The sequence below is a fragment of the Methylocapsa palsarum genome, assembly GCF_900114285.1.
Taxonomy (GTDB): domain Bacteria; phylum Pseudomonadota; class Alphaproteobacteria; order Rhizobiales; family Beijerinckiaceae; genus Methylocapsa; species Methylocapsa palsarum.
Genome location: NZ_FOSN01000001.1, coordinates 169,879 through 285,221, shown reverse-complemented (window position 1 = coordinate 285,221; position 115,343 = coordinate 169,879). Strand labels below are relative to the sequence as shown.

99 protein-coding genes, 1 tRNA gene, 1 other RNA gene and 1 pseudogene (2 of these 102 only partly in view) are annotated in these 115,343 nt (G+C 62.9%); 44 read left to right on the top strand and 58 right to left on the bottom strand.

Annotation, left to right across the window (positions count from 1 at the left end; genetic code table 11):
* The 4 genes from nadA to rsmI form a co-directional block, all read right to left on the bottom strand.
* Positions 1–121, bottom strand: partial view of a quinolinate synthase NadA gene (gene nadA / locus BM177_RS01325; RefSeq protein WP_091676303.1) — the 5' portion only. 914 nt of this gene lie to the left of the window's left edge; 121 of the gene's 1,035 nt are visible here — the first part of the coding sequence; it begins with the start codon at positions 119–121; its stop codon lies off the left edge, out of view.
* Positions 122–179: 58 nt separating this feature from the next.
* A complete protein-coding gene (locus BM177_RS01320; RefSeq protein WP_244532021.1) occupies positions 180–1,172 on the bottom strand; it encodes an NUDIX hydrolase in 993 nt (330 codons plus the stop codon).
* 132 nt (positions 1,173–1,304) lie between these two features.
* Positions 1,305–1,724, bottom strand: a complete 420-nt coding sequence (locus BM177_RS01315) for a YraN family protein (protein ID WP_425284347.1) — start codon at positions 1,722–1,724, stop codon at positions 1,305–1,307.
* 2 nt (positions 1,725–1,726) lie between these two features.
* On the bottom strand, positions 1,727–2,692 hold the full coding sequence (gene rsmI / locus BM177_RS01310; RefSeq protein ID WP_091676298.1) for a 16S rRNA (cytidine(1402)-2'-O)-methyltransferase: 966 nt from the start codon (positions 2,690–2,692) through the stop codon (positions 1,727–1,729).
* 247 nt (positions 2,693–2,939) lie between these two features.
* On the opposite strand from rsmI, the gene BM177_RS01305 reads away from it, so the two are divergent.
* Positions 2,940–4,202, top strand: a complete 1,263-nt coding sequence (locus BM177_RS01305; RefSeq protein ID WP_091677413.1) for a penicillin-binding protein activator — start codon at positions 2,940–2,942, stop codon at positions 4,200–4,202.
* A 78-nt stretch (positions 4,203–4,280) separates the two neighbouring features.
* On the opposite strand, the gene dnaA is transcribed toward BM177_RS01305, so the two are convergent.
* Both dnaA and rpsT read right to left on the bottom strand, forming a co-directional pair.
* On the bottom strand, positions 4,281–5,810 hold the full coding sequence (dnaA, locus tag BM177_RS01300) for a chromosomal replication initiator protein DnaA (protein ID WP_244532020.1): 1,530 nt from the start codon (positions 5,808–5,810) through the stop codon (positions 4,281–4,283).
* Between the two features lie 908 nt (positions 5,811–6,718).
* Complete coding sequence (gene rpsT, locus BM177_RS01295; protein WP_091676294.1) at positions 6,719–6,985, bottom strand: 30S ribosomal protein S20; 267 nt, start codon at positions 6,983–6,985, stop codon at positions 6,719–6,721.
* A 273-nt stretch (positions 6,986–7,258) separates the two neighbouring features.
* Between rpsT and BM177_RS01290 the strand changes: the two genes are divergently transcribed.
* The 4 genes from BM177_RS01290 (at position 7,259) to treS (ending at position 14,611) form a co-directional block, all read left to right on the top strand.
* The gene (locus BM177_RS01290; protein ID WP_091676291.1) at positions 7,259–8,494 is read left to right on the top strand and encodes a phosphopentomutase; all 1,236 of its coding nucleotides are present in this window, start codon (positions 7,259–7,261) and stop codon (positions 8,492–8,494) included.
* Positions 8,495–8,504: 10 nt separating this feature from the next.
* Positions 8,505–9,149: a uracil phosphoribosyltransferase gene (gene upp / locus BM177_RS01285; RefSeq protein WP_091676288.1), complete on the top strand. Its 645-nt coding sequence runs from the start codon at positions 8,505–8,507 to the stop codon at positions 9,147–9,149.
* Between the two features lie 260 nt (positions 9,150–9,409).
* The gene (otsA, locus tag BM177_RS01280) at positions 9,410–10,966 is read left to right on the top strand and encodes an alpha,alpha-trehalose-phosphate synthase (UDP-forming) (protein WP_091676287.1); all 1,557 of its coding nucleotides are present in this window, start codon (positions 9,410–9,412) and stop codon (positions 10,964–10,966) included.
* 381 nt (positions 10,967–11,347) lie between these two features.
* Positions 11,348–14,611, top strand: a complete 3,264-nt coding sequence (treS, locus tag BM177_RS01275) for a maltose alpha-D-glucosyltransferase (RefSeq protein ID WP_091676284.1) — start codon at positions 11,348–11,350, stop codon at positions 14,609–14,611.
* Positions 14,612–14,689: 78 nt separating this feature from the next.
* On the opposite strand, the gene BM177_RS01270 is transcribed toward treS, so the two are convergent.
* A complete protein-coding gene (locus BM177_RS01270; protein ID WP_091676281.1) occupies positions 14,690–16,066 on the bottom strand; it encodes a PQQ-dependent sugar dehydrogenase in 1,377 nt (458 codons plus the stop codon).
* A gap of 223 nt (positions 16,067–16,289) precedes the next feature.
* Here BM177_RS01270 and BM177_RS01265 point away from each other — a divergent pair, with 223 nt between their 5' ends.
* A complete protein-coding gene (locus tag BM177_RS01265) occupies positions 16,290–16,652 on the top strand; it encodes a hypothetical protein (RefSeq protein ID WP_139223469.1) in 363 nt (120 codons plus the stop codon).
* Here the strand turns inward: BM177_RS01265 and BM177_RS01260 are convergent.
* From BM177_RS01260 to BM177_RS01250, 3 genes are read right to left on the bottom strand one after another with little or no spacing between them, the layout of a single operon-like run.
* A complete protein-coding gene (locus tag BM177_RS01260; RefSeq protein ID WP_091676275.1) occupies positions 16,649–18,037 on the bottom strand; it encodes an AtzE family amidohydrolase in 1,389 nt (462 codons plus the stop codon). The genes BM177_RS01265 and BM177_RS01260 overlap by 4 nt on opposite strands.
* Positions 18,034–18,297, bottom strand: coding sequence for a DUF4089 domain-containing protein (locus BM177_RS01255; RefSeq protein WP_091676271.1), 264 nt, complete (start codon positions 18,295–18,297; stop codon positions 18,034–18,036). Before BM177_RS01255 ends, BM177_RS01260 begins: the two co-directional genes overlap by 4 nt.
* 57 nt (positions 18,298–18,354) lie before the next feature.
* Positions 18,355–19,170 (bottom strand): dimethylarginine dimethylaminohydrolase family protein, encoded by an 816-nt coding sequence (locus BM177_RS01250; RefSeq protein ID WP_091677404.1) that lies wholly within the window; start codon positions 19,168–19,170, stop codon positions 18,355–18,357.
* A 140-nt stretch (positions 19,171–19,310) separates the two neighbouring features.
* On the opposite strand from BM177_RS01250, the gene BM177_RS01245 reads away from it, so the two are divergent.
* The gene (locus BM177_RS01245) at positions 19,311–20,453 is read left to right on the top strand and encodes a DNA recombination protein RmuC (RefSeq protein ID WP_091676266.1); all 1,143 of its coding nucleotides are present in this window, start codon (positions 19,311–19,313) and stop codon (positions 20,451–20,453) included.
* A gap of 22 nt (positions 20,454–20,475) precedes the next feature.
* Here the strand turns inward: BM177_RS01245 and BM177_RS01240 are convergent, their stop codons facing one another.
* From BM177_RS01240 to ffs, 5 genes are all read right to left on the bottom strand, one after another.
* Positions 20,476–20,976: a VOC family protein gene (locus BM177_RS01240; RefSeq protein ID WP_244532019.1), complete on the bottom strand. Its 501-nt coding sequence runs from the start codon at positions 20,974–20,976 to the stop codon at positions 20,476–20,478.
* A gap of 78 nt (positions 20,977–21,054) precedes the next feature.
* Complete coding sequence (gene recR / locus BM177_RS01235; RefSeq protein WP_091676263.1) at positions 21,055–21,660, bottom strand: recombination mediator RecR; 606 nt, start codon at positions 21,658–21,660, stop codon at positions 21,055–21,057.
* A gap of 57 nt (positions 21,661–21,717) precedes the next feature.
* Entirely contained in the window at positions 21,718–22,041 is a 324-nt protein-coding gene (locus BM177_RS01230) for a YbaB/EbfC family nucleoid-associated protein (protein ID WP_091676260.1), read from the bottom strand.
* Between the two features lie 36 nt (positions 22,042–22,077).
* The gene (locus BM177_RS01225) at positions 22,078–23,994 is read right to left on the bottom strand and encodes a DNA polymerase III subunit gamma/tau (RefSeq protein ID WP_091676256.1); all 1,917 of its coding nucleotides are present in this window, start codon (positions 23,992–23,994) and stop codon (positions 22,078–22,080) included.
* A 180-nt stretch (positions 23,995–24,174) separates the two neighbouring features.
* Positions 24,175–24,271: signal recognition particle sRNA small type (gene ffs, locus BM177_RS01220), an RNA gene on the bottom strand.
* Between the two features lie 138 nt (positions 24,272–24,409).
* On the opposite strand from ffs, the gene nudC reads away from it, so the two are divergent.
* The 4 genes from nudC to pnp all read left to right on the top strand — a co-directional run bounded on the left by nudC (position 24,410) and on the right by pnp (position 29,033).
* Entirely contained in the window at positions 24,410–25,369 is a 960-nt protein-coding gene (gene nudC, locus BM177_RS01215) for an NAD(+) diphosphatase (protein ID WP_091676251.1), read from the top strand.
* 12 nt (positions 25,370–25,381) lie between these two features.
* Positions 25,382–26,101, top strand: a complete 720-nt coding sequence (gene queC, locus BM177_RS01210) for a 7-cyano-7-deazaguanine synthase QueC (RefSeq protein ID WP_091676248.1) — start codon at positions 25,382–25,384, stop codon at positions 26,099–26,101.
* Positions 26,102–26,241: 140 nt separating this feature from the next.
* Complete coding sequence (rpsO, locus tag BM177_RS01205) at positions 26,242–26,511, top strand: 30S ribosomal protein S15 (protein WP_091676245.1); 270 nt, start codon at positions 26,242–26,244, stop codon at positions 26,509–26,511.
* Positions 26,512–26,885: 374 nt separating this feature from the next.
* Entirely contained in the window at positions 26,886–29,033 is a 2,148-nt protein-coding gene (gene pnp / locus BM177_RS01195; protein WP_091676237.1) for a polyribonucleotide nucleotidyltransferase, read from the top strand.
* A gap of 89 nt (positions 29,034–29,122) precedes the next feature.
* Here pnp and BM177_RS01190 read toward each other — a convergent pair whose 3' ends face one another.
* The 4 genes from BM177_RS01190 to BM177_RS01175 all read right to left on the bottom strand — a co-directional run bounded on the left by BM177_RS01190 (position 29,123) and on the right by BM177_RS01175 (position 34,792).
* Complete coding sequence (locus BM177_RS01190) at positions 29,123–29,392, bottom strand: hypothetical protein (protein ID WP_091676234.1); 270 nt, start codon at positions 29,390–29,392, stop codon at positions 29,123–29,125.
* Positions 29,393–29,474: 82 nt separating this feature from the next.
* The gene (locus tag BM177_RS01185; protein ID WP_091676232.1) at positions 29,475–31,676 is read right to left on the bottom strand and encodes a 3-hydroxyacyl-CoA dehydrogenase NAD-binding domain-containing protein; all 2,202 of its coding nucleotides are present in this window, start codon (positions 31,674–31,676) and stop codon (positions 29,475–29,477) included.
* Between the two features lie 34 nt (positions 31,677–31,710).
* Positions 31,711–32,931: an acetyl-CoA C-acetyltransferase gene (locus BM177_RS01180; RefSeq protein WP_091676229.1), complete on the bottom strand. Its 1,221-nt coding sequence runs from the start codon at positions 32,929–32,931 to the stop codon at positions 31,711–31,713.
* Positions 32,932–32,998: 67 nt separating this feature from the next.
* Positions 32,999–34,792, bottom strand: coding sequence for an acyl-CoA dehydrogenase C-terminal domain-containing protein (locus BM177_RS01175; protein WP_091677397.1), 1,794 nt, complete (start codon positions 34,790–34,792; stop codon positions 32,999–33,001).
* 567 nt (positions 34,793–35,359) lie between these two features.
* Between BM177_RS01175 and BM177_RS01165 the strand changes: the two genes are divergently transcribed.
* Positions 35,360–38,065, top strand: coding sequence for a tetratricopeptide repeat protein (locus BM177_RS01165; RefSeq protein WP_139223467.1), 2,706 nt, complete (start codon positions 35,360–35,362; stop codon positions 38,063–38,065).
* A 19-nt stretch (positions 38,066–38,084) separates the two neighbouring features.
* Here the strand turns inward: BM177_RS01165 and pdeM are convergent, their stop codons facing one another.
* The 3 genes from pdeM to BM177_RS01150 form a co-directional block, all read right to left on the bottom strand.
* The gene (gene pdeM, locus BM177_RS01160) at positions 38,085–38,774 is read right to left on the bottom strand and encodes a ligase-associated DNA damage response endonuclease PdeM (protein WP_091676221.1); all 690 of its coding nucleotides are present in this window, start codon (positions 38,772–38,774) and stop codon (positions 38,085–38,087) included.
* Positions 38,775–38,883: 109 nt separating this feature from the next.
* The gene (locus BM177_RS01155; protein WP_091676217.1) at positions 38,884–41,370 is read right to left on the bottom strand and encodes a ligase-associated DNA damage response DEXH box helicase; all 2,487 of its coding nucleotides are present in this window, start codon (positions 41,368–41,370) and stop codon (positions 38,884–38,886) included.
* Positions 41,371–41,385: 15 nt separating this feature from the next.
* Positions 41,386–42,345 carry a methyltransferase domain-containing protein gene (locus tag BM177_RS01150; RefSeq protein ID WP_091677393.1) on the bottom strand — a complete coding sequence of 320 codons (960 nt, stop codon included), beginning with the start codon at positions 42,343–42,345 and terminating at the stop codon, positions 41,386–41,388.
* Between the two features lie 162 nt (positions 42,346–42,507).
* Between BM177_RS01150 and BM177_RS01145 the strand changes: the two genes are divergently transcribed.
* The 10 genes from BM177_RS01145 to BM177_RS01100 all read left to right on the top strand — a co-directional run bounded on the left by BM177_RS01145 (position 42,508) and on the right by BM177_RS01100 (position 51,135).
* Positions 42,508–42,933, top strand: coding sequence for a hypothetical protein (locus BM177_RS01145; RefSeq protein WP_091676212.1), 426 nt, complete (start codon positions 42,508–42,510; stop codon positions 42,931–42,933).
* Positions 42,934–42,992: 59 nt separating this feature from the next.
* Entirely contained in the window at positions 42,993–43,463 is a 471-nt protein-coding gene (locus BM177_RS19865; protein ID WP_175492450.1) for a hypothetical protein, read from the top strand.
* A gap of 171 nt (positions 43,464–43,634) precedes the next feature.
* The gene (locus tag BM177_RS01135) at positions 43,635–43,925 is read left to right on the top strand and encodes a hypothetical protein (RefSeq protein WP_091676207.1); all 291 of its coding nucleotides are present in this window, start codon (positions 43,635–43,637) and stop codon (positions 43,923–43,925) included.
* 33 nt (positions 43,926–43,958) lie between these two features.
* Complete coding sequence (locus tag BM177_RS01130) at positions 43,959–44,984, top strand: ligase-associated DNA damage response exonuclease (protein ID WP_091676203.1); 1,026 nt, start codon at positions 43,959–43,961, stop codon at positions 44,982–44,984.
* Positions 44,981–46,651, top strand: coding sequence for a cisplatin damage response ATP-dependent DNA ligase (locus tag BM177_RS01125; protein ID WP_091676199.1), 1,671 nt, complete (start codon positions 44,981–44,983; stop codon positions 46,649–46,651). Before BM177_RS01130 ends, BM177_RS01125 begins: the two co-directional genes overlap by 4 nt.
* A 420-nt stretch (positions 46,652–47,071) precedes the next feature.
* Positions 47,072–47,767, top strand: a complete 696-nt coding sequence (locus BM177_RS01120; protein ID WP_091676195.1) for a response regulator transcription factor — start codon at positions 47,072–47,074, stop codon at positions 47,765–47,767.
* 32 nt (positions 47,768–47,799) lie between these two features.
* Positions 47,800–49,638, top strand: coding sequence for a stimulus-sensing domain-containing protein (locus BM177_RS01115; RefSeq protein WP_091676190.1), 1,839 nt, complete (start codon positions 47,800–47,802; stop codon positions 49,636–49,638).
* Positions 49,635–50,153 carry an HPr kinase/phosphorylase gene (locus BM177_RS01110; protein ID WP_091676186.1) on the top strand — a complete coding sequence of 173 codons (519 nt, stop codon included), beginning with the start codon at positions 49,635–49,637 and terminating at the stop codon, positions 50,151–50,153. Before BM177_RS01115 ends, BM177_RS01110 begins: the two co-directional genes overlap by 4 nt.
* 248 nt (positions 50,154–50,401) lie before the next feature.
* Positions 50,402–50,803 carry a PTS sugar transporter subunit IIA gene (locus BM177_RS01105; RefSeq protein WP_091677390.1) on the top strand — a complete coding sequence of 134 codons (402 nt, stop codon included), beginning with the start codon at positions 50,402–50,404 and terminating at the stop codon, positions 50,801–50,803.
* A complete protein-coding gene (locus tag BM177_RS01100) occupies positions 50,800–51,135 on the top strand; it encodes an HPr family phosphocarrier protein (RefSeq protein ID WP_091676182.1) in 336 nt (111 codons plus the stop codon). Before BM177_RS01105 ends, BM177_RS01100 begins: the two co-directional genes overlap by 4 nt.
* Before the next feature lie 37 nt (positions 51,136–51,172).
* Here BM177_RS01100 and BM177_RS01095 read toward each other — a convergent pair whose 3' ends face one another.
* Positions 51,173–51,934 carry a carbonic anhydrase gene (locus BM177_RS01095; protein WP_091676178.1) on the bottom strand — a complete coding sequence of 254 codons (762 nt, stop codon included), beginning with the start codon at positions 51,932–51,934 and terminating at the stop codon, positions 51,173–51,175.
* 372 nt (positions 51,935–52,306) lie between these two features.
* Here BM177_RS01095 and BM177_RS01090 point away from each other — a divergent pair, with 372 nt between their 5' ends.
* On the top strand, positions 52,307–53,773 hold the full coding sequence (locus BM177_RS01090; protein ID WP_091676173.1) for an MBL fold metallo-hydrolase: 1,467 nt from the start codon (positions 52,307–52,309) through the stop codon (positions 53,771–53,773).
* 134 nt (positions 53,774–53,907) lie between these two features.
* Positions 53,908–54,414, top strand: a complete 507-nt coding sequence (locus BM177_RS01085; RefSeq protein WP_175492449.1) for a DUF3455 domain-containing protein — start codon at positions 53,908–53,910, stop codon at positions 54,412–54,414.
* Positions 54,415–54,482: 68 nt separating this feature from the next.
* On the opposite strand, the gene BM177_RS01080 is transcribed toward BM177_RS01085, so the two are convergent.
* The 7 genes from BM177_RS01080 to BM177_RS01050 form a co-directional block, all read right to left on the bottom strand.
* On the bottom strand, positions 54,483–57,608 hold the full coding sequence (locus BM177_RS01080) for an efflux RND transporter permease subunit (protein ID WP_091676166.1): 3,126 nt from the start codon (positions 57,606–57,608) through the stop codon (positions 54,483–54,485).
* Between the two features lie 4 nt (positions 57,609–57,612).
* Positions 57,613–58,368: an efflux RND transporter periplasmic adaptor subunit gene (locus tag BM177_RS01075; protein ID WP_091676162.1), complete on the bottom strand. Its 756-nt coding sequence runs from the start codon at positions 58,366–58,368 to the stop codon at positions 57,613–57,615.
* Positions 58,369–58,377: 9 nt separating this feature from the next.
* Positions 58,378–58,758, bottom strand: coding sequence for a biotin/lipoyl-binding protein (locus tag BM177_RS01070; RefSeq protein ID WP_139223466.1), 381 nt, complete (start codon positions 58,756–58,758; stop codon positions 58,378–58,380).
* A 134-nt stretch (positions 58,759–58,892) separates the two neighbouring features.
* Positions 58,893–59,384 carry a GlcG/HbpS family heme-binding protein gene (locus tag BM177_RS01065; protein ID WP_091676154.1) on the bottom strand — a complete coding sequence of 164 codons (492 nt, stop codon included), beginning with the start codon at positions 59,382–59,384 and terminating at the stop codon, positions 58,893–58,895.
* Between the two features lie 35 nt (positions 59,385–59,419).
* On the bottom strand, positions 59,420–59,974 hold the full coding sequence (locus BM177_RS01060) for a peroxiredoxin (RefSeq protein ID WP_091677386.1): 555 nt from the start codon (positions 59,972–59,974) through the stop codon (positions 59,420–59,422).
* Between the two features lie 70 nt (positions 59,975–60,044).
* Positions 60,045–60,509: a rhodanese-like domain-containing protein gene (locus tag BM177_RS01055; protein ID WP_091677381.1), complete on the bottom strand. Its 465-nt coding sequence runs from the start codon at positions 60,507–60,509 to the stop codon at positions 60,045–60,047.
* An 88-nt stretch (positions 60,510–60,597) separates the two neighbouring features.
* Positions 60,598–61,488 carry a dienelactone hydrolase family protein gene (locus BM177_RS01050; RefSeq protein ID WP_091676150.1) on the bottom strand — a complete coding sequence of 297 codons (891 nt, stop codon included), beginning with the start codon at positions 61,486–61,488 and terminating at the stop codon, positions 60,598–60,600.
* Between the two features lie 384 nt (positions 61,489–61,872).
* On the opposite strand from BM177_RS01050, the gene BM177_RS01045 reads away from it, so the two are divergent.
* From BM177_RS01045 to BM177_RS01030, 3 genes are all read left to right on the top strand, one after another.
* A complete protein-coding gene (locus tag BM177_RS01045; protein WP_091676145.1) occupies positions 61,873–64,218 on the top strand; it encodes a DUF1549 and DUF1553 domain-containing protein in 2,346 nt (781 codons plus the stop codon).
* A 36-nt stretch (positions 64,219–64,254) separates the two neighbouring features.
* Positions 64,255–65,703 (top strand): DUF1501 domain-containing protein, encoded by a 1,449-nt coding sequence (locus BM177_RS01040; RefSeq protein ID WP_091676142.1) that lies wholly within the window; start codon positions 64,255–64,257, stop codon positions 65,701–65,703.
* Between the two features lie 136 nt (positions 65,704–65,839).
* A complete protein-coding gene (locus BM177_RS01030) occupies positions 65,840–66,244 on the top strand; it encodes a hypothetical protein (protein ID WP_244532017.1) in 405 nt (134 codons plus the stop codon).
* A gap of 213 nt (positions 66,245–66,457) precedes the next feature.
* Here the strand turns inward: BM177_RS01030 and BM177_RS01025 are convergent, their stop codons facing one another.
* The 5 genes from BM177_RS01025 to BM177_RS01005 all read right to left on the bottom strand — a co-directional run bounded on the left by BM177_RS01025 (position 66,458) and on the right by BM177_RS01005 (position 70,024).
* Entirely contained in the window at positions 66,458–67,210 is a 753-nt protein-coding gene (locus BM177_RS01025; RefSeq protein WP_091676132.1) for a cytochrome b/b6 domain-containing protein, read from the bottom strand.
* An 87-nt stretch (positions 67,211–67,297) separates the two neighbouring features.
* Positions 67,298–67,819 carry a c-type cytochrome gene (locus BM177_RS01020; protein ID WP_244532016.1) on the bottom strand — a complete coding sequence of 174 codons (522 nt, stop codon included), beginning with the start codon at positions 67,817–67,819 and terminating at the stop codon, positions 67,298–67,300.
* 152 nt (positions 67,820–67,971) lie between these two features.
* Positions 67,972–68,427, bottom strand: coding sequence for a protein TolR (tolR, locus tag BM177_RS01015; RefSeq protein WP_091676128.1), 456 nt, complete (start codon positions 68,425–68,427; stop codon positions 67,972–67,974).
* The gene (locus tag BM177_RS01010) at positions 68,408–69,151 is read right to left on the bottom strand and encodes a MotA/TolQ/ExbB proton channel family protein (protein WP_091676126.1); all 744 of its coding nucleotides are present in this window, start codon (positions 69,149–69,151) and stop codon (positions 68,408–68,410) included. Before BM177_RS01010 ends, tolR begins: the two co-directional genes overlap by 20 nt.
* Positions 69,152–69,253: 102 nt before the next feature.
* Complete coding sequence (locus BM177_RS01005) at positions 69,254–70,024, bottom strand: TonB family protein (RefSeq protein WP_091676123.1); 771 nt, start codon at positions 70,022–70,024, stop codon at positions 69,254–69,256.
* 280 nt (positions 70,025–70,304) lie between these two features.
* Here BM177_RS01005 and BM177_RS01000 point away from each other — a divergent pair, with 280 nt between their 5' ends.
* The 6 genes from BM177_RS01000 (at position 70,305) to BM177_RS00975 (ending at position 78,736) form a co-directional block, all read left to right on the top strand.
* Positions 70,305–70,739, top strand: coding sequence for an RrF2 family transcriptional regulator (locus tag BM177_RS01000; RefSeq protein WP_091677368.1), 435 nt, complete (start codon positions 70,305–70,307; stop codon positions 70,737–70,739).
* A 253-nt stretch (positions 70,740–70,992) separates the two neighbouring features.
* Positions 70,993–71,550, top strand: a complete 558-nt coding sequence (locus BM177_RS00995; protein ID WP_244532015.1) for a helix-turn-helix domain-containing protein — start codon at positions 70,993–70,995, stop codon at positions 71,548–71,550.
* 370 nt (positions 71,551–71,920) lie between these two features.
* Entirely contained in the window at positions 71,921–74,365 is a 2,445-nt protein-coding gene (locus BM177_RS00990; RefSeq protein WP_091677359.1) for a TonB-dependent receptor, read from the top strand.
* Between the two features lie 68 nt (positions 74,366–74,433).
* Positions 74,434–75,165 carry an outer membrane protein gene (locus tag BM177_RS00985; RefSeq protein ID WP_091676119.1) on the top strand — a complete coding sequence of 244 codons (732 nt, stop codon included), beginning with the start codon at positions 74,434–74,436 and terminating at the stop codon, positions 75,163–75,165.
* Between the two features lie 288 nt (positions 75,166–75,453).
* A complete protein-coding gene (locus tag BM177_RS00980; protein ID WP_091676116.1) occupies positions 75,454–76,395 on the top strand; it encodes a family 2A encapsulin nanocompartment shell protein in 942 nt (313 codons plus the stop codon).
* A complete protein-coding gene (locus BM177_RS00975; protein WP_091676112.1) occupies positions 76,382–78,736 on the top strand; it encodes a family 2A encapsulin nanocompartment cargo protein cysteine desulfurase in 2,355 nt (784 codons plus the stop codon). Before BM177_RS00980 ends, BM177_RS00975 begins: the two co-directional genes overlap by 14 nt.
* Before the next feature lie 136 nt (positions 78,737–78,872).
* On the opposite strand, the gene BM177_RS00970 is transcribed toward BM177_RS00975, so the two are convergent.
* From BM177_RS00970 to BM177_RS00945, 7 genes and pseudogenes are all read right to left on the bottom strand, one after another.
* Entirely contained in the window at positions 78,873–79,340 is a 468-nt protein-coding gene (locus tag BM177_RS00970) for an Lrp/AsnC family transcriptional regulator (protein WP_091677355.1), read from the bottom strand.
* Positions 79,341–79,747: 407 nt separating this feature from the next.
* A tRNA-Gln gene (locus tag BM177_RS00965) sits at positions 79,748–79,821 on the bottom strand.
* A gap of 143 nt (positions 79,822–79,964) precedes the next feature.
* Positions 79,965–80,978: a cytochrome d ubiquinol oxidase subunit II gene (gene cydB / locus BM177_RS00960; RefSeq protein ID WP_091677351.1), complete on the bottom strand. Its 1,014-nt coding sequence runs from the start codon at positions 80,976–80,978 to the stop codon at positions 79,965–79,967.
* A complete protein-coding gene (locus tag BM177_RS00955) occupies positions 80,978–82,372 on the bottom strand; it encodes a cytochrome ubiquinol oxidase subunit I (RefSeq protein ID WP_091676109.1) in 1,395 nt (464 codons plus the stop codon). Before BM177_RS00955 ends, cydB begins: the two co-directional genes overlap by 1 nt.
* A gap of 121 nt (positions 82,373–82,493) precedes the next feature.
* Positions 82,494–83,126: a sensor histidine kinase gene (locus tag BM177_RS20455; protein ID WP_244532054.1), complete on the bottom strand. Its 633-nt coding sequence runs from the start codon at positions 83,124–83,126 to the stop codon at positions 82,494–82,496.
* Positions 83,127–83,242: 116 nt separating this feature from the next.
* A pseudogene (locus BM177_RS20450) lies at positions 83,243–83,458 on the bottom strand (histidine kinase); the annotation flags it as partial.
* 241 nt (positions 83,459–83,699) lie between these two features.
* Positions 83,700–84,491, bottom strand: a complete 792-nt coding sequence (locus tag BM177_RS00945; RefSeq protein ID WP_091676106.1) for a HesA/MoeB/ThiF family protein — start codon at positions 84,489–84,491, stop codon at positions 83,700–83,702.
* A 226-nt stretch (positions 84,492–84,717) separates the two neighbouring features.
* Here BM177_RS00945 and BM177_RS00940 point away from each other — a divergent pair, with 226 nt between their 5' ends.
* The 3 genes from BM177_RS00940 (at position 84,718) to BM177_RS00930 (ending at position 87,662) form a co-directional block, all read left to right on the top strand.
* The gene (locus BM177_RS00940) at positions 84,718–86,919 is read left to right on the top strand and encodes a CHASE3 domain-containing protein (protein ID WP_175492447.1); all 2,202 of its coding nucleotides are present in this window, start codon (positions 84,718–84,720) and stop codon (positions 86,917–86,919) included.
* Positions 86,920–87,044: 125 nt separating this feature from the next.
* A complete protein-coding gene (locus tag BM177_RS19390; RefSeq protein ID WP_139223465.1) occupies positions 87,045–87,281 on the top strand; it encodes a cysteine rich repeat-containing protein in 237 nt (78 codons plus the stop codon).
* 129 nt (positions 87,282–87,410) lie between these two features.
* On the top strand, positions 87,411–87,662 hold the full coding sequence (locus BM177_RS00930) for a hypothetical protein (protein ID WP_091676097.1): 252 nt from the start codon (positions 87,411–87,413) through the stop codon (positions 87,660–87,662).
* A gap of 42 nt (positions 87,663–87,704) precedes the next feature.
* Here the strand turns inward: BM177_RS00930 and glmM are convergent, their stop codons facing one another.
* On the bottom strand, positions 87,705–89,054 hold the full coding sequence (gene glmM, locus BM177_RS00925) for a phosphoglucosamine mutase (RefSeq protein WP_091676093.1): 1,350 nt from the start codon (positions 89,052–89,054) through the stop codon (positions 87,705–87,707).
* 340 nt (positions 89,055–89,394) lie between these two features.
* On the opposite strand from glmM, the gene ybgF reads away from it, so the two are divergent.
* The 3 genes from ybgF (at position 89,395) to ftsH (ending at position 93,660) form a co-directional block, all read left to right on the top strand.
* Positions 89,395–90,540: a tol-pal system protein YbgF gene (ybgF, locus tag BM177_RS00915; RefSeq protein WP_175492446.1), complete on the top strand. Its 1,146-nt coding sequence runs from the start codon at positions 89,395–89,397 to the stop codon at positions 90,538–90,540.
* The gene (gene tilS, locus BM177_RS00910; protein WP_091676083.1) at positions 90,534–91,595 is read left to right on the top strand and encodes a tRNA lysidine(34) synthetase TilS; all 1,062 of its coding nucleotides are present in this window, start codon (positions 90,534–90,536) and stop codon (positions 91,593–91,595) included. Before ybgF ends, tilS begins: the two co-directional genes overlap by 7 nt.
* Before the next feature lie 136 nt (positions 91,596–91,731).
* Positions 91,732–93,660, top strand: coding sequence for an ATP-dependent zinc metalloprotease FtsH (gene ftsH / locus BM177_RS00905; RefSeq protein ID WP_091676080.1), 1,929 nt, complete (start codon positions 91,732–91,734; stop codon positions 93,658–93,660).
* Positions 93,661–94,130: 470 nt separating this feature from the next.
* Here the strand turns inward: ftsH and pal are convergent, their stop codons facing one another.
* From pal to BM177_RS00860, 9 genes are all read right to left on the bottom strand, one after another.
* A complete protein-coding gene (gene pal / locus BM177_RS00900; protein WP_091676077.1) occupies positions 94,131–94,652 on the bottom strand; it encodes a peptidoglycan-associated lipoprotein Pal in 522 nt (173 codons plus the stop codon).
* Positions 94,653–95,051: 399 nt separating this feature from the next.
* The gene (gene tolB, locus BM177_RS00895) at positions 95,052–96,341 is read right to left on the bottom strand and encodes a Tol-Pal system beta propeller repeat protein TolB (protein WP_244532053.1); all 1,290 of its coding nucleotides are present in this window, start codon (positions 96,339–96,341) and stop codon (positions 95,052–95,054) included.
* Positions 96,342–96,388: 47 nt separating this feature from the next.
* The gene (locus BM177_RS00890) at positions 96,389–97,504 is read right to left on the bottom strand and encodes a cell envelope biogenesis protein TolA (RefSeq protein WP_091676074.1); all 1,116 of its coding nucleotides are present in this window, start codon (positions 97,502–97,504) and stop codon (positions 96,389–96,391) included.
* A 6-nt stretch (positions 97,505–97,510) separates the two neighbouring features.
* A complete protein-coding gene (locus tag BM177_RS00885) occupies positions 97,511–97,957 on the bottom strand; it encodes an ExbD/TolR family protein (RefSeq protein WP_091676070.1) in 447 nt (148 codons plus the stop codon).
* A gap of 104 nt (positions 97,958–98,061) precedes the next feature.
* Positions 98,062–98,796, bottom strand: coding sequence for a protein TolQ (tolQ, locus tag BM177_RS00880; protein ID WP_091677345.1), 735 nt, complete (start codon positions 98,794–98,796; stop codon positions 98,062–98,064).
* Between the two features lie 241 nt (positions 98,797–99,037).
* Complete coding sequence (locus BM177_RS00875) at positions 99,038–99,460, bottom strand: YbgC/FadM family acyl-CoA thioesterase (protein ID WP_091677341.1); 423 nt, start codon at positions 99,458–99,460, stop codon at positions 99,038–99,040.
* 41 nt (positions 99,461–99,501) lie between these two features.
* Entirely contained in the window at positions 99,502–100,248 is a 747-nt protein-coding gene (locus BM177_RS00870; RefSeq protein ID WP_091676067.1) for a YebC/PmpR family DNA-binding transcriptional regulator, read from the bottom strand.
* A 250-nt stretch (positions 100,249–100,498) separates the two neighbouring features.
* Positions 100,499–101,410, bottom strand: a complete 912-nt coding sequence (gene rpoH / locus BM177_RS00865) for an RNA polymerase sigma factor RpoH (protein WP_091676064.1) — start codon at positions 101,408–101,410, stop codon at positions 100,499–100,501.
* A 384-nt stretch (positions 101,411–101,794) separates the two neighbouring features.
* On the bottom strand, positions 101,795–102,841 hold the full coding sequence (locus tag BM177_RS00860) for an RluA family pseudouridine synthase (protein ID WP_091677337.1): 1,047 nt from the start codon (positions 102,839–102,841) through the stop codon (positions 101,795–101,797).
* Between the two features lie 180 nt (positions 102,842–103,021).
* Here BM177_RS00860 and BM177_RS00855 point away from each other — a divergent pair, with 180 nt between their 5' ends.
* Positions 103,022–103,483 (top strand): phosphate-starvation-inducible PsiE family protein, encoded by a 462-nt coding sequence (locus tag BM177_RS00855; RefSeq protein WP_210185872.1) that lies wholly within the window; start codon positions 103,022–103,024, stop codon positions 103,481–103,483.
* Positions 103,484–103,521: 38 nt separating this feature from the next.
* On the opposite strand, the gene BM177_RS00850 is transcribed toward BM177_RS00855, so the two are convergent.
* On the bottom strand, positions 103,522–103,767 hold the full coding sequence (locus BM177_RS00850; RefSeq protein ID WP_091676060.1) for a hypothetical protein: 246 nt from the start codon (positions 103,765–103,767) through the stop codon (positions 103,522–103,524).
* A gap of 136 nt (positions 103,768–103,903) precedes the next feature.
* Here BM177_RS00850 and BM177_RS00845 point away from each other — a divergent pair, with 136 nt between their 5' ends.
* Positions 103,904–105,682, top strand: a complete 1,779-nt coding sequence (locus BM177_RS00845; protein ID WP_091676055.1) for a glucan ABC transporter ATP-binding protein/ permease — start codon at positions 103,904–103,906, stop codon at positions 105,680–105,682.
* A 69-nt stretch (positions 105,683–105,751) separates the two neighbouring features.
* Positions 105,752–105,898: a hypothetical protein gene (locus BM177_RS19860; RefSeq protein WP_175492445.1), complete on the top strand. Its 147-nt coding sequence runs from the start codon at positions 105,752–105,754 to the stop codon at positions 105,896–105,898.
* Between the two features lie 605 nt (positions 105,899–106,503).
* Here BM177_RS19860 and BM177_RS00840 read toward each other — a convergent pair.
* The 4 genes from BM177_RS00840 to BM177_RS00825 all read right to left on the bottom strand — a co-directional run bounded on the left by BM177_RS00840 (position 106,504) and on the right by BM177_RS00825 (position 111,477).
* Positions 106,504–107,193 (bottom strand): transposase, encoded by a 690-nt coding sequence (locus tag BM177_RS00840; protein ID WP_091676052.1) that lies wholly within the window; start codon positions 107,191–107,193, stop codon positions 106,504–106,506.
* Between the two features lie 322 nt (positions 107,194–107,515).
* A complete protein-coding gene (locus tag BM177_RS00835; protein ID WP_091676048.1) occupies positions 107,516–108,832 on the bottom strand; it encodes an HlyC/CorC family transporter in 1,317 nt (438 codons plus the stop codon).
* Between the two features lie 2 nt (positions 108,833–108,834).
* Positions 108,835–110,652, bottom strand: a complete 1,818-nt coding sequence (gene aroB / locus BM177_RS00830; RefSeq protein WP_091676044.1) for a 3-dehydroquinate synthase — start codon at positions 110,650–110,652, stop codon at positions 108,835–108,837.
* Between the two features lie 147 nt (positions 110,653–110,799).
* Positions 110,800–111,477: an HAD-IA family hydrolase gene (locus BM177_RS00825; protein ID WP_091676040.1), complete on the bottom strand. Its 678-nt coding sequence runs from the start codon at positions 111,475–111,477 to the stop codon at positions 110,800–110,802.
* A 190-nt stretch (positions 111,478–111,667) separates the two neighbouring features.
* Here BM177_RS00825 and BM177_RS00820 point away from each other — a divergent pair, with 190 nt between their 5' ends.
* Positions 111,668–112,486 (top strand): AprI/Inh family metalloprotease inhibitor, encoded by an 819-nt coding sequence (locus BM177_RS00820; protein WP_139223464.1) that lies wholly within the window; start codon positions 111,668–111,670, stop codon positions 112,484–112,486.
* A gap of 13 nt (positions 112,487–112,499) precedes the next feature.
* On the opposite strand, the gene BM177_RS00815 is transcribed toward BM177_RS00820, so the two are convergent.
* A complete protein-coding gene (locus BM177_RS00815) occupies positions 112,500–114,590 on the bottom strand; it encodes a thioredoxin domain-containing protein (RefSeq protein WP_091676034.1) in 2,091 nt (696 codons plus the stop codon).
* A gap of 181 nt (positions 114,591–114,771) precedes the next feature.
* On the opposite strand from BM177_RS00815, the gene mnmE reads away from it, so the two are divergent.
* Positions 114,772–115,343: the beginning of a tRNA uridine-5-carboxymethylaminomethyl(34) synthesis GTPase MnmE gene (gene mnmE, locus BM177_RS00810; protein ID WP_091676030.1), read on the top strand. It continues 763 nt past the right edge of the window; the window shows 572 of its 1,335 coding nt (coding positions 1–572); its start codon is at positions 114,772–114,774; the stop codon falls past the right edge of the window.

Here is a 115,343-nt window from a genome sequence, read left to right as displayed (position 1 = left end):
TCGCCGGGACGGCGTGCCGCACCTTCGCGTAGAGATTGTCCTCGTAGAGGGCGGCCGGGACGGACCGGATCGCCGACGGGACAGATTGAGGAGAGCGCAGCATTTCGCGAGGGGACGCCATCACTTATACTCCAAACGAGCATTACACGGGTATATGCTGGGGATGAGTATAAGATTTGTCAAGCCCGCGAGATCGGGAGCTTCGTTCCGAAAATGGCCCGCTCCGCCAGAACCTCGCGGCGGAAGCGGAAGAGTTTGGCCGGGCGCCCCCCCGTGTCCTGGCTCGTTTCGCCGGTTTCCTCCACGAGTTCCTGCTGCTCGATCAGGCGGCGGAAATTCTGCTTGTGGACGAGCCGTCCCGCCAACGCCTCCACGCAGCGCTGGAGCTGCAACAGCGTGAACGTCTCGGGCATCAATTCGAACACCACCGGGTGATATTTGATCTTGGCGCGCAGCCGGGCGATTCCGGTCGCCAGAATCCGCCGGTGGTCGAGGATCATGGCGCGGCCCATGCCGGAGACCGCATCGATTGCGGCGGGGTCGCGCGGCGCATCGCCAGCGTCGTCCCTCTCCGCCTCGGGGATGAGCCCGGCCTCGTAGAGAAGCTCGTAGCGCTGCAGGACGAGTTCTTCGTTCCAGGCGCGGTCAAATCCGAAGGTGCTGGCCGCTCTCTGCCAGCGGTCATGCGCAATCCGCGCGCTGAAGGAATCCTCCGCCCAGGCCCTGAGGCGCGGCAGAAGCACATCCTCGATCACCGGCGGCGGTCCAACGCGATGATCCTCCCAGGGAAAATAGGCGTACCAGCTCCGCCAGCTCGCTTCGAATTCGCCGGAAGCCGGCTGTTCGCGGGTCAGGCCGAGATAACTGATCGAGATGACCCGCTGCTCACCGCCGCCGCGGTCCTTGTCGGCGAACGTATAAAGCTGTTCGACATAGCCGAGCGGCAGCCGGGTCTGCCGTTCGACCCAGGCCCGAAGCCCCGATTGCATCGAGCGGTGCGCGAGTTCAAACGGCCCGGACGGCAGCGCGCGCTGATCCTGAATCGTCAGCACCCTTGGATCGCCCGAGGTCACGGCGGCCAGAACGGCGATGAGGTCGGCCGCCACCGGGCGCCCGATCTGGACCGGGGGGGTCGGGGCGATGCGCGCCGAAAGCTGTCTTTCCCGCAACATATCCGTCTTGCGCTCCACGCCTGAAGCGGGCGAAGGCTCCGGCCGAATCGCCGTGCGCGCATTAAAACATATCGGCGGCGACCCTATCATGAACTTACTGTAACCTTATCCGTTGGGCGCTAAATTCAAGGCTCAGCCAAGATCCAGTTCGACCGCCGAAATCTCGTGACGCGGCCAGGTCCACGGAGCGAGGTAGATCGCATCGCCGCGAAACGTCAGAGGCGCCGCCCACGGATGGGACGCCAGCCAGATCCGCGCCGCCCGGGACATCCGGCGGCGCTTGAGCGCGCCGATCGCCGTTCTCGCTTCGTCGAGGGTGGACCGCGTCTTCACCTCGACGAACGCAATCGTGTCCCCCCGCCGCGCCACAATGTCGATCTCGCCGCCGCGGATCGCGTAGCGGCTGGCGAGGATACGGTAGCCCTTGAGCCGCAACGCCGCGACGGCGAGCCTTTCCGCGACGAGCCCGCGCAGATGGGCTTTGCGCCGGTCCCGAGGCGGAGCCGATCGGGGCGATTTCAGATCGGACTCCAGCCAGGGTTTACGCCGCACGTTCAACGCCCGCGCGCGGAGAGCGCGGAGAGTTCGATTGCGCGCGCATAAACCTTGCGTCGCGGCTGACCGGTCTCGGCGGACACCACGGCGGCGGCGTCCTTGACCGAGAGCGTCTCAAGCGCCTTGCCGAGTTTCAGGTCGACCTGGTCCTGGGTTTCGGTCGGTCCTTCCGCGCCGGGCGGCCCGACAAGAACCACGATTTCGCCTTTCGGCGGGGGCTCCTCCGTCAAGGCGGCGGCCAGATCGGTAAGACTTCCGCGACGCACCGTCTCGAAATGTTTCGTCAGCTCGCGCGCGATGGCCGCGTCGCGGGATCCCAGAACGGCGGCGAGATCGGTCAGCATCTCGGCGAGACGGCGCGGCGACTCGAAAAACACGAGCGTGCCGGGAATGGGCGCAAGCTCCGCGATGCGCTGACGCCGGGGGCCGCTTTTCGGCGGCAGAAACCCTTCAAAGAAAAACCGGTCCGTCGGCAGGCCCGCGACGACGAGCGCGGCGAGAACGGCGGAAGCGCCCGGAACCGAAACAACCTCGATCCCCAGCGCCAAGGCCTCGGCGACCAGTTTGAACCCGGGATCGGAGATGAGCGGCGTTCCTGCGTCAGAAACCAGCGCCAGCGCGGCGCCGCCGGCGAGCCGGGCCAGAAGATGAGGACGCATCACCGCCGCGTTATGTTCATGATAAGCGACGAGCGGGGTCGCGATGCCGTAATGGGCCAGAAGCGTCTTCGTGACTCTCGTATCCTCGGCGATGACCGCGTCGGCGGAGGCGAGCGTCGCGAGGGCGCGAAAAGAAATATCGCCCAGATTGCCGATCGGCGTCGCAACGACGTGGAGGCCCTTGCGGATCGGCTCCGCTTCGGCCCGAAGCCCGAAAGCGGTGAACCCGCCGGGCGCGGAACGCTCGGCGGCGGCCGCCGGCGCGTCAACGCCGCGATCGCGTCTATGTGCTGAACTCGCGCTCATTGCATCCCCCAGCGGCGGCCCGCCACACCTGCAATTGCGCGGGAGTGGGGCGATAGTTCTTTATAACATCCGACCGTCCGCTTTATAGAACAAAACGGCCCTTTTGGCAACATCTGGCCCCTCGAATCAGGTTTCCGTTTGCCGCAACTCAATTTTTATGACTGAAACAGATGATGATGCTCATGGTAACACGGATCAGCTTGCCGCGCGGCTGCGCGCGGCTCGAAGCAGCGAAAGGTGCGCCCGAATGAAATTTTTCCTGCGCAAGGGCGGCCGGACGGCTGATCGCGGCGCGTTCGCCAACCGTCGCCTTGGCGCGCTGGGCGGCGCGGTTCTCGCCCTGACGCTCGCCCTGACGCTTGCCTCGTGCGGATCGGTGAAGGGCCCGTTCGGGCCCGGCGGCCCGGGCGAGCTGCCGCCAGGACCGAAGTCCGCGGAGCCCGCCCCGGCTTCCGCAGGCGAGCAGATCGGCTCCGGCCCGGTCAAGGTGGCGCTGATCCTGCCGTTGACCCAGGCGTCCGGCCCGAGCGTCGTCGGCGTGGCGCTGCGCAACGCCGCCGAACTCGCGGTCAACGAGGCCGGCGCGAACGATCTCACCCTGCTGGTCAAGGACGACCGCTCGACGCCGGACGGCGCCCGCGCGGCGGCGCAGGCCGCGGTTTCGGACGGGGCCGACCTGATCATCGGCCCGTTGTTCGCGCCCGACGTCCGCGAAGTCGGCCGCGTCGCGCGCGCAGCAGGCAAGCCGGTCATCGCATTCTCGACGGATGTGTCCGCCGCGGGCCAGGGCGTCTATCTGCTTTCGTTTCTGATCGAAAACTACGTGGACCGGATCGTCGATTACGCCGCCTCAACCGGCAAGAAGTCCTTCGCCGCCTTGATCCCGGACAATGATTACGGCCGCGTGGCGGAAGCCGCGTTCCAGCAAGCCGCCGCCCGCAATAATGTGCGGGTCATGTCGATCGAGCATTTCCAGCCGCAAAACGCCCCAGCCGCGGCGCAGAAGGTCGCCGCGCTCGGCGATCAGATCGACGCTCTGTTCATCCCCGATCAGGCCGATGCGATGTCGAATGTGTCGCAGGCCTTGACGGACGCCGGCGTCTCCGGGAAGAAAGTTCAAATCCTCGGCACCGGGCTCTGGAACGACGCCCGCGTCCTGAAACTGCCGGCGCTGCAGGGCGCCTGGTTCGCCGCGCCGGAAAACGGAGGCTTCAACGCTTTCGCCGGGCGATACAGAGCCAAGTTTGGAAGCGATCCGACACGGATTTCGACGCTTAGCTATGACGCGGTGTCGCTCGCGGCCGCTCTTGCGCATACCCAGGGCTCGCAGCGCTACGCGGAAAACGTCCTGACCAATCGTTCGGGATTCAACGGCGCGGACGGCGTGTTCCGCTTCCGGGCCGACGGCCTGAACGAGCGGGGGCTCGCGGTGCTTCAGATCAATAATGGTTCGGGAACGCCGATCTCTCCCGCGCCGCATTCCTTCGCGGGCGTCGCCTCGGCGATGTAATCGGCGGTCCTCTCAGCGAGAGCGGCGGGGAGACCCGTCGTCTCGATCAAAGGCGCGGCCCCCTTCCGCGCCCCTGCCTCATTCCATCAGCATCCGCTTCAGAAGCTCCAGCTCTTCCGACAGGGATCCGTCGGCGGTGGCGAGCGTCTCGATCTTGCGGACGGCGTGAAGCACGGTCGTATGGTCGCGTCCGCCGAACCGCCGGCCGATTTCAGGCAGCGACCGCAGCGTCAGCATCTTGGACAGATACATGGCGATCTGGCGAGGGCGCACGACATTCGCGGTGCGGCGCGCCGAAAGGATATCCGCCCGGCTGACATTGAAATGGCTGGCGACCAGTTTCTGAATATCCTCGATCTTGATCCGTTTCGGCTCGTGCGTGCGCACGAGATCCCGGATCGCCAGTTCTGCCGTTTCCAGTCCGATCGGAGCCCCGTTCAGAGACGCATGCGCGAGCAGGCGGTTGACGGCGCCGTCGAGATCGCGGCCGTTGGTTTGAATGGCGCTCGCGACATAACCGATGACCGACGCCGGAACCTCGAAATTCGGATGCATCTGCTTCGCGGCGGCGATGCGCGCTTCGAGGATCTTGATGCGGAGGGACTCGTCGAGTCCTCCCATTTCGACGCAGAGGCCGCCGGCGAGGCGGGAGCGGACGCGTTCGTCGAGACTTTCAAGATCCCCCGGCGGACGGTCCGCGGCGATCACGATTTGCCGGCGCGCGTCGATCAACGCGTTCAGCGTATGGCAGAACTCCTGTTGAATGGACTTGCCCTGGAGAAACTGCACGTCGTCGATGACGAGGACATCGATGCTGCGCAGCTTTTCCTTGAACGCAATCGCGGTTTGCGCCTTGAGGGCTGAAACAAAACCATACATGAACCGTTCGGCGGTCAGGTAGATCACCCTTCGGGTGACCGCCGTCGCGGCATGCGCGACCGCATGAAGAAGATGGGTTTTTCCCAAGCCCACCGTGGCGTGGAGATAGAGCGGATTGTAGAGAAGCGGTTCATCGGCGCTCGCCGACGCGACTTTCTGCGCGGCGGCGTGAGCAAGCTGGTTGGAGCGTCCGACGAGAAAACTCGAAAAATTCAGCCGCCGGTCGAGCGGCGAGCCGTTGACGAAATCGCCATCGAAATCAATCTGACGCTTAACGCTGTTCTGTAAAACTTTTTCCGACTCCTGGATTTTGGGGTCTGGACGAATTTTTTGCACAGATGGCGCGAAAGATGTTTCAACAACAGCGCCGCGCGCGCCGGGCGGCCCGCCTGCGAGCGCGGACGGTTCAAAGGACGGCCGCCTTGACGAGCGGACCCTGATCGAGACCCGCTTGACCTCCGGCAATTCACTTTCGAAAAGCGGCCAGATCTTCTCGCAATAATGCGATTCGATCCAGCTCTTCAGAAATTTTGTGGGGACGGACAGGACGGCGCTGCCGTCCGCTATTCCGTCGAGTTCAAGCCGCCCGAACCAGGAGGAAAAAACATCTTCGCCGAGTTCGGAGCGCAGGCGCCGGCAGATACGCGTCCATGCTTCCTGATTTCCCTCGGCTTTTACGTCGTCATTCACAGGGGCGCCAACTCCAGCGCCGGCGGGGCGCGAATTCATTTGAGATCCGGGTTGAAGCATTTTTTTCTTCTGCAATTGAGATATAGCGAGGACGTCCGGATGAAGCCGGACGGCGAGCAATCATTCGAATTGACGAATTGAAGGGAGCTAACGCCGAGAGCGGCGTCGACGCGGGTCGCTACTATTTTCCCGGAGGATTGTCGTGTGGAAACGCGCCGGACGGCTCAAGCGAAAGCAAAGAGATCCAGATAATTGATCCATCACGACACCCCCCTATACACGCAAAAGAGCCCGACCCTTATAGGATCGAGTAATTAGCGCCAAAAATGACATTGAAAATACGTTTTTTCTTCTAGCAAGCCCTTTGAGATAAGTCACGCGATAGTATTCAAAAAATAACCACCCCGCCGTGCGGCGTATAAACAGATTTTAGACATAATCCTATCGCGCCGTTACGCACCATACGTATGAGTAAACAGGAAAACACGTGGGAAATCGCCCGAAGCTACTAGCATGCGCGGCCCATCGCCATAAGACTGTAACATAGGCCGAAGGCTCCGCAAGGCGCTCGTGGCCAAAAAAAGAATCTTGTTGGACCGGCCGAGGCCACGACTGCGAACCGGTCTGATGTTTGACCGATAACCACCTGATTTCACGGACGTCAGCATGAGCTAGGCCTGTTGACGGACAGCACGACGGAAAGAAAATAGCGGGTAAAATTATTGATAAAACCAGGCTCGAAATCGGCGCTTTCGGGGCTCGGCGACGGCGGCCGGCGTCTTTGCCCGCAAGCCTTTGAGTCAGATGGATATTGGCTGTGCGGCCCCTCGACCGCGGCTGCGAGTCGATCAATCGCAGTCAATCAACGAAAAGGCGAGGCCTGCGCAAAGAAAAAGCCCGGCTCTCGCCAGGCTTTTTAAAGCATTGTCAACGGTCTAGGTCGCTCTTTATTTCGCCAGCGCGACGACGCGACGATTTAGACGAGACACTTTCCGTGAAGCGGTGTTTTTATGGATGATGCCCTTCTGGGCGGCCCGCATCATCAGCGGTTCGGCGGCGTGCAAGGCGGCCGCGGCGGCGGCGGGATCGCCCGAAGCGATGGCTTCCTCGACCTTTCGGACATAGGTGCGCATCTGGCTCCGCCGCGAACGGTTGACGCTCGTGCGCCGCTCGATCTTACGGACGGCTTTCTTCGCCGAAGCAGTATTCGCCATATTGTAATCTATCCTACACAGGGGCCAGAATGAGCGCGCAGTCGATGACCGGCGGCCCGAGAGAGCGGTTTATAATCACGAACCTTCCCGCCCGTCAACGCCGGAGAACGAAAGACCTCGCCGCGGCGGCGATCCTTAATGGAAACAGCGTCAGCCGCCGCCCAGCCGGCTGGAAAACCCGACGTCCCCCAAAGGCGAGGCAATAAGCCCAAGGATTGGAGAATGAGCCTTATCAGCCTCAGGCGGCGGCCTGCACGAATGCGGCGGCGATAAATGCCGCGCGCGCTTCTTCTTGTCCTCGACTCTGTCGGCTGCGGCGGCGCGGAGGATGCGGCGCTCTACGGCGACGCGGGCTCTGACACGCTCGGCCATCTCGCCGCGGCCTGTTCCGCCGGGCGCGGCGATCGAGAGGGCCTGCGCCGGGGGCCGTTGCGGCTGCCGAACCTTGGCGCCCTGGGACTTGGCCTTGCGGCCGAAGCCTCGACAGGTATTTTCCCGGAGGGACTGCCGCCTCTGCCTTTTGCGGAGTCGCTGTGGGGCTATGCCGTGGAGCGGGCGGCGGGCAAGGACACTCCCTCCGGGCATTGGGAAATGGCGGGGGCGCCGCCGCGCGGGGCGTGGCGGGTGTTTCCGGCCTCAAGACCGTCGTTTCCGCCGGAACTGACCCATGCGCTGATCGCCGAGGGCGGCCTTCCCGGCATTCTGGGCGATTGCCACGCGTCCGGCGTGGACATCATCGAGCGCTGCGGGGAAGAGCATATGCGGACCGGCAAGCCGATCTGCTACACATCGGCCGACTCGGTGTTTCAGATCGCGGCGCACGAAGACTCCTTCGGCCTCGATCGTCTTTATGATCTTTGCGGCATCGCCCGGCGCCTGTGCGATCCGCTCGCCGTCGGGCGGGTGATCGCGCGCCCGTTCAGCGGCGCGGCGCCGCGCTTTACGCGAACCCCGCGCCGCAAGGATCTGGCGCTTCCGCCGCCGCCGGGCAATCTTCTGGAGCGCCTCGCCTCTGCCGGTCGCCAGATCGTTTCGATCGGGAAGATCGGCGACATTTTCGCGCATCGCTTTACCGGGAGAGAGATCAAGCGCGCCAACGACCACGCGCATTTTGACGCGACGCTCGAGGCGCTCTGCGACCTTCCGGACGGCGGCTTCATCTTCACCAATTTCGTCGATCTCGACACCAACTTCGGGCATCGACGCGATATCGCCGGCTATGCTCACGGCCTTGAATCGCTTGACGCGCGCCTGCCAGAACTGCTCGCCGCGATGCGCGAGGGCGATATCGCCATCATCAGCGCCGATCACGGCAACGATCCGACCTGGACCGGCGCCGACCATACGCGCGAGCATGCCCCAATCCTGTGCTTTGGCCCCGGATTGCCCGGCGGCCCGATTGGCCGGCGCGAAAGTTTCGCCGATATCGGCGCGAGCCTCGCCGCGCATCTTGGCGTGGCCTCGCCCGCGCAAGGCCGCTCATGGCTGGCGCCGAATCAAGACCTTTAAGGGAGTTCTCATGGACGTCAGCGCAACGGTTCAGGTTCATGTCGTCGGCCATCCCCTGGTTCAGCATAAGCTGACCCTGATGCGCGAGGCCGGCCAGTCGACGAAGAGCTTCCGCCAGCTGCTGAATGAAATCGGCATGCTGCTGTGTTATGAAGTCACCCGCGACCTGCCGCTTCAGATGATCGACATCGAGACCCCTGTCGCCAGGACGCAATCCCCGGTGATCGCGGGAAAGAAGCTGATCTTCGCGCCGATCCTGCGCGCGGGGGCGGGGTTTCTCGACGGCATGCTGGACCTCGTCCCTTCGGCGCGCGTCGCCCATATCGGGCTCTATCGCGACCCGGAAACGCTCGCCGCGGTCGAATATTATTTCAAGACGCCGCAAGATCTCGCCGAGCGCCTCGTGATCCTCATGGACCCGATGCTCGCGACCGGAAATTCGGCGAACGCCGCAATCAAGGGCCTGAAGAAGCGCGGAGCCAAAGAGATCCGCTTCGTCTGCCTGCTCGCGGCGCCCGAGGGCCTCGCCAATGTCCGCCATGAGAACCCGGACGTCGCGATCTGGACAGCCGCTGTCGACGAACGGTTGAACGAGCACGGGTATATCGTCCCCGGGCTCGGCGACGCCGGCGACCGCATGTTCGGAACAAAATGAGCGCGATCCAGTTGGATTAAGTCGCCGGCCAAGTCAGGCAGCGCAAATTACAAGAAAAAGCCATGAATATAACAACGTGGGCATGAGCATGGCGGGAAAGTCTGAAATGTTTCAGCCTCACCTTTGCCATTGTCTCTCAGTATTGATCGAAACCCATCTTGGGAAATCAGTCGGTCTAACCACGATCTCGAACGAATTCGTCTCTCGAGAGTTAGTCTTGCGCTAAAGCCTGCAAAGGCAACGAAAGGTTTGCTCGGCCGATGGTTCATCTGGAACTTCTTTATAAACCCGCGGGAGCCTCCCGGTCCGTTTCAGACGGACGCTTGGTCGTCGTCTCGAACCGCGTCGCCGCTCCGTCTGCGTCCGGAGCGTCTGGCGCAGCAGGATCTGGCGCAGGAGGACTAGCCGTCGCCCTGCAGGCCGCCCTCAAGGCGCGCGGCGGGATCTGGTTCGGCTGGTCCGGCAAAGTGAGCCAGGACAGCAACGCGCCCGTCCAGGAAAGAACGCACGGCTCGGTCACCTACGCCCTCTCCGACCTGTCGCGCCGCGATCTCGATGAATATTATCACGGGTTCGCCAACCGGGCGCTTTGGCCGATCTGTCATTACCGGCTCGATCTCGCGAAACCGTCGGCGCCGGATTCGGCGGGTTACTTCCGGGTCAACGAATTTTTCGCGCGGCGCCTCGCCAGGATGATTCGCCCGAACGACGTCATCTGGGTGCATGACTATCATTTCATTCCGATGGCGGCCTTCCTGCGTCAGCTCGGCTGCGCGAACAGGATCGGCTTCTTCCTGCACATCCCATGGCCCTCGCCGGACGTCGCCCGCGCGCTTCCCGCCTATGACCGGATTCTCCGCGCGATGTCGGCCTATGACGTCGTCGGCTTCCAGACCGAGGGCGACGCCGAGAATTTTCGTAATTGCCTCGTGCAGGCCAAGGCCGGACGCGCCGGCGGCGACGTCTGGCGCGAAGCCTATGGGCGCCGTTTTCAGGTTGACGCCTTTCCGATCAGCATCGACGCCGAAGCCTTCGCCGAAGAGGCCCGGGTCGCCGAAAAGAATGTCCTGGTGAAACGCATGCGCGCGAGCCTCGAAGGGCGGCCTTTGATCATCGGCGTCGATCGGCTGGATTATTCGAAGGGCATCCGCCAGCGAATCGAGGCCTTCGCCAGCTTTCTCGAGCAATCTCCCCTCGCGGCGAAATCGCGGGTGACGATGCTCCAGGTCACTCCCAAATCCCGATCCGAGGTGCCCGAATACGCCAAGATCCAGCGCGAGGTCGCCGAACAGGTCGGCATCGTCAACGGAAAACTGGGCGACGTCGACTGGACCCCGCTTCGCTACATCAACAAGGTGATGAGCCAATCCGCCCTTGCGGGCCTTTACCGGATCGCCCGCGTTGGCCTTGTGACGCCGTTGCGGGATGGCATGAATCTCGTCGCCAAGGAATATGTCGCGGCGCAGACGCCGGACGATCCGGGCGTTCTCGTCCTCTCCCAGTTCGCCGGAGCCGCGCAGGAATTGCACAGCGCGCTTATCGTCAATCCCTACGATATCGAGGCGACCGGCGCGGCGATCGCGCGCGCTTCGTCCATGCCGCTCGCGGAGCGCAAGGAGCGCTGGGGCGCGATGATGGACGTGCTGCGAGCGAACAGCATCGACAATTGGACCGCGCGCTTCCTTCAGGCGCTGGGCGGCGATGCGGAACTGGCGGACTCTGCGCAGCACGCGCCTCCGCCTCTAGCCGCCGGCGACATCGGCGAACCGGAGCGCTGGCGTGGCGAGACGCCGGTGTGGAAAAGCGTCGGTCACTGATCCAGGACAGAACCGCATTTAGATACGCCGGCCTCGCCGGGCGTCTGACGATCCCCTCGGCGGCGAATTCGAGGGGGCCGGCGAAACCGGAGGCCGTTTCGCCACGCGCCTCTCATCCCGGCGCAAGACGATCTTTCTTTCAAGCCGATCTTCCACGCCGATCTTTCAATCTTTGAATCCGCAGAGAATTCTTATCGATCTCGAACGCTTTCCGATCGCATGAAATCATGCGATCGATCAGAAATCGCTCCAGAGTCAAAAGCTTGAGCATAGTCTTCTCGATTGGATGGATTCACTCCGATCGGAATATGCTCTAATGAATTCATTCGATAAAAAAGCGCTCCAGCCCCTCCATCGGGCTCTTTCGTAAGGGTGGACTGAATGATCGACCGGAACGACGTTCACTGGTACCGCGACGCGATCATTTATCAATTGCACGTCAAATCCTTTTTCGACTCGAACAATGACGGAATCGGCGACTTCGCCGGGCTGACGCAAAAGCTCGACTATGTGAAGGATCTTGGCGCCACCGCCATCTGGGTCATGCCGTTCTATCCGTCCCCCTTGCGGGACGACGGCTACGACATCTCCAATTATCGCGGGATCAACCCGTCTTACGGCAGCCTGCGCGATTTCAGGCTCTTCGTGCGCGAAGCTCATCTGCGCGGGCTGCGCGTCATCACTGAACTGGTCATCAACCACACGTCGGACCAGCACCCCTGGTTTCAGCACGCCAGAGCGGCGAAGCCCGGCTCGGCGGCGCGAAATTTCTACGTCTGGGCGGACGCTAACAGCGGCTATCCGGACGCCCCGATCATTTTTCTCGACACCGAGAAATCGAACTGGACCTTTGACGACGTCGCCAAGGCCTTCTACTGGCACCGCTTCTACAGCCATCAGCCCGACCTGAACTTCGACAATCCGCGCGTGCTTGAAGCCGTGCTCGACGTCATGCGGTTCTGGCTCGACATGGGCGTCGACGGTTTGCGGCTCGACGCCATTCCCTATCTCATCGAGCGGGAGGGAACCGCTTGCGAAAATCTTCCCGAAACCCACGCGATCATCCGCAAGATCAGGGCGACGGTCGACTCGAGCTACCCCGACCGGATGCTGCTCGCCGAGGCCAACGTGTGGCCGGAGGAAGCCGCGCGCTATTTCGGACAGGGCGACGAATGCCACATGGCGTTTCATTTCCCGCTCATGCCGCGCATCTACATGGCGCTGGCGCAGGAAGACCGTCATCCGATCACCGACATCATGCGCCAGACGCCGGAAATTCCCGAGACGGCGCAATGGGCGATTTTCCTGCGCAACCACGACGAGATGACTCTCGCCATGGTGACCGACAAGGAGCGCGACTATCTCTGGTCGTTTTACGCCGCCGACCGGCGGGCGCGCATCAATCTGGGCATTCGCCGCCGTCTTGCTCCGCTGCTCGAAAACGACCGGCGCAAGATCGAGCTTCTGACGTCCCTCCTGTTTTCGATGCCCGGCGCTCCGGTCCTCTATTACGGCGACGAGATCGGCATGGGCGACAATATCTACCTCAGCGATCGCGACGGGGTCCGAACCCCGATGCAATGGTCGGTCGACCGCAACGGCGGTTTCAGCCGCGCCGATCCCGCACGGCTCTTTCAGGCGCCGATCCAAGATCCCGTCTACGGATTCGCCGCAGTCAATGTCGAGGCGCAACTGGCGAGCCCATCGAGCCTGCTGACCTGGATGCGCCGCATGATCGCCGTCCGCCGGTCCCATCTGGCTTTCGGCCGGGGCGGTCTGCGTTTCCTTTATCCGTTGAACCGGAAAGTGCTCGCCTATCTGCGCGAATTTGACGCCGAGCGCATTCTCTGCGTCGTCAACATTTCGCGCGCGCCTCAGCCGGTGGAGCTTGATCTTGCCGAATTCGCGGGGGCGACGCCGGTCGAACTCACGGCCGGAAGCCTGTTTCCGCCGATCGCCGTGGAGCCCTATGTGCTGACGCTTCCGGCCTACGGTTTTTTCTGGTTCAGGCTTGAAACCGTGCCCGCAGAGGACGACGCGTTGCGCCCCGACCAGGCTCCCGAATTGTTCACTCTGGTCGTCACGGGCAAACTCGAAACCGTTTTGTCCGGGCGGGAGCTCATCGCCTTCGAGCGCACCGTCGCGCCGCGCTTCCTGACGTCGCAGCGCTGGTTTCAGCCGCACGGAACCCCGATCCACAGCGTCTTCGTCAAGGATTTCGCCGTGCTTCGCGACGGCGGCCAGGGGCGCTTCATCCTTCCAATGCTCGACGTCAATCTCGCCAGCGGCGAGGTGCAGACCTATTTCACGCCGCTGACCGCCGAACCGGAGCGCGAGGATCAGCCTGTCCGCTCCTCGACCGTCGCGATGCTGCGCCGCGCCGCGCGCATCGGCCTCCTCAACGACGCGGAGTCCAGCCCGCAATTCAGCCTCAGCCTGATCGAGGCGTTGCGGCGAGGCGGCGAGCTCGACACCGGACAGGGCGGAAAAATTGTGTTCTCGCCGGATCCCCGGCTGGCGCTCGAGCCCGCGATCGAAGCCGAGGACGTCCGCCACGCGAGCGTCGAAACCGGCAACACCACGTTGATTCTCGCCAATCGGATGGTTCTTAAAATCTACCGGCGTCTCCACAGCGGCGTCCATCCGGAAGTCGAGATTGGCCGGTTCCTGACCGAGATCGCGCATTTCGCCAACACGCCTCCGCTGCTCGGCGTAGTCGATTACTGCTCAGCGGATGGAAGTCGCGCGACGCTCGCGATCGCGCAGAGTTTCGTCCGGTGCCAGGGAGATTCCTGGACGCGGACGCTCGAAGCCTTGAAGCGCATCCTTCAGGCCCTGGCGCTCGCGCCGGAGGGAGACGACGCAGACAGAGCCGACGATTTTTCGGCTTTTGTTCCGCATATGAGACGACTCGGCGTTCGGACCGCGGAAATGCACAAGGCGCTGGCGACGCCGACCGAGGATTTCGCCTTCAAGAGCGAACCTCTCGGTCTCGCCGACGTGCAGCAGGAAGTCGAGGAGGTGCGGGACCTCGCCGGCCGCGTTTTCGCCCGGCTGCAGCGGTTCGACGACGCTGCGAACGACGAAACAAAGACGGCGGCCGGGCGATTGCTCAACAGACGGCAGGAGTGCCTCGATCTGATCGAGGATCTGACGAAAGCGCCGGAGGGCGCGATCAAAATTCGCATTCACGGCGATTATCATCTTGGCCGGACGCTTGTCGTCAAGGACGACGTCGTGATCATCGGCTTTGGAGGCTCACCTTCCGCTTCATTCGAGCAAAGGCGGGCCAAAACTTCGCCCCTGCGCGATGTGGCGAGCATGTTGCGGTCGTTCGCCTATGTAGCGGCCGCGGCGAAACGCGACGTCGCGCGGCTCGTGCCCGATCCTCATACGGCCGCGACGAGACTGAGCCAGCAGTTGGTGGAGCTCTCCCAGATTTTTGTTCATTCCTACATGGAGACGGCTCGCGGCAGTCCGATCTGGATCGAGGATCAAATCAGCCGCAGGCGGCTGCTGTTCCTGTATCTGCTCGCGAAGGCGTTTCATGAGATCGACGACGGGATTGCTCACCGGTCCGATTGGATCGACATCGCCATCGAAGGCGTGAACGTCATTCTGGACGAGGCCGCGAAGCGGAACTGAAGGGTGAGTTCCGCTCGCGGCCGCCGCCCGATGTCCTTGGCTGATCCAGGGACGATCATTGGCCGGTCATTGGGGCCGTCAGCGAATATGGACAGCTGGCTCCGACAACGGGCCTTTAGACGCGGATCGTCCCTGCGGCGCTTCGGCATTCACCCGCCAGACGCAATTGCCGACATCGTCGGCGACCAGCAAAGCTCCGGACTTGTCGAAGGCCACTCCGACCGGGCGCCCATAAGCGACGTCTTCCGCTGGATTGATAAATCCGCTGAGCACATCCCTCGGGGGACCGGAAGGACGTCCCTCCGCGAAGGGGATGAAAATGACTTTGTAGCCACTGAAGGGAGAGCGATTCCAGGATCCATGCTGGCCGATGAACGCGCCATGCCGGAACTCCGCAGGCAGGGAATTGGTGGAGGAAAACGCAAGCCCGAGCGACGCGGTATGGTTGCCGATTGCATAATCGGGCGGGATCGCCGTCGCGACGAGATCGGGCCGTTGCGGCTTCACCCGCTCGTCCACATGTTGCCCGTAATAGCTGAACGGCCACCCGTAGAACCCGTTTTCCCTGACCGAGGTCAGATAATCCGGGACGAGATCGCCGCCAAGCTCGTCGCGCTCATTGACAACCGTCCAGAGCGCGCCCGTGTCGGGCTCCCACATCATGCCATTTGGATTGCGCAACCCGGACGCGAACACCCGCGACTGACGGGCGGCCAGATCGATTTCGAGGATCGCCGCGCGATGGACTTCCTTGTCGAGGCCGTTCTCGGCCGCGTTGCTGTTCGATCCGACCGTGACGTAGAGCCGCGAACCGTCGGGGCTCGCAATCAGGTTCTTGGTCCAATGATGATTGATCGGCCCCGCAGGCAGATCGGCGATCTTCTCGCCTTTCGCGGTGATTTTCGTGTCGCCGTCCTTGTAGGGAAATCGCAGGATCGCGTCTGTATCGGCGACATAGAAACTATCGCCCACGAGCGCCATGCCGAACGGCGAATTCAGCCCTTGCAGGAAAATTTCCCTCATATCCGCGACGCCGCGGCCCTGCGCGTCGCGCAGAAGCGTAATTCGATTGGCGCTGGGAACCGCCGCGCCCGCCCTTTGCTGCGCCATCTTTGAGATCCACCCCGTAATCCCCTTGCGATCCTCTGGACGCGTCGGCCCGTTGGTCTCGGCGACGAGCACGTCGCCGTTGGGGAGGACATAAAGCCAGCGGGGATGATCGAGGCCGCTCGCGAAGGCGTTGACGCCAAGTCCGGGGGCGGGCGCCGGGGTCGCTCCCGCGGGCCAGCCTTTCGCTGCGGCGATATTGATGGTCGGAATCACGTCGTGAACCGGCTCCGGCAGAGTGGGATTTGCGCCGAACGACGACTGATCCGGCAACGTCGCGGTGTCGCCGCAAGCGGAGAGCGCCAGCGTCAGCGCGAGAGGAAAAAAGCTTCTGAACAGGGCGTCCATCGCGCGGCTCCTCTTACAACAGGGCCAAGACCTAAGGGCGAAGATTTAGGGGCGTAGTATGACGGCCCAAGACCAAAGGCTAGAGACCCGGGGAAGCGGTTGGAGCTGGAAAGGTTCCACACGCCTGCCGGGGGCGGCTCGTCCTCACAGGGCGCAACGCCGCAAACAAAAATGATCTGATCGGGAACTGAGAAGGCGACCCGGTGTTCAGACGTGGGGTCTTGTGGGCGACGATCCATTTGAATGGGGAAACATTGCCATGGCTTGTGGACAGCGGGAGACGATCACGGTGACTCACTGGGGAGTGTGCTGGAAGTGGATATTTCCCTATCCGTGTAAGAAGACGATCAATGTGATTCGCTATCGCTACGATTTCCGGCCATGGCGGGAAAAGTTCAGCTGGTCCCCCTTCCGCCGCAGCTACGAGGGCTGCTGCGGCGGTGCGCTCTTTGCGTGGTCGTACTGGACATGGTCCCCGTTCGGCACCGTCAGCGGTCCATGGGTCGACACGACCTTGACGTATTTCGCAGACAGCACGATCGGCTCGGTCGAGAACTGTCCGTTCAACAATGGCGCGATTGGTTAGCTCGCGGCGACTTTCGCGATGGCGACGCCCGCCCGCTCCAGAGCCGCTGCGGCGCGAAACGCGATGTCCTCCCGCCAGGGCGCGGCGATGAGCTGCACGGCGACCGGCAGACGGCCGGGAAGATGTACCGGCGCCGCCACCACGGGCAGGCCGATAAAGCTTATTGGTTGCGTGTAGAGGCCGAGGTTGGGCCGCACCAGAACCTCACGGCCTCCAATGAGCGCCGTCGGCTGACCGATGAAGGGAGCGACGCAAGGCGCGGCCGGAGCCAGCAGGAGATCATAGCGCGCGAACAGCTCGGCGGCCCGCTGCTGGAACCAGCGGCGCAGGCGCTGCGCCTCGATCACCACCGCCGCCGGCAGCAGCGCGCCAGCGAGGAGGCGGTCGCGATTGGCGGGATCGAAATCGCCGGGCCGCGCCCGCAGGTCGGCGAGGTGGAGGGCCGCGCCCTCGGCGGCCGTCAGGCAAAATGCGGCGGCGCGGGCGTTGGCCGCCCCCGGCAGACTGACTGTCGACGCGGCGCCGAGCGCCTTGGCCGCCTCAGCCAGCGCCGACAGCGCCTCCGGTCCGGCGCCCTCCTGGAACCAGTCTTCGAGCACGGCCGCCCGGATCGTTCCGCCACCCTCCAGCGCAGGCGTTACAGGCTCGATCGGCCGCCCGGAGCATACGGGATCGGCGGAATCGGGGCCTTGCAGGACATCGTAGACAAGCGCCAGATCCGCCACGCTGCGGGCGAACGCGCCAAGATGATCGAGATCGCTGATGAACGGATACGTCCCGGTGCGGGGAAGCCGGCCGAACGTCGGCTTCAGTCCGAAAACGCCGCAGAGCGAGGCGGGCACGCGGATCGACCCGTTGGTGTCGGAGCCAAGACTGACCGGGACCATGCCGGCGGCGACCGAGGCCGCAGAACCGCCCGAGGAGCCGCCCGCGATCCGCGCAGGATCGTGCGGATTGCGGGTCGCGCCGTAATGGGCGTTCTCGGTCGAGAAACCGTAGGCGTATTCATCCATGTTTTGCGCGCCGACCGGGACGGCTCCGGCGCGCCGCATCCGCGCGACGAGCGTGGCGTCCGCCTGCGCTGGAGGATTATCGCGATTGATCTTCGAGCCCGCGAGAGTGACGCGACCGGCGATGTCGTACAATTCCTTGACGCCGAAAGGCACGCCCGCCAGCGGACCCGGCGGATCGCCGGCCTTGATGCGCGCATCAACCGCGCGGGCCTCGTTCAGCGCCGCCTCGCCGTAGAGAATTGTGAAACAGTTAAGCGCCGGATCGCGCGCCGCGATGGCGGCCTGCGCCGCCGCGACGGCTTGTTCGGCGCTGAAGCGCCCGGCGCGAACGCCGGCGGCGATCTCGCTTGCTCCCGCAGGAAGACTGCTCACGGACGGAACACCGGCGCCGCGTCCGAGCCGGGCGGCAGTTCGACATCGCCGATCAGCTTCGCCTGGGCGAGCAAACGCTCGAGATTTTCGGCCACGCCGGCGAGATATTGCGGCGGGATGTCGAGGTCGATCACGGCCGCCAGCGCCTCGACCCGCTCAATGAAGAGTCGGGGCCCGCCGCCGGAGTCTCCGGTCGGCGAGGACGCGCCAGGGGGCGCAGGGACAGGATCATTCATCGCGGCAAGCTGCATGATTTGCATGGCGCGCACAAGACCAAAGCCTCTCCCCGCGCCGCCCTCGGCCGCAATAGGTGGGCTTTACTCCTCGACCAGTTTCAGCGTCAGGCATTTGGCCGCGCCGCCGGCCTTCATGAATTCGGACAAGGGCGTGATCACCGGCGTAAAGCCTGCGCCGCGCAAACGCGATCGCAACGAATCGGATGCGCCGTTCACGAACACATGGCCGTCAAGATCGACGGCGTTGCAGCAGAATTTCAGCGCGTCCTCTTCCTCGACCGCGATGCGCTTGCTCGGCGCGACCAGCGACTCGATCAAGGCCCTCGACCTTTCCTCGAACGCAGGCGGAAAATAGAGCAGATAGCCGCCGTCCAAAGGACAGAGGCAGGTGTCAAGATGATAAAATCGCGGGTCGACGAGATTTAACGCAGCCGTCTTTCGCCCCAGCAGTTTTTCGAGCAGCGCGGGCACGGCGGCGGCCGAGCGAAAGCCATGGCCCGCCCACAGCAGGGACTGCCCCCGATCGAACAAGGCGTCGCCCGCTCCCTCGAACGGGATGTCCGAAGGCCAGTCGAGGATTTCAAATCCATTGTCCGCGAAAAAGGCGCGGTGGTGCGGCTCCTCGCCGCGCCGTTCCGGACTGCGGAAGCGGCTGACGATGACTTTCTTGCCGAGAACAAGACCCGCATTGGCGGTGAACACGATATCCGGCAGCGCGCGCTGCGGCGGCTCCAGCGCCACTTTCGCATGGCGTTCGAGCGCGGCGCGCAGGCCGTCCCATTGCCGCCGCGCCAGAGCCGCGTCCGTGTTGGCGAATTGCCCTTCCATCCAGGGATTGATCACATAGGCGATCTCGAAATGATCGGGCGGGCACATCAGGACTGTCTGGGGAGTCATCATTCCGATCCGGTTGGCGTGACGAAGCTAGAATGGCCGGAGGCCGGGCCCCGAAGCTTATCGCAACATACGTCCGGCGCCGCGGCGTCGCCGCTGCGGCGCTCGTTCCCATCGTTGCGCGAATCATGCAATAGTCTCGCATGGACCGCGTTGTTTTTCTTCTGAACAAGACTCCGGTCTCCGTTTCGGACCTTCTTCTGGCGGCGGCGGCGCTGGCGATCTTGCTTCTCGCGAAGGCCGCGTTCCGCTCCGGGCGCGCGCCGGCCTCCAATGAGCGCCAGCGCGAGTTGGAGCGCAAGATCAACGCGATCGGCCGCCAGGGCGCGGAGCTCAACGGCAGTCTGCGGAGCATCGCCGAAGTGCTGGGGTCGCGGCAGGCGGATCTCGCGCGGCTTGTCACCGAGCGTCTCGACACCGTCGGCGAGCGCGTCGGCCACGGCCTTGAAGCTTCGGGCAAGACGGCCGGCGATCATCTCGCGAGGCTGAACGAGCGGCTGGCGGTGATCGACGCCGCGCAGGCGCGGCTCACCAGCCTGACCGAGGAAGTCGTCGGACTGAAGGATATTCTCGCCAACAAACAGGCGCGCGGCGCTTTCGGTCAAGGCAGGCTCGAGGCGATCATACGCGACGCGCTGCCGGATTCGGCCTACGCCTTTCAATACACCCTGTCGAACAACACAAGGCCGGATTGCGTCATCCGCCTGCCCGGCGATCATCGCCTCATGGTGGTCGACGCCAAATTCCCGCTGGAAGCCTTCATCGCGTTGAAAGAATCTGCGAACGAGGAGGCTCGCAAATACGCCTCGGCGCGGGTTCGCGCCGACGTCGGCAAGCACATCCGCGACATCGGCGAGCGCTACTTTCTGCCGGACGAAACCCAGGACATCGCGATTTTGTTCGTGCCCTCCGAGTCGCTCTACGCCGACATCAACGAACATTTCGCGGATGTCGTTCAAAAAGCGCAAAGGAGCCGCATCATTCTCGTCTCGCCCTCCCTGCTTGTGATGGCGGTCCAGGTCATGCAGGCGATCGTGCGCGACGCAAGGGTCCGTGAACAGACGCACATCATCCAGGCCGAAGTCCGCCGTCTCGTCGAGGACGTGGCGCGGCTTCGCGCCCGCGTCGCCAGGCTCGAAGGCCATTTCAAGAATGCGCAGGACGACGTCGCGTCAGTTGTTGTCTCCGCGGAGCGGATCGCGAGGACCGGCGCGCGAATCGACAACATGGATTTCACCCAACCAGCGGAGCAGCAGGCGATCGAGAAGATGAAGGCCGCGGAATAGACAGCGGCTTCCTTGGGAGCCGTTATTTCGCCTTCGGTTGCCAGAAGCCGAGCATTGCGCCCGTCGGATCGCTGATGATGGACAGACTGCCCATATCCATGACCTCCATGATGTCGAGGCAAACCGTCGCGCCGAGCGACCTTGCTTTCTCGGTCGTCGCCCTAATGTCGTCGACGAGAACATAGGGCAGCCAGGCCGACGGCATGCGCGGCCCCGGCGCCTGCATCATGCCTCCGCCGGTTCCATCTCCGACGCCGATCATGGTGTAGGTGCGTCCGGGACCAACCTCCACGTCATTCAGCTCCCAATGAAACAGCGACTGATAGAAGGACTTCGCCTTGCCGATATCGGTGGTCGTCAATTCCACATGCACGAATGGATGAGCCATGTTTCCCTCCCGCTCGCCGCGATGGAGCGAGGCGGCGGCCGGTAGATACAGGACGAATTTGCGGTTTTTGTTTGGGAGCCGCCGCGTCCAGAGCCTGACGCCGAAAAGAGGAAACTGGTTTTCGGGCGACATCATGCCCCAGCTCTTTGATGAGAGGCGGATTCAGACTTCAGACGGACTCGCGGCCGCGATTCCGTCTGAAGTCACCCGGCTCTAAAACGCGGTGCGGCTGCGCATCGCGGCGGCGAGGGTTCCCTCGTCGAGATAGTCGAGTTCGCCCCCGACCGGCACCCCATGCGCGAGGCGAGTCGTCTTGACCTTCAGCGGCGCGAGAAGATCCGTGATGTAATGCGCCGTGGTCTGACCATCGACGGTCGCGTTGACGGCGAGGATCACTTCGCGGATCTGATCGCGGGCGACGCGGTCGATCAGGGTCGAAAGATTGAGATCCTTCGGTCCGACGCCGTCGAGCGGCGACAGGGTTCCGCCCAGCACGTGATAGGCCGCCCGGAGAGCGCCGGCGCGCTCCAGCGCCCACAGATCGGCGACGGTTTCGACGACGATGAGGGTCGTGTGATCGCGGCGCTGGTCGGCGCAGACCGTGCAGGGATCGCAGGTGTCGATATTTCCGCATGTCGCGCAGGTGACGATCTTGTCCTGCGCGGTCCGCATCGCGTCAGCGAGCGGACCCAAAAGATCCTCGCGTTTGCGGATGAGGTGCAAGGCCGCGCGGCGGGCCGAACGCGGGCCGAACCCCGGCAGACGCGCCAGCAATTGAATCAGCCGCTCGATCTCGGGGCCGGAAACGCGCTCAGCCATCTGGCCCCGCCGTCAGGACAAATCGAATGTTCGGGACAGATTGCTCGCCGTCATTCGCTAAAAGGGCAGTTTCATGCCCGGCGGCAAAGCCAATCCGGATGTCATGCCCTTCATTTTTTCCTCCATCACCCGCTCCGCCTGCCGGCGCGCGTCTTCATGAGCGGTGACGATGAGATCCTCGAGGATCTCCTTTTCGCCAGGCTTGAACAGCTGATCGTCGATCACGACGCCGACCATCTTGCCCTTGGCCGTCAGAGTCATCCTGACCATGCCGCCGCCGGATTGTCCTTCTACGGTCACCCGGTCCATTTCGGCCTGCATCTCCTGGATTTTTTCCTGCATGGCCTGAGCCTGCTTCATCAAACCCAGCATGTCTCTCATGGCGATCCCCAATCCGAAAAATTCGAAACCCTTTGATCAAAGGTCGGTTTCAATAATAGATTCATCTGCAACAGATTCATCTGCAAATCCGACGCCGTCGTCATTGACGTCAAGTCCCGCCTGCGAGGCGCCGTGCGGCGCCGGATCGCTCAGCCGCACCGCGACGATCTCAGCGCCGGGAAAATGTTCGAACACCCGACGCACCAGAGGGTCGGCGCGAACGCCGGCCATCGCCTCGGCCGCCGACGTCGTTTCCCTTTCCTTCAGACTGGGCGCGCCCTGCTCGCGCGAAACCGCGACCATCCACCGCTGCCCGGTCCATTCCTGCAGCTTTCGCATCAAAGTTTGCGCAAGCTGCGGCGAGGCCCCGGGAGCCTGGGAGAATTCGATCGCGCCCGTCTCGAATCGGACGAGCCGGACGTCGCGCTCGAGCGCCAGTTTCATCTGGATGTCGCGTTTTTGCCCGGCAAGCGCAACAACGTCTTCGAAACTCGCGAGCCTTAACGCCGGAGCGGATTGGGGCAGCGCGGCGAGAGCTAGGCCGGACCGCGCCGTCTGCGCCGATGCGCCGAAACCGCGCGGCTCTGGCGAAGTCTTGGGCGAAGGGCTGGGCGAAGGGCTGGACGCGGACGGGACGGAATGCGAGGCCTTCGCCGCGCCGCCAGACGCGGCGGCCGCGCCCGCCTCCTGCCGCCGCAAGGCCTCGTCCGGCGTCGGCAGGTCCGCCGCGTAGGCGAGACGGATCAGCACCATGTCGGCGGCGGCGAGGGGCCGCGCCGCGTCCTTCAATTCGCGCAAGCCTTTGCTCAGCAGCTGCCAGGCCCGGGTCAGCACCGGGATCGACAGCGCCTGCGCGAAATCCTGTCCGCGCTCGCGCTCGTCCGGCGTGATCGACGCGTCCTCGATCGCGTGGGGGGCAAGCTTGAGCCGGGTGACGAGATGAACGAACTCGGCCAGTTCGACCAAAATTTCCGCCGGATCCGCGCCGCGGTCATAAAGATCCTTGAACGCGGCGAGCGCCTCGGCGATCCGTCCCTTCATCACATCGTCGAAGAGGTCGATGATCCGGCCGCGATCGGCGAGGCCCAGCATCAGGCGCACGTCTTCGGCGGCGACGCCCGCCTGCCCCGCGCCATGCGCAATGGCCTGATCAAGCAGAGACAACGCGTCGCGGACGGAGCCTTCCGCCGCCCGGGCGATCATGGCGAGGCCTTTGTCCTCGATCGCTACGCCTTCCCTGGCGCAGATCAAGGAAAGATAGGCGGAGAGCACGTTCGCGTCGATGCGGCGAAGGTCGAACCTCTGGCAGCGCGAACGGACAGTGACGGGAACCTTGTCGATTTCGGTCGTGGCGAACAGGAACTTGACGTGTTCGGGAGGCTCTTCGAGGGTTTTCAGAAGGCCGTTGAAGGCCTGTTTCGAGAGCATGTGGACTTCGTCGATGATGAAGACCTTGTTGCGCGCGAGCACCGGCCTGTAGCGCGCGCTTTCGATGATTTCGCGCACGTCGTCGATGCCCGTATGCGAAGCGGCGTCCATCTCGACGACGTCGATATGGCGGGACTCGATGATCGCCTGACAATGGACGCCGAGTTCCGGCATGTGAATGGTGGGATGGGCGACGGCGGGGCGATCGCCCTCCGCGGGCAGTTCATAATTGAAGGCCCGGGCCAGAATTCGCGCGGTCGTGGTTTTTCCGACGCCGCGCACCCCGGTCAGGATATAGGCCTGATGGATACGGTCGAGGTCGAACGCATTCGAGAGCGTCCTGACCATGGCCTCCTGGCCGATCAGATCCTCGAAACGGGCCGGCCGGTATTTGCGGGCGAGAACGAGATAGGCGCCGGGCGCGGCGCCCGGCGCGGGCGGTCCGGCGTCGCGATCGCCCATCGAGCCTGCGCTTTTTCCTGCGGCGGCGGGCGAGCTTTCGTCTGCGATCGGGCTTTCGTTCATTCAACCGCCCTGCATCGCTCTGGTCTGACGAGGAAATTGAAACTCATGGCGCCGAGGCCGGGCGAAGGCGTCAGACGTTCCGTCACCCGAGGCAAATTCGCTGCGGTGACTTTGATGCAGCAGGGACTTTGATGCAGCAGAGACTTGGATGCAGCAGTGGATTTTGATGCATTTGACCGGAGTGGAAGACTGAACGGCGACCCGCGCGATCTCGTTAGGGCTGCTTCCTTCCGGACCTGACCCGGTTGGCGAGTTGTGCGTCCGCCGCCAGCCTTCCGGGTTCTATTTGGACCGCCGCCGAAATTTTCGCAAGAGTTTCGGTAATCCGCTCTGATTGTGCGATGCGATTTGGCGGCGCCGCACGAAAGGGCTACAGTCATGCTCGCCCGCCAAACTTTCAACCAGGGGTCAGTCGATGAACGGCGATTTTATTCATCCGCCGGCGCTGGCGGAACGCTCCGCCCTCACGGGATTCGCGATCAACCGGCTGAACCGGATGACCGAGCGCCGGAGCGACGCGGCCTTCATCGACGGGTTGAAACAAGCCAGCGCCTCTCGAACGCTCGTCCTGTCGCGCGACGTTCCCGTGCTGAAGCGGAGCGGCGATTGTTTCGACGCTCTGTTCACGACGGCCGAGGCGGCGGCGCTCGGGCAAGAGCGTGAAACCGCGTTTCTGGGGCTGGACGGGGATACGGCGCTGTTCGCGACCCTGATCGACGAAGCGGCGCCGGAGACCTCGCAAGGCCGCGACGACGTAGCCATGATCGACCTGCGCTCGGTGGCGACTCAGGGTCTTGTTTCGGCTGAAGTCTTGGGCGCGCTCGGTCAGGCGAAAAGCCTGATGCACTGGCATTCGCGGCATCGTTTCTGCTCGAACTGCGGCGCGCCGAGCCGCATCGCCGCCGCGGGCTGGCGGCGGACATGCGATGTTTGCAATACACATCATTTTCCACGCACCGACCCGGTCGTCATCATGCTGATCCTCGACGACGAGTCCTGTCTCCTCGGGCGCCAGGCCGATTATCCGGCGGGCATGTATTCATGCCTCGCGGGGTTCGTGGAGGCTGGAGAGACGATCGAGGACGCCGTGCGCAGGGAAACCCGCGAAGAATCCGGTGTGCGCGTCGGCGAGGTCGAATATTTCGCCTCGCAGCCCTGGCCTTTCCCCTCCTCGCTGATGATCGGCGCCATAGCCCACGCGCAGACGCGGCGCCTCACCGTCGACGCCAAGGAGCTGCAGGACGCCCGCTGGTTTCCGCGCGAAGAAGTCAGCCTTATGCTGGACAACAATCACCCCGACGGGTTTTCCTGTCCGCCCAAACTCGCCGTGGCCAATTTGCTGATCAGGGCCTGGGCCGCCGGCGAAGCTTTTTGAGCGGAGGATTCCATGACCACAACCGGCGCGACGAAGAAGGTGCTGGTCCTGTTCTCCGGCGGCCAGGATTCGACGACCTGCCTCGCCCTCGCGCTTGATCGCTACGACGAGGTCGAAACCATCGGGTTCGATTACAAACAACGCCACGCGGTCGAACTTGGGCAAAGGGAGATATTACGGCAGGCCCTGACGCGGGACTTTCCGGCCTGGCGCGGCCGGCTTGGCTTTGACCATCTGGTCCGGATCGAGGCGCTGGCCGAGATGTCGCAGTCCGCGATGACGCACGACATCGAGATCACGCTGAACGAGCAGGGCCTGCCCAACACCTTCGTGCCCGGCCGCAATCTGCTGTTTTTGACCTTCGCCGCCGCGCTCGCCTATCGCCGCGGCCTGACCTACATCGTCGCCGGCATGTGCGAGACGGATTATTCCGGCTACCCCGACTGCCGCGACGACGCAATCAAGGCGATGCAGATCGCGCTGAATCTTGGCATGGAGGCGCGATTCGTCATGGAGACGCCTCTGATGCGGCTCGACAAGGCGGCGACCTGGCGTCTGGCGGAAACGCTCGGAGGACAAAAGCTCGTCGAGCTGATCGTCGAGGCCACGCACACGTGCTATCTCGGCGATCGGCGGGTCCGGCACGACTGGGGCTACGGCTGCGGCGCCTGCCCCGCCTGCGAATTGCGGGCGAAGGGCTGGCGCGAGTTCAAGGCGTCGCCGTCGGCCTAGCAGGCGCCCTTCCCTCCGGTGCGGTTTCGTGTATAAAGCCCTGTCGCGATCCTCGCGCTTCCCGCCTGCAAAACCCTGCTGGACGACATCCCTGCCTGGCCGCGCGGACGGATTTTCTCAATCATGAAAGGTTATTTCCGATGTCGATTACGGCTGAGCGCAAGCAGGCGCTCGTAAAAGATTACGCCCTGAAACCGGGCGATACGGGTTCGCCCGAGGTGCAAGTCGCAATCCTGACCGAGCGGATCGTCAATCTGACCGAGCATTTCAAGACCCACGTGAAAGACAATCATTCGCGCCGCGGGCTTCTGAAACTCGTGTCCCAGCGCCGGCAGTTGCTCGATTACGTGAAGGCGCGGGACGAGCCAAGGTACAAAGCCTTGATCGAACGCCTCGGAATCCGGCGCTAGAGCGCTTTCCGATCGCATGAAGACATGCGATCGATCAGAAATCGCTCCAGAGTCAAATGCTAGAGCATATTTCCAATCGGAATAAGCTCTAGCCGCGGGTTCCGGGCGTCCACGGCCGCAATTGTGGCGGCATGGACAATTATATATAGAGACCGGCGGCCATCGCCCGCCGGAAATGACCGGGCCGCCTCGGCGGCATGACTGACGGAACCGGCGGCAAGGGCCGCCGGCCTGAAACGTGGCGAAGACAAAAGCGCCATGGCAGGATTGTCAGGCGCTGTCTTTAGATCGACCTCGCGGATTTATCTCGCGGCAGCCCCTCGCCATCTTGCTTTGACCTACGTCTTCGCCTTTCACCAAGAAAGACGAAACGAATGTTCGATATCCATCGTGAAGAACTCGACTGGGCGGGCCGCAAGCTCGTCCTCGAAACCGGCAAGATCGCCCGCCAGGCCGACGGTGCCGTCCTCGCCACCTACGGCGAGACGACCGTCCTCGCCACTGTCGTGTCCGCCAAGACGGCCAAGCCGGGCGTCGACTTTTTCCCGCTCACGGTCAATTATCAGGAAAAGACCTTCGCCGCGGGCCGTATTCCCGGCGGCTATTTCAAGCGCGAGGGACGTCCTTCAGAGAAGGAGACGCTCGTCTCCCGCCTGATCGACCGCCCGATCCGCCCCCTGTTTCCGGCCGGCTACCGCAACGAAACCCAGATCGTCGTGACGGTGCTCTCGCACGATCTCGAAAACGACCCTGACATTCTGGCGATGGTCGCGGCCTCGGCGGCGCTCACTCTGTCGGGCGTGCCGTTCATGGGTCCGGTCGGAGCGGCGCGGGTCGGCTATATCAATGGCGCGATCAAGCTCAATCCGACGATCGACGAATTGAAGGACTCCGCGCTCGACCTCGTCGTCGCGGGCACCGGCGACGCCGTTCTGATGGTCGAATCGGAAGCGAAGGAGCTTTCCGAGGCGACGCTTCTCTCCGCCGTCATGACGGGCCACGCCGGCTTCCAGCCTGTGATCGACGCCATCATCCGCCTCGCCGAGAAAGCCGCCAAGGAGCCGCGCGATCTCGCCGTCGTCGATACCGAGGAGGTCGAGAAGGAAGTGCTGCGGATCGCCGAAGCCGATTTGCGCGCGGCCTACAAGATCACCGCGAAACAGGATCGCTATAACGCCGTCGACGCGGTCAAGGCGAAGGTCAACGCGGCGCTGTTACCGGCCGATTCCGAACCGAAATTCGCCAAAGAGCGCGTCGCCGAGGCGTTTCACGATCTTCAGGCCAAGGTCGTGCGCTGGAACGTGCTCGACACCGGCCTGCGCATCGACGGGCGCGACCTCAAGACGGTGCGCCCGATCGTCGCCGAGGCCGGCATCCTGCCGCGCACGCATGGCTCGGCGCTGTTCACCCGCGGCGAAACCCAGGCTTTGGTCGTCGCGACGCTCGGCACCGGCGAGGACGAGCAATTCGTCGACTCTCTGGAAGGCACCTACAAGGAGCGTTTCCTGCTCCATTATAATTTTCCTCCCTATTCGGTCGGCGAAACCGGGCGCATGGGATCGCCCGGGCGGCGTGAGATCGGCCACGGCAAGCTCGCCTGGCGCGCGATCCGCCCGATGCTGCCGACGGTGGCGGAATTTCCCTACACGATCCGGGTCGTGTCCGAGATCACCGAATCGAACGGCTCCTCGTCGATGGCGACGGTCTGCGGCTCGTCGCTCGCCCTGATGGACGCCGGCGTCCCCCTGAAACGGCCGACGGCGGGCATCGCCATGGGCCTGATCCTCGAGGGCGAGCGGTTCGCCGTCCTCTCCGACATTCTCGGCGACGAGGATCATCTGGGCGATATGGACTTCAAGGTCGCGGGCACCGAGGAAGGCGTCACCTCGTTGCAGATGGACATCAAGGTCACCGGCATCAACGAAGAAATCATGCGCGTCGCGCTCGATCAGGCCAAGGCCGGACGGCTGCATATTCTCGGCGAGATGGCGAAGGCGCTGACCGGCGCCCGCGCCGAACTCGGCGAATTCGCGCCGCGCATCGAAACCTTGAAAATCCCGACCGACAAGATCCGCGAAGTGATCGGCACCGGCGGAAAGGTCATTCGCGAAATCGTCGAAAAGACCGGCGCCAAGATCAATATCGACGACGACGGAACGGTGAAGGTGGCCTCCTCCGACGCCAATTCGATCAAGGCGGCCATCAACTGGATCAAGTCGATCGCAAGCGATCCCGAGGTCGGCCAGATCTACGACGGCACGGTCGTCAAAGTGGTCGATTTCGGCGCGTTCGTGAACTTCTTCGGCTCCAAGGACGGCCTCGTCCATATTTCCCAGCTCGCCAAGGGACGGGTCGCGAAATCCTCCGATGTCGTCAAGGAGGGCGAGAAGGTGAAAGTCAAGCTTCTCGGCTTTGACGATCGCGGCAAGGTCCGCCTCTCCATGCGCCTCGTCGACCAGAAGACGGGCGAGGACCTCGAAGGCAAGGAAGACGCGAAGGAACATCAGGAAGCCGGCGAATAAGCCGCCGTCCGACTGAATTTGGGGCGCCTTTCGAGGCGCCCTTTTTTATGGCTCAAGCCAAAAAAATCGACACGGGATCCTGAGGACGACTAATCCTGCGCCGTCGCGATGCGCAGGAGTCTTTCCTTGACGCAATCGAGCCCGCCGAGCATTCCATAGCTGGCGACCGCGCCGGCGTAGGAATAGGAAACGACCTTGTCCTTGTGAACATAGGCCCCCGCCAAACCCCGTATTTCTCCGGCTTTCGCGGCCTTGAGCAGACGCTCCAGTTCTTCGATTACAATAGCGTTGGGCTCAGCATTGGGCTCGGCGGCGGGAGGGATGAACTTTCCGCGCAAGCTGACGATGTTGTCCGACATGGCATGAACCGCTTGGCATGAACCGCCTGCGTCAGGCAGACGAATTCAATCAAGCAAGAGCGGCGCCAGAACCGTCTGGAGCTCAGGCCGCGTTCGCGGGCCGCGTCGCGTAGAATGATCCGCCCTGTTTCGCCATATCGACAAGGATCGCGGGGGGAGCGAAGCGCGGGCCGAACTTCCCCCTCAGCCGGTCGCAGATCGCGACGAAGGCCGCTGCGCCCATGCCGTCGATATAGCTCAAAACCCCGCCGGTGAAGGGCGCGAAGCCGAACCCGATGATCGAGCCCACATCCGCCTCGCGGGGGTCGGTGACGACGCCTTCCTCGACCGCCCGGGCCGCTTCCAGCGCCTGGATCGCAAGAAATCTCTGTTTCAGTTCGCCGATGTCGATCTCACCGGGATCGAGCTGCGTTTCCTGCAATTGGGCAAGGCCCGGCCAAAGCGATTTCTGCCTTTTTTCCGGATAGTCGTAGAAGCCCTTGCCATTTTTGCGGCCAAGGCGGCCAAGGTCGACGACCATCGTTTTCAAAAGCCGCTCCTGCGCCGGATCGATCGCGTCAGCGCCAAGGTCTTTCTTCGTCGCCTCGAGAATCTTATAGGCGAGGTCGATCGCGACTTCGTCATTGAGCGCCAGCGGCCCGACCGGCATGCCCGCCATTCTGGCGACGTTCTCGATCATCGCCGCGGGCACGCCCTCGATCAGCATCAGCTGCGCTTCACGAATATAATTGGTCACGCAGCGGTTGGCGAAAAACCCGCGCGAATCGTTGACGACGATTGGCGTCTTCTTGATCGCTCGGACATAATCGATGGCTGCAGCCAACGCCGCGTCGCCGGTTTTCTTGCCGAGGATGATCTCGACGAGAAGCATTTTCTCGACCGGCGAGAAAAAATGCACGCCGATGAATTTTTCCGGATCAGGATAGTTTTCGGCGAGAGAGGTGATCGGCAGGGTCGAGGTGTTGGAGGCGAAGATCGCCTTTGGCCCGAGAGCGGCTCCCGCCTTGCCGATGACCTCCGCCTTGATGGCGCGGTCCTCGAACACCGCCTCGATGACGAGATCGCAGCCCTGCAGCGCGCTGTAATCGTCCGTTGCGGCGATCCGGCCAAGCAGCGCCTCCTTGTCGGCGCCTTTGGCGCGGCCTTTCAGCACCTGCGACGAAATCAGCTGATCGCAATACGCCTTGCCCTTGTCCGCCGCCGCCTGGTCCTTATCGATCAGGATGACCTCTAACCCGGCTCCGGCGCTGACATAGGCGATTCCCGCGCCCATGAACCCCGCCCCCAGAACGCCGACCTTTTTGATGCTGGTCGGCGCAATCTCCGTCGGACGGCGCGCGCCCTTGTTCAATTCGCCCATGGAAATGAACAGCGAGCGGATCATCGCCGCGGCTTCGGGAGAGCGTAATATTTTTGCGAACCAGCGCGACTCGACCTTCAAGGCGAGGTCCATCGGCAGCTGCAACCCCTCGTAAACGCTGTGCAGGATCGCCTTCGCGGCGGGATAATTGTCGTAGGTCTCGCGCCGGTAGATCGCGTTGGCGGCGGGCCACACCATCATGCCCTGCGGCGAAAAGACTTTTCCCGACGGCGCCTTGAACCCCTTTTCATCCCAGGGCGCGACGCCCTTGCCGCCGCCAGCGATAAAGGCTTTCGCGCGATCGAGGACGTCCGCGGGAGGCGCAACCTCATGGATGAGGTTCATCGTCTTCGCGGCTTTCGGGCGGATCTGTTCGCCCTTGAACAGCATCTGCAAGGCGTCGCCGGTCTGCATCAGGCGCGCGACCCGCTGCGAGCCTCCCGCGCCCGGGAACAGACCGACCTTGATCTCCGGCAGGCCGACGCGCGCCTTGTCGTCGTCGGCGATCACCCGGTAATGACAGGCGAGCGCGAGTTCGAACGCGCCGCCAAGGCAAAGCCCGTTGATCGCCGCGGCGAACGGTTTGCCGCAGGTCTCGAGCTTGCGATAGACGAGCGACAGCCGCCGCGAGGCCTCGAAAAACAGCCGGGCCGCCTCCTCCTCGCCTTTTTCGCGCAGCGCCTTTTCGTAATCGGCCGAGGCGCCCTGCAACATGGAGAGATCGGCGCCGCCCGAGAACGCCGCCTTGCCGGAGGCGATGACGCACCCCTTGATCGCGGCGTCGGCGCCGACGTGGTCCACGACCCGCTCAAGTTCTTCGATGACCTGCGGCGTGATGACGTTCATCGAGCGGCCCGGCATGTCCCAGGTCAAAACCGCAATTCCATCGGCGCCGGTCTCGAAGCGGAAATTCGTCAGGTTCATCGTCACGTTCCCTTGCTGCCGCGTCCGCTGAAAGTCATACCCGCTCGATGATGGTCGCCGTGCCCATGCCCGCGCCGATGCACAGCGTGACCAGGGCCGTCGTCTTGCCGCTGCGTTCGAGTTCGTCGAGCGCGGTCCCAAGCAGCATCGCCCCGGTGGCGCCGAGCGGATGACCCATCGCGATCGCGCCCCCGTTCACGTTGATCTTTTCGGGATCGAGATCGAACGCCTGGAGGTAGCGCAGGACGACCGAGGCGAACGCCTCGTTGACCTCGAAAAGATCGATGTCGCCAATAACCATCCCCGCGCGCGCGAGGACCTTTCTGGTCACGTCCACGGGGCCCGTCAGCATCATCGCCGGCTCCGAGCCGATATTGGCGAAGGCGCGGATCTTCGCGCGCGGCCTGAGACTCGCGGCGGCGCCCGCCCCGGCGGAGCCGATGAGCACCGCGGCGGCGCCATCGACGATTCCGGACGAATTGCCGGCGTGATGGACATGGACGACCCGTTCGAGTTCGGGATGCGCCTGGACCGCGACCGCATCGAAACCGCCCTGTTCGCCCATCATCGTGAACGAGGGCTTCAACGCGGCGAGGGACTGCATGTCGGTCGAGGGCCGCATATGCTCGTCGTGCGCCAGAAGGGTGATCCCGTTGACGTCGCGCACCGGCGCGATCGACTTCTTGAAATAACCTTTCGACCACGCCTCGGCCGCGCGCTGTTGCGAGCGCACCGCGTAAGCGTCGACGTCGTCGCGGGTAAACCCGTATTTTGTCGCGATGAGATCGGCGGAGACGCCCTGCGGCATGAAATAGGATTTGATCGCGATGGCGGGATCGATGGGCCAGGCTCCGCCGGACGCGCCGAGGCCGACCCGGCTCATCGATTCGACGCCGCCGCCGATCGTCAGGTCATGCTGACCGGCCATGACCTGCGCCGCCGCGAAATTGACCGCGTCGAGGCCCGAGGCGCAAAATCTGTTGATCTGCACGCCGGGGACGCCATCGCCGTAATTGGCGCAGAGGGCCGCGACACGCGCGATGTCGCCGCCCGCCTCGCCGACGGGATCGACGCATCCGAGCACGACGTCGTCGACGAGAGTCGTGTCAAGGCCGTTGCGCCGCGCGATCGCGCTCAAAACGCCGGTCGCGAGAGCAAGGCTCGACACTTCATGAAGGGAGCCGTCCGGCTTGCCGCGCCCGCGCGGCGTGCGGACGTGATCGTAAATGAAGGCTTCAGTCGATTGTGCGCTCACGTTCTTCCTCCGCTGCGCTCAACGCGGCGCCGCAACCCTCAACGCCCGTCAATGTTCCGGCAAACGTTCAAAACGCCTCCGCGGGCAAAGCCATGAGATCATGCGCTCCGGCCGTGATTCGCGCGAGATGGGCGCCTGTTTCCGGCATCATGTGGTCCATGAAGAACTTTCCGGTCAGCAATTTCGCGTTCATGACGTCCGCCTGATCCTCGGCCCCGGCGCGCTTCGCCAGCGCCGCCCTGGCGATCTGCGCCCACATGAAGCCGAGCGCGACGAGGCCAAAGAGGCGCATGTAATCGTAGGATCCGGCCCCGGCGTTCTCCGGCTTCGCCCTCGCGTTCTGCATGAACCACATGGTCGCCTGTTCGAGATGGTCAACGCCCTGTTTCAGCCCCGAGAGATAGGGCGCCATTTCGGCGTCCGCCTCATTGTCCTTGATGAAGGCCTTGATCTCCGCGAAGAAAGCGATGATTGCGCGGCCGCCGTCCTTGGCCAGTTTGCGGCCGACGAGGTCGAGGGCCTGGATTCCGTTTGCGCCTTCGTAGATCATCGCGATACGGGCGTCGCGGACAAACTGCTCCATGCCCCATTCTGCGATGTAACCGTGACCGCCCAGGACCTGCTGCGCCTTGACCGTGTTTTCAAACCCCATATCGGTCAGGACGCCCTTCAGCACCGGCGTCAGCAGCCCCAGCGTGTCGGCGGCGCCCTCCAGGGCGGCGGCGTCTCCCGAGCGGTGGGCGACGTCGCTGCGCAGCGAGGTCCAGAGCACCAGCGCCCGGGCGGCCTCGTTGAATGCGCGGATTTCCAGAAGATTTCGCCGCACGTCCGGATGAACAATGATCGGGTCCGCCGGCTTTTCGGGGAATTTGGGGCCGGCCATCGAGCGCCCCTGCAAACGCTCCTTCGCATAGGCGGCCGCGTTCTGGTAGGCGACTTCCGATTGCGCCAAACCCTGGAGCGCCACGCCGAGGCGAGCCTCGTTCATCATGACGAACATGGCGTTGAGGCCGCGGTGAGGCTCGCCGACCAGCCACGCCGTCGCGCCGTCGTAATTCATGACGCAGGTGGAATTGCCGTGGATGCCCATCTTGTGTTCGATCGAGCCGCAGGCGAGCTTGTTGCGGGCGCCGATCGAACCGTCGGGTCCGATCAGAAACTTCGGCGCGATGAACAGTGAAATGCCCTTGACGCCCGCGGGCGCCCCCTCGATCCGGGCGAGCACCAGGTGGATGATGTTCTCGGTCAGGTCGTGCTCGCCGGCCGAGATGAAGATCTTCTGGCCAAACAGCGCATAGGAGCCGTCCGCGTTTGGAACAGCCCTGGTTTTCAGAAGGCCCAGATCGGTGCCGCAATGCGGCTCGGTGAGGTTCATCGTGCCCGACCATGCGCCGCTGATCAACTTTGGCGCGTATAATTCCTTTTGCGCCTGCGATCCGTGCGTCAGCAGAGCGGCGAGCAAGCCCTGGCTGAGCCCGGGATACATCGCCAGCGACATGTTGGCCGAACTTGCGAATTCATTGACGATCGCGGCGAGCGTATAGGGCAAACCTTGACCGCCGAACTCGGGATCGGCGGCGAGTCCAACCCAGCCGCCATCAATGAAGGCCTTGTAGGCGCTTTTGAATCCTTCGGGCGTTCGAACGTCGCCGTTTTTATCGCGAACGCAGCCCGCGCGGTCGCCAGTCTGGTTCAAGGGTTGAAGCGTTTGCTCGCAGAGCTTCGCGGCTTCATTCAGAATGGCTTCGACGACATCGGGCGTCGCGTCTGCGAACCCCGGCAGGCTGGCGTAGCGGGAGATGTCGAAGACATCGTGCAAAAGGAAGAGAACCTCTCCCACGGGCGCCTTGTAGCTCGGCATCGAGATCTTCCTGAAACTGAGCGGTTCCGCCGTTCGCGCGGCGAGCGCCCGCGCCGGCCCGCGAGGCAGAGATATATGGACTGCGCAGTTCGCGGGCAAGGATCATCGAAGCCTGTCGGGAGGCTGCGCCCTGACCCGGCATGGGCGGCGGCTTTGCTTGATCGAGGCGCCGCCTTTCGAGGTGGATGATCTGGGCTGCGATCTGCTCATCGGGCAGGGGCTTGGAAGCCGCGTTCCTCAGAAAACCGCAGGGGCGCGGGCGCTTACGCCGAATTCGCCCGCCAAATCGCGAATGCCGATCATGGTCGTTTCACCTTCGGGGTTTGAATTCTTTTCTTAGCCGAGCCTTGAAAAAGAGGCGATCCACACGCGTTTCAACTACAAATTGTTATTTTCTATCATACAGCCTTCGTAACCATAGATCTGGTCAGGGCCGCGTCGGCTTGGACCTTTAAGGCTGTGTTAACCCAAGACTTTGAAAATCAGGCGGGAGAGGGCCGCATTCATCCGCCCTTCGCCGGTTCAAGTTTTTGAGACGACGCCTTGGACAATGCCCCGGACAAGATCATGAGCACGTTCAATGGCCCCCTTGATCGCTCCGGAGACGATGGCCCCCGGATTGCGGGCAAGCGCCGCGACGAGCCGTTCGCCAGTCTCGGCCAAAAACTCGACGCCCTGGAGGGCGCCCTTCGCGAGAGCGGCAGCGATCGCGTCGTCATCGAGGCTCTTGCCAAGATCGAAGCCCGCTTGCGCGCGCTTGCGCGCGAGCGGCGGCCGCAAGGCCCAGCGGCGTCCGGTCCTCATCCTGAGCCAAGGCGCGCGACCGGGCCGTCCTCGGCGCTCCTCGATCTTGCGCTTCCGCGACTCGAGGCGGCGTTTCGCCGGCAGATCGACCAAGCTGAATTCAACGCTCCGGTCTGGCCGCCAGGAGCCGGCCTGTCTGAGATGCAGAACAAGATCGCGGAACTCGCGCGCCAGCTCGACGAGATGTGCCGGGGGGCGGCGCCCTCGTTTCGGGCGTCGGGCGAAAACACGCGCCTTACCGGGACGCGCGAGGACGCTCCACCCGAAACGTCCTCGCGCGGGCTTTGGCCGCAGGACCCGCCTGCTCCAGACGAAGCGCAAGGCCTGCAGAGGCGGGATGATCTTCGGGACGTGGAGCCAAAGACCTCGGACAGCGGATCGCAAGCGCCGCGAAAGGGGGCGGATGATCGGTTCTTGTCCGAGCCTTCCGCCCTTCGACGGATCGAGGACAGGCTGGGCATTCTGGCCGAAAGGATCGAACAATCGATCAAATCCGCCGGCGAAATTCGTCCCGGCGACGCGCTCTTTGGACAATTGGAGGCGCTCCGGCGCGAGATTACCGACCGACTCGACGAAAGTCGCGCCGCCGCCTCGCGGCAGACCGACGAACTGACAACTCTCATCCGTTCGCGTCTGGGGCAGGACGGCCCACGGTCCGCTCATGCGGCGATGAATGCGCTCGAGCGCGAAATGGCCCGGGTTTGCGATCGTCTCGACCGGTCAGACGCCGGCGTCGCGACGCCGCTGGCGGGTCCGTCGGCGACCAGCCTGGCGGGGCCGGTCGACGAAAATCAAGAGACAGCCTCCGCTGGTGCGCCCAAAGGCGCCGAGGCCAAAGTCGAGGCTGGAACCGGAGCCGAGACACGATTGCCCGGGCTCTTGGAGAATTTGGAGCCAAGGCTCGCCAAGGAGATTGCCGGACTTCGCGTCTTTCAGGAGGAACCCGCGCTGCGCGCGCGCCTCGGCGCACGGCTGAATGAGAACGGCGGCGCGGACGCCGCCGAAAAACCAGCCAAGCTCGAGACCCGCCCCGCCGAGGCCCTGATGAGCCGGGAACAGATCGGCTTTCTGCTTGGGTCGAGCCCCGCCGCCCCCGGGGAGCCTCAAAATCAGATCGAGGCCCTCAACACCGACGGACAAGGGCGCAGCGACGCTCCGGGGCTCTCTCGGCCGCCCCCGAAGGGCGCCGAAGACATCCTGATCGAGCCAGGCGCCGGGGTTCCTTTCGGCTGGCCTCAGCGCGAGCGTCGCTCCGCGACGAGTCGCGGGGCGTCCATGCGCGCCAATTCCGGTGGGCGCGGCGCGGCGCGACTGGGTCAAATCGAACCCGGAGCGGCGCCGTCCTCGGCTAGTCCCGATCTGGATCCGGACGATGATTCAGCTCCCCGGCCGTCGCCGCAAGAGCCGAATTCCTCCGCCTTCCCAAGGCGCCCGGCTGTTCTTGCGCTCGCCGCCGCGCTTTCGATCCTCGGCGCCTATATTCTGGCGAACGTCGCCGCGAAACGTTCGGAACCGCCCCTTTCCTCGACGATTCTCGACGATGTCGCGAAAAAGCTGCGTTTGACGCGTTCCGCGCCGTCGCACGAAGGACGCCCCGAGACAGGGACGGATTCGGGCCGTTTGAAGGACGCGGCTCGCAGCCTTCTCGATCCTCGTTTCGTCGAACCGTGGAGTCTCGCGGCGCCGGAAAACTCCGCCTTTTCAAAACCCGGAGTGGCCGGCGCGTTTGCAAGGTTCCCCGGCGCCTTCGAAGACGCCGGCGCCGCAAGCAGCGATCCGCAGCCTCAGAAACGAACGAAGCCATCTCCTGATCCTGCTCCTGATCCAGCTGCCGCGCCGCGCCTTGACGAGCGGGCGTCGGACGCTGACTCCCGGGCTCAGTTCGAGATCGGCGCCAGGATCGCGCAGAATTCGCGGGATATGAAGCTTGCCGCTCAATATTATGAAACTGCGGCGCGGCAGGGTCTGGCGACCGCGCAATACCGGCTCGCGGCGCTGTTCGAAAAGGGCCTCGGCGTTCCTCGCGACACGGCCCAGGCCAGGGCGCTGTACCTCGCCGCAGCAGAAAAGGGCAACCTGAAGGCGATGCATAATCTTGGCGTTCTCGCCGCCGAGGGCGCTGACGCACGGCCCGATTACGCCGGCGCCGCTCTCTGGTTCGGCAAGGCGGCGCAATCCGGCGTCCGCGACAGCCAGTTCAATATGGCCGTCCTGCTCGCGCGCGGTCTCGGCGTTCCGCGCGATCCGGCGCAGGCCTATAGCTGGTTCACGATTCTTGCGAACGAGGGCGACGCCGAGGCAGGACGGCGGCGCGACGAACTGGCCAGGCTCCTGACCAATGCGGAACTCACCGCCGCCAAGGCCGCGGCCAACGCGTTCCGGCCGCAGCCTGTCGATGAGGCGGCGAACGAAACCGCCGCGACTCCCGCCCCGGCGCCGCAGGCGAAGCCAAAATTCTCGGGGCTTTGACGGCGCTCGCAAAGACGGCTCAATCGGGCAGACACCGCCGCAGGGGAATGGAATAGACCTTCTCGCGGCCAAGGACATGCGCCGAATGATCGTTGTTGCGGAACAGGACCGCAAAAGCCGCATCGTGCAGGTTGAGGCCGCCGGCATAGGCTCCGAAAGCCGGCATCACGCAGCGCGAGCCGTCGCTGACGAAACAGCGGCGGCGGACGCGGCCGCCGCGGCCGACGACCTTGGCGACGGGATGAAGATGACCTGCGATTTCGCCGCGCGAGGGTCCTTCGCCCGGTTCGTGACGAAAGGCGATCTCGCCGACGGAGAGGGTCTCGCGCCGTTCGCCCTCGAGGCCTGACGGCAAAATCCGGTCGTGATTGCCGGCGATCCAGATCCAGTCGCGTCCGGCCTGAAGCCGCCTGAGTGCGCGAACATCCGCCGCGGCGATCCGTTCGCCCGCGCGGCCGTCATGAAAGGAATCGCCGAGCGCCAGCACCACCTTGGGATTATAGATGGCGACCAGCGCCGCCAGAGCCGCCAGAGCCGCCGCCGTATCGTAGGGGGGCAGGAAGATCTTTTTCGCCGCGAAGGCCGACCCCTTCTCGAAATGAAGGTCGGCCACGATCAGCATCCGCTCGTCGAGCCAGTAAAGCGCGCCAGCCGGATCGGCGATGAAATCGACCGTCATGATTTTGAGGACCGCGGGCTGACGCGGCATCGGCGGTGGCGTCGTCACAATTGATGCCTTCCTCGACTCTTGCCGCAATTCTTGCCCGCGATTCTTGCCGCAATTCTCGCCGGCGCAGACTCGATCGCAGCCGAAGCCCTTACGCCTGCGCCTCCTCGATCAGCGCCTCGGCGGCATCGGCGAGAATGGCGTCCTGAGCCTCGCCATAGACCGATTCGCGGCCGATTTCGAGCATGATCGTCACCGCGAGAGGCGAGACGCGATCGAGCACCCTGTGGACAATCTTGCCTTTGACCCGCGCCAGCATCCCGGCGAGACGGTCGAGATCGAGGAGACCAGACGCCGCATCGGCGCGCGCGGCCTGGAGCAGGATATGGTCCGGTTCGTGCCGGCGCAGCACGTCGTAGATAAGGTCCGTCGACATTCTTACCTGGCGCGATGATTTATTGCGTCCTATGAAGTTGCGCTCTATCATTCCGGCGACGATGGCGCAATTCCTGAACGTCCGCTTCATCAGCGAGGCTTCTTCGAGCCATTCCTCGAGGTCGTCGCCGAGCATGTCCTGCGCCAGAAGAGCATCGGGATGGGCGGCGCCGGAATCGGCCAGCGACCAGACGCAGAGAGCGTAATCGTTGGCGACGAACCCGAGCGGCTTCAAACCGGCCCGCTCCATCCGGCGGGTCAGCAGCATGCCAAGGGTGTTGTGCGCAAGCCGGCCCTCGAACGGGTAGAGCGCCAGATAGAACCGCCCGCCGCGCGGAAAGCTCTCAACGAGAAGATTGTCCCGCCCCGGCAGCTCCGAACGGAGCTGCTGCAGCCTGAGCCAGTCCGAGACCTGTTCCGGAAGAGCGCTCCATTCGCGCGGATCGGACAAAAGCCGCCGCACCCGCATCGCGAGATAGGTCGAGAGCGGAAACTTACCCCCGGCGTAGGAGGGAATTTTCGGTGCGTCGGAACTCGCCCGCGTCACCAGGGCTTCGTCCTCGACGATCCCCTGAAGCGCCAGGATCTCTCCGCCAAAGAGAAACGTGTCGCGCGGCGCCAGCATCTCGATGAAGGACTCCTCGATCTCGCCCAGAGCCCGGCCGCCCCGGCGCAGCGGCCCGGTGTAGGCGCCGGTTCCGCCGCCGCCGCGCACGAGTCGGACTTTCAGCATGTCGGCCTCGACGATCGTCCCGACATTCATCCGGTAGGCCTGGACGATTGCGCGATTGGCGACGCGCCACCGGCCGTCCTTCATTTGTTTGATCTTGGCGAAGCGCTCGTACGACTTCAGCGCATAGCCGCCGGTCGAAACGAAGCCGAGCGCCGCATCGAACATTGCGCGCGGGAGCCGGGCGTAGGGCGCCGCGGAGACGATCTCGAAATAGAGGTCGTCGGCGCCGAACGGGCCGGCGCAGGCCATTCCCAAAATGTGCTGGCACAGGACGTCAAGCGCCCCGGCCCTGGCGATGGCGGTGTCCTGGGCGCCTTCACGCGCCGCATCGACGGCCGCGCGGCACTCCAGAACCTCGAATCGGTTGGCGGGCACGAGGATGGCCCTCGAAGGCTCGTCCAGCCGGTGGTTGGCCCGGCCGATCCGCTGGGCGAGGCGGCTCGCCCCCTTCGGCGCGCCGACGTTGACGACAAGATCGACGTCTCCCCAGTCGATTCCAAGATCGAGCGTCGACGTGCAGACGACGGCCTTCAGCCGCCCCTGCGCCATTGCCTCCTCGACCCGGCGGCGCTGCGCGACGTCGAGCGAACCGTGATGCAGCGCGATCGGCAGATTATCCTCGTTGCGCCGCCAGAGCTCCTGAAAGATATATTCCGCCTGCGCCCTTGTGTTGACGAAGACGAGCGACATCCGCGCCGCCCTGATCCGGGCGTAGATTTCGCCGAGCGCGTGACGCGCGCTGTGACCGGCCCAAGGCAAAATCTCGCGCGTGTCGAGGATCGAAAGATCGGCGGGCGCCCCCGGCGGAGCGACGACGAGCGCAGCGGACTCGTGACGCGGAAATTGCGGCGCCAGCCAGCTTTGTAGCTCAGGCGGATCGCGCACCGTCGCGGAAAGCCCGATGGCGGTCAGTCCGGGGGCGATCGCTCGCAGCCGGGTAAGTCCGAGACTCAGGAGATCGCCGCGTTTCGACGCCGAAATCGCGTGGAGTTCGTCGATGACGACATAGCGAAGATCGGCGAACAGGGTCCGCGAGTCGGCGCTTGCGAGGAGGAGCGCGAGCTGCTCCGGGGTCGTCAGCAGAAGATCGGGCGGATCGCGGCGCTGGCGCTGGCGCTTCGAGGCGGAGGTGTCTCCCGTTCTCGTCTCGACGCGCACGCGAAGGCCGATCTCCGCGATGGGAATTTCGAGATTGCGCCGCACGTCGACCGCGAGAGCCTTCAGCGGCGAAATGTAAAGCGTGTGGAGCGGACGCTGGACGGGAGGGCGCTCGAAATCGACAAGGGCCGGCAGAAACCCGGCCAGGGTCTTGCCGCCGCCGGTCGGCGCGATGAGCAAGGTGTTCCGCCCTTCGCGCGCGGAGCGCAGAAGTTCGATCTGATGCGCCCTGGGGGTCCAGCCCCGCACCGAGAACCAGGCCGAGAACCGTTGCGGAAGCGCCTCGACCGGACCTGGCTGGCCTTTTTTCACGAGCGAGGCCGTCTGCTAGATCCGCGCGGCGGCGACGATCAGTCCGGGGACATCGGCGCCGACGTCCCGCCGCAGCGCGGCCTGTTCTATCGCGGCGATCCGCAACCCGGCATCCCCGGTGGCGGCGCGGACAAAGGCTTCGCTGTGGGCGTAACGCAGATCGGAGCCCACCCGGTAGGTCTCCGCGAAAGCGCCATTCTGAAGCGTGAACGCCAGATGGCCGCGGGGCTCGAGAACGCGGCGCGCGGCGGAAAGGACTGGCCGGAGATCGCCAAAGTAAACGAACACGTCGGCGGCCAGAACGAGAGACGCGCTGTCCGCGGGCTCGCGCGCAAGGAAATCGTCGATGGAACATATTTCGAGCCGGTCGTAGATCTGCTTGCGGCGCGCCAGCGCGACCATGCGGGGGGACAGGTCGACGCCCGTCAGCCGTCCGCTGCGACGCCGGAAGGCGGCGCCGCAAAGGCCAGTGCCGCAGCCAAGGTCGAGCACATGACCGAAATGGCGAAGACCGAGCCCTGTCAGGGCGTCGGACAGCAGCGCCGGTCCGCGATAGGCGAGCGTCTCGACGATATGATCGTCGAACCGATCCGCGTATTGGTCGAACAGGCCCTGGACATAGGCGCCCGGCGCGGCTGCGGGAGCCGGCGCCGCGCCAAGGCGCGCCAGATGAAGATCGGCCCCGAATTCGCCTTGGGGATCCAGCGCGCGAACGCGGGCCAAGGCGGTTTTCGCTTTGTTCAGGTCACCGAGCTTTTCATGCGCCTCGGCCAGAGCCAGCCAGAGCGGCGCCCAATCGGCGGCGAGATCCGTGGTCTGTTCGAGGAGTTCGGCGGAGGCGGCGTAATCGCCCTCGGCGGAGGCGGCGCGCGCGTAAAGATAGCGGCGGTCGGCGGCGAGATTTCCCGACGAGCGCGCAACGCTCCAAGGATCGCCGGCGGCCTTATTTTCTTCGCTTCGCGACGGCGTCTCCATCCGCTTTCCTTCCGCCCGCCCCGCCGCCAAGTCAACATTCCAAGTCAACATTCCAAGTTAAACTTCCAAGGCGACATTCATTGCAAGTTCAGGTTCGCACGGCCACGTTGGAACAGGCGCGGGCTCGCGAGGGTTGCGCGGAACGATGCGGGAGATTTTTCAATGACCACAACGAGATCAAGATTCGCCGCCGCGGCGCTGGCGGCTTTGGCGATCGGGAGCGCCGCCCTGCCGACGCCGGCCGACGCGCAAGCCCGATACGGCCGACGCGGGGTCTATGCGGGAGGGTGGCACGGCGGCGGCGGCGGTTGGCATGGCCGTGGATGGCAGGGCGGCGGCGGGTATTGGCGCGGCGGGCGCTGGTATGGCGGCGGCGGATACAATTGGGGCGCTCCGGTCGCAGCCGGGGTGATCGGCGGTCTGGCGCTGGGCGCTCTCGCCGCCGGCGCCGCTAATCCTTACGGATACGCGCCTGGCTATGGCTATGGCTATGCGCCCGCCTACGGCGGCTGCTCTTTGCAAAATCAACCCGCCTATGACGGCTGGGGAAATTTCGTAGGCTATAGGCAGGTCCGCGTGTGTTATTGATAAAAAGGCGAGCGTAGAGCTCGCCTTTTTTTTTAATCATCGACAAAAAAGGATTTGCCATGACGAACAATTTGGAAAGGTCCTCCGGCGCCGCCTTTGCCGCCCTCGCTCTTGGACTGGCCTTCACCCTCGCGGCGACCCCAATGGCCGAGGCGAGGGGCGGCCATCATGGCGGCGGTCATCACGGAGGACACCATGGCGGTCATCACGGCGGATGGCATGGCGGGCATCACGGCGGATGGCATGGCGGCCATCATGGAGGCTGGCATCATGGAGGCTGGCATGGCGGGCATCATGGCGGCTGGCGTCATGGCGGCGTCTACCGTGGCGGCTATTATCACGGAGGCGGACATTACGGTGGAGGCTATTATGGCGGAGGAGGCTATTATGGCGGCGCAGCCGCCGCCATAGGCGGATTGGCGCTTGGCGCCGCCGCGGCAGGGTCTGGCCGCTGTTATGTTCAAAATCAGCCGACTTATGACGGCCGGGGCAATGTCGTCGCCTATCAGCCTGTGCGGGTGTGCCGCTGATTTGGGGAATGCGGGGCGGGCGTTAACAGGCCTGCCTTATTTTCACAATTTTTTTATGGGGAGCCGCAACTTTTTCTTGGCCTGCTGCGTTTATGGTGTGTTGCCGCACAGAATACGCAGCAGATTTCGCCATGATCCACCCATGGAACGCGGGTGGAGGGAGTAGTGGTCATGAGCACGAGCAGGACTTTTGGGACGCAAGCTTTGAAGGCCTCGATGGCGGGAATCGCGATTTCCTGCCTGGGAGCGGCTGTTTTCGCTTCTCCGATGCCCGTAGCCCCCAAGAGCTCGATGGAAAAACCGGTTTCGCAGAAGGCTTCGTTCGCCCCCCTCGCAAGCGGCCCCGCTTTTCAGCTTGGCCGGGCGGGACGCGGCGAGGACGAAGATTGCGTGCGGGTTCTGCGCATGACGGGCCCTGATGGACGGGTTTATGTCACCCGCGGACTGGTCTGCGCCGACTAAAACTTTGGCTTTGCGCAAGCAACGTCTCTGAGTATGACGCCAGGTGATCTCCTCTCATTAACGCCCGCCGGTCTTTATTGTCCCGCGGGCGATTTTTTTATCGATCCGCTTCGACCATCGCCCCGGGCCCTGATCACCCATGCGCATTCGGACCATGCGCGGGCGGGCCATGGCGAGGTTCTCGCCACCCGCGAAACCCTGGATTTGATGGCGATCCGGCACGGTCCGGGTTTTGCCCGCGTCGTCCAGCCGATCGAACCGCGCGAAAAACTGGTCCTCGGCCCGATCGAGGTCAGTTTTCATCCCGCCGGCCATGTTCTGGGCTCCTGTCAGATCCGGCTCTCGGGCAAACGGGGAACATGGATCGTCTCGGGCGATTACAAGCGCGAGGCCGATCCGACATGCGCTCCGTTTGAAGCCGTCCCCTGCGACGTGTTCATTTCGGAGGCCACCTTCGGCCTTCCGGTGTTTTCGCGCTGGCGGGCTCGCGTGGAAATCGAAAAGCTTCTCGCCTCGGCGCAGCTGTTCCCCGAGCGGGCGCACCTCGTCGGCGCCTATTCGCTTGGCAAGGCGCAGCGCGTCATGGCGATGCTCCGGGCGGCGGGATACGCGCGGCCGATCTATATTCATGGCGCCATGGAGAAGATCACGGATTACTACATCAAGGCTGGCGTCGAACTCGGCGAAATCCGCAAGACCGCGGAAGCCGATCGCGCGACGCTTGGCGGGGAAATCGTGATCTGCCCCCCGAGCGCGTTGCAGGATGCCTGGTCCCGCAAATTTCCCGATCCCGTTCTGGCCTTCGCCTCCGGCTGGATGCGCGTTCGCGGGAGGGCGCGCCAGCGCGGCGTGGAGCTTCCGCTCGTCATCTCTGATCACGCCGACTGGGACGCTCTCACCCAGACCATCCGCGAAACCGGCTGCTCCCGGCTCCTTGTGACCCATGGCGAAGCGGACGCCCTCGTGCACTGGGCGCGCGGCGACGGGCTTGAGGCGGAGCCTTTGCGCCTCGCGGGCTATGGCGATGAGGGTGAAACCGCCCTCGCGGAGAATGTATGAACGCTTTCGCGCGGCTCCTCGACCGGCTGGGCTTTGAACCTTCGCGCACGAACAAATTGCGGCTGATGACGGAGTTCTTCCGCGAGACCGCCGACCCCGATCGCGGCTATGCGCTTGCGGCCCTGACCGGGACGCTGTCGTTCCGGCACGCCAAATCGGGGCTGGTTCGCGCCCTGATCGCGGAACGCGTCGATCCGGTTCTGTTCGCTTTGTCCTATGATTTCGTCGGCGATCTTTCAGAAACCGCCGCGCTGCTCTGGCCGGCTCCGAACGAAAGCATTGGAGTGGGCGGCGAAATCAACCCTCCCGAACCGACCCTGTCCGAGATCGTTCACGCGCTTGGCGACTCGTCAAAAAGCGATTTGCCGGGGAAACTGGCCCGCTGGCTCGACGCGCTCGACGAAACCGGACGCTGGGCGCTGCTGAAACTCATCACCGGCTCGCTCCGCATTGGCGTATCGGCGCGCCTCGCCAAAACCGCCGTCGCGGGCCTTGGCGGCAAGACCGCGAACGAGATCGAGGAAGTCTGGCATGGTCTGGCCCCGCCCTACCTCGATCTGTTCGCCTGGATGGAGGGACGCGAAGACCGGCCGGATCCCTCCGATCCGGCTCCGTTCTGCCTCGCCATGCTCGCTCATGCGATCACGGAAGCGGATTTCGAGGGCCTCGACCCCGCCGAATTCATCGCGGAATGGAAATGGGACGGAGTCAGGGTCCAGGCCGTCAGCGGCCAGGATCACCAAGGCGTCCGGGCGACCCGGCTGTTTTCCCGGACGGGGGAGGACATTTCCGCCGCCTTTCCTGATCTGATCGAGAGTCTGGAGCAGATCCGCGCGTCAGGCTTCGCCCTCGACGGCGAATTGCTGATCTTGCGAGAGGGCCGGACCCAGTCCTTCAACGTCCTGCAGCAGCGGCTCAACCGCAAGACGGTATCTGCGCGGCTCATCGCCGAATTTCCCGCCCATATCCGGGCCTATGATCTTCTGCGGCTCGACGGCGAGGATCTTCGCTCCCTGCCATTCGCCGAACGGCGCCGCCGGCTGGAGTCCTTCGTCGCGGCGGGCGCGAGCCCGCGTCTTGATCTTTCGCCTGTGGTGGCGTTCGGGACATGGGCGGAACTGGCGAAGGCGAGGCTGGAGCCGGATCAGTTCGGAGCCGGAGCAGACGCGCAGGCCATCGAGGGCGTGATGCTGAAACGCGCCGATTCGATCTATACGCCCGGACGCCCGAAGGGTCTCTGGCACAAATGGAAACGCGATCCCTTCCGGATCGACGCGGTTCTCATGTACGCCCAGCGCGGGCACGGCAAGCGCTCCTCGCTTTATTCCGATTACACGTTCGGCGTCTGGCGCGAGGAAGACGGGGCGCGGCGGCTTGTGCCGGTCGGCAAGGCCTATTTCGGCTTCACCGACGCCGAGCTCGCCCAGATCGACCGTTATGTCCGCGCCCATACGATCAACCGTTTTGGCCCCGTCCACGAGGTCGGCCACGACGAATCGCAGGGGCTTGTTCTCGAAATCGCCTTCGAGGGACTGAATCGGTCGAGCCGGCACAAATCCGGCGTCGCGATGCGCTTTCCAAGAGTGGCGCGAATCAGGTGGGACAAGCCGGCCGGCGAAGCAGACAGCCTTGAAACTCTCTCGGCGCTGATAAAATCTGGCGTCTGATAACTATACGCTGCGATAATAACTTTGGCAGGTTCATCAAAGTGCAATTTCTGCCGAATCTACATTGAAAAGTTATAAATCCGCCTTATTTCGGCCTAGCATTTTACTTTTCATGTGTAAGGGTCATTACCTTTTATATTCGAGAGGGGTGGGCTGAAAAAGGCGGGCGGCGCGCCTAACTTTTGGGCAGGATTCCATTATCATCATGGATTTCAAACCGAGCGACGTGTATAAGGGTCGATTGGCGTCGCGCGATTGTGGTCAGGCGAGCCTCCGGTCTGAGCGCGCGCCGCACATCGAGTCGCTGCCGGAACTGAAGACGAGCGACGCCGTAAGCCGTAGGGAAGAGGCGCAGGATCCTTCCCTATGAGCGAAGATATCGCTCTCTCGGGCGCTCGATTTTTAAAGTTAGGATCGCTTATGCCGATGATTGCACTGGTCGACGACGACCGCAATATCCTGACCACCATCTCGATCGCTCTTGAAGGCGAAGGCTATCGCGTCCAGACCTATACCGATGGATCCTCCGCCCTCGACGGGCTGAGAAGCGACCCGCCCGATCTGGCGATTTTCGATATCAAGATGCCCCGGATGGACGGAATGGAGCTGCTCCGGCGTCTGCGTCAGAAGTCGGACCTGCCGGTCATCTTCCTCACCTCGAAAGACGAAGAGATCGACGAATTGTTCGGTCTTAAAATGGGCGCCGACGACTTTATCCGCAAGCCGTTTTCCCAGCGCCTGCTGGTCGAACGGGTCAAGGCGATCCTGCGCCGCGCCAATCCGAAAGACCCCACCGCTCAAAAAGAGGCGGACGCGAAAATACTCGAGCGCGGGCTTTTGAAGATGGACCCGGAACGCCACGCCTGCACCTGGAAGAACGATGCGGTGACCCTCACCGTCACCGAGTTCCTCATTCTTCAGGCGCTGGCGACAAGGCCGGGCGTCGTCAAGAGCCGCAACGCGCTTATGGACGCCGCCTACGACGATCAGGTCTATGTCGACGACCGCACGATCGACAGCCACATCAAGCGGCTGCGCAAGAAATTCAAGGCCGTTGACGATGACTTCGAGATGATTGAAACCCTCTACGGCGTCGGTTACCGTTTCAAGGAGTAGAATCTCCGGCCTGGGCCAGGATCACGGTGTAGATGACGCTTGAGGCGCGCGACGAGATCAGCTTCGACAGGACGCTCACCTCCGCCCAGCGCGCGAAGCGTATGCGGAGGAGCGCCGCGTTTCGCTTTCGTGGGTTTCTGCGCGCGCTGAGTTCGCGATTTTCCTCGTCGCTGACCCGCCGCATCGTCGTCTTGAATCTCGGCGGCCTCGTCGCCCTGCTCCTGGGCTTTCTTTATCTCAACCAGTTCCGCGAAGGCCTGATCGACGCCAGGGTCCAGAGTCTGCAAACCCAGGGCGAGATTATCGCGGCTGCGATCGCCGCCTCCGCGACGGTCGAAACCGACTCGATCACCATCGATCCGGAAAAACTGCTTCAGCTCGCGCCGGGCGAAAGCTACGCCCTCGCCGACGAAATCGTGCCCTCGCTCGAATTTTCGATCAATCCTGAACGCGTCGGTCCCGTTCTGCACCGGCTCGCCTCGCCGACAAAGACGCGAGCGCGTCTTTATGATCGCGACGGCTACATGCTGCTCGATTCGCGGTCGCTCACCAGCCGCTCCAATATTTTGCGGTTTGACCTGCCCGCCGCGGCCGATCAGCAGGCCGAGACGCTGATCGACCTGCTCTGGAACAAACTCAAGGCCCTCGCCGGGCGTCCTCAGCTGCCGCTCTATGACGACGCCGGCGCCGCAAACGGCAAAAGCTACCTCGAAGTCGCGAGCGCCCTCGGCGGTACGGCGCGGTCGATTGTCCGGGTCAACGCCAAGGGCGAGACGATCGTCTCGGTGGCGGCGCCGATTCAGCGGTTCCGCGTGGTCCGCGGCGCGCTTTTGCTGTCGACCCAGGGCGGCGACATCGATGAGATCATCACCTCGGAGCGATGGGCGCTCGTCCGGGTTTTCGCCGTGTCGGCGATCATCATGTTCATGCTGTCGCTGTTCATCGCCGGAACCATCGCCGAGCCGATTCGTCGCCTCGCCGAAGCGGCGGAACGGGTCCGGCGCGGCACCAAGTCGCGCCGCGAAATTCCCGACTTTACCGACCGTTCGGACGAAATCGGTCATCTGTCCGGCGCCCTGCGCGACATGACCAAGGCGCTTTACGACCGTATCGAGGCGATCGAGAGCTTCGCCGCCGACGTCGCCCATGAATTGAAGAACCCGCTGACCTCGCTGCGCAGCGCCGTCGAGACCCTGCCCATCGCCCGCAAGGAAGAATCGCGCCAGCGCCTGCTCGACGTGATCCACCACGACGTGCGCCGGCTCGACCGTCTCATCAGCGATATTTCCGATGCGTCCCGGCTCGACGCCGAACTCGCGCGGGCCGATATGGAGCCGGTCGATCTCGACCGCGTCCTCGATGCGGTCGTCTCCATGGCGAATCAGGTCGGCTCCGACGATGGCGTCAGGGTCAGCCTCGCCGTCATCCGGCACGCGCCCTTCGACGCGGGCCGGCAGATGACATTCCGGGTGCTTGGCCATGATTCTCGCATCGGCCAGGTGTTCAACAACCTGATCGACAACGCGCGGTCGTTCTCGAACCGGGGCGGCAGCGTCCGGGTGGTCGTGCGCGCGGCCAAGGATTACGCGCCCAACGGCGAATCCCGGGACGGTTTCGAGGTGATCATCGACGATGACGGACCCGGCATACCGGCCGACGCCTTCGAGCGAATATTCGAGCGGTTCTACACCGACAGGCCGGAACAGGGATTTGGTCAGAACTCGGGCCTTGGCTTGTCGATTTCCCGCCAGATCATCGAGGCCCACGGCGGCCGGGTGACCGCGATCAACCGCATCGGGCCCAAGGGCGCCGACGGCGAGCGTCCGGTCCTTGGAGCGCGGTTCATGATCTGGCTGCCAGAGGCCCGATGAGCGACGTGCCCCAATCCTCCCCCCGGCAGGCGCCGGAGCGGGGTTTCATTCACGCCACCGCCGTCGTCATCGCCGAGGCGGGCGTTCTGATCCGCGGCGCGTCCGGCGCCGGAAAAAGCAGTCTCGCCCTCGCTTTAATCGGCGCGGCGGAAACCGCCGGATTGTTCGCCCGGCTTGTCGGCGATGACCGGATCGAGCTTCGAAAACGCGGCGCCCGGCTGATCGCCAGAGGACATTCGCGCATCGAGGGCAAAATCGAACGGCGCGGAGAGGGGATATTGCGCGTTCCGGTCTTGACGGCGGCCGTCGTCCGGCTCTTGATCGATCTTGTTCCGGCGCAACAAGGGCCGCCGCGTTACCCGGAGCCCGATGACGACCGCGCCAGCCTTGAAGGCGTTGAACTGGAACATCTCAGCATGCGGCAGGAGACCTCCTGGAGCGACTGCGCTGCGACGGTCCTGCGTCGTCTTGGCTGGTTAAATCATTCCTGCGTCACATGCCTGATCCATGAGTGACACGTCTGAGCACGCCTATCGGGAACTTGGCGTTTTTTTGCTTGCCAAGACGCCCGCAACGCACAAAATAGAATTTCTTCGCTTTCAAGAGGTTGAAAAGAGGTCCATTTAACAGGACCTTCGCCGCCCGCCAGATTTTCTTTCCAACGGAATCCCCGTCGTCCTGGCCTATTCAAAAGCGTGGTCTTTTCCTTGCCGCACCTCCCTCACGGCTCATCAACCAAAACTCCGATGAACGGGCGCATCCGATGATAGGTATGGTCCTCGTGACCCATGGCCACCTCGCGACCGAGTTCCGCGCCGCGATGGAGCATGTGGTCGGTCCGCAGAAGCAGGTTGAAACCATCTCGATCGGCCCCGACGACGACATCGAACAGCGACGCAAGGACATCGTCGCCGCGGTCGGTCAGGTCGACAGCGGCTGCGGCGTGGTGGTGCTGACCGATATGTTCGGCGGGACGCCCTCGAATCTCGCGATCTCGGTGATGAACGGCGCGCATATCGAGGTTGTCGCCGGCATCAATTTGCCTATGCTGATCAAGCTGGCCTCGGTCCGGGAAGGGGCGACGCTGGAGCAGGCTGTCGTTCAGGCTCAGGATGCAGGCCGCAAATATATTTATGTCGCGAGCAAATTCCTGAGCGGTCAATGAATCCGGACGACGCAGCCAGAGCCGAAGAAGACAGCCACCCGGATTTCGATCCTCCCGAGGGCGCGCTCGTCCGCGCCATAAAAATCATCAACCGCAAGGGACTTCATGCCCGTGCGACCGCGAAATTCGTGCAATGCGTCGACCGGTTCGAGGCCGCCGTCACGGTCGGCCGTTGCGGCGAAACCGTGGGCGGCACCTCGATCATGGGCATTCTGACGCTCGGCGCCGGACCCGGCATGACGATCACCGTCACCGCCGCCGGACCTCAGGCGGCCGAGGTTCTCGACGCGATCGAAGCGCTGGTCGGAGACCGCTTCGGCGAGGACGAATAGGAAAGGACGTCGCAGCGAGGACGAAGCGAACCCGCGATCAGCCTACGAGCGCCACCTTCCCATTCTCCAGATTGTAAATTCCTCCGACGATCTTAACCTTCCCCTCATCAACCGCCTTGCTGATGATCGGGGTCGCCGTTTTCAGTTTCTCCACGTTGAGAACGACGTTTTGCCTGATCGTGTTGTCGAGCTGGGAGCCGGATTGGTTCATCGCGCCGCGCACCGCCGGAGCAAGGGCCTCGACCAGCGAAGGGAGATGTCCCGGAAGCGTCGAATTGTCTCTGATTGAGGTGATCGCGGCGTCCACGGCGCCGCAGGCCGCGTGCCCAAGCACCATCAGAAGCGGCGTTTTCAGAACATGAATGGCGTATTCGAAGCTAGCGATCGTGTCTTCGTTGGCGAAATTGCCGGCCACCCGACACACGAACAGATCGCCCCGGCCGGTGTCGAAGGCGTATTCCGGAGCGATCCGGGAATCCGCGCAGCTCAGGATGCCTGCGAAAGGGTTCTGGCCCTTTGCGAGGGCTTCGCGCTCATGTTTGAAATCATGCCGTTTTGAGACGCCGTCGACATAGCGCCCGTTGCCCTTTAGCAGCCGTTCGAGCGCGGCGTCCGGAGAGACGATGTTTTCGGGCTTGGGCGGCGCTTTCTTCTCTTTTTTTTCTTTTGCGGCCGCGACGCCTGGCGCGACGAGGCCGGACAAGGCCAGGCTGGCGGCAAACCCTCCAGCCAGCTTCAGAACGTCCCGCCTCGGCAAAAAGCCGCCCTGATTCACATAAGAGACGCAGTCACGGCACATCAGGAAACCTCACTCATTGCAGGGACGAATTACGCGCGCAGGGCACCCGCCTCGAGCGCCGCGGCCTGACGCGGCCTCGCCTCGGTCTGTCGGGCGGTAGATCCTGATCTGAAATTCTCTCTTTTTGATTTAAATGCAGCGAAGCCTTCTCTCCGCTTATAGCGTAGGCCCCTTCAAGACGAACGCTCTTTGGATCGTGAGCGCAAGAGCTCACTGGACGCAAGCCGTCGCAGGCGCCTCCCGCATCCAATCTGAGAAGGCCCGCCTTCGATCGTCGAAATAAGTGTCTTCCCTTTCATGTCCCGCTTGACGCACTCCGCTCGCGATGCTTTTGTCTACTAGTTTAGTAGTTTTATAGACAAAGGAGTTTCGATGCAAAAGGCCCTCTTCCCGATTGGCGGGCTGGCGCTCGCCATAACACTTGCGGCGTCGCCCTCGAACGCCGCCTCGTTGCAGGAGGCGGCCGCCGCGGTCGGCGCCGCCAATGCAAAAGCCATCGAGTTTTCCGGCTCGGGGCGATGGTTCCAGTTCGGGCAGGCTCCTAATCCAACCCTGCCCTGGCCGCAGTTCGACGTCAGCAGCTATACCGCCAGCATCAATTACGACGCGCCAAGCGCCCGGGTGCAGATCGTCCGCAGGCAAACGATCGAGCCTGGCCGCCAGCGGCCGGCCCCGGTCGAACAGAAGCCCGATCTTTATGTCAACGGCGCGCAGGCCTGGACCCTCGCGCCGCCGCCGAACTCGCCGCCGGGAACGGCTCCGGTCGCGACGGCGCAACCTGCCGCGGTCGAGGAGCGCATTGCGGAAATCTGGGCGACGCCTCAGGGATTTCTGAAAGCGGCGCTCGCCGCCAACGCAAAGTCGGAGCCTTCGGGCGCGAACGTGGAAGTCTCGTTCACCGCCGGGGGAAAATACCGCTACTCAGGGACGATCAACGACAAGAACCAGCTCGAGACGGTCCGCACCTGGATTGACAACCCTGTGCTCGGCGACACCCTGGTGGAGACGAGTTTCCGCGACTACAAGGATTTCGCCGGGGTTTCGTTTCCCGCTCATATCGCCCGTATCGAGGGCGGCCATCCGGTGCTCGACCTGAATGTCGCCGCGGTGAAACTGAACCCTCCGGTCGACATTCCCGTCCCGCAGGCTCTTGTGAGCGCGCCGCAGACGAATGTCGTCTCCAACAAGCTGGCCGACGGCGTCTACTACCTCACCGGCGGAACTCACCACAGCGTCGCGATCGAGCAGCGCGATCATGTCGTTCTGATCGAAGCTCCGCTCAACGAGGAGCGCTCGCTCGCCGTGATCGACAAGATCAAGGAGATCATTCCCAACAAGCCCGTCAAGTTCGTCGTCGCGAGCCATGTTCATTTCGACCATTCGGGCGGATTGCGCACCTTCGTCGACGCGGACGCAATCATCGTTGCGCATGAGCTCGATAAACCCTATTTCGAAAAGGCTTGGGCCGCGCCCCGCACGCTCAACCCGGACCGGCTCGCGAAGTCGCAAAAAACCGCCAAATTCGAGACCTACGCCGACAAGGATTTTCTGTTCGACGGGTCGCGGACCATCCAGATCCACCGGATCGCCGGCAACGGACACAGCGACGACCTCGCCCTCGTCTACCTCCCTGCGGAGAAAATCCTGATCGAGGCTGACGCCTACACGCCGCTTCCTCCGAATGCTCCGCCGCCGCCGTCGGTGAACCCTTATTCGGTCAATCTTTACGAGACGATCCAGAAGCTCAAATTGGACGTCAACCAGATTGCGGCCCTGCATGGTCCGGGCGTGGTCACGCTCGCCGATCTGCGCGCATTCATCGGTCCTGCGACAAACTAGCGCCGGACGGCCGAGGAAACCCTGGGCGGACTCGCAACGCGATTCCGTCCAGTTTTTGTAACCGCCTTACACCAAAACATCGGCGATTTCGTCACAACGGCGAAATCGCAAAGCCTGGCTCTGGAGGAATGAATATGAGGCTTTTTGTCTGGTCCGCCGCCTTTTGCAGCCTGGTCGCGGCGGGCCATGCCGGGGAAGCGCTGACGCCGCCCACGGGAACGACGCTTCTCTTCTCCGCGGAAGCGGACGGCGTCCAGATCTACTCCTGCCTGCCCAAAGACGTTTCCGGCAAAGACCCTTCCTACGCCTGGACGATTTCCGCCCCGCAGGCGACCTTGTTCGACGTCCATGGACAGCAGATCGGCGCGCATGGCGCAGGACCAACCTGGACCCTCGGCGACGGCTCGGCGATCAAGGGCGAAGTCGTCGCGAAACAGTCCGCGCCGCAGAAAGGGGCGATCCCCTGGCTGCTCTTGCGCGTCACATCGCATCAAGGGGGCGGTCGTTTCGCCAACGCCGTAGCCGTCCGCCGGATCGACACCAAGGGCGGCGCGGAGCCCGCCGAGAGTTGCGACGCCGCCCACATCGGGCAGGTCGCCCGCGTCCGTTATTCGGCGACCTATCAGTTCTACGGAACCTGAAGCGGATGGAGGGAGAGGCGCCGCGTCGTGAACGCCTCTGAGACTGTTCTCCCTCCGGCGGCTCTCTTCTATTCGGCGGCGGCGGGTTGGGTTTTTGCCTGGCCCGCACGCGGTTTTGCGGGCGCGGGCCGGCGCCCGCTGCGAAGAGATTCGAAGGCGAGGTAGATGACAGGCGTCGTGAACAAAGTCAGCATCTGACTGATCAGCAAACCGCCGACCATCGCGGCGCCGAGGGGCTGGCGAAGTTCGGACCCCGCTCCTGAACCGAACATCAGCGGAACGGCGCCGAGGATCGCGGCCAGGGTGGTCATCATGATCGGCCGGAACCGAAGCAGACAGGCTTCGCGGATCGCCTCCTGTGGCGAGAGGCCTCGATCGCGCTGGGCGACGATCGCGAAATCAACCATCATGATTCCGTTCTTCTTGACGATCCCGATCAGCAGGAGGATCCCGATCAAGGCGATGAGCGACATGTCGTAGCCCAACACCATCAGGAAGATCAGGGCGCCGGCGCCGGCGGAAGGCAGGGTCGAGAGAATCGTGAGCGGATGGATGAAACTCTCATACAGAACGCCAAGAATGATATAGGCGGCGACAAGCGCGGCCAGAATCAGATAGGGCTGTGAGGCGACGGCCTTCTGAAACGCCTGGGCCGAGCCTTGAAAACCTCGAATGAGCGCCTCCGGCGCGCCGATTGCGGCTTCTGCGGCGTTGATCGCATCCACAGCCTGACCGAGCGCGACTCCGGGCGCCAGATTGAAGGAGATGGTCACCGCAGGGAACTGGCCCTGGTGATTGACCGATAAAAAGCCGATCCGGTCCGACGACACATGCGCGAATGTCGAGAGCGGCGCCTGCCGGCCAGTCGAGGGCGAGGTGATGTAGATCTTTTCGAACGTATCGAGCCGGCCCTGCAGGTCCGGCAGCACTTCCTCGATCACGTGATAATTGTTGAGCTGGGTGAAAAATTGCGTCACCTGGCGCTGCCCGAACGCGTCATAAAGCGTATCGTCGATGACCTGCGGGAGAATGCCGAAGCGAGAGGCCCGATCGCGATCGATCACGACGTCGATCGCGGCGCCGTGCGATTGCTGGTCGCTCGTCACGTCGCGCAATTCCGGCAGCGACTTCAGTCTGCCCAAGATCAGCGGCGCCCAATGATTCAACTCGTCGATGTCCGCGTGCTCAATCGTATATTGATATTGCGTCCGGCTCGTCCGACCGCCGACATTCAGCTCCTGGGGCGATTGCATGAACAACGCGACGCCCTGCAGCCCCGCTATTTTTTGGCGCAGCCGCGCCATGATCTCGTCCGCGCTCGCGCGGCGCTCGCCGTGCGGCTTCAGCCCGATGCGGATAAAACCGTTGTTTGCGGAGCTTGAGCCGATGCTGCCGAGGGACGATGTCCAACCGGTGACGTCCGGGTCGTTCGAAATGATATCGGTGACGGCCAGTTCGCGCTTCGTCATTTCGGAGAATGAGACGTCTTCCGCAGATTCGATCGTCCCGTAGATGACGCCGGTGTCCTGCTGTGGAAGAAACCCTTTTGGAATGACGACGTAGAGGGAGCCGGTGACGGCGACCGTGGCGAAAAAGACGAGAAGGGCGGTCCGCTGACGCATCAGCACGAAGTCGAGGCCTTTCGCATATCCCGCATGCAGCGCGCTAAAGGCGGCTTCAAAAGCGCGCAAGACGCCGCCGGAGCTTTTCAGACTCTTGCGATCGAGCGTACGGGCGCACATCATCGGCGTCAGGGTCAGCGAAACGACCGCCGAAACAAAGATCGTCAGGGCGACGGTGATCGAGAATCCCCGCAGGAGCCGGCCGACGATTCCGGACATCATGAGAATGGGAATGAATATCGCAACCAGGGACAGGCTGATCGAAATGATCGTGAAGCTGATCTCGGCGGCGCCTTTCAGCGCTGCCTGTTTCGGGCTCATGCCGGCTTCGATATGGCGATAGATATTCTCCAGCATGACGATGGCGTCGTCGACGACGAAGCCGACCGAAATGGTGAGCGCCATCAACGAGAGATTGTCGAGGCTGAAGCCGCAGACATACATCAACGCGCAGGCGCCAAGCAGAGAGAGCGGCACCGCGACGCTCGGGATGAGCGTCGCCCGGATATTGCCTAGAAAAACGAAAATGACCAACACGACCAGAGCGATCGTGATAAACAGCGTCTTCACGATATCGGCCACGGCGGCGTGGATCGTGATGGTCCTGTCGACGACGACGGCGAGCTTCATCGCCGGAGGCCCCGAGGCCTGCAGGAGCGGCAGCGCCGCCTTGATCCGAGCGACCGTGTCGATGACATTCGCGCCCGGCAGCTTGAAGATGGGAAGGACGATCGCCTGACGGCCGTTCGCCCACGCCATGCTTCTCACGTTCTCGACGCTGTCGATCGCGGCTCCGATGTCCCGGATTCGCACCGGCGCGCCGTTGCGATAGGCGATGATGACGTCATTCCACTTGGCCGCGTCGGTGAGCTGGTCGTTGGCGTAAACGGCGAAGCTGCGGCGATCGGTCTCGATGCTTCCCTTCGGCGCGTCGGCCGTGGCGTTGACGATCGAGCCGCGCACATCCTCAAGACTAAGGCCGGTGGCTGCGAGCTTCAACGGATCGACCTGGACCCGGACCGCCGGCTTGCGCTCGCCCTGGATCATCACCTGACCGACGCCAAGAATGCGGCTGAGCTGCTGCGCGATCACGTTGTCGGCGTAGTCGTCGACAACCTCGAGGGGCAGCGTATCGGACGTGACGCTCAACACCAGGATCGGGAAATCGGCGGGATTTGATCGCCGGTAGACAGGCGGCGCGGGGAGGTTTTTCGGAAGCGTCCCGGCGGCGGCGTTGATCGCCGCCTGAACGTCCTGGGCGGCGCCGTCGAACGATCGGTCAAGGTCGAACTGCAGGACGATCGACGATGATCCCAACGTGCTCGTGGAGGTCAGCTGGGTCAGACCCGAGATCTGCGAAAATTGCCGCTCGAGCGGGCTCGTCACCGAGGAGGCGACGGTGACAGGATCCGCGCCCGGCAGGTTCGCCGTCACCTGAAGCGTCGGAAAATCGATCTGTGGAAGCGGCGCGATCGGCAATTGCGGCACGCTGACGAGGCCAAGCAACGTGACCGCGACCATCAGCAGCGTCGTGGCGACAGGCCTCTCAATGAACGGAGTCGAAAAGCTCAAAGCGTCAGTCCCGCCGGCTCGCGACGACCGGCGGAGTCGGGGCGCTCGATTCGACCGAAACCCTTGACCCGGGCTGAAGCCGATAGTGCCCGCTTGTCACGACAACATCCCCAGCCTCGAGTCCCGCCTCGACCACGGCGGTTTCGGAATCGACCCGTCCCAGCTTCAATTTGCGCACTTCAGCCAAGCCGTCTTTCACAAGATAAGCGAAGCGGCCCTCCGGACCGTTCTGGACCGCCGCGGAGGGGATCGTCAAAGCGCCCTTCAGCGTCGAAAGGCGCAGCCGCGCGGTGACGAATTGCCCGGGCCAGAGCCGTTCCGACTCATTGGGGAGCGTCGCCTTGAGGCGAATCGTCCCGGTCGCCTGATCGATCACGTTGTCGATCAGGGAGAGCTCCCCAACGTCGAATTCCTGGCCGCCGTCCTGACTCACCGCAGCAACAGCCAGGGGGCCCGCGGACATCGCCTTCACAATGTCCTGCAGCGCGCCTTCGGGCAGGGTGAAAACGAGGCTGATCGGACGGATCTGCGCGATCGTGACAATGCCGTTCGCATCATTCGCGCGAACGATATTGCCGCTGTCGATGCGCCGCATTCCGGCGCGCCCATTGAGCGGCGACCTGATCGTGGCGTAACCAAGGTTGACCTCCGCATATCCGATCAGGGCTTCGTCGCCCTTGACCGCCGCCTCCAGCTGCGCCACCTGCGAAGTCGTCGTATCGAACTGTTGACGGGCGACGAGATTTTTTTCGACCAGCACGGCATGGCGCTAGAGATCGCGGCGCGCATTGTCAAGCTGAGCCTGATCCTGCGCTTTTTTGGCCAAAGCCTGATCGAGATTCGCCTGATAGGCGCGCGGATCGATGCTCACCAGAACGTCGCCGGCCTTGAGCTCCTGTCCTTCCTTGAAAGCCACCTGCGTGATCTGGCCGTCGATCTGCGCCCGCACCGTCACCGAATTGTAGGCCTGCACATTGCCAAGACCAAGGAGATGAACCGGAACGTCGCGGCGCGCCGCGGCGCTGACGCCGACCGGAATGGGGGCGGCCGGCGCCGGGCTTGCCGCGGGCGAGGAAACCGCGCTGTACCGCAGCCCCGCGACCGTGGCCGCCGCCAGGATCAACAGCAGGCCGAATTGGTCTTTGCGCATCTTGTCGATCCAGCAAGCGGTCACGAATGCGTCTCCGACTGAGCATTCGGAATGACCGACGCACCCCCGCTCGGACTACGAAGTGATTTATGCAAGGACGGACGGTCCCTGCGCCCTGCGCGGCGGCTGTTGCGTCAAATCAGCTGCGCCGACACCTTGTCGATTCCCGCCTTGGAGCAGGCCTCGTCCTTGTCGCCGCCGGGAGCGCCGGAAACGCCGACCGCGCCGATGACGTCTTCGCCAATCTTGATCGGCAAGGCGCCCTGCAAGGCGATGACGCCGGGAAGATGCACCACGCCGAGAGTCGGATTGTCCTTGACGCGTTGCGCGAATTCGCCCGACGAAACGCGGAAGGTCCGCGCCGTATAGGCCTTGCGAAGGCTATTCTCCAGCGTATGCGGCGACGATCCGTCGCCCCGGATCGACACCAGCACCTGCCCTTCCCGGCCGACCACATTGACCGACACATGGTAGCCCTGCTGCACGCAGACGTCATAGGCCGTCTGGGCGATGGCGAGGGCCGTCGCGGCGGAGAGGCTTTTCTCGGTGAGGAGCTGCGCGTTCGCCGACGTGGCGAGAGCGCAGGCGAGGCTGGCGGCGACGAATTTCAAATGGCGTGACGACATGAGTCTCATTCTCGTTTGCGGGAAGATTGGGAAGTCTAGTTCTTGTGCTGCTCGCGCCACTGTTTCACGACCGCGAGCGTATTTTCGATATGCTTGTCGGGCGCGGGATCGACATAGGAGTAGAGCACCTTGCCGTCCGGCCCGATCACATAGGAAATCCTGTCCGAGACAATTTCTCCCGAAGCTGTCGGGGCGATGCGGACGGCGTCATAGGATCGGATGACCGAGAGCGCAGGATCAGCGGCGACAGGGAATTTATCCCGGCATTCCTCGGAGGAAAACTTGCGCTGGGTTTCGATCGTGTCTTTCGACATGCCGATAAGGGTCGCGCCCGCCGCAGCGAAACTGTCGGCCGCTTCGGCGAACTCGTGCGCCTCTATGGTGCAGCCTTTGGTGAAAGACTTCGGATAGAAGTAAAGCACCACGGGGCCGCGCTTCAACGCGTCCGCCAACGAAAAGCTGAAGTCTTTTCCGCCGACCGACGCTTCAGACGTGAAATCCGGCGCGGGGTCGCCCGGCTTCAGAGCCGCCAAGGCCGGCGTGGCGGCGAGGCCGCCGAGCAAAGTCATAGAGACCGCCATGCGCTTCATCTGCATAAATGCGTTTCCTCTCCAACAATTTTAAAGACTCGCGCGGGTTCGAGGCCGCGCAGGTCAAAGCCTATTTGGCGTCAGCGGATTTTGGGGCCGGAGCGGGCGGCGCGACTTTGGTGAGCGCCCCGCCTTCAGCCTCGTAATTTTGCGCCCCGACGGCGCCCGCCACATTGAAGCCGCGGCTGACGAGGAGATCCGCCGCGGCGCCCGCGCGCCCGGCGTGGTTCGATACGGTCACGATGACGCGCTCCCGGGGGATGTAGGCGAGATTGCTTTCGAGATCTTTGGCCTGAATGCTGAGATAGACAGGCAGTCCGCCGATCGCGGTCAGTTCGTCGGGCCGGCGCACGTCGATCACGAGGAGACTTTCCGGCTTGGCCAGCAGAGCGTCGAGTTCCGCCCGCTTGAGTTGCGGAGACTTGTACTTGTACTCGGCGGCGGGCGCAGGCGCCGCCTGTTCCGCCGCCCATGCGAACGAAGCCGAGATCGCCGCCGCCGCAGCAGCAGCGATGAATAGATGTTTTCCATACATGGGTTGATTGCCTTTTCCAGATCGTTCGTCGGATCGTTTTGGAAGGATACGGACGCCGTCGCGCCCACCTCGGGCGCCGCGCGGATTTTCAGCCAGACAGATGCGCATTCAGGAATTCGACGGTGCGCTGCCAGGCGAGTTTCGCCGCGGCGGAATCATAGCGCGGCGTGGTGTCATTGTTGAAACCATGCTGAACGCCGGGATAAACATAGGCTTGATAATTGACTCCATTCGCCTTCAGGGCGGCCTCGAAGGCCGGCCAGCCCGCGTTGATGCGGTCATCGGCGCCGGCGTAGTGAATCAACAAGGGAGCCTTGATGTGAGCGGTTTCCTCGGCGGTTGGCTGCGCGCCATAGAATGGAACCGCGGCGGCGAGATCGGGAACACGCGTGGCGAGAAAATTCGCGATTCCGCCGCCATAACAGAATCCAACCGCGCCGACTTTGCCGTTGCCTTCTGGAAGGTTCTTCAAGAACAAAGCGGCGGCGATGAAGTCATTGTGCGTTTTCGTCTGATCCAGTTTCTGGAAAAGCTCGCGCGCCTTGTCTTCATCGCCGGGGTATCCGCCCAAGGTGAAAAGCGCGTCTGGAGCGAATGCGATGAAATTGTCGAGCGCCAGCCGTCGCGTGATGTCCTCGATATGAGGATTGAGGCCGCGATTTTCATGCACAACCAGCACCGTCGGAAGCTTTCCTTCGGCGCGAGCTGGCTCAACGAGATAGCCGCGCAGCGTTCCGTAACCATCCGGCGAGGCGGTTTCGACATAGCGCGCCTTGATGCGCGGATCATTTGAAGGAACCTGTTGCGCCTCGGCGAAGCGGGGTGAGAGCGACTCCAACAGTCCAAGGGCGGTCGCGCCGCCGACGGCGAATTTCGCGGCCCCGTCCAGAAAGCCCCTCCGGCTCAGATCCCCGTGAACGTAGAGGTCGAAAAGCTTCAAGACTTCAGGGCTGTAGGCGCCGGCGGATTTGCGGATCAAGAGATTTCACTCCTTCAGAAAGGACACTTCAGACGCCGGGCGCGGACCGAGCAAGGGCCCCGAAAATCGGCCGACGCAACCTCGCGGCGCGCCGTCCGCCGCGGAGGGATGCGGCGACGGCGCGGGTTTGATCGGCGCCTGAAGTGGGCTGCTTTTTACGTCAATTCCTGCATGCCGTCAATTGACTTTATATCTTTCTAGTAGGATTATAGATATAAGAGTCAGGAGACGCCGGCTCTCAAGCCGCGCGGACGCTGCGTCAATCGCAAGGACGCTGACTCGGCTTCCAAAGCTCGAGACTTGGAAAGGTTCGAAAGGCTCGAACTCACCCATCGCGGCGGCCAGGACTCAAGTCAGTTCAAAAATCACCTTTGAGGTTAGGCAATGAAGAAAACTTTTAAAAGGACGCGTCTGGCCGCACTTGTGGTGTTCGCCGCGTCCGGCGTAGCAGGCGCCGCCGACGAGAAGCCGGCTGACAACGCGGCCAAACCGGCTGACGCCGCCCCCGCGGCGAAGCCGGCGCCCGCTCCCTCCCGGCTCCCTTATGGATGGCTGCCTTTGTCGGCTTCGGCTCCTCCGCAAGTCAGCCAAAAGGAATGGGTGCGCACGCCGATCGACGCCTTTGTTCTCGCCAGAATTGAAGCCAAAGGACTGAAGCCGTCCCCGGATGCAGACCGCGGCGCCTTTATCCGGCGCGCGACCCTCGACGCATGGGGCCTGATTCCGACGCCGGAGGAAGTCTCGGCGTTCGTCGCGGATACGTCGCCCGACGCCTATGAAAAGCTGGTCGACCGGCTACTCGCGTCGCCGCATTACGGAGAGCGGCAGGCGCGCAGGTGGCTGGATCTCGCCCGCTACGCCGACAGCGCCGGTTTCCAGACCGACCAGACGCGCGCCAACATGTGGCGTTACCGCGATTATGTGATCAACGCGTTCAACGAGGACAAGCCGTATTCCCGTTTCGTCCAGGAGCAGATCGCCGGCGACGAACTGGTTCCGGGCAATCAGGACGTCTTGGTCGCCACGGGCTTCCTGGTCGGATATCCCGACAACTACAATTCCCGCGATCTTGTTCAGAGAAAGTTTCAGATCACAACCGACATCACCGACACGGTCGGCCAGGCGATCCTCGGCACGACGGTCGGATGCGCGAGATGCCACGATCACAAGACGGATAAATTCACTCAGAAGGACTATTATTCGCTTCAGGCGTTTTTCGCGAACACGAGCGAGAATTTCAAAAATCCGGCCGCCAAGGGGCAGGTCGAGCGTGAATACGACAGGCAATGGGCCAAATGGGAGGAGGCTTCCAAAGATCTGCGCGACAAGCAGGCCGCGCTGATCGCCCCGATCAAGGAGGCGGCGCTCAAACACCACAAGGAGCGCTATCTCACTGACAGCCGGGAAGCCATCTTCAAACCGGAAAGCGAGTGGACCCCGAAAGACAGATGGATCAACCACCGGCTTGAAAACGTCTCCACGGACGCCGATCTCGAAGTCTACCTCCGGGTCACCGGCGAAGATAAGGACTTTCCCGACTACAGCGCCGAGAACGTCGAACGCTGGGAGCAATACAAGAAAATCAAGGACGGTCTGAAAAAGCTCGACAAGCTGAAGCCCGCGAGCGGATCGAACACCTTCACCGCCGCAACGGAGCTTGGTCATCCCGACGCGCCGCCGAGCTTCATTTTGGCGGGCGGCAATCATGAAAAGCCGCTCGACGAAGTTCAGCCGGCGTTTCCCGCCGCGCTGACTGACGCCAAACCCATCATCACGCCCACCACCGTCTCGTCCGGCAGGCGGACCGCCCTCGCCAACTGGCTCGTCAGTCCCGAAAATCCGCTAACGGCGCGGGTCTACGTCAATCGGGTCTGGAACGAATATTTCGGCAAGGGGATCGTCAGTACGGTCAGCGATTTCGGCAAGGCCGGCGATAAGCCGACAAATCCGGAGCTTCTGGACTATCTCGCCAGCAATTTCATCAAGAACGGCTGGAGCGTGAAGAGTCTTCATCGCGACATTCTGCTCTCGAGCGTCTACCGCCAGTCGTCCTCGCATCGCGACGACGTGCAGGCGGCCGATCCCGAGAACAAGCTCCTCGCCGTGTTTCCGCGCAAGCGGCTCGACGCCGAGGAGATTCGCGACGCTTTGCTGGTCGCCTCCGGAAAACTGAACGACAAGATCGGCGGCCCGAGCGTGTTTCCCCCGGTGCCCTCGAACCTCAACGCCGGGCCCTTGTGGGAGGTCTCCAAGGATCCAGCCGACCACAACCGGCGCAGCCTTTACATCTTCACGCGCCGCAGCGTCCCCTATCCGCTTCTAGCATCGTTCGATATGGCGTCCGCCCAGCAGGTTCACAGCAAGCGCGACGTGACCACAACGCCGCTGCAAGCGCTGACGCTGTTCAACAGCGACATTGTGTTTTCCTGGTCTCAGGCTCTGGCCGGGCGTGTGATCAGCGAGGCGGGCAATGACGAGTCGAGTCAGATCGACCGGCTCTATCAGATCCTCTTTGCGCGCAATCCCGACGAGTCCGAAAAGGCGATTCTCAAATCGTTCCTCGTCGATCATGAAAAGACGATCACGGAAAAAGCCACGGACGGAAAATTGTCCGTCGCGATCCCGGTTGGCCTGAAGGACACGCACTCCCTCGATCCGATCCGCGCCGCCGTGTTTGTAGACCTCGTCCATGTCGTCGTGAACTCGAACGACTTCACCTATCGTTTCTGATCCCCAACACTAGCAGCCGAGATAAAGGAATAGATCATGAGCAAGGCGTCACGCCGCGAATTATTGTTTAAATCGATCTACGGGGTGGGCGGACTGACCCTCGCCGCGTATATGCCAGGAGGCGGCGTCTTCGCGACGCCGGCGCTCGCCGAATCGCTTGCGGATCCGCTTGCGCCTAAACAGCCGCACTTCCCGCCCAAGGTCAAATCCGTCATCTGGCTGCACATGGATGGGGCGCCGAGCACGCTCGACCTCTACGATTACAAGCCCGACCTCATCAAGCTCGCCGGGCAGGAAGCGCCCCCCTCCTTTCTCAATGGGATCAAGACAAGCACGCAGGGCGGCGTCGGCAAACTCTTCGCCTCCAATCGGACCTGGAAGCGATACGGCCAGAGCGGCGCGTGGTTCTCGGATCTTTTGCCGAACCTTGCGCAGCACGCCGACAAGATCAACTTCATCAAGTCGAGCACAACCATCGGCGCCACCCATGACATTTCGATCCTGAAGCTCAACACCGGCGACACGAGCCCCGGACGGCCCTCGCTCGGCGCCTGGGTTCACTACGCGCTCGGCTCCGCGAACCCCGACTTGCCCGCCTATGTCGTTTTGTACAGCGGAAAGAAAGAGCCCTCGGGTGGGTCAGTCAACTGGAGCTCGGGTTTCCTTCCCGCAGTTTATCAAGGCACCGCCTTCCGGCCTGGCCCCTCGCCCATTCTTCACCTCGATCGCCCGGAGCTGATCGCTCTGAAGGAGCAACGGGACGATCTCGATCTGCTGAAGAGCCTCAACGAACATAGCGCGTCTGTTCATCCCGAAGATTCCGAACTTCAGGCTCGCCTGCGGTCCTATGAACTTGCCTACAAGATGGAGGCGACGGCGCCGGAGGCTGTGGATCTTTCCAAGGAATCCGACGCGACGAAGGCTCTTTATGGCCTCGATAATGAGGCGACCAAGGAATATGGCACGACCTTGCTGCGCGCCCGTCGCCTCGTCGAGCGCAACGTCCGCTTCATTCAGGTCGTTTCCGGCGCCGTGGAGCTTCCGGGCAACGAGATCGCCGTGAACTGGGACGCGCACGAGCATCTTGAAAGCAACCATGGCGCTCACGCCAGGATTGTCGATCAGCCGATCGCCGGCTTGCTCACGGATCTCAAGGAGCGCGGCCTTCTGGACACGACGCTTGTTGTGTGGACGTCGGAATTCGGACGCACCTCATATGGCCAAAGCGGCAATGGGCGCGACCACAACCCATGGGGATACACGCAATGGCTCGCCGGAGGCGGAGTCAAGGCCGGCACGACCTTTGGCGAAACCGACGAAATCGGACTTCAGTCGGTTGGCCGGAAGGTTGACACCTACGACCTTCACGCCACGGTGCTGCAGCTGCTCGGCCTCGATCACCTGAAAACCATCTACCTTCGGGCGGGCAGGTCTGAACGCCCGACCGTGGTCTACGGCGAAGTGATCAAGGAACTGCTAGCGTAAAAAAACAGCGCCTTCGTGGACGTAGAGATTGGAACGCTTGGAAGCTCGCTTCCGGGCGTTGCCGTTTTGAGAGCGCGGCGGAGCCGCATAGGCGCCGCCGCGGCGCGAATCTTCGAGGAATATGGAACATTTTGGAATGCGAAAATCTATCTTGATCGCCTTTGTCGCCGCCACGATGCTGAACACGCCGCTGTATGCCGAGCGAAAGACGATCGACCTGCATGATTATGATGACGATCTGATGCGCGACCTCGACAAAACGATCAAATATTTCGAGCCTGACATCACCGCGGGCAATGCGCAAAGCGCGCTCGACGACGCCGCCGTGCTTCAGGACGGATTCAAATATACCGAAGATTACTTCGCCAAGAAGGGCGGCGCCGATGACGCCGTCACTATTTCACGCCAGGGTCAGGAAGCTCTGGCCGCGGCCGTCAAATTGGTGGCTGACAGCAATTTCGAAGGCGCCGCCGCCGCGGCCCGCCAAACCGCGCAAACCTGCCGCAGCTGCCACGATATCTACAAGCCTCTGACCAAGTGAACCGTTCCGTCGAACGATCCCGGCATGGCTCGGACGACTTTACGGGACTTAAGGGCAGGGATTCGGCGACCGGCGGCCAGTTCTTCTTCCCTCGGGCGCAATCAATCAGGCGAAAAAACGGGCCTGGCATTTTCAGCAGGCCCGCTCTTTTTCAATGAAAAATAAAATTCTCGGCCCGATCGCCTTGGGAAGGCCCGTTTCGAAGCGCGCCCCTTACTGGAACGTCGACTCATCCTCAGCGGGCGGCGCATGAGTCACGACATAGGAAAGGCCGCCGGCGAGCGCCAGGACAAGGATCGCGGCCAACCATGACCGTGACGACCTGATGGATTCGGCCGCCAACGAACCATTGATGGTTTTCCGGCCGGTGATCATCGCATGCACAAGCTTTTCCCGCCAAAGAAAATGATGGGCCAGCACCGCGGCGACATGGACCGCGATAAAAGCGGCGATCCAGTAGAACAGCTTTTTATGCAGCGAGGTCAACGCGAGGCTCGCCTGCTTGCTGACGTAGCCATATAATGGACCGGAATTGAAAATCTCGTCGTTGCCGAACAGACCCGTCGCGGCCTGTAGTCCAAGCGCCGCGAGAAACGCCAGAACCATCCAGGCCCCGAGGGGATTGTGGCCGACGTAATGCGCCGGCCGGCCGCCAATGAGCCGGGTTCCGTACCGGAACGTCTCGACGGGTCCGCGCACAAAATTGCGAAACAGCGCGTGGCGCGTTCCGACAAGGCCCCAGATGATCCGGAACGACACCAGAACTATCACCGCGTAACCGCACCAGACGTGATAGCGAAAGTAGCTGACGCCCAACCTGTTGGTGATATAGGCCGCGACGATCGCCGCAACCAGGGTCCAATGAAAGAGGCGAACCGGAAGATCCCAGACGCGATGGTCCTCGGCCTGCGCTTCCTCCCGCTCCGCGACGGACTGAGACTCGGAAAGGTCCTCGATTGTCGTCATGAATCAACTCTTCGCTTTAGGATCGCGTCGCGAAAGGCCAGGAAGGGCCCCATGTCCCCGCGCTACGCGGCTGGGTTCCGGGAACCGTCATTTCGCCTTGTAGAGATCGTGACAGGCCTTGCAGTCCTGACCCAATGCGGTCACGGCGGCCTTGAAGGCTTCGGCCGCGCCCTGCTCGGTCGCGTTCACCTGCACCAACGCGATGGCGTCGGTCTGAAACTGTTTCAGCTTTTTGTCGAAGTCCGCGCGATTGCTCCAGATTTCGGCTTTCGCTTTCGAATCCGGTTCTCCGATATTCGAAACGTCCGGGAAGGCGTCATTCAGCAATTCCGCGAGAAACGCGATTCGGGCGATATTCTTTTGCGCTTCGGCGGCGTCGTAGGGAGCGGTCCCTTTCAGCACATTGCCGAGCGGCTTGAAATTGGCGCCGACCAGGGTGTAGGCGGCCTTTCTCACATCGACAGCCGCTCGTCCGGGAGCTGACGCGCCGCTCGGGGCAGGCGCCGCCGCAGCGGCCGGCGGAGGGGTTTGCGCGTCCGCCGCCCAAACAGCGCCGACGGTTGCGGGCGCTGCGCAACCCGCGACGATCATAAGGCGGGCGGCAATCATCGTCCTCTTCATAAAAACCATTCTCCAATCGAGGGAAACGTCAGGAAAGATCGTGTTCGTGGCCCCGGTCGGGCGGCGTTTCGCCAATGGCCGGCCGGGATCTCGAGGCGTTGTAACGCGATCGCGCGCCGGCCCTTCGCCAGGCGGGCCATTCAGGGCTTGGCGGCGCGCGCCGCCGGTTGGGAAGATGCTCCGGGCGATTCCGAAACCAGCGCCACTTTCGTGTAACCGGCCGAATTGATGAGGCCCATGATTTCGATCACTTTGCCGTAGGCGATGGTCTTGTCGCCCCGCACATGGATCCGGCGGTCTTTGCTGTCGGCGTTCTCCCCCAGAACCATGATGAGGTCGTCCGAGGCGACCTCGCGTTGATCGACATAATATTTTCCGTCAGAATTGATGCTGACCGCGATAGGCTGTTTCTGGTCGATCAGCGGTTTGGCCTGGGCCTTTGGCAGATCGACAGGGACGCCGGCCGCCATCAACGGCGCCGCCACCATGAAGACAATCAAGAGGACCAGCATCACGTCCACGAGCGGAGTGACGTTCATGTCGCTCATCGGAGCGGAGTCAAACTCGCTGTCGTGTTTACGCAACGCGAAGGCCATTGCGTTCTCCTTTCCTTGAAAGCTGACGGGACAATTCGATTTCGAAGACGCCGATGAACGCGTTCAGCCGCTTGCCGTAGCGCCCGATGTCGTTGCCGATCCTGTTGTAGAACACGACCGCCGGGATCGCCGCGACAAGACCCAGCGCCGTTGCGAACAGCGCTTCCGCGATTCCCGGCGCGACGACCGCGAGGCTCGTATTGTTGGAGGCGGCTATGCCCTGGAACGAGGTCATGATGCCCCAGACGGTTCCGAACAGGCCGATAAACGGCGCGACGGCGCCTATTGTGGCGAGGCCCGGCAACCGGCTCTGCAAATGCTCAAGCGCGTCGGAGCTCGCCAATTGACCAACCCGGTGGATCCGCTCAAGGAGGCTTTCGCGCTGCGCTTCCGAAGCAACGAGGTCGGCGGAGCGGCTGTGTTCTTCAACCATCGCACGGTACACGCTGACCAGCGGATCGGTTTGAAGCGCCTTTTCGAAACTCTCTGCGAGCGTCGAGACGGGCAGTCCGGTTTGAACGCTGGCGATGAGCTGACCCGCCCGTTTCTGGAGCAGATGCAGGCGGAGGAGTTTCTCCAGAATGACGGCCCATCCCCAGGCGGATGCGAGGATCAGGATGATCATCGCCGCCTTGACGACGGAATCGGCCTGAAGAAAAAGTTCGACCGGTGACAAGCCAGGTTGCGCCACCGCCGCAGTTGCGGCGTCTACAGGGTCCGCCATCGTGTGAATCTCCTTTGCGGGTGAATTTGGGGGGAAGGTGAATTTGGGGAATGTGGACTAGTTGAGGGGAGCGTGTTCACGTTGATCTGTGATGTTGCGATTCTACCGGTATTGGATACCGCCGGACACCGCGACCGGATGCGCGCCTCCAAAGGCGGGGAACGGCGCCGCTCGCGCGAGAGCCTGCCGCGCGGCGGCGTCGAGATCGGCGTGACCCGACGAAGAGACGCTAACGGAAACCACCGATCCCGATGGCGAAATGACGATGCGATAACCAACCCGTCCGAATTCGTGGCGCGCGAGCGCCGCGGCCGGGCGGGTGCTTTGAGCGGCGTGGGCGACGCGTGACGAAACCTGGTTGAAATAGCCGGAAGGAATCGCGTTCGGCGGAACTTTCACCGCCGGAGCGCTGCGTGGCGCCTCGGCCTGCCGCGAGGGTTGGGGTTTGTCGGCGGGCTTTGCATGTTCGACGGGTTTTGGGGTAGGCTTCGGTTTGGGTTTGGGCTGCGGTTTGGCGATGACCGGGGCGACAGGCGGCTCTTCCACGACCGGAGGTGTCAGGTCCTGGGCCTCCTCGGGAGGCGTTTCCTCGGCGACTGGCGGCGGCGGCTCCTCGATCGGCTGTTCGGGAACAGCGGGGGGCAGCATAACCAGTTCCAGCGCCTCTTCCTCGACGGGAGGTTTTGGGGCGGCCGTGTGGGTGACGGCGGCGGCGAGCGCGAGGGCGTAAACCCCGACTGCAAGACCCTGGGTTAAGTAGGATGGCCTAGCGCGTTGAAGGGCGAGGAGCGATTGAGATCCGCCCTCCAGCTGCTGGGGCGATTGCTCAAAATCGTCGAGATTTGAACCGATAAGAGCGACGGCTGAGGTCATGGTCCACCTCTTGTGGGAAATTCGCGCCTTGGGCGTTTCATAACAATCTATCAAACTACTAGATTAATGTGTCAACTGCTTTTTGCGGTGCGACGCAAATGAAATGTTCTGGCTGATCTGGCGGGGGCGAAGCTTCGCGGGGCGGAACGACGGCTTGCATCGGCGAGAAGAAACACTCTTCCGACATTGCGGCGACGCGCGAACGCGATTATCGATTGGCGGCGCGATCGCTGGCGCGCGCGGGAGCAGTCCTCGGCGCCTTCCCCTTCAATGGTGCCGGATGCTGTCAAACAAGGGAAAATACGGGCTCAAGGCGCTCATTCATCTCGCGACGTTCGAGGGCCCGTGCCTCGCCGCCGACATTGCTTCGCAAAACCAGATCCCGCGCAAGTTCCTTGACGCTATTTTGCTCGAACTCAAGAACGCCGGGATCCTGACGAGCAAGAAGGGCAAGGGCGGCGGCTATCATCTGGCGAGGCCCGCGGAGAAGATCACCGCCGGCCAGATCATTCGCATCCTCGACGGCCCCCTCGCGCCGATCGCCTGCGCCAGCCGCACGGCCTATCGCAAATGCGCGGATTGTCCGGATGAAGACGCCTGCGCCGTGCGCGACCTGATGCTCGACGTGCGCGATTCGATGGCGCTCATCCTCGATCGCACCAGCATCGCCGCGTTGAGCACGCGCGGAGTTCGAGACCAACTCGCGCTTCGCTAGAGCATATTCCGATCAGATTGAATCACTCCAATCGAGAACCGGGAATAGCGAGCCGCTCCGCCTACGCGCAGCACAAGGGCAAAAGAAATCCGCAGCGAGGCGTCCATACGCTTGACGCAGCCATGAAATTCCTTGATCCTGAATAGATCATATTATTTATGGACTTAATAGTGAAACCGCGCCTATGCCAGACCACGATACTCGCCCGGCCACAGAAGAGCTTGATTATGCACGCTCTTCCAATGATTTTAGATTGGGCGTCGGCAATCGGCTGCGCCTTTTGCTGGCGCATCAGGGCCGTTCGCTCGAACGGCTCGCCGCGGCTTCGGGGCTTGGCGAGGCGAGCATCGGAAAGCTCGCGGACGGCGAGATCACGCCGTCCCTCAGCGTTCTCTGGAAGATCGCCAACGCGCTTGGCGTGCCCGTCGGCAGCCTGATCTCGGACCGCCGAAGGCGCGGCACCTTTGTCTTGAGAAACGAAAGCAAAAGCGTCATCTCGTCGAGCGACGGGCATTTCACCAGCCGGGCCCTGTTCCCGCACGACAGCAAGAGACTCGTGGAATTCTATGAGCTCAACGTCGCGCCAGGCCACGAAGAATATTGCGAGGCGCATACGCCCGGCACGCTTGAAAGCCTCGTTGTCGTGCGCGGATGCGTCGAGGTCACGTCCGGGAAAGAGCCGGCCCAAACGCTCGGCGAGGGAGACGCCATCGTCTTCGAGGCCGATGTTCCGCATACCTACCGCAATCTCGGCTCCGTGGCGGCGCTTCTCTACCTCGTCATATCCTATGTGAACGTGGCCGACGCCTGACGCGCGATCGTGGTTCGCAAGGACCAGAGTCTGCCAGTTCAGAGTTTCATCGGCAGAATCCCGCGGCGTCAACCGCGAGCGTGGCGCCCGCCGTGAGCGCGCGGACGCGGCGCGCGCCAACCATAAACCCGATTGTGATTCGCCTGCGACAGACATGCTTCTGTCGACCAACCGACTCTTCCCACTGTTGTATTTCTGCAATAGCAGCCGCGAGTTTGGTTGTACGGCCAAGTTTCCATTTGATATTCTCTACAAATCTACTGGATATTTAAATCCTAGCTTTTTGGTCGGGTGTGCGTCCAACAAGCGCACCCCAACCCATTGCGCCGGCGGCGCCGTTTCGCCGGCCGCCCTCAAACGGATCACGACCATGAAAAAGAGAAAGCAACACCGTATCGGGCGACGAGTCGGCCTGCCGCTCTGCCTTGGCCTCACGATGACCACCGCAGCCTTCGCTCAGGACGCGGCGCCGCCCGCGGAAGGCCATGTCGAAGACGTGGTGGTTAGCGCTGGGCCGGAGGATGCAAATCCGACCAGCGTGCAGGCCGTCTCGCAAAAACAGGCGACGGCGTATCAGGAAAAGGCGGTCTCCGCGACCGTCATTACACAAGAGCAGATTCAATCCCTCAACATCACCAACCTCGCTCAAGCGCAAAAGCTGGAGCCCAGTCTCCAGTTCCGCTACGGCAACGTCCGCAACCTGACATTCAACATCCGCGGCTTCGGCGCTTCGTCTTCGAACGCCACCGACGGCATCTATGGCGGCGTGCCGATCTATATCGACGGGGTCTACCAGCCACGCCCCGGCCAGGCGGTGTTCGATATCCCTGATCTCATCGGCGTTCAGGTTCTCAAGGGCCCGCAAGGAACCTCGGGCGGCCAGGACAGCACCGGCGGCATCGTCAACATATCAACCGCTCTGCCAAGTTTTGTCGCCCAGGAGACCGGAGAAATCTCCTATGGCAACTACAATTTCGTGCAGCTCAAGGCGTCGGCCACAGGGGCGATCGCCGACAGCGACAAAGCCGCGTTCCGTCTGTCGGTGTTCGACACCGACCGTCAGGGCTATATCTCGAACTATAACGGGCCGGGACAAAACTTCAGCGACTGGCATGACAAGGGCGCACGGCTGCAATTTCTCTATACGCCGACCGAGGATCTCACCGCCCGGTTCACGCTCAGCTATGCTCATGTGAATCAGGCGTGCTGCGTCAATCTTTTCGCTGGAGCCGTGACGAATTACGCGAACGGGGCGGCGGTGCCGAATAATTTCTACACGCGCATCGGGCGGCTCAATTACAACGTCCCCACCAGCGGCGCGCCGCAGAATTATATCGCTTCGATCAACGGCTACCTCCAAACGGCTCAGGAAAACTACGGCGCCTCTGCAAGCATCGATTATCGCTTCAACGGGTTCACACTGAGTTCCATTTCGTCGTTTCAGGATTGGGAGTTCCATCCGAACAACCGTGAGAACGCGCTGATCGCGCCTCAATTGGTGACAAATACCAACGGCCACGTCTCGCCGTCGCGTTCGGTGGTTGAGGACATCAAGATTTCCTCGCCCAAGGGATTGCCCGTCGAGGGCTTCGCAGGTCTGTTTTATCTGTATGAACAGCTCTACGATTTCGGCCTGACGACCAACGGGAGCGATGCGGCGCTTTACTACAAATCCCCAGCTCTTCCCATCAAGGTCGCCAACGCCGCCTATAATTACCTCGGGCGTCAGACTTACGATAATCCTCTAACCAACCAGATCGCTCCCTACGCTCAGGGCGTCTGGCACGCAACGCCGGAGTTGGACATCACGGGAGGCGTGCGTTATTCCTATTATGCTAAAGAGAGCATCTTCCGGCAGTATATTTTTACTCAGCAGGATTATTCCGGGCTGACGCCGGCGCAGGCTGCGCTCGCCAAGGCCACGTCTATCGCTTTCTTCGGCGCGGACAAGCAATACACGGCGAACACCCATCAGGGTATCCTGTCGTTCCTCGGGTCCGCTTCCTATAAATTCACGCCCGACATTCTTGGCTATGTGACCGTCTCCCAGGGCGGGCGAGGCGGCGGTCCCAACCCGGTCGCCAATCTCCCCGCCGGCGTGCCGGTGACCGTAAATCCGGAGATCGTTCAAAATTACGAAGCCGGCCTCAAGGGAAGCTTTCTCGATCAGAAGCTGCTGACCAACCTCGCCGGCTTCGTGATGTATAATCATGGCTATATCACCAACGCGTCGGCTATCGTTGGCGGCAACACAGTGACTTATCTTGCTAACGCTGGCGGCGCCGTTTCGCGCGGCGTCGAATTCGACGTCCGCTACAGGCCCATCGAGGAATTAAACACTTACGCGTCGTTTACGTATGATGATGCGTTCTATTCGGACTACAAGAACGCCGCCTGCCCGTTCGAATTGAGCAACACCGTCGGCTCTTGCAACCTGACCGGAAAGCCATTGCCGATCACGCCAAAATTCGCGATGGCGACAGGCTTCGAATACGCCAAGAATCTCGGGCAGGTGATCGAGGCGTTCCAAAAACCGCTCGTCGGTTATGGCGGCGTTGACTGGACCTATCAGACTCAAATCTACTCGCTCGCCGACGATTCGATCTACAGCAGGATTCCCGGGTACGGTTTGCTGAACATTCATGCGGGCGTCCGGTTCGAAGACGGAAGCTGGGACTTGCAGGCCTGGGCCCACAATGCGCTCAACAAGCGTTATTGGCTCAACGTGTCGGCGACGGCGCTCCCTGGCGGCGCCATCGGCGGCCTCGTCGGCGACCCGCTCATGGTCGGATTTACGCTGAGAGCCAAACTCTGACCAAGCTCTGGCATTGACTGAAAAGACCTGGCGATTTGTTCAACACACAATCTGAAAGTGGATAGATCATGATGAGAAGACTTGTATTGTCCGCCGTGTCGGCCGTTGCGCTGACCGGCGCCGCCACCGCGGCGGACCTCGCGGTCGCGCCGCCCCCGCCAGCCTTCACATGGGCAGGGTTCTACATCGGCGGCCAGATTGGCTACGGATGGGGGCAGGACTATGGAAATCTATGGTTGCAAGGCCCGCTTGGCTCCGTAACGGTCGCCCCGGTCAACAACGCGTCGAGCACGGTCTCGCCTGCGGGCGTCATCGGCGGCGCTCATGTCGGGTATAATTGGCAGATCAATCAATTCGTGCTCGGTCTCGAAGGCGACGTCAACGGCACGAGCCTGCACCAGTCGATTAATCCGGTTCCCTACGTCAATTCGAACATCAACACGCCTGTCCAGGGCTCGATTCGGGGCCGTGTCGGCTACGCCATCGACCGAACCCTGCTCTACGCGACCGGAGGCGTGAATTTCGGCTGGATTCACAACCAGTACAACATCCTTGGCGGCGCCAACAGCTTTTCAACGACGAACACCGGCTGGACCGTCGGCGGCGGCGTCGAATACGCCATAGACGCCAACTGGTCGGTGCGCGCCGAATATCGCTACACCCATTTCCATTATTATTATGATGGACCCATCGTGTTCCCTAATGTCTTCCAGAGCCATCAATTCTCGCAAAACCAGGTGCAGGTTGGCTTCAGCTACAAGTTCGGCGCGCCCGCGCCCACCGTCGTCGCGAAATATTGACAGGCCGCGCCGTGAGGCGCTTTTCCTGGCGGATTTCCGGGTCCGCCAGGGCTCGCTTGGCCCAATGATCGCCTGGAATTGTCCGAGGCCTCCCTGTTGAGAGATAAGGTGTCACAGGCGACCGCACGTCTTCCTGACTAAATTGGTTGATTTTACAAAGTATATATTTTGGCTCGCATTGAAAAATCATTCAATAGACCAATAAAGAATAATTTTCTCTACGACCGATGCTACAGAGCGTCCTGTTCGCGTTGATCCGATCCGCCCGCGAAAAGGAGTGTCTTCTCAATGCCTGATGACGTCGAGGTTCGCCGCACGCTGAGTGAGCCGGCCGCCCGCCAACTCGCCAACGCCACCAAGACGCGCGCTCAATGGTCCGGCATCACGCCGCGCTGGCTCGTGTCGTTCCTGCCCTGGGTTCCCGTCGAGGCCGGCATCTACCGCCTGAACCGGGTCAAGGACACGGAGGGCGTCAGCGACGTCGAATGCAGTCCCAGCCGGGACCGCGACAGCGACCTGCCGGAAACCTTCGTCGATTATGAGACTGCGCCGCGGGAGTATTTTCTGAACGCCGTGACGACGGTGCTCGACGTCCAGACCCGCGTGTCCGACCTCTACAATCAACCTTATGATCAAATTCAGGAACAGCTTCGGCTGTTGATCGAGAAGGTCAAGGAGCGTCAGGAAAGCGAACTCATCTACAACGGCGACTACGGCATCCTGACCAACGCCGCTCCGTTCATGAAAATCTCCACCCGCCGCGGACCGCCGACGCCGGACGATATGGACGAGTTGATCGCGCGCGTCTGGAAAGAGCCGGCCTTCTTTCTTTCCCATCCCCGCGCGATCGCGGCCTTCGGACGCGAGTGCACGCGCCGCGGCGTCCCGCCGCCAACCATCAACCTGTTCGGCACGCCCTTCCTGACCTGGCGGGGCATTCCGCTCGTTCCCAGCGACAAACTCAAGATCGCGGAATCGGCAGACGGCGGCGGCACGTCGACCATTCTCCTGCTGCGCACGGGCGAAAAGAAGCAGGGCGTCGTCGGCCTGTTCCAGCCGGGCGTTCCGGGCGAAGTGACCCCCAGCCTCTCGGTCCGGTTCATGGGCATCAACCGCAAGGCGATCGCCTCCTACCTGATCTCGCTCTACTGCTCTTCGGCTATCCTGACCCCGGATGCGCTCGGCGTGCTGGAGAACGTGGAGGTCGGTCACTATCATGAATATACCTGATCCCCGCCACGCCGCCGCGACCGCGCCGGTGGCGACTCCCCCCGCCCCGCAATGGGGCGGCCAGGGTCCGGGCGTCGTTGATCCGGGATTGATCGCGCATCTGGCCAACGCGTTTTTCAACGGTTCGCCTGGGCAGGCCGTCGATCCGCAGGCGCTCGCAAATCATATCGTGACGGCGGAGCGCGCCCCGGCGCCGCCGACGTCGCTGCCGGGCGCGATCGGCGCCGCCGCCGCCGCGCCCGCAACCAGCGCGCCGGGTGCGCAATCGCTCCCCTTTGTCACCGAACTTCCGGGTCATCCGACGCTATCCGCGCAGGCGCCCGCACAGCATGTTCCGGCCGCGGGCCTCGCCACCGGCGCGACTGGTCTTCCGGCGGGCGCTGTCGAATCGCCGCTTCCGCTCGCGGGTTTTTCCGGGCCGTCCATTGAAAAAGGCCAGGCCTCTCCGCAAGGCTCTCCGCAAGGTTTTGGGTCGGGAGGCTTTGCGTCGAAAGGTTCGCCCGCGTCGGACTTCCCGAACGAAGCCAGTCTCGCGGCGATCCCACACTCTCTCGGCGCTGTCACATCCTTCGTTCCCACAACGCGGCCCTCGGGGTTTCCGGGAGGGCTTTCACCGTCGATCCCTTTGAATCTTGCGTCCGGCCAGGGCGGCGACGCGCTTTATTTTCTCGGCCAGGGCGCTACGGCTCCCGCGCCGCTTCCGCCGATTGCGGTTCCCGGGCAGTTCAGCCCGGTTCCCGCGCCGCCATCCGGCGCCGGCTTCGCGCCTTCGTTTCCCTACGAGGCGCCGCAATCTGGCGCGCCTCACACACTTGCTCCTGCTCTTGCGCCAGCTCCTCTTACGCCAGTTCCTGCTCTTGCGCCCTCGTTCGAGCAGAGCCCCGCCTTTGGCGACAATTTCCCAACCGAAAGCGATCTTAGGCCGCAGGATCTCGGCGAGACGGCCTCGTTTGGTTCGCGATCAGGACCGGCCGGATTTTCGCACGACGCGCTTCCCCTCGTCCCTTCTCAGGTTCCTGGCGAAACGCTCTATTTCCTCAACGACGCGCAGACCGCCTCGGCGCCCGCCCACGCTGACGGCGCGGCGGCTCCGCAAACGCGCGCGCTGCTTTCCTCCGAACTCATTTCCGGCGCGCGCGCCTTCGACGCCCATGCGATCAAGCGCGATTTCCCGATCCTGCGCGAAAAGGTTCACGGCAAGCCCCTCGTCTGGCTCGACAACGCCGCGACCACGCAAAAACCGCAGGCGGTGATCGATCGGCTCGCGCTGTTCTACAAAACCGAGAACTCGAACATCCATCGCGCCGCTCACGCGCTCGCCGCCCGCTCGACCGACGCCTACGAGGCCTCGCGCGAGAAGGTCCGGCGGTTTCTCGGCGCCGGATCGTCCAACGAGATCGTCTTCACGCGCGGCGCCACCGAAGCGATCAATCTCGTCGCCAAGACCTGGGGCAGGCGCAACATCCGCGAAGGCGACGAGATCGTCGTCACCTGGCTCGAACATCACGCCAATATCGTGCCCTGGCAGATGTTGTGCGCCGAAACCGGCGCCGTGCTGCGCGTCGCGCCGGTGGATGACAGCGGCCAAATCCTGCTCGACGAATACACCGCGCTGCTCGGACCAAGGACGCGTCTCGTCTCCCTTCCCCAGGTCTCCAACGCGCTGGGAACGATCACGCCGGCTCAGGAGATGGTCGCGATCGCGCATCGGCATGGCGCCTGCGTGCTTGTCGACGGCGCCCAGGCGGTGTCGCACATGCCTGTCGACGTTCAGGCGCTGGACTGCGACTTCTATGTTTTTTCGGGCCACAAGGTTTTCGGCCCCACAGGCATCGGGGCGCTTTACGGCAAGCCCGAGGTTCTCGCCGCGATGCCGCCCTGGCAAGGCGGCGGCAACATGATCGCCGACGTCACGTTCGAAAAGACCATCTATCAGCCGCCGCCAGGCCGGTTCGAGGCCGGCACTGGCAATATCGCCGACGCGGTCGGCCTCGGCGCCGCGATCGACTATCTCGACCGCATCGGCATGGGCAATATCGCCGCCTACGAGCATGAACTGCTCGGCTACCTCACCCACGGCCTCCTTGGCGTGCCGGGTCTCAGCATCATCGGCACGGCGAAAGAAAAGGCGGGCCTCGTTTCGTTTGTCCTCGACGGCTGCCGCAGCGAGGACGTCGGCGCCGCGCTCGACCGGGAAGGCGTCGCCGTGCGGGCGGGACATCATTGCGCGCAGCCGATCCTGCGCCGTTTCGGGCTCGAGACCACGGTGAGGCCGTCTCTGGCGCTGTACAATACCTACGACGATATCGACTGCCTCGTCGCCGCCCTTCACCGGATCTAGATCCAGAAATCCTATCGCGCGCGGTCCTGATCGCGCGCGTTCCAAAGGTCAGCGGTCAGCCGGCTTGACGCGTCCCGTCTGCGTGAAAAACGCGCTCTAGCGCGCTCCGCCCGCGTAATGGACTGCGGAAGCCCGCTCAAACCGGGAAAGCGGTTTCGGACTTGATGTTTTCGAGCGCGATGTGGGACGTCACGTTCTTGAGCGGAATGAGGTCGCGCAATTTTCCGTAAACGACGTCGAAGGCCGCGGTGTCGGGAACGACGACGCGCAGAACGAAGTCGACATCGCCGGCGACGCGATAAACATCCATGATTTCCTCCATGGATGAGACGCAGTCGACAAATCGGGTCAGTTCCTCGCCCGAATGCTGCCCGACCTCAATCGACACGAAGACCGTCAGCCCCAGCCCGAGCTTCTTCGGATCGAGCACGGCGATGCGTCTCTTGATGACGCCCAAAGCCTCGAGCCGCTGCAATCTTTTCCAGCATGGCGTTTGAGACAGGCCGATTTGCGCCGCGATTTCGGAAATCGTCAGGGAGGCGTCCCGCTGAACGATGCGCAGGATCCGTCTGTCCATGGAATCGAGAGGTTTCAGGTGGTTCATGGCAAGGTCCAAACCGATATCCATTCAAACTATAAACTTTATAGAATAAATGTCTATCAATCATTGCGCCGCTCATGCCGGATCCATCCCGTATCCGGCGACCAAAGCCTCAGTCCGCGCCCCGGAGCGTTGAGTCCGCCGAGGCGCGGGCGCAGCTGATGTTTCGCGTAAATGGTTCAGGGTGACCCGGCCGGCCCCTGCCCACCCTATCCCCGGGCGAATCGTCATCGAAACATTCGAAGCCGTAGAAGCGAGGCCGCCGCTCTGCGTCAGCGGATCGTGCGACAAATCGCCCGCGCTCGAAAGTTTGGCGAAGCGGCCGCGGCTCCCCTCCAACCGATTGACAGTCTTGCGGAAACATCCGCAGCGCGGCGGACGAGAGCGCCAAAACGGCTAAAAGTGTGATTTGGCTGGGGGACCTGGATTCGAACCAAGATTGACGGAGTCAGAGTCCGCTGTTCTACCGTTGAACTATCCCCCAAGGCGCATGAATCAAGCGGCCCCATGGGCAGGGCGCGCCGCTCCGACGCGTCCCGTGCGAGCGTGGTCTAGATACTCGCGCCGCCGGTGTCAACGCGCATGCGGGTCGCGCATGCGCGCTCGCGTGCCCAATCGCCTGCCGGCTCAATGGTAGGTTTCGCCCTCCTGAACCTTGGCGCGGAACGTCCAGTATAAAAACGCCGTGTAGCTGAGCACCAGGGGCAGCATGATCGCGACGCCGATCAGCATGATTTTCAAAGAGGCCGGCGCGGCCGCGGCCTGCCACAGACTGACCGAGGGCGGAACGAGATTGGGATAGGAGGAAATCGCCAGCCCGAGAAAGCAGAGGAGAAAAATGCCGATCACCCCGAAAAAGGGCTTGAACTCGTCCTCGCGCGCGATCCAGCGCCAGACGGAAACCATCAGCGTCGCCGTGGCGAGCGGCAGCGGCCAGAGGAGATAGATATTGGGAGTGGAGAACCACCGCGCTCCGATATGGGCGTAGCGCAGGGGGGTCCAGAGGCTGACCAGCGCGGCGAAGATCGCGACGGCGATCAGAAATTTGGGCGCCATCGCGCGGGCGTGACGCTGGACGTCGCCTCCGGTCTTCATGATCAGCCAGCAGGCGCCGAGCAGGCCGTAGCCGGCGATGAGGCCGAAGCCGCACATCAGCGAGAAGGCCGAAAACCAGTCGAACGGGCCGCCGGCGAAGATGTTGTTCTGGACCTTGATCCCTTTCAGGAGGCCGCCCAAAATCAGCCCCTGCGAAAAAGCCGCGACGATGGAGCCGATCGAGAAGCCCCAATCCCAGCGGCTGTGGTTGGGTTTGCTGGTCCAGCGGAATTCGAACGACACGCCGCGCAGGATCAGGGCGAGCAGCATCATGATCACCGGGATGTAGAGCGCCGGCATGATGATCGAATAGGCGAGCGGAAACGCCGCCAGCAGGCCGCCGCCGCCGAGCACGAGCCAGGTCTGGTTGCCGTCCCAGAACGGCGCGACCGAAGTCATCATGACGTCGCGCGCCCTCTCGCTCCGCGTCGTCTGGAACAGGATGCCGAGACCGAGATCAAAACCGTCGAGAAACACATACATCGCGACGGCGGTCGCGATGACGCCGGTCCAGATCACCGGCAGAACGTCGTCGATGTTCGTCATCATTCCTCTCCCGCGGAATCGCCAAGCGCGCCTGTTCCCGCGGCCAGAGGCCGGGACGGCGTCCCCGTCCGCGCCGCGACGACCGAGGGCGTCGGACCTTTGTTGATCAGCCGGTTCATGGCGTAGATGCCGGTCGAAAACACGATTCCATAGACGAGAACAAACCCGATCAGGGATCCCAGCACCGCTTGCGCGATCACCGGCGAGGCGGCGTCGGCGGTGCGCAGCACCCCGGTCGCAATCCAGGGCTGACGGCCGATCTCGGTCACCATCCAGCCGGAGATGATGGCGACAAACCCCAGGGGCCAGCTGACCGCCGCGACCTTGAGGAACAGGCGATTCGTCGTCAGTTCGCCCCTCAACGCAAGGACGCCGCCCCAGATGACGAGCGCAAGGAGCGCAAAGCCGACGCCGACCATGATGCGGAAGGCGAAAAAGACCTGCGGAACCGGCGGCCGGTCGGCGCGGGCGAACTGCTTCAGTCCCGGATAGGCGCCGTCCCAGCTGTGGGTGATGATCAGACTGCCAAGATGCGGGATCGCGACCTGGTAGAGATTGGATTGGGTCTTCTCGTCAGGCCAGCCGAAGAGCACCAGCGGCGCGCCTTTTTCCACCTCCCAGTGACCTTCGATCGCCGCAAGCTTCGCCGGCTGGTATTTCGCCGTGACGAGACCGTGCTGATCACCGATGAAGATTTGCAGCGGCGCGAGAATCACGGCGAGTCCGAGGCCCATCCGCAGCATCGTTTTCGAATGATCGGGGAATTTACCGGCGAGCGCGAAGCGCGCGCCGACGGCGAGCACGACGATCGACGTCGTGAGATAGGCGGCCGTCAGCATATGGGCGAAACGCAACGGAAACGTCGGGTTGAACACGACGTCCTTCCAATCGAGCGGGAAGGCGATCCCGTTCCTCAATTCGTACCCGGCCGGATATTGCATCCAGGAATTGGCCGACAGAATCCAGAAGGCCGACGTCGCGGTGCCGATCGAAACGATGATCGCGGCGGTCAGATGCAGCCAGGGCGGGACGCGGTTCCGGCCAAACAGCATGATGCCGAGAAAGCTGGCCTCGAGAAAAAACGCGGTCAGCACTTCATAGGCAAGCAGGGGCCCAAGGACATTGCCGACGACCCGTGAGAAGCCGCTCCAGTTGGTCCCGAATTCATAGGAGAGGACAAGACCCGACACCACGCCCATCGCGAAGGAGACGGCGAAAATCTTGGTCCAGAACGAGGCGAGATCGCGGAAGCGGTCGTCCCTGGTGATCATCCATCGCGCGAGCAAGACGGCGATGAACGCCGAGAGGCCGATGGTGAAGGCGGGAAAGATAATGTGGAACGTGATCGTGAAACCGAACTGAATCCGGCTGAGCAAGGTGGCGTCGAGATCCATGGCTTTCCCTCAGTGCGCCCAGCCCCAATGACCTATCCCGGAAGGACCTGTCCCGGAAGACGCCCGGATGACCCGCCAGAGAATCGCTCTGGCGATCGAGCGTCGGCGGCAAACAGATCGGCTATGCGGGCAGGGACGCTTGCGAGACATGCGTGAGTGATGCCTTCACGCCGCCTGGGCCGCTCAAGACCTCGACCTTTGCGTCAAGCTGCTGCGCGAGCGCTTTGACCAGGGACGTGCCGAGGCCGCCCTTCGCAAGATCTGCAACGACTTCCTGCTTTCCGGCCCCGTTGTCAGAAACGACGAGAGTCCAATTCTCATTATGGGTCTGATAACTGACGACAACTTGACAGTCCGGCTTTTCCTTCGGAAAAGCGTGCTTCAATGCATTAATCACAAGCTCTGTGACGACAAGACCAAGGCTGACCGCCTTTGAGTACTCGGCTTTTCCGCCGTTGATCCGAACCTGCAGCGAGACCGACCGGCTTGCGCCGATCATAGACGCCGCCAAGCTTTCGCAAAGCCCCGAAAGATAAGGCTTGATGTCGATCTGATCATGACGCTCGGAAATGTGCAGATGCTGCTGTACCGCCGCCACCGCCATTACGCGTCGATGCACGTCCTGAAGATGCAGACGGGTCTCGTCTGAGGTACGGTACGCGCTTTCAACATTAGGATGCTGGCGATGATCTGAAGGCTGTTTCCGACGCGGTGCTCCATTTCGCGGAGCAACACGTCTTTTTGCTGGATCAATTCTTCCGTGCGTCGCAAAAACTCATCTTTCTCACGATCGGCGGCCCGCAGTGCGGTGACATCCTCGAACGCCAGCAAAAGAGTGGTGCGCGCGGAATGGTCGTAGAACACCTCGCGCGCATTCAGCAGCATCGTGCGACGGCCAATCCTCGGAAACTCGTGCTCGACCTCAAAACACTCTGCGGGGATATGTTCCCGGAGGACTTTTTCCAAAAGCGCGCCAAGATCAGGAATGCGCCACTGACCGTCGCCCAGGGCGTAAAGCGACTGACCCAGAACGTTAGAACTCGCGACCTCGAACATGAGACAATAGGAGCGGCTGACGGCGAGCACGCACAGGTCGTCTCCAAGCACAAGCAACGGCTCGCGAATCGTGTCCACGATCGCTTGCGCAAGCGTACCCGGATCTTCGATGGTCTTAAAAAGGGTAGTCACGGAAAGCCTCGATCGCGGCCATGACCGCGTCCGACCTTATCTCACTTTCGGTCCCATGATTCTATTGAAAATTACGACGAAACCTAAGGTCGTCCAATAATGAAATCAAGCGCTCAAGACACCGCCAAAAGCCCGTTAACTAAGTGATTGGGCCAACTTCCGTCTTATCGCCGTTCAGGGGATTGTTCGGGTCCCAGCCATAGCGCAGCGTTTCGAACCGCATCAGGAGCGCGTCGACGAGAAGCAGCTTGCCGACCTGGCTTTCACCGAAGCCGACGATTTCGCGCATCACTTCGAGGGCCATCAGCGAGCCGAGCACACCGGTCAGGGCGCCGAGCACACCGGCCTCGGAACAGGGCGGCGACGCGCCCTCGGGCGGCGTTTCGGGAAACAGACAGCGATAGGTCGGATTAGGCCGGCCATCGGCGCCCGCCTCATAGGGCCGCAGAACCGTCAGCGATCCGTCGAACGCGCCGACCGCGGCGGTGACGAGCGGACGTCTAGCGTGAAAGCAGGCGTCGGAGACGAGATAGCGCGTCGCAAAATTGTCTGACCCGTCGGCGATGACGTCATAGGCTTCGACGAGACCGCGCGCGTTGCCGGCCGTGAGCCTCATAAAGTGCGGCGTGACCTTGACATGGGGATTGAGCCGCTCCACCGCCGCGGCGGCGCTCTCCACCTTGCTTCGACCGATGTCGCCCGTCCCGTGCAGGACCTGGCGCTGCAGATTGGACAACGAGACGCTGTCATCGTCGGCGACGCCGATCTCGCCGACGCCGGCCGCGGCCAGATACTGGATCAGCGGCGAGCCGAGCCCGCCCGCGCCGACGACGAGAACCCGGGCGCGGTTGAGCTTTTGCTGGCCGGGACCGCCCACGCCATGCAGCACGATATGGCGCGCGTAGCGTTCTATTTCGCCTTGGGAGAACAAGAATTTTGATCCTTCATGGCGCGATTTGCGTATGTATATCTTGCGTGGCGTGGCCGCGATTGCCTGTTTACCGGCGAGGGGGCCTCTCTGCGAGAAAAAAACCGCCGCTGCGTGCGGACGCCGGGATCAAGAGTTTGCCACAACAATCAACCTGCAAAAACCGTGCGGCGAAAACCTGCCCCAGGCGAGGATGGCGAGGCCCGCCGCCGCGCAGGAGTCTGCCCGCATGAACAGGCGATTAAGCGGGCGCGTCGAGGCCTCCATTGCGCTCGCGCTGATGCTCGTGCCGCTCGCCTTCCTGGCCCTGATCGGGTTCTTGCAAGTGTGCCGCAACGCGCCGGAGGCGAAAGCCGCGCGGACCGAGATGGCGCAGCGGCTGAAGGTGATGGAGCTCACCGACGCGATCGATAGCGCGGTCCGTGACGCCGAGAGCGGCCAGCGGGGTTTTTTGATCACCGGAAGCGACAAATATCTCGAACCCTATGAGCGGGCGAGACAAGCGATCCCCCGACTCTTCGCCGAACTGCGCCGCGAAACGCTCGACAAACCGGGCCAGCAACGGCGGCTCGCCGAGCTGCAAACGACGACTGAGGCCAAAGTGGACGAACTCGTGGCGACGATCAAAGCGCGACGCGAGCAGGGATACGAGGCGGCCAAGGCTATCGTCGAAACGGATGTCGGACGCGAGACGATGATCGAGATCGAGACCCTCCTCAAGCAAATTCAGGAGGCCGCCGCCGGGCGGCTTCAAAAAGGGCTGGAGAGATCAGAAGCCGCTGAACGTCAGATCACCGCGACGTCGATCGAGGGCGGCGTGGTCGCCGCCCTCGCTCTCCTCGCCGGCGCATGGTTTTTGTCGCACGCCTATCGCAAGGCGGCGTCATCCGAACGTATTCTGCTCGCCACCCTCGACAGCGTCAGGGAGGGCGTCGCGACCTTCGACGCGGACGATCGCTTGCTCGCCTGGAACGCGGCGTTTACGCGAATTCTGGGAATCGCTCCAGACGCGCTCGCCCGTGGAGCGAATCTGGTGTTCGACCCGATAACGCATCCGGCCGCGGCGGAGGTCGGCGCAAAAATCGTCAGTCTTCGCGAGGAGGGGCGCCGCGCCGCGCGCGCGGTTCTCGTCGAGCGCAAGACCACGGACGCCCGGCGCCTGGAAATTTTCCATAATCCTCTCGCGGGCGACAGCTCCATCACCACCTTGCTCGACGTCACCGAACGGCGGCGCGCCGACGAAATGCTTCTTCAGACCGGCAAGCTCCAGGCGCTGGGCCAGATGACCGGCGGCGTCGCGCATGATTTCAACAATCTGCTGACGATCGTGATCGGCTGCGTCGGCATGCTGCGCGAGGCGGTCGGCGGCAATTCCAAGGCGCTGGAACGCATCGAGATGACGATGCTCGCGGCGGAGCGCGGCGCAAGGCTGACGAAACAGCTTCTCGCGTTCGCCCGGCGTCAACCCTTGCAGCCGGAGGTCGTCGCGGTCGGCCCGTTGATGACCGAGATTTTGCCTCTTGTTCTGCGCGCTGTCGGAGAAACGATCGAGGTCGAATGCATCTCCTCGGGTGGGTTGTGGAACACGATCGTCGATCCAGCCCAGTTTCAGTCCGCCGTCCTGAACCTCGCGATCAACGCCCGCGACGCGATGCCCGATGGGGGTAAGCTGACGATCGAAGCCGTTAACGCTTCGCTCGACGATTCCTACGCCGCGCGCCACGCCGAGGTCGAACCTGGTCAATATGTGATGTTCGCGATCACCGACACCGGCCTTGGCATGGACGAAGCGACCAAGTCCCGCGCTCTGGACCCTTTCTTTACGACAAAGCCGGTCGGCGAAGGCACCGGACTTGGCCTCCCTCAGGTCTACGGTTTCGTCAAGCAGTCGGGCGGCCACATCAAGATTTACAGCGAAGCGGGGGAAGGCACGACCGTGAAGCTGTACCTGCCCCGCAGCGACGGACAGGCCGTGGCGCGTCCAATCGAGCCCGGCGCCTTCGCTTCAAGCGCCGCCGAAACGGTGCTGCTCGCGGACGACGATGAAATCGTCCGCGCCACCGTCGCCGCCATGCTCGAAAGCCTTGGCTATAACGTGCTGACGGCGGCGGGAGGGTCGGAAGCCCTGAAAATCCTGGAGGAGGGGACGAAAATCGACCTTCTGTTCACCGACGTCGTCATGCCGGGGCCGATCGGCGGCCGGAAGCTCGCCGAACTCGCCCGCGCGATGATCCCCGGACTGAAGGTTCTGTTCACCTCCGGGTACACCGAGAACGCAATCGTTCACAATGGCCGGCTCGATCCGGGGGTCGAACTCATCAGCAAGCCCTACACTCTCGACCGCCTTGCGGCGAAGCTTCGTCGTGTGCTTGACGCCGAGTCCGGGATGGCCGCCGCCGCGCGCGTGAAGGCCGGAGGGCCGGGAGAATAATCAAGCGTCCGGCTCGGGCTTTGCTGCGTCCTTCGATTGGCGTCCGGTCCCCGTTTGAGCTAAATCATGGCCGCGACGCCATCGCCGCAACGAAACTCTCGCCGCAACAAGGAAACTGAATAAAGATGCCCGGAAAATTTTGGTTCGCTCTCGTTGTCGCCTCGCTGCCGTTTTGCGGCTCCGCGTTCGCCGATCTCCACGCCGACCGGCAAGCCGCCTGCCAGGAAGACGCCTATCGTCTTTGCAGCGACGCCATACCCGATGAAGCGCAGGTGCAGGCTTGTCTTGAACGGCAGATCAAGGCGCTCAGCCCGCAATGCCGCGCGATGTTCCGGCCGGTCCGCGTTCGCAAGAACCCTTGAGTTCATGGCGGGACGACAGCGCGCGACTTGACACCCTCGCCGAATTCCGCTTCACGGTCACGATTCCGGCGCGTGTTCTCAGGCTTGCGTCGATCAGAATCGATATTGGAATTATAAGGGAAAACGCCAATGAAGCGCGCTGTGACCGCCGTTCTCGCCTCGCTGCTGATGACCTCGGGCGCGCTTTGCGCCAGTTATCAAAAGGAGCAGGCCGCCTGCCAGGACGACGCCATGCGTCTTTGCGGCCCCTATATTCCCGATCACGGGAAAATCCATGCGTGTCTGGTCACCTACAAGGCCAATATCAGCCCGGCGTGCCGCGCGGTCGTCGCGCCCAGCTCCTCGCACGCCAGCAAACATCACCATCACCACAAAAGCTAGTCCAGACCGCCTAGCTCTCGACCAATAATGCGGGACGGCGCTTTAAGCCGCCTGCGCCGATTCGGCGAGCGCGTCGCAAACGTCATCGACGACCCGTTCGACGAGATCGAGATTATCGCCCTCGCCCATCACCCGGATCACCGGCTCGGTTCCGGAGGCGCGGATCACAAGGCGTCCGGAATTGCCGAGCCGGGCTGCGCCGGATTCAATGGCGCGGGCGACGCGGGCGTCCTCCAGCGGTTTGCCGGTCGTGACCTTCACATTCTTCAGCACCTGAGGCAGCGCCTCGAACTTGCGGCAGACCTGGCTCACCGGCTTCGATTCGTGCTTCACGATCGCCAGCAATTGCAGGGCCGCGACGAGACCGTCGCCGGTCGTGCAATAATCCGACAAGATCAGATGCCCGGATTGCTCGCCGCCCAGATTGTAGCCGTGCTGGCGCATATGTTCGAGCACGTAGCGGTCGCCGACCGCCGTTCGGGCGAGCGACAGGTTGATCCCCTCAAGGTAGCGCTCGAGCCCGAGATTCGACATCACCGTCGCGACGATGCCCGGCTTTGCGAGCCGGCCCTCTTCCTTCCAGCGCTGGGCCACCGCCGCCATCAATTGATCGCCGTCGATGATCTTGCCCATTTCGTCAACGATCAGAACCCTGTCCGCGTCTCCGTCGAGGGCGATGCCGATGTCCGCGCGCATTTCGCGGACCTTTTTGACGAGGGCCTGCGGCGAGGTCGAGCCCACGTCCCGATTGATATTGAACCCATCGGGCTCGACGCCGATCGAAAACACTTCCGCGCCCAGCTCCCAAAGGGCTTCGGGCGCGACCTTGTAGGCGGCGCCATTGGCGCAATCCACCACCACGCGAAGTCCGTCGAGGGTCAGATTGCGCGTCAGCGTGCGCTTGGCGAATTCGATGTAGCGGGCGCGGTCGCCCTCGACCCTCATCGCCCGCCCGAGGTCGGCGGGCTTCGCCAGTTTCAGCGCGAAATCCTTGGCCAGCATGGTCTCGATCTGCGCTTCGATTTCGTCGGACAGCTTGAAGCCGTCGGGCCCGAACAGCTTGATGCCGTTGTCCTCGAACCGGTTGTGGGACGCCGAGATCATGACGCCGAGATCGGCCCGCATGGAATGCGTCAGCATCGCCACCGCCGGAGTCGGCATCGGGCCGAGCAAAAGCGCGTCGGTTCCGACCGACGTGAACCCCGCCACCATCGCATTTTCGATCATATAGCTCGAAAGCCGCGTGTCTTTTCCGATCACGACGCGGTGGCGATGTTCGCCCCGCTGGAAAACCACGCCGGCGGCCTGGGCGACCTTCAAAGCGAGTTCAGGCGTGATCGCCACATTGGCGAGGCCTCTTATTCCATCCGTTCCGAAATGCTTGCGAACCATAAATCGATTATCCTTGCAGCCAAGAGTATAGCAATAACAACCTGCAAAAATCTACCCGCTGCATTTATGTATGATGAACGGCGCAATTGTGAAAATTGAAAGGCCGCCCGCGCCGGATTCGCCCAGCTTGGGCGGATTGGCGCCCCCCGAGGACCGCGCGGTCCTCGTCGAGATTCCGGACGAGGTTCTCGAACCAATGAACGGTCCGGGGCGGCGCCCGGGCTTTCAGCCCTCAAAAAAGCGTCCTAAACCCTTATGAATTCCGCCGCATAAATCGTTCATTTTGGATCTTTCATTTATGGTTCCCCGTATTTTGAGCAGACCTCCAGGATTGTTCGCCATGACGCTTCTTCGAGATCCTTTGCGCGCCGCCTTGGCTGCGATTCTCTTGTTCGGATCGGGCTTCGCCGGCGCGCGCGGGCAGTCTGCGGACTTCCCCGCGGCCCGTCTCGACCGGCTGACGGTCGAGACCGACGCGGCGCTCGCGAAATTGGCGCAAGCCAACCAGAGCCTTGCGCAAAACTACGGCTATCCCCCCGCGGACGTCGGGACCGAGACGCCTTATCGCGAGACGCCCTCTCAACGACCGCAGCAGGATTCGGCCGGCCTGCTGGTGCGCATCGACCGGCTCGAAAATCAAATGCGTCAGATCAACGGGCAAATCGAGCAGCTTCAGTTCGGCGCCCGCCGGATCGAGGAACAGCTGCGGAAATTCCAGGAAGATGTCGATTTCCGCTTTCAGGATGGCGGCGCGCGGGGGGCGGCGCCCGCAGCGCCCGCGTCCAAACCGTTGCCGAAACGCACGGACCTCGGCGAGGATTCGGTCGAGCCGGACGCCGCGCCGCCTGTGCGCACGCGCCGCAGCGATGCGTTCGATCCCTCGAAAGAACCGGCCGCGCCTGGCGCGCCCCGCGCCCTCGGAACGGGGTCGGCCCTCACGGGCGACGCCGACGCGCCGCTCGACCTGACCGGCGGCCGGCTCTCGCGCGAGGCTTCCACGCCGGGGGCCTCCTCATCATCGACGGGACGGGCGGCGGCCAGCGCGGATCCGATTGCGGCGTTGACCGCCCCGGGCGGGCCGGGCGACGTGACCGCGCCGCCAAATCCGGTCAAGGCGGAATTCGACGCCGCGATCGGCTTTTATCGGCAGAAGCAATATGAAAACGCCGAAAAAGGCTTCGCCGCCTTTCTCCAGAAAAACGCCAAATCCAAAATGGCGCCCGACGCGGTCTATTATCTGGGTGAAACATTTTTTCAGCGCGGCCGTCAGCGCGAAGCGGCGGAGCAATATCTGAAGTTTTCAACCCAATACGCCAACGCGCCGCGCGCGCCAGAGGCCATGCTCCGCCTCGGTCAATCGCTTTATTCGCTCGGCGCCAAGGAACAGGCCTGCGCGACCTTCGGCGAAATCAACCGGAAATATCCCGCCGCCTCCGCGGCGATCAAGGCTGGAGCTGAGCGGGAGGCGAAACGGGCTCAATGCTGAATGCGCTGGCCAAAATCCACAAGGGCGGCGAAGCTCTGGCCGGGCGGCTCTTTCAGGATTGGGAGCGGGCACGCAAAATCCTTCTCGCAGTGTCCGGCGGGCCTGATTCCGTGGCGTTGATGCTGCTCGCCGCGGATTGGGCGCGCGCTCGCGCGGGCGCCCTTCCGGCGCTCGAAGTCGCGACGGTCGATCACGCCCTGCGGCCGGCGTCGCGCGTCGAGGCCGAAACGGCGGCGCGCTGGGCCGGCGCGCTCGGGCTGCCGCACGAGATTCTGGTTTGGGAGGACGCCAAGCCGGCCGCGCGACTTCAGGAGCTGGCGCGCGAGGCCCGCTACGGCTTGCTGTTTTCCCACGCCGCGAGGATCGGCGCCGACGTTGTCGCGACAGGGCACCACGCCGACGATCAGGCCGAGACGATCCTGTTCCGGCTGTTGCGCGGGAGCGGACTCTCCGGGCTCGCCGGCATGGCGATCGCCCGCGAGCGCGGCGGATTCATCCTCTCGCGGCCCCTTCTCGGCCTCGCCAAGGCGGATCTCCTCGCGGTCTGCGAAAGCAAATCGCATCCTTTCATCAGCGATCCGTCGAATCAGAACCCCGCCTTCGCCAGGACCGGCCTTCGCATGCTCGCCGAACGCCTCGCGCCAGAAGGTCTCGACCGGACCGCGTTGCTGCGCCTTGGCCGTCGCGCCGCGCGGGCCGAGCAGGCCCTCGCCGGTCGGACCGGAGAGGTCCGGGCGGCCTTGCCCGCCCGACGCGAACCTGGGCTGTTTCACGCCGACGCATCGAGTCTTGCGAGGGAGCCCGAGGAAATCGTCCTGCGCCTGCTCGCTCTTGAGATTCGCGCCGCCGCCGGCGGGGCGCGGCCGCTGCGGCTCGACAGGCTGGAAGCGCTGACGGACGGACTGCTGCGGGCGATCCGACTCGAGACGCCTTTCGCGGCGACATTGGGCGGCGCCGCGCTGCGGTTGAGCGCGGACGCTGTCCTGACCATTCGCGCGGAGGCTTTGCGCCGCCGCCCGCCGGAAACACCCCCCGGGAATGAGTGCAGGAAGTAAAAAGCTCCGCTCTCGCCCTGCACTTGGCAAGACTGAAGTCCACGCCTACATTACCTAAAACGCCTGGCCGACAATGGGCGGTAATCATTCACGGGTGGCCGATCTTGTGGCCCGAAGGCCCGTAGCGGGAACGACAATGAACCCTAATTTCCGAAATTTTGCCCTTTGGGTAATCATCATTCTACTCGTCGTCGCGCTCGTTATGCTGTTTCAGAATCCTGGACAGCGCGCTCCGGCCCAGGACATCGCGTTCAGCCAGCTCTTGAACGAAGTCGACCAGGGCCACGTCCGCGAGGTCACGATCTCCGGAAACGAGATTACGGGTCATTTCACCGACAACAGGGCCTTTACGACCTACGCGCCGAACGATCCGACGCTTGTCCAGAGCCTTTATAAGAAGAACGTGTCGATTTCCGCGCGGCCTCCGTCCGATGGAAACAGCTGGCTCTTGACCCTGCTCGTCAACGGGCTTCCGCTCATCGCGATCATCGGCGTCTGGATTTTCCTCTCCCGTCAGATGCAGGGCGCGGGCGGCCGCGCCATGGGATTTGGCAAGTCGAAAGCAAAACTCCTGACCGAGGCGCATGGACGAGTGACGTTCGAGGACGTCGCCGGCGTCGACGAAGCGAAGGAAGACCTGCAGGAAATCGTCGAATTTCTGCGCGATCCGCAGAGGTTTCAGCGGCTCGGCGGCCGGATCCCGCGCGGCGTTCTTCTGATCGGACCTCCTGGCACCGGCAAGACCTTGCTGGCGCGCGCCATCGCCGGCGAAGCCAATGTGCCTTTCTTCACGATCTCGGGTTCAGATTTCGTCGAAATGTTCGTCGGCGTCGGCGCGAGCCGCGTCCGGGATATGTTCGAGCAGGCCAAGAAAAACTCGCCCTGCATCATCTTCATCGATGAAATCGACGCTGTCGGCCGTCATCGCGGCGCCGGACTCGGCGGCGGCAACGACGAGCGCGAGCAGACATTGAACCAGTTGCTCGTCGAGATGGACGGGTTCGAGGCCAACGAAAGCATCATCCTCATCGCCGCGACCAACCGTCCCGACGTTCTCGACCCCGCCCTGCTGCGTCCAGGCCGTTTCGATCGTCAGATCACGGTGCCGAATCCCGACGTCGTCGGCCGCGAGCGCATCCTGAAGGTCCATGTCCGCAAGGTGCCGCTCGCCCCTGACGTCGAGCTTCGCACCGTCGCTCGCGGAACGCCGGGCTTCTCGGGCGCCGACCTCATGAACCTCGTCAACGAGGCCGCGCTTCTGGCGGCGCGCCGCGGTAAGCGCGTCGTCACCATGGCCGAGTTCGAGGATTCGAAGGACAAAATCATGATGGGCGCGGAACGCCGCACCATGGTGATGACCGAGCAGGAAAAGGCGCTGACCGCCTATCACGAAGGCGGTCATGCGATCGTCGCGCTGAATGTTCCGGCGACCGACCCGGTTCACAAGGCGACGATCATCCCGCGCGGCCGCGCCCTCGGCATGGTCATGCAGCTTCCCGAACGCGACAAACTGTCGACGAGCTACGAACAGATGACCTCGCGCCTCGCCGTCTGCATGGGCGGCCGCGTGGCCGAAGAGCAGATTTTCGGCAAGGACCAGATCACCTCCGGCGCCCAGTCGGATATCGAGCAGGCGACCAATCTCGCCCGCGCGATGGTGACCCGCTGGGGCTTCTCCGAGGAACTCGGAACGGTCATGTATGGCGAAAACCAGCAGGAGGTCTTCCTCGGCTATTCGATGGGCAAGCAGCAGACCATTTCGGAGGAAACGGCGCGGAAGATCGATTCCGAGGTTCGCAGACTCGTCGAAATGGGCCTCGCCGAGGCAAGGCGCATCATCACCGAAAAGCGCGGCGATCTCGAGACCCTCGCGAAGGGCCTCCTCGAATACGAGACGCTTTCGGGCGACGAGATCCTCGGCCTCCTGCAAGGACGCCGTCCGGTTCGCGACACCGGCGACGATTCGTCTACGACGCGGGGCTCGCCCGTGCCGACGACAGGCGCCGCGCCTCGCCCCAAGGCAGGCCCGGAGGCGGGCGGCCTCGAGCCGCAGCCCCAGGTCTAGGCCGGCCCCTCAAAGACGCAGCGCGCGGCGATGGCTTCAGATAGGTCCTCGCCCCGCTGATCGATCCAAATCGAAAGGGCGCGCGACTTCCGGATTGGGAGTCGCGCTCTTTTTTTGCGAGCGAGTCACGAGCCGGTGCGCGCAACAAGGGCGCGACACGCTCTCGGCGGGCCGGCGATCGCATGGGGGACGGGGGGAGGAAGGCCCTCGAAAGGGGCTCGGGGCGAAGCCGCGTACTGCGCAGCGACGCCGAGCGCCTTCAACCGTTGCGGATGTCATCGACGCCGCGCCTAAAGAGGGCAGTGCCAGGATCAGCTCGAACCCACTCGCCGCTTTCTCTGACCAAGCTTCGCCAGTTCATCGCTGATCGGGATCAGACCGGTCGTACCGGCAGCCTCGAACCGTTTGCTTAAGCGGGGCCAGATGCTCGCAGCGGCTCAGCCGAAGGGCGCAAGACTTGCGCCTCCCAATCAGGATTGCGCGCCGCCAAGGACCGTGACCGCGCGGCGGTTCTGCGACCAGCAGGAAATGTCGTTGCAGACGGCCACCGGATGTTCCTTGCCGTAGCTGATCGTGTGGATGCGGGCCGCCGGGATGCCGCGCGCGACGAGATAGGCTTTGGCGGCCTCCGCGCGCCGGGCCCCGAGCGCGAAATTGTATTCGCGGGTTCCACGCTCGTCGGCGTGGCCTTCGAGGGTGATAACGTAACGATTATATTGCTGAAGCCAGGTCGCCTGCTTGTCGAGCGTCGCCTGCGCTGTGGAGCTCAATTCGCTCATGTCGCTGTCGAAAAAGACGCGGTCGCCGACATTGACCGCGAAATCGCGAGGACTGCCGGGCGTCGCGGCTCCCGCACTGGCGCCCATATTGGCCCCCGCATTCGCGAGAGCGGCCGGATCTTCCGACGGAGTTTTGGCGCAGGCGCCGATCGCGAGGGCGGCGCCGAGCACGGCGGCGAATTTCATTCCGCCTGTCCGTTTAAGAATGCTCATCCTTTGCTCCTTGACTGAACCCCAGGGCGTAATCTGTCCTATCTCCCCGCGGTTAATGGAAGGTTCCGTCAACCTTGATCCAAGCTTCCCCCGAAGCGTTGCATTTGAGCAATCAAAAGAAATGGTTAACCTCTGGTTAATGGCCGGAATAGGGCCAGGCCCCGCCAAGCCGCCGCAATTGGCTTGAGCGTCACGATCAGGGCCGGACCGATTCGGTGGATTATTCATACAAAATTCGCCTTGCTCCGAACTGTTGTCCGGTTTCGTCAGTGGAAATGCGTCAGATTCGACCGAAATCGTGCAGGATCGGCCGATTTCCAGCCGGTCTGTTTTTCTTGGGGATTTCTGAGAATTTCCTGAGGATTAGAGGGAGCCGGAGCGAAAACGCGCCGCGCCCTGTCAGTTCAGGAGCGGGCTCCAAGCCGGGTCGGACCCGAAGGCGGGCGTCGGGACCGGAAATTCGGCGCGGCCAAAGACGTCGACCATGAAGATTTTCGGTCCGCCCTCGCCGCCGGGGTCCCGGAAGAACATCAGGTAGAGCCCGTTCGGCGCCCAGGTCGGCCCTTCGTTATGATAGCCTTCGGTCAGGATGCGCTCGCCGCTCCCGTCGGGACGCATCACGCCGATGGCGAAGGTTCCGCCCTTTTGCTTGGTGAACGCGATGTAATCGCCTTTCGGCGACCAGACCGGGGTCGAATAGCGCCCTTCGCCGAACGAGATCCGCCGCGGCGAACCGCCGCTCGACGACATGACATAGATCTGCTGCGCGCCGCCCCGGTCCGATTCGAAGGCGATCTGGGTTCCGTCCGGGGAATAGGAAGGCGAAGTGTCGATCGCCGTCGAGTCGGAGAGCCTCGTCGTCGTCCGCGAGCGCACGTCCATCGTGAACAGGTTCGAGGCCGAGCCCTGCGCAAGGGACATGACGATTTTCTGGCCATCCGGCGAAAACCGGGGCGCGAAGGTCATGCCCGGAAAATTGCCGACAACCTCGCGCTGGCCTGTCTCGATGTTGAGCAGAAGAACCTTCGGATCCGAGGCTCCGAAGGACATATAGGTCACGTCCTGGGACGATGGCGAAAACCGCGGCGTCACGACAAGGTCGTCGCCGCGGGTCAGATAGCGAACGTTGGCGCCGTCCTGGTCCATGATCGCGAGGCGCTTGCGGCGGCGCTCCTTAGGCCCTGTTTCATCGACAAAGACGATTCTCGTGTCGAAAAAGCCGCCCTCCCCGGTGATGCGGGTGAAAATCGCGTCTGAAATGATATGCGCCACGCGGCGCGAATTGTTCGGATCGGTGACATATTGCTGCCCGGCGACCTGCGCGCCGGTCGTAACGTCCCAGAGCCGGAATTCGGTCTGCAGCCGTCCGTCGGGATTGCGGGCCGCGCGGCCCGTAAGCACGAACTGGGCGTTGACCGCGCGCCAGCCGTCCATTTGCGGCGCGACGTCGGGATTGTCGATCGTCGCGACGAAGGTCTTGGGGTCGATCGGTGTAATGAACACCGAACGTTTGAAATTGTTGGTGATGATGCCGGATACCTGACCGGCCGCCGCCGCATCGCCGGCGAATGGCGTCACCGCGATCGGGATCGGTTTGAAATCGGCGCCGCGGCGCACGTCGAGGTAGCGGTCCTGCGCCCATGCAGGGGCGACCCCGAGCCCGCTGGCGGCGACGCCGCAGCCAACGATCAGGCTCGACAGAAAATCACGGCGGCTCTTTGTTAAATAGCTGATGTTCAAAGCATATCTTCCGGGTCGAAGCGAACGATCCGGCCTTTCCACTGGTCATAGTAGGGTTGATATTGCGCGGGGATATGCAACGGATCGCAGCGCCGCACCGCCCGCAGCGCGCTGTCCGCCAGCGTACGCAGATTGGGATCCGACGGCGGGTTGAGAAGCGAAGGCTGGCCGATCAGCGAGCCGTTCTGCGCATATTGAACGTGAATTTCGGGCACATATTTCTTTTGACCGCCGAGCCCCACGAAATTCCAGCACCGTTTATATTGCTCCTGCAGCAAACCGTCCAGTTGCCCCCAAAGCGAGGGCGACATTTTCGCCGCGCTCGCGGTCGGCGAGCCGAGCGAGGCCTCCTGCTGCAATTCGCGGCCCGTCGAGGCTTTACGCTGCGGAGCCTCTTTCGTCAAAAACCTGCTGATGTCGCCTGGATCGAACTTCTGCGGCGTCTCTTCGGCTTCGGGCGTGGATTTCGGCTCCGCTTTCGGTTTGGCGATCGCTTTTTCGATCTGCTTGGTCAGATCTTTCTGATTTTCCTGATCGAGCAGCTTTGCGACCTGGTCCGGCTTGAATTTCGGCTTCGGCTTCTCGACCGGTTTCGGGACGACCTTGGGCTCGACCTTCGCTTCGACCTTGGGCTTTTCTTGGGGCTTTTCTTGGGGCTTTTCTGCGGGTTTAGGCTCGATCGCCTCGGCGTTTTCATTTTCTATCGGTTTGGCTGAAGGCGGGGCCGGGTGCGCAGGAGGCGCGGGTGCGGCCCGCTCGGCTGACGCGGGCGGAGGCGGCGGCGGCGGAGAGGCCTCTTCAGCCGGATCAGACTTCAGCTTGACAGGCGGCGCGGGAATGTCGGCCTTGGCCTCGGGCGTCGCCGGATGCGGCTTTGACTCCACGAGTTCGGCGATCTTTTCCGCCCGCCGCACCGGTTTGGGCCGCGCCGGCGCGGTCTTCTCGCCTTGCATGATCTGGTTGAATTCCTGATTGGTCAGCATCTCGACCGGAATGCTCTCCTGCGCATCCTCGAACTGGGCGGCGTACGAGAAGGACAAAAGGATCGCGGCGAGGAGGAGGGCGTGCGCGCCTCCGGAGATCGCGAAGCCAGGATTTTGCGGCAGCCGCATATTCGTTCAGTTCTTGCTGGGATCGGTGACCAATGCGACCTTCTTGTAGCCCGCCGTCGTGATGATCGACATCACCTCGGCGATCTTGCCGTAGTTCACCTGATTGGCGCCGCGCACGTAAATCCGTTCATCGAAGCCGCTTTTGGCCACTTCCTTGAGCTTGTCGGCGAGCTGCTCGACCGGCACGGGCTGATCCATGACAAAGACGAGGCCCTTGTCGTCGACGGCGACGGACAGCGGCTTCTGATCGATGTTCAGCGCCGACGCCTTGGTCTGCGGCAGATCGATTGGCACCCCGGTCGCAAGCAGGGGAGCGGCGACCATGAAGATGATCAGAAGGACGAGCATGACGTCGATGAACGGGGTCATGTTGATTTCGGCCATCGCGCCGTAGCGGGGCACGCCGCGCCGCCTCCGTCCGCCCCTGCGGGCCGCCATTCCTGACATAGCCATGATGCAAAATCTCCGGGGAGAATCCTGAACGCGATCCCCAAGAACTGCGGACCTTCGAAATCACCTTTTCACGTGAGAGGGCGGGGCGCGGGCTCCGCCCGGACTCAGGCCGCCTGATCGTGGCCGGAACGCTGGTCGATCTGACGCGACAGAATGGAGGAAAACTCGTCGGCGAAGGCTTCGAGCTGCGCCTGTTTCTTGGCGACGTCACCCTGCAGTTTGTTATAGGCGATCAAGGCCGGGATCGCGGCGAAAAGCCCGATCGCCGTCGCAAAAAGCGCTTCGGCGATGCCGGGCGCGACGACCGCGAGCGAGGTATTGCGCGAGGCCGCGATCGAACGGAACGACGACATGATGCCCCAGACCGTCCCGAAAAGGCCGATGAAGGGGCTCGCCGACGCCACCGTCGCGAGGACGAGAAGATTGGATTCGAGCTTTTCGACTTCCCGCGCGATCGAGACGTCCAGCACTTTTTCGATGCGCGCCTGCAATCCCATGAAGGACGATCCGACGCCCTGCAGCGAGCGCCGCCATTCGCGCATCGCCGCGACGAACAGGCTCGCCATGCCGGTCGTCGGCCGGGACGACAGGGTCGCGTAAAGCTCGTCGAGCGAGGCGCCCGACCAAAAGACCTCCTCGAATTGCGCCATCGCGCGCTGGGCGCGGCGCAGGAGCAGAACCTTGTTGATGATGATGGCCCAACACCACACGGAGGCGCAAAGCAGCCCGATCATCACGAGCTTGACCACGAGATGCGCCGACCAGAACATGCCGAGAAGTGACATTTCCGCCACCGGGGGCAATCCTGAAGCCGTTGCGGCGATGTCGGCTGGATTCATCGTGACCATCCTCTGAACGCGAAAGACGCTGGGTTCAACACAAGGCGGCGGCCTGCAACAACACAAGACGGGGCCGCAACAACAAAAGGCGGCGGCCTGCGACGCGGCCCGACCCTGATCGAAAAATCGGTCATTTCTGGGGCTTGGCGGGCGAAGCCGCAAGAGCGGACCGTGCTGACTGCGCCTGATCTAGGCGCGATCACGATTAATTTTGCGTTACCGCGCCTGATCACGAAAGCGATCAAGGCGGCGAAGCTTCGCCCTTCAGCTTGTTGAGGATCAGCGGCGGAATCCGCCTCGCCTTTCCCTGCGAGGCCATGCCGATCCTGACCTTGGCCTTGATCAAGGGCGGTTCGGCGTCGCGCAGAATGGCCTGGCTCATCTCGACCGAGGCGCCGCCCAGGGTCTCGATCGACGTTTCAACCCAAAGCGAATCGTCCATCAGGGCGGGCTTGATAAATTCGATCGACATGGCCCGCACGACGAAGTGAAGGCTCTCGCCGTCCGCCCCCGCGAAGATGGATCTGTGCCCGATTCCAAGGGCGCGGAGAAATTCCGTGCGGCCCCGCTCCAGGAACCTCAGGTAGGAGGCGTGATAGACGACGCCGGAAAAATCGGTGTCCTCGTAATAGACGCGGATCGCGAAGCGGTGCGGCGCCTGCAAGGACGCGCTACCCTTTATGTCCCGCTGGAGAGGCCCAGCGGTCACCCGCCGAGCTTCGCCATCAGCGCATCCGAAATCTCGAAATTGGCGTAGACATTCTGGACGTCGTCGTTGTCTTCGAGCGACCCTACGAGGCGGACGATTTTTTCGCCGGCCTCGTCGTCGACGCTGATCGTGTTCTGCGGGCGCCAGATCAGACTGGCCTTGCGCGGTTCGCCGAACTTCTTTTCGAGTTCCTGCGCGACCTCGCGCAGAACTTCGAAAGTCGTAATGATTTCGTGGCTCTCTTCACTCGACAGGACATCCTGCGCGCCGGCGTCAATCGCGGCCTCAAGCATCGCCTCTTCCGAGGCGACGCCCGCCGGAAACTCGACGAGGCCGACATGGTCGAACATGAAACAGACCGAACCCGTCTCCGCGAGCGAGCCGCCCGCCTTGGTGAAATAGGAGCGCACTTCGCCCGCCGTCCGGTTGCGGTTGTCGGTCAGCGCCTCGACGATCACGGCGACCCCTCCGGGGGCGTAGCCCTCATAGCGGACCTCGTCATAATTTTCGGCGTCGGCGCCGGAGGCTTTTTTGATGGAGCGTTCGATATTGTCCCGCGGCATGTTCTCGGCGCGGGCCGCGAGGACGGCGGCGCGCAGCCGCGCGTTCATGTTGGGATCGGGCAAACCCATTTTCGCGGCGACGGTGATTTCGCGGGCGAGCTTGGAAAAAAGCTTGGAGCGGATCGCATCCTGCTTGCCCTTCTTGTGCATGATATTCTTGAACTGACTGTGTCCCGCCATTCCTCAACCATCCCCTTGCGTCCGGAGCCCGCCGTTTCCGGAGGATATTCGCCTGTTCCGCCAGTCCGTTACGCCGCGCGCCGGACCGCTCCGCCGGTTTCGACGGAAAATTTGTATAGGCTGAGGTTGGTGAGAAATAAAGCCGTCAGCAGGGACGGGAAAGGCGTTCGCGCCTAAATGAAAAGGCGCCCGAACCCTGGTCCGGACGCCTTTTTGCTTTCGTCGCGCTAATCATCAGCCGATCAGCCAATCAGACCGGCGCGGCGGAATTCTCGATTCGCGGGGTCCGGGAGCGGGTTTCGATCCGCCCGACTCCGGCCTTCACCGCCGCCTGCACCTTTTCGAACGCGCGGACCTCGATCTGACGCACCCGCTCGCGGGAAATGTCGAATTGATCCGACAAAGCCTCGAGCGTGATCGGATCCTCGCTCAGACGACGCGCCTCGAAAATCTTGCGCTCGCGTTCGTTGAGGACGCCGAGCGCATTGCGCAGCGCGCCAAGACGATTCTCGCTTTCCTCGCGGTCGGCGAGCAGATTTTCCTGCGTGGCGCTCTCGTCGACGAGCCAATCCTGCCATTCGCCTTCGCCCTCGGCGCGAACCGGGCCGTTCAGCGACGCGTCGCCGGACATCCGCCGGTTCATGTCGACGACATCCTGCTCGCTCACGCCAAGCCGGTGCGCGATCGTCGTGACATGCTCGGGACGCAGATCCCCTTCTTCGAGCGCCGAGATCTGGCTTTTCACCTTGCGCAGGTTGAAAAACAATTTCTTCTGGCTCGCCGTCGTGCCCATTTTCACAAGCGACCACGACCGCAGGATATACTCTTGTATTGAAGCGCGAATCCACCACATAGCGTATGTCGCGAGACGAAAGCCCTTGTCGGCCTCGAATCGCTTCACAGCTTGCATCAGGCCGACATTGCCTTCCGAAACGACTTCGCTGATGGGCAGGCCGTATCCGCGGTATCCCATGGCGATCTTCGCGACGAGACGCAAATGAGACGTCACAAGCTTGTGAGCGGCGTCGGAATCAGCATGCTCGCGCCAACGCTTGGCCAGCATGTATTCCTCCTGCGGCTCCAGCATCGGAAACCGGCGAATTTCATTGAGGTAACGAGCGAGCCCACTTTCACCCGAAATCATCGGCAGCGCAGCACTCATTTCAAAACATCTCCCTCGGAACCCTCCTGTACGGAGCGTTCTCATAACCGGACAAATCATCAATCCGTCCATGCATTACGAAAACATATCCCGCATGGACGCGCCGCTCTCATTACAAATTAGAAAGGTTACAGCTTTGTCAGGCTCGGCCCTCGGTTTGTCTGAACCGATGAACGTCCGATTTCGGCAATGTTTCCCTCGGATTGCAATAAACATCACACGAACCCTGACTGCCGCTTGCGGCGGCAAAGCTAAACAAGAATTCACATTTGACGGCGTCTGCGACAGGCTTCCCCCTCAGCCTTGAGGGATTCGGCGCCTTTCTGGCGATCGACCTAAGGCTGATGCGTGAGCCTACTATGAAATGATGAATTTTATCATAAATTATTTATGATCGGCGGGCGGCGCGAGTCCGTCGCCCTGCGCCAGCGCCTCGCCGAGCGCGCGCAACGCCTCCGGCGGCGCGCTTTCGAATCGCAGCGTCTCGCCGGTGACGGGGTGCCTGAATCCCAGAACGGCGGCGTGAAGGGCCTGCCGGGTCAGGTTTTCGGCGCAGGCCCGCGCCGCGGGCGGCAGCCTCGCCGCCTTGGTTCGGAAACCCTTCGCGTAGACAGGATCGCCGATCAAAGGATGGCCGACATGCGCCATGTGAACGCGGATCTGATGGGTCCGGCCGGTCTCCAGCCGGCAGGCGACGAGGCTGGCGCCGGCCCCGAAGCGTTGCAGAACCCGCCAGTGGGTCACCGCATGGCGGCCTCGCGCGGCCGGGACGATGGCGAACTTTTCCCGCTCGATCGCATGACGGCCGAGCGGCGCGTCGATCGTTCCCGAGGGCTGCGCCGGCGCCCCCCAGACGAAAGCCAGATATTCGCGGATGAGGCCGAGCGTCTTGCCGTGATCGGCGAACGTGGCGGCGAGGCCCTGATGCGCGGCGTCGGTCTTGGCGATCACGAGCAGGCCGGACGTCTCCTTGTCGAGCCGGTGCACGATGCCGGGGCGCCGCACTCCTCCGACGCCGGAGAGGCTCGCGCCGCAATGAGCGATCAGTGCGTTGACGAGGGTTCCGGTCTCATGCCCCGCCGCCGGATGGACGACGAGGCCCGCGGGTTTGTCGATGACGAGCAGGTGCTCGTCCTCGAACACGACGGCGAGCGGGATATCCTCGCCCGCGGGAACGGGATCCGTGGGTTCTGGAACATCGACCCGGATGACCTGGCCGGCGCGGATGATCTGGCTGGCGCTGGCCGCCCTCGCGCCGTCGACGACGACGCGGCCGGCTTCGATCAGCGTCTTGATCCGCGTGCGCGACAAGCTTGAACCCGCCGCGCCCGCGAGATAGCGATCAAGCCTTTCGCCTCCTTGCTCCGGGGCCACCTGGCAGGAGAGCGAGGCGGCGTCAGGGGGCCGGTTCGCCGTTTCGGGCTCTGTCAAGGCGACGCTCAGGCTTGTTTCGGGCGCGCCCAACTGAATATCCTCAAAGGCCTGGTTCAAGTTTCGCCTCGAGCGCCGAAGGCGGCGGGAGCGGATCGGTAAGGGATTCGCTTTCGGCGTGAATGTCGAGCATTTTCATCACGTCCGGCGCCCGCCGGGACAGTGACGCGGAGAAGAATCGTGGACGAGGACAATAACGGCGGCGCGCACGGCGCCCTCGAAAGCGACGATCCGGTCGTCAAATGGAGCTATCTGACGATCCGGCACGCCGTCCGCGTCCTCGCGATTCTGATGGTGCTCGTCATCTGGTGGGGCGTCGCCGAAGTCGTGATCATTCTCTACAACCGGGTGATGTCGCATCCAAATTTTCTGCTCGAGATCGGCGACATCTTCGCGACCTTCGGCGCCTTCATGGCGGTGCTCATCGCGATCGAAATTTTCATGAACATCGTCAGCTATCTGCGCAGCGAGGTGATGCAGCTGGAAATCGTTGTCGTCACCGCCTACATGGCGATCTTACGAAAAATCATCATCCTTGATTACAAAGAAGTGGGCGCGGATTACGTCTACGCGACCGCCGCCGTCACGCTGGCGGTCGGCGTCGGCTACTGGCTCTGCCTCTGGAATCGGCGCGTTGGGTGACCACAATCGCCGATCGCGGCTAAATCTGTTTGCCGGCGTCAGCCCGCCCCAGCCTTGCACTTTGTCATGAAGCTGTTCTTGGCCGCGCCATGAAGGGGTTTGCCGTCCGAGCCGACGGCTTTGGTTTCGCAGGCCTCCCGCTGGCATTTCTTCAAAAAGCCGGTCAGCGCGGCGCCGGCGAGCGCGCGCCCGTCCTTGCCGACCGCCTTGCTCTGGCAATCGTCGGCCAGCGCTGGAGCTGCGGCCATCAGCGTCGCAAACACAGCTAAAGCGATGCGATTCATGGACTTCCTCCCGTTTTCCTTAAGGTTATACAATCCCTCCGCCCTACGGCAAGGGAGCGCCGATTAAAGCCTACCAATTTCGCCGTCGCCGTGCGAAAGCCTCAGCCGTAAGCCGGAGCCAAGCCGCGAGCCTGCAATGTCGATTTTTTCCGTCTATCTCCGGGCCCTGAAACTCCTCGGCAGCGAAAAATATCTCGCGATTTTCCTCGCCTTCGCCAACCTCGCGCTGGCGATCGCCCAGTTCGCCGAGCCCGTCCTCTTCGGACGCATCATCGACAAACTCACCAGCGGCCAGACTCCGGGAATTGTCCTGACCTTTCGCGACCTCGTTCCGCTACTCGGCGCCTGGGTGGGGTTTGGCCTGTTTTCGATTCCGGCGGGCGTTCTCGTCGCCCTGAACGCGGACAAGCTCGCGCATCGCCGCCGCCTCGCGGTCATGGCGCTCTATTTCGAACATGTGCTGCATCTGCCGCTGAGCTTCCATTCCTCGGTCCATTCCGGCCGGCTGCTCAAGGTGATGCTGGAGGGCGCCGCCGGAATGTCCGGCCTCTGGCTGTCGTTCTTCCGCGAGAATTGCGCCTCGCTGGCGGCGCTGGTGATCTTGTTGCCGTTGTCGCTGTTCCTGAACTGGCGGCTCGGCGCGGTGCTGATCGTTCTTGTGGCGCTCTTCGCGGTTCTGACCACGCTTGTCCTGCGCAAGACTGAGACCCTGCAGCAATCGGTCGAGAACTACAACAGCACGCTCGCCGAACACGCCTCCGACGCGCTCGGCAACGTGCCGGTGATCCAGAGCTTCACCCGCATCGACATCGAGACAAAGACGCTCGGGGGGATCATCGATTCAGTACTTGGCGCGCAGATGCCGGTGCTCTCCTGGTGGGCGATCGCGGCCGTCGCGACCCGGGCGTCCTCGACCCTGTCGCTTCTGTCGATTTTCCTGCTTGGGACCTGGCTCAACCTGCAGGGCCTCGCCAGCGTCGGCGAGATCGTGACCTTCATGAATTTCGCCACCATGCTGATCGCGCGGCTGGAGCAGGTCGTCGGCTTTTTCAACGCCTTGTTCATGCAGGCGCCGAAGCTGCAGGACTTTTTCGACGTTCTCGACACCGACCCGAAGGTCGCCGACGCGCCGTTCGCGGTCGATCCCGGCCGCCTCGAAGGCCGCGTCGTATTCGAGAACGTCTCGTTTTCCTATGACGGAAAAAGGCCGGCGGTCTCCAACATCGCCTTCGAGGTCGCGCCCGGCGAGACCGTCGCGCTGGTCGGCTCGACGGGGTCGGGCAAATCCACGACGCTCGGGCTGCTGCACCGGGTGTTCGATCCCGACAAGGGCCGCGTCCTGATCGACGGGATGGACATCCGCGACCTGACCCTCGCCTCGCTCCGGCGCAACATCGGCGTCGTGTTTCAGGAGCCGATGCTGTTCGCCCGCTCGATCGAGGAAAACCTTCGCGTCGGGCGCCCCGGCGCGACGAGGGAGGAGATCGAACTCGCCCTCGAACGGGCGCAGGCCACCGAGTTCGTCGGCCGCCAGAGCGAGGGTCTCTCGACCATCGTCGGCGAACGCGGACGCTCGCTTTCAGGCGGCGAGCGCCAGCGCATCTCCATCGCCCGCGCCTTGTTGAAAAACCCGCCGATCATGATCCTCGACGAGGCGACCTCGGCCCTCGACGCCACGACCGAGCGGCAATTGCAGGGCGCCTTGGAGAAAGCGACGGAAGGCCGCACCACCTTCGTCATCGCGCACCGGCTGGCGACCATTCGCGGCGCGAACCGGATCTTCGTCTTCGATCAGGGCAGGATCATCGAGGCCGGCTCGTTCGACGAACTCGTCGCGAAAGGCGGGCTCTTCGCGGAATTGGCGCGGGCGCAATTCATGGTGGGGCAGGTCGCGCCCGCGAAAGCCGGGCCATAGTCTAGATCCGCGGGCGCGGGTCAGGGGTACGGAATAATGGGCTCTGGAAACAGCAAATGGACAGCTCCAATGGATAAAACGGCGGCTGAAAACAAACCAGACGCATGGGAGCGATTTGAGCGCGCCATTGATGCGGCGGTCAAGAGCGGGCCGAAACCTAAAGCCAAGCCAAAAATTAAAAAGGGCTTGGCAACTAAACCAAGCCCTAAAAGTTAACGTTTTATTGATGGTTGCAGGGTGGATTCAACCCATGACGAAGATCAGTTTTCGATTCGTACTCTTTCGGCATTGCCGCCTCTGACGACCATCGCGCAGACGTGTGTGGCCCCGGAGCGGGATATGTCATCCCATCGATGATGCGCCGCAAGTTCATCGGACAAACGTCTGGAAAAATTGTCTGTCTCGCCGACATATATCGCATACCACAACGTATCAGAGGCTTGCTTACAGAAAATATAGACACCACCGATGGCATTGAATCTCATCCCAATTGCGTGGTGCTCGAATTCGTAAGTCGTCCTGCTTGCCCCTGTCCATACGAGGCGGGGGAAGGGGTTGACTAACGAGTTAGGTTGGTTAAGCATATCTATATCCCTTTATATGGGGTGAAGCGAAGTCGCGCTCTGTGGTTCCAACGCCTTATGCGGGCGCGGCTTCGCGAATCACTCACGATCGTGATTCGTTCTGCATTTTAGGTTTTTGGGCAGGCGGAGTCTTAGATTGGGACGTTAAATTTTATTAATGATCACTGGTTGACTTTCTGCAGCGCGAGAAATCATGAGCCGCGCGCCTGGCCGCTGACTTCACTATCCGCCGATAGGTTAAGCGCTTCCCGACAATGCCGGGGATAGACGCTGAGAAACGCTCAAAATCAGTAATCGTGCGAGTGTTATAGCAATAGTCGAACTCGCCCACATGTAGCGGTGCAAATGCGCCTCTGAAACATGATGATACGAACCAATAATTCCACGCTTCACAATGCTGAAAAAGTTTTCTGCGGAATTGATGTGAATGTAAGACCCAAGGCGCGCGTACTCATTAGCTGAGTGAATGACTGTGTGGTGCGCGCCGAACTTTTTGCCAATTCCGCGATAAATTGTAGCTTCGTCCGTCATCAGAACAGAGGCCGCTTCAACATTTTTTGCGATGATCGGGCGCAAGAGGCCATTGTAAAAAATATTTGTAGCAATTGCGCGAGCGGGCCAAGCTTCGTCGTAACAAAAGCCCTCAAGCGTATCAATGGCGCCATCCTTCACGAAGAGCACAAAATCAGCTCCATATTTCAACCCCACAATTTCGGCGGAGACATCGCCGATTTCCAAACCTTCCCGATCAGTCAGTCTTGCAACGTTGGGAGGCACATGGAAATGAGTGAAAAATCCAACTCCCGTGGAACTTCTTTCCGTTACTTTCGCGGAACGATACTTCTGCCGCTGAGTGTTGAATGACTCATTGTTTCCACTCAACATCTTTTCAAGGATAGCGGTCTCTAGAGAGTTCAACTCTTCCATGGGATGAATATTGTTCCAATTTTAAGTTTGCCGTCTATATCCCACCCGCGCGCGAGCGAGCGAAGCGATTCGAGAAAATCGACGAGCGGCTTCAGCCGGTTCTGCGCCAGCCCGCCTCCTCGACGCCGCCGCTCCATCGGCCATGGCTGTCACGCGGCTGATCGGGATTGTAATGCGCCTTCGCCAGCGGCGTGTCGGAATCGGCGAACGGCGCCGGATCGACGCCTTGCGCCTTGAGAAGAACATCAGGGCCGACGCCAGCCCCAAGGAGTTTCCCGGCGATGAAAAAGGCGAAGCCACGCGGTCTGCGCAGGGCGGCAGTCTAGACGCTCTTCGCCGATGCGCCGGCATGCGAGGCCGGGAAAATCCGCAGCGAGGCGATCCGGTTCTTGACCTTGCGCAACACCTCGAACCGGAACGTATGAAAGGTGAACACCTGCCCCGTCTCCGGGATCGCGCGCGCCTCGTGAATCACAAGCCCCGCGATCGTGGTCGCCTCCTCGTCGGGCAGGCTCCAGGCCATGACCCGGTTGAGGTCGCGGATCGGCACCGACCCGTCGACGATCACCGACCCGTCCGCCTGAACCTTGACGCCCTGGACGACGGGATCGTGCTCGTCGGCGATATCGCCGACGATCTCCTCCAGAATGTCCTCCAGCGTGACGAGGCCCATCACCACGCCGTATTCGTCGACGACCATCGCGAAATGGCTCTTGCGCTTCAGAAACGCCTGCAACTGATCCTGAACCGGCGTCGTGTCGGGCACGAACCAGGGTTCAAGGGCGATGGTCGAGGCATTGAAGTCCGTCAGTTCGCCACCCGAGGCGTCGAGCGCCCGCAGCAAATCCTTCGCATGCAGCACGCCGACGATATTGTCCGGCTCGCCCCGCCACAACGGCAGGCGTGAATAGGGCGCGGAGACGACCTCGCGGATCAATTCGTGCGGGGGCAGATCGGCGTTGAGCGCGAGGATCTTGGTCCGGTGCACCATCACGTCCGAGACTTCGAGATCGCGCAGATCGAGCAGGCCGCCGAACATGTCGCGGTCGGAGCGGGCGACGCCGCCCTCCCGGTGCAGAAGATCGACCGCGCTTTTCAGCTCCTCGTGGCCGGAGAGGATCGAATGCGCGCGGCTGGTGTCGACGCCAAAGAGCCTCAAGAGCGCGCGCACGAAAGCCTCGACGGCGATCAGGACCGGCCCGAAAATCGCGACGAAGAACGAGATCGAGCGCGCGACCCAGAGCGACAGACGGTCGGGATAATTGATCGCGACGGTCTTCGGCATCACTTCCGCGAACACAAGCAACAGGACCGTCATGAGCCCGGTTGCGTAGAGCGCCCCGCTGTCCCCGAAGAGATCGACGAGGATGCTGGTCGCGAAGGCGGAGGCGCCGATGTTGACCATCGTGCCGCCAAGCAAGGTCGCGCCGATCAGCCGGTTGCGGGTCTTGAGCAGACGATTGACCAGGATGGCGCGCCGGTCGCCATTTTTTTCCAGGGCGTGCATGCGCGCGCGCGAGGCCGCCGTGAGCGCCGTCTCGGAGGCGGCGAAAAACGCGGCGAGGACGACGCAGACGACGATGATTACGATTGCGAGCCAGAGTTCGACCGGCAAGGCCTTGGCGCCTGCGCCATGCATGGCTAATGTCCCGTCATCAATTCTTCTTGCAGCAGTTCATCTTGCAGGAAGCTGTGGATGTCGGCGGCGGCGACGTTCTTCGCCACGAAACAATCGCCGATGGCGCGGGCCAGAATGAAGGTCAGCGACCCGCGCTCGACCTTCTTGTCCTGATACATCGCTTCGAGAATGTCGTCGGCGCTCGCCGACCAACCCGGAATGTCCGTGATCCTGACCGGGAGGCCAGCCTCGCGCAGATGCGATTCGGCCCGGACCTGATCTTGCCCGGAACAAAGGCCTTTGCGCGCGGAAAACCGCATGGCGCAGGCCATGCCGATCGCGACGCCTTCGCCGTGGACAAGGCGCGAGCCGTCGTAACGGACAAGGCGCTCGAAGGCGTGGCCGAACGTATGGCCGAAATTGAGCAGCGCCCGGTCGCCCTGTTCGTGTTCATCGCGGGCGACGATGGCGGCCTTGGCGGCGCAGCTCGTGGCGATCGCATGGACCCGCTCGGGACCACCGGCAAAGACCGCCCGCCAATTCGCCTCGAGCCAGTCGTAAAAGGCCGCGTCTCCGATCAATCCGTATTTCACGACCTCGGCATAGCCCGCCCTGAATTCGCGCGAGGGAAGCGTCGCGAGCAGGTCGGTGTCCGCCAGCACGAGCGAGGGCTGGTGAAACGCGCCGATCAGATTCTTGCCGTGGCGGGAGTTGATCCCGGTCTTGCCGCCAACCGAGGAATCGACCTCGGCGAGCAGGGTCGTCGGCATCTGGACGAAGCGCATGCCGCGCCGGACCGCCGCAGCGGCGAAGCCCGCGAGATCGCCGATGACCCCGCCGCCAAGGGCGATGATCAGATCGCCGCGCTCAAGCCGCGCCTCGATCACCGCGTCGCAGACGCGGGCGAAAACCTCGAAGGATTTCGATTCCTCGCCGGGCGGGACGACGACACTGGAATGGCGGATCTTGGCGAGGTCGAGAGCTTTTTCGAGAGTTGGCAGATGCAGCGCCGCGACATGTTCGTCGGTGACGATCGCGCAGGCCGCTCCGGGCGCGAGGCGGCGCAGATGCGCTCCGGCCTCGGCGGTCAAGCCGGAGCCGATCAGGATGTCATAGGACCGGGCGCCAAGATCGACCCGGACCGTGGCGCAGGCGCCAGATTCCGCATCGGCGGCGTGGCGCGTCTTCGGGGAAGCGGACTCTGAAGCGTGCATGATACCCTGGTTTTCGCACGGCGGCGCGGACCGCAAAAAGCGTTCGACTTCCGCGATAATATCCTCGACGGCGAGTTCATGTGGTCCGTCGCGCGAGACAATCGTCAGATCGGCCTTGGCGTAAACGGGATAGCGCTGTTCGATCAGCAAGCGCATCGTCTGTTCGGGATCTGCGTTGCGCAGCAGCGGCCGGTGCGAGCGTTTGCGGACCCGCCGCCAAAGGACGTCGAAGTCGGCCTTGAGCCATACCGATATCCCGCCGCCGGCGATCCGCGCGCGGGTCTCCTCGTTCAGGAACGCGCCGCCTCCGGTCGCGATCACGCGCGGGCCTTCCTCAAGCAGCCGCGCCATGATGCGGCGCTCGCCGTCGCGGAAATACGCCTCTCCGTGCTGTTCGAAAATGTCCGAAATCGACATGCCCGCCGCAGTCTCGATCTCACTGTCGGCGTCGACGAATCCGAGGCCGATTCGATGCGCGAGGCGCCGGCCGGTCGAAGTCTTCCCGGAGCCCATCAGGCCGACGAGGACGATCGAACGCCGTCCCAACGCCCGCACCAATGATTCGAGGCGCCGGTCCCGCTCAAACGCTTCCGCTCCGATCCCCGCCGATCCTGTCTCGCTGCTCATAAAACGAGTGTAACATGCGGAGGAATTCGATTTAAAGCGCCTTGCGCCGCAACGAGAGAAACAGCGTCAAACGGCAGCGCCCGCCTTTCGGCCAAAGCTCCTTCCCAAGTCATTGATAAAAGAGAATCCATCGTTCGCACGAATCGCTCAGGCGATCCGCAAAGCTTCGACGGCGTCCCATAATTCGTCGAAATGGCTGATGATCCGGTCAGGCCTGAAGGCGGCGACGGGCTGATCGGTGTATCCGAAGTCGACCGCCACCACCGGAATCCCGGCGTTGCGCGCGGCGTCGATATCGGTTTTCGAATCGCCCACCATGATCGCGCGGCGGTGGTCCCCCTTCGCGCGGGCGATCGTTTGCAGGACCGCGCCGCCGTCTGGCTTGCTGACCTTGAACGTATCCTTGCCGCAGATCGCCTTGAAACGGTCGGCGACGCCCAGGGCGTTCAGGAGCAGCACCGACGGATATTCGATCTTGTTAGTACAGACCGCGAAGGCCCAGCCCGCCGACTCAAATCGATCCAGCGCCGCGTGGACGCCCGGAAACAGAACCGTCTCGTCGGCGATATGGGCCTCGTAATGGGCGAGGAAATCCGCGAACAATTCGTCGAGGCGCGCATCGGCCACGCTCACGCCATTGGCCGAAAGGCCGCGCTGGATCAGAAGGCGGGCCCCGCCGCCGACCATGGCCCGCGCCTCGGCCGCGGCGACGCCTGAGAGGCCTTCTCGTTGCAAAATGGCGTTGAGGGTCGCGATCAGATCGCCCGCCGTATCGGCGAGCGTGCCGTCGAGGTCGAACACCAGAAGCGGAGGAGTTTCCTGCATATGGCAGGGTTAAGCTTGCGCAGGGAAAGCGTCAACCAGCTTCGACAGCCGCGCGGCGAGGCGATGGTTCAGATTGTTTTTATTTATTCCCCGGTCCTCGTTTCCAGTGCGCCTTCGCGGCTTTACAAAGTTGTATTATTCGTTATCCCGCGAGAGGGTGGCAAACCCGCCGAACGAATCGCGAGGACCGATGCCGGGAACCGTCAAGCCGTCAAGATTGTCGCGCGCGGCGGGAGCATGGCCGGCGCTGATGATGACCGTGAGCCTCCTCAGCTGCGGGCCGGTCCAGGCGATCACCCTGCTTCGGGCCGAAACCGGCCAGTGGGACGTGACGCTCGAACATGCGAATAAATCCTGCCGCGTGACTTTGCGCGCCGGGCCCGCGATCGGCGGCGGCCGCAGCGTCGGAATGCCCGCCGGCTGCCGCAAGGCGCTGCCGGTGCTGGGTCAGGTCGAGACCTGGAGCCTCGTCGGCGACGACCATATCGATTTCGCCGACAAATCCGGAGCCTCGGTCCTCGATTTCGTCTCGCAAAGCGACGAGATCTTCGTCGCGAGCGGACCGCAGGGCGAATCCTACCGGCTCGAATCCGTCGAACACGGCCTGCCGCAAAAAGCGGCGGCGCCGGCGACCGCGCCCTCCCGGACCATGGAGGCCGCCAAGTCTCAGGAGGCCGGCAAGTCGCAGGCGGCAGGCTCGGGGGCCGTTGTCCGCCTCAGCGACGCGGCCGGCCGCTATTCCATTCTTCGCGAGGGAGGCAAGGACACCGGCTGCATGCTGACGCTCGACGACAAGAGCGCGGCGAAGGGCGGTTTCAAGGCCTCGCTGGCCCCCGCCTGCCGGGACCAAGGCATCGTAATCTTCGATCCGGTCGGCTGGCGGCTTGTCGGCGGGCGTCTCGAACTCACCGCCCGCAAAGGGCATACGGCCGTCTTCGACCAGCAGCCCGACGGCGGCTGGCAGAAAGACCCCAAACAGGGCAAGGGCCTCGGGCTGAAAAAGCAGTAAAATCAAATAGTTATCAAGGGATCGCTCCGCTTGCGGCCCCGGCCAGCGCGGCCGCGTCCCGGACCGGCTGCGAACAGGCGCCGCCCGCGCACACGAAGGCCGCCGCTTCGCCCGCCGCGTCCGCCTGCGCGCGCGCGACATGACCTGCCGGGATGTCCTGCGGCCGGTCGATGTCCATCACGGCGCGGGTGATGAAGGGCAGGGCGAGCGCGGCGGCGTAAAGCGGCTGACGGGCGGGTCCCGCCGTCACGATGTCCCTGACGCGCAGGCGGAAATCGAGCGCGTTCAAAATCCCCGCATGGCCAATGAGATTGCCCCGCGCCGGCGCGCTCACGGCCTTGAACAAAACATCGGCGCGCTCCAGCCAGGCGGGGTCGCCGGTCAGCCCGGAGAGTCGCGCGAGCGCCGACAGATAGACCGGATGGGCGTTTGGAATCGCGTCGTCCGCGGTCGGGGCGAGCCGCAGCAGCACGTCGTCCGCATCGTTCGCGGACATGGACAGAAGGCCGCTCGCGGGATCAAGGTGAAACGTTTCCAACGCCTTCGCAAAGGCGATGGCGTCGGCGAGATAATCCCGGCGCGGCCCGATGTCGAGCCCGGCGAGATTGCGCGCCTCGTGCAGGGCGAGGGCGGCGCGGATCATGGCGGCATAGTCGAGCGCGAGGCCGGGCTTGACGAGAACGCCGGCCCGCCAGCTATGCGCCAGCCGGGCCTCTCCCCCCGCCCCCTCGAAGGCCATGGTCGCGAGGATGAATCGATAGGCCCTGGCCGCCTTCTCGATCCATTGCGGTTCGCCCAGCAGCGTCGCGGCGTTGACGAGAGCCGCGATCATGAGGCCGTTCCAGTCGGTCATGATCTTGTCGTCGAGACCGGGATGAATCCGCGTCTCGCGCGCCGCAAACAGCTTTTGGCGCAGCGGCGCGAGCCGGGCCTCCTCTTCGATGGTCGGGCGCGCGGATTCCAGCCGGTTGAGGATGGTGACGGCGTGGCCGCCGGGCGATTCGGCCCAGTTTCCGATGCGCGACGCATTGTAGAACCGGCCGAAGAATTTCGCGTCCTCCTGACCGAGCAGCGCCGCGATCTCGTCGAAATTCCAGACGTAGAACTTTCCCTCGACGCCTTCGCTGTCGGCGTCGAGGCTGGCGCAGAACGCGCCGCCCGGTGCGGTCATTTCCCGCTCCAGCCAACCGACCGTCTCGCGCGCCCGCGTCCTGAAGAGATCATCGCCCGTCTCGTTAAAGCAAAGCGCCAGCAGTTCGAGAATCTGCGCGTTGTCGTAGAGCATCTTTTCGAAATGCGGCGCGAGCCAGCGCTCGTCCGTCGAATAGCGGGCGTAGCCGCCGCCAAGATGATCGTAGATGCCGCCTTCCGACATCTTCGTCATGGTGAGTTTGACGAGATCGCGATAGGGGCCCTTGCCGAGCCGGTCTCCCGCGCGCCACAGAAGCTCGAGGATTGGGGTATTGGGGAATTTGGGCGCGCCGCGAAGCCCGCCGTCGATCGCATCGATAAAATTGACCGCATGCGCGGCCAATTGGTCCACGAGATCGAGGGTCAGCCCCGCTTCGCCCGGAGCGCTCGTTTTTCGCAATTCGCCGAGAACGATTTCGGTGTTTTTCGAGATCCTCTGCGGATCGCCATGAAAGGCAGCGGAGACGGTCTTCAGGACGGACACGAACGAGGGGCGGCCGTAATTCTCGGTCTTGGGAAAATAGGTGCCGCCCCAGAACGGTTCGCCCTTCGGCGTCAGGAACATCGTGAGCGGCCAGCCTCCCCTCTCGCCGAAGGCGTGTAAAGCCGTCATATAAATATGATCTATATCGGGTCGCTCCTCGCGATCGACCTTGATGTTGACGAAAAGCTCGTTCATCACGTCCGCCGTCGCGCCATCCTCGAAACTCTCATGCGCCATCACATGGCACCAGTGGCAGGCCGCGTAGCCGACGGAAAGCAGAATCGGCTTGTTGAGCCGCTGGGCGTCGCGCAGCGCGTCCTGGGACCACATCCGCCAATGCACGGGATTGGCCGCATGCTGCAAGAGGTAGGGGCTGGCGGCTTGTCCGAGTTCGTTCCTGCTGGGTTCGTTTTGACCGATTGACGACATGAATGCTCGAGGCCCCCTTGCGTTGTCGCGCCCCCGGCGCAGTTTGCTCACGGTTTGCGGTCCTCGTGCGAGGATTGTTCCACCCATGAGCGATTTTCTCGCCCGAATAGTGAAAGCGCCGTCAATCCCTTAAGATAAGCCACGTTCGGCCATCGGCGGTGACAAAGACGAGGAAAATTTCATAAGCGCGCCTCATCAGACCATCTATGCCGCCGCCTCCGGCGCGGGCCGCGCCGCCATCGCGATCGTGCGCCTCTCCGGCCCGCGAACCCGCGCCATGCTTGAGGCCGTCGCGGGAGCGATTCCGCAGCAGCGGACGGCCAAGCTCGCGGCCCTGTCTGATCCCGCCACTGGAGAGGCGATCGACAAAGGGCTCCTGTTGTTTTTTCCGGCCCCGCGCAGCTTCACCGGCGAGGATTACGCGGAATTTCACGTACACGGCGGCAGAGCTGTCCTCAACGCCCTGTTTGAGGCGCTGGGATCGTTCGCTGACGCACGTCCTGCGGAGCCAGGGGAATTCACCCGTCGCGCGCTTTTGAACGGCAAGATGGACCTCGGCCAGGCCGAAGGAATCGCCGACATCATCGACGCCGAAACGGAATGGCAGCGCCGGCAGGCTTTCCGCCAGACCCAAGGCGTGCTGGGAGAAAGGACGGCCATCTGGCGCGCGACCCTCTTGGAGGCGGCGGCTTTGATGGAAGCCGAGATCGACTTCTCCGATGAAGGCGACGTCACGGACTCGGCTGGCGCGGA

Bases quoted from the DNA above. Each gene is read 5' to 3' on its own strand.
- BM177_RS01130 (WP_091676203.1), top strand. From the start codon at position 43,959: ATGACGCCAGGTGATCTCCTCTCATTAACGCCCGCCGGTCTTTATTGT.
- BM177_RS00885 (WP_091676070.1), bottom strand. From the start codon at position 97,957: ATGGCTATGTCAGGAATGGCGGCCCGCAGGGGCGGACGGAGGCGGCGC.
- BM177_RS00870 (WP_091676067.1), bottom strand. From the start codon at position 100,248: ATGGCGGGACACAGTCAGTTCAAGAATATCATGCACAAGAAGGGCAAG.
- BM177_RS00840 (WP_091676052.1), bottom strand. From the start codon at position 107,193: ATGGAAGAGTTGAACTCTCTAGAGACCGCTATCCTTGAAAAGATGTTG.
- rpsO (WP_091676245.1), top strand. From the start codon at position 26,242: ATGTCGATTACGGCTGAGCGCAAGCAGGCGCTCGTAAAAGATTACGCC.
- BM177_RS01000 (WP_091677368.1), top strand. From the start codon at position 70,305: ATGCTGTCAAACAAGGGAAAATACGGGCTCAAGGCGCTCATTCATCTC.
- BM177_RS01145 (WP_091676212.1), top strand. From the start codon at position 42,508: ATGACCACAACGAGATCAAGATTCGCCGCCGCGGCGCTGGCGGCTTTG.
- BM177_RS01305 (WP_091677413.1), top strand. From the start codon at position 2,940: ATGAAATTTTTCCTGCGCAAGGGCGGCCGGACGGCTGATCGCGGCGCG.
- BM177_RS01175 (WP_091677397.1), bottom strand. From the start codon at position 34,792: ATGCCGAGCTACAAGGCGCCCGTGGGAGAGGTTCTCTTCCTTTTGCAC.
- BM177_RS00890 (WP_091676074.1), bottom strand. From the start codon at position 97,504: ATGCGGCTGCCGCAAAATCCTGGCTTCGCGATCTCCGGAGGCGCGCAC.
- tilS (WP_091676083.1), top strand. From the start codon at position 90,534: ATGCTGAATGCGCTGGCCAAAATCCACAAGGGCGGCGAAGCTCTGGCC.
- BM177_RS19860 (WP_175492445.1), top strand. From the start codon at position 105,752: ATGGATAAAACGGCGGCTGAAAACAAACCAGACGCATGGGAGCGATTT.
- BM177_RS01190 (WP_091676234.1), bottom strand. From the start codon at position 29,392: ATGTCGGACAACATCGTCAGCTTGCGCGGAAAGTTCATCCCTCCCGCC.
- BM177_RS00820 (WP_139223464.1), top strand. From the start codon at position 111,668: ATGCCGGGAACCGTCAAGCCGTCAAGATTGTCGCGCGCGGCGGGAGCA.
- BM177_RS01165 (WP_139223467.1), top strand. From the start codon at position 35,360: ATGAGCACGTTCAATGGCCCCCTTGATCGCTCCGGAGACGATGGCCCC.
- pal (WP_091676077.1), bottom strand. From the start codon at position 94,652: ATGAGCATTCTTAAACGGACAGGCGGAATGAAATTCGCCGCCGTGCTC.
- BM177_RS01060 (WP_091677386.1), bottom strand. From the start codon at position 59,974: ATGAAGCGCATGGCGGTCTCTATGACTTTGCTCGGCGGCCTCGCCGCC.
- BM177_RS01025 (WP_091676132.1), bottom strand. From the start codon at position 67,210: ATGACGACAATCGAGGACCTTTCCGAGTCTCAGTCCGTCGCGGAGCGG.
- BM177_RS01055 (WP_091677381.1), bottom strand. From the start codon at position 60,509: ATGTATGGAAAACATCTATTCATCGCTGCTGCTGCGGCGGCGGCGATC.
- BM177_RS19390 (WP_139223465.1), top strand. From the start codon at position 87,045: ATGCCCGGAAAATTTTGGTTCGCTCTCGTTGTCGCCTCGCTGCCGTTT.
- BM177_RS01120 (WP_091676195.1), top strand. From the start codon at position 47,072: ATGCCGATGATTGCACTGGTCGACGACGACCGCAATATCCTGACCACC.
- BM177_RS01320 (WP_244532021.1), bottom strand. From the start codon at position 1,172: ATGTTGCGGGAAAGACAGCTTTCGGCGCGCATCGCCCCGACCCCCCCG.
- BM177_RS01085 (WP_175492449.1), top strand. From the start codon at position 53,908: ATGAGGCTTTTTGTCTGGTCCGCCGCCTTTTGCAGCCTGGTCGCGGCG.
- BM177_RS00930 (WP_091676097.1), top strand. From the start codon at position 87,411: ATGAAGCGCGCTGTGACCGCCGTTCTCGCCTCGCTGCTGATGACCTCG.
- BM177_RS01150 (WP_091677393.1), bottom strand. From the start codon at position 42,345: ATGGAGACGCCGTCGCGAAGCGAAGAAAATAAGGCCGCCGGCGATCCT.
- dnaA (WP_244532020.1), bottom strand. From the start codon at position 5,810: ATGAATTCGCGCCCCGCCGGCGCTGGAGTTGGCGCCCCTGTGAATGAC.
- tolR (WP_091676128.1), bottom strand. From the start codon at position 68,427: ATGGCCTTCGCGTTGCGTAAACACGACAGCGAGTTTGACTCCGCTCCG.
- BM177_RS00955 (WP_091676109.1), bottom strand. From the start codon at position 82,372: ATGGATCTCGACGCCACCTTGCTCAGCCGGATTCAGTTCGGTTTCACG.
- BM177_RS00990 (WP_091677359.1), top strand. From the start codon at position 71,921: ATGAAAAAGAGAAAGCAACACCGTATCGGGCGACGAGTCGGCCTGCCG.
- rpsT (WP_091676294.1), bottom strand. From the start codon at position 6,985: ATGGCGAATACTGCTTCGGCGAAGAAAGCCGTCCGTAAGATCGAGCGG.
- BM177_RS01245 (WP_091676266.1), top strand. From the start codon at position 19,311: ATGGACCGCGTTGTTTTTCTTCTGAACAAGACTCCGGTCTCCGTTTCG.
- BM177_RS00850 (WP_091676060.1), bottom strand. From the start codon at position 103,767: ATGAATCGCATCGCTTTAGCTGTGTTTGCGACGCTGATGGCCGCAGCT.
- glmM (WP_091676093.1), bottom strand. From the start codon at position 89,054: ATGGTTCGCAAGCATTTCGGAACGGATGGAATAAGAGGCCTCGCCAAT.
- aroB (WP_091676044.1), bottom strand. From the start codon at position 110,652: ATGAGCAGCGAGACAGGATCGGCGGGGATCGGAGCGGAAGCGTTTGAG.
- BM177_RS01115 (WP_091676190.1), top strand. From the start codon at position 47,800: ATGACGCTTGAGGCGCGCGACGAGATCAGCTTCGACAGGACGCTCACC.
- BM177_RS01255 (WP_091676271.1), bottom strand. From the start codon at position 18,297: ATGCAAATCATGCAGCTTGCCGCGATGAATGATCCTGTCCCTGCGCCC.
- BM177_RS00985 (WP_091676119.1), top strand. From the start codon at position 74,434: ATGATGAGAAGACTTGTATTGTCCGCCGTGTCGGCCGTTGCGCTGACC.
- BM177_RS01020 (WP_244532016.1), bottom strand. From the start codon at position 67,819: ATGATTGCCGCCCGCCTTATGATCGTCGCGGGTTGCGCAGCGCCCGCA.
- pnp (WP_091676237.1), top strand. From the start codon at position 26,886: ATGTTCGATATCCATCGTGAAGAACTCGACTGGGCGGGCCGCAAGCTC.
- BM177_RS01065 (WP_091676154.1), bottom strand. From the start codon at position 59,384: ATGTCGTCACGCCATTTGAAATTCGTCGCCGCCAGCCTCGCCTGCGCT.
- pdeM (WP_091676221.1), bottom strand. From the start codon at position 38,774: ATGCCGCGTCAGCCCGCGGTCCTCAAAATCATGACGGTCGATTTCATC.
- ftsH (WP_091676080.1), top strand. From the start codon at position 91,732: ATGAACCCTAATTTCCGAAATTTTGCCCTTTGGGTAATCATCATTCTA.
- BM177_RS01030 (WP_244532017.1), top strand. From the start codon at position 65,840: ATGCGAAAATCTATCTTGATCGCCTTTGTCGCCGCCACGATGCTGAAC.
- BM177_RS00970 (WP_091677355.1), bottom strand. From the start codon at position 79,340: ATGAACCACCTGAAACCTCTCGATTCCATGGACAGACGGATCCTGCGC.
- nudC (WP_091676251.1), top strand. From the start codon at position 24,410: ATGAACGGCGATTTTATTCATCCGCCGGCGCTGGCGGAACGCTCCGCC.
- BM177_RS01125 (WP_091676199.1), top strand. From the start codon at position 44,981: ATGAACGCTTTCGCGCGGCTCCTCGACCGGCTGGGCTTTGAACCTTCG.
- otsA (WP_091676287.1), top strand. From the start codon at position 9,410: ATGGTTCATCTGGAACTTCTTTATAAACCCGCGGGAGCCTCCCGGTCC.
- BM177_RS01005 (WP_091676123.1), bottom strand. From the start codon at position 70,024: ATGACCTCAGCCGTCGCTCTTATCGGTTCAAATCTCGACGATTTTGAG.
- tolQ (WP_091677345.1), bottom strand. From the start codon at position 98,796: ATGAATCCAGCCGACATCGCCGCAACGGCTTCAGGATTGCCCCCGGTG.
- BM177_RS19865 (WP_175492450.1), top strand. From the start codon at position 42,993: ATGACGAACAATTTGGAAAGGTCCTCCGGCGCCGCCTTTGCCGCCCTC.
- recR (WP_091676263.1), bottom strand. From the start codon at position 21,660: ATGGCTGAGCGCGTTTCCGGCCCCGAGATCGAGCGGCTGATTCAATTG.
- BM177_RS01095 (WP_091676178.1), bottom strand. From the start codon at position 51,934: ATGTGCCGTGACTGCGTCTCTTATGTGAATCAGGGCGGCTTTTTGCCG.
- BM177_RS01225 (WP_091676256.1), bottom strand. From the start codon at position 23,994: ATGAACGAAAGCCCGATCGCAGACGAAAGCTCGCCCGCCGCCGCAGGA.
- queC (WP_091676248.1), top strand. From the start codon at position 25,382: ATGACCACAACCGGCGCGACGAAGAAGGTGCTGGTCCTGTTCTCCGGC.
- BM177_RS00845 (WP_091676055.1), top strand. From the start codon at position 103,904: ATGTCGATTTTTTCCGTCTATCTCCGGGCCCTGAAACTCCTCGGCAGC.
- ybgF (WP_175492446.1), top strand. From the start codon at position 89,395: ATGACGCTTCTTCGAGATCCTTTGCGCGCCGCCTTGGCTGCGATTCTC.
- rsmI (WP_091676298.1), bottom strand. From the start codon at position 2,692: ATGAGCGCGAGTTCAGCACATAGACGCGATCGCGGCGTTGACGCGCCG.
- BM177_RS01135 (WP_091676207.1), top strand. From the start codon at position 43,635: ATGAGCACGAGCAGGACTTTTGGGACGCAAGCTTTGAAGGCCTCGATG.
- treS (WP_091676284.1), top strand. From the start codon at position 11,348: ATGATCGACCGGAACGACGTTCACTGGTACCGCGACGCGATCATTTAT.
- BM177_RS00975 (WP_091676112.1), top strand. From the start codon at position 76,382: ATGAATATACCTGATCCCCGCCACGCCGCCGCGACCGCGCCGGTGGCG.
- BM177_RS00815 (WP_091676034.1), bottom strand. From the start codon at position 114,590: ATGTCGTCAATCGGTCAAAACGAACCCAGCAGGAACGAACTCGGACAA.
- BM177_RS01110 (WP_091676186.1), top strand. From the start codon at position 49,635: ATGAGCGACGTGCCCCAATCCTCCCCCCGGCAGGCGCCGGAGCGGGGT.
- BM177_RS01040 (WP_091676142.1), top strand. From the start codon at position 64,255: ATGAGCAAGGCGTCACGCCGCGAATTATTGTTTAAATCGATCTACGGG.
- BM177_RS00835 (WP_091676048.1), bottom strand. From the start codon at position 108,832: ATGCATGGCGCAGGCGCCAAGGCCTTGCCGGTCGAACTCTGGCTCGCA.
- BM177_RS01010 (WP_091676126.1), bottom strand. From the start codon at position 69,151: ATGGCGGACCCTGTAGACGCCGCAACTGCGGCGGTGGCGCAACCTGGC.
- BM177_RS01105 (WP_091677390.1), top strand. From the start codon at position 50,402: ATGATAGGTATGGTCCTCGTGACCCATGGCCACCTCGCGACCGAGTTC.
- BM177_RS01185 (WP_091676232.1), bottom strand. From the start codon at position 31,676: ATGAACCTGACGAATTTCCGCTTCGAGACCGGCGCCGATGGAATTGCG.
- BM177_RS01230 (WP_091676260.1), bottom strand. From the start codon at position 22,041: ATGAGAGACATGCTGGGTTTGATGAAGCAGGCTCAGGCCATGCAGGAA.
- cydB (WP_091677351.1), bottom strand. From the start codon at position 80,978: ATGACGAACATCGACGACGTTCTGCCGGTGATCTGGACCGGCGTCATC.
- BM177_RS01090 (WP_091676173.1), top strand. From the start codon at position 52,307: ATGCAAAAGGCCCTCTTCCCGATTGGCGGGCTGGCGCTCGCCATAACA.
- upp (WP_091676288.1), top strand. From the start codon at position 8,505: ATGGACGTCAGCGCAACGGTTCAGGTTCATGTCGTCGGCCATCCCCTG.
- rpoH (WP_091676064.1), bottom strand. From the start codon at position 101,410: ATGAGTGCTGCGCTGCCGATGATTTCGGGTGAAAGTGGGCTCGCTCGT.
- BM177_RS01250 (WP_091677404.1), bottom strand. From the start codon at position 19,170: ATGACTCCCCAGACAGTCCTGATGTGCCCGCCCGATCATTTCGAGATC.
- BM177_RS01270 (WP_091676281.1), bottom strand. From the start codon at position 16,066: ATGGACGCCCTGTTCAGAAGCTTTTTTCCTCTCGCGCTGACGCTGGCG.
- BM177_RS01240 (WP_244532019.1), bottom strand. From the start codon at position 20,976: ATGATGTCGCCCGAAAACCAGTTTCCTCTTTTCGGCGTCAGGCTCTGG.
- BM177_RS01290 (WP_091676291.1), top strand. From the start codon at position 7,259: ATGCCGCGCGCGCTTCTTCTTGTCCTCGACTCTGTCGGCTGCGGCGGC.
- BM177_RS00940 (WP_175492447.1), top strand. From the start codon at position 84,718: ATGAACAGGCGATTAAGCGGGCGCGTCGAGGCCTCCATTGCGCTCGCG.
- BM177_RS01070 (WP_139223466.1), bottom strand. From the start codon at position 58,758: ATGCGCAAAGACCAATTCGGCCTGCTGTTGATCCTGGCGGCGGCCACG.
- BM177_RS01100 (WP_091676182.1), top strand. From the start codon at position 50,800: ATGAATCCGGACGACGCAGCCAGAGCCGAAGAAGACAGCCACCCGGAT.
- BM177_RS00980 (WP_091676116.1), top strand. From the start codon at position 75,454: ATGCCTGATGACGTCGAGGTTCGCCGCACGCTGAGTGAGCCGGCCGCC.
- BM177_RS01045 (WP_091676145.1), top strand. From the start codon at position 61,873: ATGAAGAAAACTTTTAAAAGGACGCGTCTGGCCGCACTTGTGGTGTTC.
- BM177_RS00825 (WP_091676040.1), bottom strand. From the start codon at position 111,477: ATGCAGGAAACTCCTCCGCTTCTGGTGTTCGACCTCGACGGCACGCTC.